The 115,343-nt window shown below is 48.4% G+C and carries 94 protein-coding genes, 8 tRNA genes and 2 pseudogenes (1 of these 104 running past the window's edge); 24 read left to right on the top strand and 80 right to left on the bottom strand.

The window, feature by feature from the left end:
• Nucleotides 1-809: the 5' portion of a YhdH/YhfP family quinone oxidoreductase gene (locus tag MK185_04155; GenBank protein MCH2039805.1), read on the bottom strand. Its footprint begins 184 nt before the window's first position; the window shows 809 of its 993 coding nt (coding positions 1-809); its start codon is at nucleotides 807-809; the stop codon falls past the left edge of the window.
• Nucleotides 810-833: 24 nt separating this feature from the next.
• The gene (sohB, locus tag MK185_04150) at nucleotides 834-1,898 is read right to left on the bottom strand and encodes a protease SohB (protein MCH2039804.1); all 1,065 of its coding nucleotides are present in this window, start codon (nucleotides 1,896-1,898) and stop codon (nucleotides 834-836) included.
• A 267-nt stretch (nucleotides 1,899-2,165) separates the two neighbouring features.
• Between sohB and MK185_04145 the strand changes: the two genes are divergently transcribed.
• On the top strand, nucleotides 2,166-2,480 hold the full coding sequence (locus tag MK185_04145) for an SCP2 sterol-binding domain-containing protein (GenBank protein MCH2039803.1): 315 nt from the start codon (nucleotides 2,166-2,168) through the stop codon (nucleotides 2,478-2,480).
• A 74-nt stretch (nucleotides 2,481-2,554) separates the two neighbouring features.
• Here MK185_04145 and sthA read toward each other — a convergent pair whose 3' ends face one another.
• From sthA to MK185_04130, 3 genes are all read right to left on the bottom strand, one after another.
• Nucleotides 2,555-3,946, bottom strand: a complete 1,392-nt coding sequence (gene sthA / locus MK185_04140; protein ID MCH2039802.1) for a Si-specific NAD(P)(+) transhydrogenase — start codon at nucleotides 3,944-3,946, stop codon at nucleotides 2,555-2,557.
• 71 nt (nucleotides 3,947-4,017) lie between these two features.
• Complete coding sequence (nqrM, locus tag MK185_04135) at nucleotides 4,018-4,251, bottom strand: (Na+)-NQR maturation NqrM (protein ID MCH2039801.1); 234 nt, start codon at nucleotides 4,249-4,251, stop codon at nucleotides 4,018-4,020.
• Between the two features lie 6 nt (nucleotides 4,252-4,257).
• The gene (locus MK185_04130) at nucleotides 4,258-5,298 is read right to left on the bottom strand and encodes an FAD:protein FMN transferase (protein MCH2039800.1); all 1,041 of its coding nucleotides are present in this window, start codon (nucleotides 5,296-5,298) and stop codon (nucleotides 4,258-4,260) included.
• A 288-nt stretch (nucleotides 5,299-5,586) separates the two neighbouring features.
• Here MK185_04130 and MK185_04125 point away from each other — a divergent pair, with 288 nt between their 5' ends.
• Entirely contained in the window at nucleotides 5,587-5,922 is a 336-nt protein-coding gene (locus MK185_04125; protein ID MCH2039799.1) for a metalloregulator ArsR/SmtB family transcription factor, read from the top strand.
• A gap of 4 nt (nucleotides 5,923-5,926) precedes the next feature.
• On the opposite strand, the gene MK185_04120 is transcribed toward MK185_04125, so the two are convergent.
• A complete protein-coding gene (locus tag MK185_04120; protein MCH2039798.1) occupies nucleotides 5,927-6,859 on the bottom strand; it encodes a DUF4062 domain-containing protein in 933 nt (310 codons plus the stop codon).
• 175 nt (nucleotides 6,860-7,034) lie between these two features.
• Between MK185_04120 and MK185_04115 the strand changes: the two genes are divergently transcribed.
• Genes MK185_04115 through MK185_04105 form a run of 3 tightly spaced genes read left to right on the top strand, consistent with a single transcriptional unit; the run spans nucleotide 7,035 to nucleotide 9,021 of the window.
• Complete coding sequence (locus MK185_04115; GenBank protein ID MCH2039797.1) at nucleotides 7,035-7,352, top strand: hypothetical protein; 318 nt, start codon at nucleotides 7,035-7,037, stop codon at nucleotides 7,350-7,352.
• Entirely contained in the window at nucleotides 7,352-8,425 is a 1,074-nt protein-coding gene (locus tag MK185_04110; GenBank protein MCH2039796.1) for a class I SAM-dependent methyltransferase, read from the top strand. Before MK185_04115 ends, MK185_04110 begins: the two co-directional genes overlap by 1 nt.
• On the top strand, nucleotides 8,404-9,021 hold the full coding sequence (locus MK185_04105; GenBank protein ID MCH2039795.1) for a YigZ family protein: 618 nt from the start codon (nucleotides 8,404-8,406) through the stop codon (nucleotides 9,019-9,021). The genes MK185_04110 and MK185_04105 overlap by 22 nt, the downstream gene beginning before the upstream one ends.
• 30 nt (nucleotides 9,022-9,051) lie before the next feature.
• Here the strand turns inward: MK185_04105 and MK185_04100 are convergent, their stop codons facing one another.
• The 10 genes from MK185_04100 to MK185_04055 all read right to left on the bottom strand — a co-directional run bounded on the left by MK185_04100 (nucleotide 9,052) and on the right by MK185_04055 (nucleotide 17,844).
• Nucleotides 9,052-10,887, bottom strand: a complete 1,836-nt coding sequence (locus MK185_04100; GenBank protein MCH2039794.1) for a SurA N-terminal domain-containing protein — start codon at nucleotides 10,885-10,887, stop codon at nucleotides 9,052-9,054.
• 68 nt (nucleotides 10,888-10,955) lie between these two features.
• Nucleotides 10,956-11,032 (bottom strand) — tRNA-Asp (locus tag MK185_04095).
• Nucleotides 11,033-11,040: 8 nt separating this feature from the next.
• A complete protein-coding gene (locus MK185_04090) occupies nucleotides 11,041-11,313 on the bottom strand; it encodes an HU family DNA-binding protein (protein ID MCH2039793.1) in 273 nt (90 codons plus the stop codon).
• A gap of 121 nt (nucleotides 11,314-11,434) precedes the next feature.
• Entirely contained in the window at nucleotides 11,435-13,825 is a 2,391-nt protein-coding gene (gene lon, locus MK185_04085; protein ID MCH2039792.1) for an endopeptidase La, read from the bottom strand.
• Nucleotides 13,826-13,948: 123 nt separating this feature from the next.
• Complete coding sequence (gene clpX, locus MK185_04080; protein MCH2039791.1) at nucleotides 13,949-15,235, bottom strand: ATP-dependent Clp protease ATP-binding subunit ClpX; 1,287 nt, start codon at nucleotides 15,233-15,235, stop codon at nucleotides 13,949-13,951.
• An 82-nt stretch (nucleotides 15,236-15,317) separates the two neighbouring features.
• Nucleotides 15,318-15,944 (bottom strand): ATP-dependent Clp endopeptidase proteolytic subunit ClpP, encoded by a 627-nt coding sequence (gene clpP / locus MK185_04075; GenBank protein ID MCH2039790.1) that lies wholly within the window; start codon nucleotides 15,942-15,944, stop codon nucleotides 15,318-15,320.
• A 120-nt stretch (nucleotides 15,945-16,064) separates the two neighbouring features.
• Nucleotides 16,065-17,390, bottom strand: a complete 1,326-nt coding sequence (gene tig / locus MK185_04070) for a trigger factor (GenBank protein ID MCH2039789.1) — start codon at nucleotides 17,388-17,390, stop codon at nucleotides 16,065-16,067.
• A gap of 168 nt (nucleotides 17,391-17,558) precedes the next feature.
• Nucleotides 17,559-17,634: transfer RNA gene (locus MK185_04065), tRNA-His, on the bottom strand.
• A gap of 29 nt (nucleotides 17,635-17,663) precedes the next feature.
• A tRNA-Arg gene (locus MK185_04060) sits at nucleotides 17,664-17,740 on the bottom strand.
• A 27-nt stretch (nucleotides 17,741-17,767) separates the two neighbouring features.
• Nucleotides 17,768-17,844 (bottom strand) — tRNA-Pro (locus MK185_04055).
• A 217-nt stretch (nucleotides 17,845-18,061) separates the two neighbouring features.
• On the opposite strand from MK185_04055, the gene folD reads away from it, so the two are divergent.
• On the top strand, nucleotides 18,062-18,916 hold the full coding sequence (folD, locus tag MK185_04050) for a bifunctional methylenetetrahydrofolate dehydrogenase/methenyltetrahydrofolate cyclohydrolase FolD (protein MCH2039788.1): 855 nt from the start codon (nucleotides 18,062-18,064) through the stop codon (nucleotides 18,914-18,916).
• Between the two features lie 5 nt (nucleotides 18,917-18,921).
• Here the strand turns inward: folD and MK185_04045 are convergent, their stop codons facing one another.
• Nucleotides 18,922-19,836: an NAD-dependent epimerase/dehydratase family protein gene (locus MK185_04045; protein MCH2039787.1), complete on the bottom strand. Its 915-nt coding sequence runs from the start codon at nucleotides 19,834-19,836 to the stop codon at nucleotides 18,922-18,924.
• A gap of 329 nt (nucleotides 19,837-20,165) precedes the next feature.
• Here MK185_04045 and MK185_04040 point away from each other — a divergent pair, with 329 nt between their 5' ends.
• Complete coding sequence (locus tag MK185_04040) at nucleotides 20,166-21,179, top strand: glycosyltransferase family 4 protein (GenBank protein ID MCH2039786.1); 1,014 nt, start codon at nucleotides 20,166-20,168, stop codon at nucleotides 21,177-21,179.
• A 14-nt stretch (nucleotides 21,180-21,193) separates the two neighbouring features.
• Here the strand turns inward: MK185_04040 and yvcK are convergent, their stop codons facing one another.
• The 10 genes from yvcK to MK185_03990 all read right to left on the bottom strand — a co-directional run bounded on the left by yvcK (nucleotide 21,194) and on the right by MK185_03990 (nucleotide 35,774).
• Entirely contained in the window at nucleotides 21,194-22,096 is a 903-nt protein-coding gene (gene yvcK, locus MK185_04035) for a uridine diphosphate-N-acetylglucosamine-binding protein YvcK (GenBank protein ID MCH2039785.1), read from the bottom strand.
• Nucleotides 22,083-23,495 carry a sigma-54 dependent transcriptional regulator gene (locus MK185_04030; GenBank protein ID MCH2039784.1) on the bottom strand — a complete coding sequence of 471 codons (1,413 nt, stop codon included), beginning with the start codon at nucleotides 23,493-23,495 and terminating at the stop codon, nucleotides 22,083-22,085. The genes yvcK and MK185_04030 overlap by 14 nt, the downstream gene beginning before the upstream one ends.
• A gap of 43 nt (nucleotides 23,496-23,538) precedes the next feature.
• Nucleotides 23,539-24,933 carry a response regulator gene (locus MK185_04025; protein MCH2039783.1) on the bottom strand — a complete coding sequence of 465 codons (1,395 nt, stop codon included), beginning with the start codon at nucleotides 24,931-24,933 and terminating at the stop codon, nucleotides 23,539-23,541.
• 105 nt (nucleotides 24,934-25,038) lie between these two features.
• Nucleotides 25,039-27,999, bottom strand: a complete 2,961-nt coding sequence (locus tag MK185_04020) for a PAS domain S-box protein (GenBank protein MCH2039782.1) — start codon at nucleotides 27,997-27,999, stop codon at nucleotides 25,039-25,041.
• Nucleotides 28,000-28,086: 87 nt separating this feature from the next.
• Nucleotides 28,087-28,839: a CpsD/CapB family tyrosine-protein kinase gene (locus MK185_04015; GenBank protein ID MCH2039781.1), complete on the bottom strand. Its 753-nt coding sequence runs from the start codon at nucleotides 28,837-28,839 to the stop codon at nucleotides 28,087-28,089.
• A complete protein-coding gene (locus MK185_04010) occupies nucleotides 28,836-31,208 on the bottom strand; it encodes an SLBB domain-containing protein (GenBank protein ID MCH2039780.1) in 2,373 nt (790 codons plus the stop codon). The genes MK185_04015 and MK185_04010 overlap by 4 nt, the downstream gene beginning before the upstream one ends.
• A 2-nt stretch (nucleotides 31,209-31,210) precedes the next feature.
• On the bottom strand, nucleotides 31,211-32,299 hold the full coding sequence (locus MK185_04005; GenBank protein MCH2039779.1) for an OmpA family protein: 1,089 nt from the start codon (nucleotides 32,297-32,299) through the stop codon (nucleotides 31,211-31,213).
• Between the two features lie 34 nt (nucleotides 32,300-32,333).
• Entirely contained in the window at nucleotides 32,334-32,687 is a 354-nt protein-coding gene (locus MK185_04000) for an STAS domain-containing protein (protein ID MCH2039778.1), read from the bottom strand.
• A gap of 251 nt (nucleotides 32,688-32,938) precedes the next feature.
• A complete protein-coding gene (locus tag MK185_03995; protein ID MCH2039777.1) occupies nucleotides 32,939-34,444 on the bottom strand; it encodes a lipopolysaccharide biosynthesis protein in 1,506 nt (501 codons plus the stop codon).
• Nucleotides 34,434-35,774 carry a glycosyltransferase gene (locus MK185_03990; protein ID MCH2039776.1) on the bottom strand — a complete coding sequence of 447 codons (1,341 nt, stop codon included), beginning with the start codon at nucleotides 35,772-35,774 and terminating at the stop codon, nucleotides 34,434-34,436. Before MK185_03990 ends, MK185_03995 begins: the two co-directional genes overlap by 11 nt.
• A gap of 141 nt (nucleotides 35,775-35,915) precedes the next feature.
• On the opposite strand from MK185_03990, the gene MK185_03985 reads away from it, so the two are divergent.
• On the top strand, nucleotides 35,916-36,884 hold the full coding sequence (locus MK185_03985) for a glycosyltransferase family 2 protein (protein ID MCH2039775.1): 969 nt from the start codon (nucleotides 35,916-35,918) through the stop codon (nucleotides 36,882-36,884).
• Nucleotides 36,885-36,981: 97 nt separating this feature from the next.
• Nucleotides 36,982-37,845 (top strand): serine protein kinase RIO, encoded by an 864-nt coding sequence (locus MK185_03980; GenBank protein MCH2039774.1) that lies wholly within the window; start codon nucleotides 36,982-36,984, stop codon nucleotides 37,843-37,845.
• 22 nt (nucleotides 37,846-37,867) lie between these two features.
• On the opposite strand, the gene MK185_03975 is transcribed toward MK185_03980, so the two are convergent.
• From MK185_03975 to MK185_03905, 15 genes are all read right to left on the bottom strand, one after another.
• On the bottom strand, nucleotides 37,868-40,273 hold the full coding sequence (locus MK185_03975) for an MMPL family transporter (GenBank protein ID MCH2039773.1): 2,406 nt from the start codon (nucleotides 40,271-40,273) through the stop codon (nucleotides 37,868-37,870).
• A 294-nt stretch (nucleotides 40,274-40,567) separates the two neighbouring features.
• Nucleotides 40,568-40,978: a hypothetical protein gene (locus MK185_03970; protein ID MCH2039772.1), complete on the bottom strand. Its 411-nt coding sequence runs from the start codon at nucleotides 40,976-40,978 to the stop codon at nucleotides 40,568-40,570.
• Nucleotides 40,979-41,079: 101 nt separating this feature from the next.
• Nucleotides 41,080-42,129, bottom strand: coding sequence for a UDP-glucose 4-epimerase GalE (gene galE / locus MK185_03965; GenBank protein ID MCH2039771.1), 1,050 nt, complete (start codon nucleotides 42,127-42,129; stop codon nucleotides 41,080-41,082).
• A gap of 62 nt (nucleotides 42,130-42,191) precedes the next feature.
• Nucleotides 42,192-43,694, bottom strand: a complete 1,503-nt coding sequence (locus MK185_03960; GenBank protein ID MCH2039770.1) for an O-antigen ligase family protein — start codon at nucleotides 43,692-43,694, stop codon at nucleotides 42,192-42,194.
• Nucleotides 43,695-43,735: 41 nt separating this feature from the next.
• Entirely contained in the window at nucleotides 43,736-44,389 is a 654-nt protein-coding gene (locus tag MK185_03955) for a sugar transferase (protein ID MCH2039769.1), read from the bottom strand.
• Between the two features lie 105 nt (nucleotides 44,390-44,494).
• Nucleotides 44,495-45,769 (bottom strand): glycosyltransferase, encoded by a 1,275-nt coding sequence (locus tag MK185_03950; GenBank protein ID MCH2039768.1) that lies wholly within the window; start codon nucleotides 45,767-45,769, stop codon nucleotides 44,495-44,497.
• Nucleotides 45,770-45,858: 89 nt separating this feature from the next.
• Nucleotides 45,859-47,070 (bottom strand): glycosyltransferase, encoded by a 1,212-nt coding sequence (locus MK185_03945; protein MCH2039767.1) that lies wholly within the window; start codon nucleotides 47,068-47,070, stop codon nucleotides 45,859-45,861.
• Between the two features lie 14 nt (nucleotides 47,071-47,084).
• Nucleotides 47,085-48,584, bottom strand: a complete 1,500-nt coding sequence (locus tag MK185_03940) for a capsule biosynthesis protein (GenBank protein MCH2039766.1) — start codon at nucleotides 48,582-48,584, stop codon at nucleotides 47,085-47,087.
• Complete coding sequence (locus MK185_03935) at nucleotides 48,574-49,077, bottom strand: hypothetical protein (protein ID MCH2039765.1); 504 nt, start codon at nucleotides 49,075-49,077, stop codon at nucleotides 48,574-48,576. Before MK185_03935 ends, MK185_03940 begins: the two co-directional genes overlap by 11 nt.
• A gap of 109 nt (nucleotides 49,078-49,186) precedes the next feature.
• Nucleotides 49,187-51,700, bottom strand: coding sequence for a hypothetical protein (locus MK185_03930; GenBank protein ID MCH2039764.1), 2,514 nt, complete (start codon nucleotides 51,698-51,700; stop codon nucleotides 49,187-49,189).
• Between the two features lie 170 nt (nucleotides 51,701-51,870).
• Nucleotides 51,871-53,202, bottom strand: coding sequence for a glycosyltransferase (locus MK185_03925; protein MCH2039763.1), 1,332 nt, complete (start codon nucleotides 53,200-53,202; stop codon nucleotides 51,871-51,873).
• A gap of 21 nt (nucleotides 53,203-53,223) precedes the next feature.
• On the bottom strand, nucleotides 53,224-53,922 hold the full coding sequence (locus MK185_03920; GenBank protein ID MCH2039762.1) for an acyltransferase: 699 nt from the start codon (nucleotides 53,920-53,922) through the stop codon (nucleotides 53,224-53,226).
• A gap of 26 nt (nucleotides 53,923-53,948) precedes the next feature.
• Nucleotides 53,949-55,760, bottom strand: coding sequence for a glutamine--fructose-6-phosphate transaminase (isomerizing) (gene glmS, locus MK185_03915; GenBank protein ID MCH2039761.1), 1,812 nt, complete (start codon nucleotides 55,758-55,760; stop codon nucleotides 53,949-53,951).
• Between the two features lie 459 nt (nucleotides 55,761-56,219).
• A complete protein-coding gene (locus tag MK185_03910) occupies nucleotides 56,220-56,696 on the bottom strand; it encodes a hypothetical protein (protein ID MCH2039760.1) in 477 nt (158 codons plus the stop codon).
• 59 nt (nucleotides 56,697-56,755) lie between these two features.
• Nucleotides 56,756-58,906, bottom strand: coding sequence for an LruC domain-containing protein (locus tag MK185_03905; GenBank protein MCH2039759.1), 2,151 nt, complete (start codon nucleotides 58,904-58,906; stop codon nucleotides 56,756-56,758).
• A gap of 259 nt (nucleotides 58,907-59,165) precedes the next feature.
• Here MK185_03905 and MK185_03900 point away from each other — a divergent pair, with 259 nt between their 5' ends.
• On the top strand, nucleotides 59,166-59,648 hold the full coding sequence (locus MK185_03900) for a hypothetical protein (protein ID MCH2039758.1): 483 nt from the start codon (nucleotides 59,166-59,168) through the stop codon (nucleotides 59,646-59,648).
• 91 nt (nucleotides 59,649-59,739) lie between these two features.
• Here the strand turns inward: MK185_03900 and cysS are convergent, their stop codons facing one another.
• A complete protein-coding gene (cysS, locus tag MK185_03895) occupies nucleotides 59,740-61,113 on the bottom strand; it encodes a cysteine--tRNA ligase (GenBank protein ID MCH2039757.1) in 1,374 nt (457 codons plus the stop codon).
• Between the two features lie 141 nt (nucleotides 61,114-61,254).
• On the bottom strand, nucleotides 61,255-62,976 hold the full coding sequence (locus MK185_03890) for a glutamine--tRNA ligase/YqeY domain fusion protein (protein MCH2039756.1): 1,722 nt from the start codon (nucleotides 62,974-62,976) through the stop codon (nucleotides 61,255-61,257).
• Nucleotides 62,977-63,125: 149 nt separating this feature from the next.
• On the opposite strand from MK185_03890, the gene MK185_03885 reads away from it, so the two are divergent.
• The gene (locus MK185_03885; GenBank protein ID MCH2039755.1) at nucleotides 63,126-63,617 is read left to right on the top strand and encodes a peptidylprolyl isomerase; all 492 of its coding nucleotides are present in this window, start codon (nucleotides 63,126-63,128) and stop codon (nucleotides 63,615-63,617) included.
• 166 nt (nucleotides 63,618-63,783) lie between these two features.
• Nucleotides 63,784-64,509, top strand: coding sequence for a UDP-2,3-diacylglucosamine diphosphatase (locus MK185_03880; protein ID MCH2039754.1), 726 nt, complete (start codon nucleotides 63,784-63,786; stop codon nucleotides 64,507-64,509).
• 73 nt (nucleotides 64,510-64,582) lie between these two features.
• Here the strand turns inward: MK185_03880 and murB are convergent, their stop codons facing one another.
• The 8 genes from murB to MK185_03840 all read right to left on the bottom strand — a co-directional run bounded on the left by murB (nucleotide 64,583) and on the right by MK185_03840 (nucleotide 72,674).
• Nucleotides 64,583-65,617, bottom strand: a complete 1,035-nt coding sequence (gene murB / locus MK185_03875; protein MCH2039753.1) for a UDP-N-acetylmuramate dehydrogenase — start codon at nucleotides 65,615-65,617, stop codon at nucleotides 64,583-64,585.
• Between the two features lie 8 nt (nucleotides 65,618-65,625).
• Complete coding sequence (locus MK185_03870; GenBank protein MCH2039752.1) at nucleotides 65,626-66,099, bottom strand: low molecular weight phosphotyrosine protein phosphatase; 474 nt, start codon at nucleotides 66,097-66,099, stop codon at nucleotides 65,626-65,628.
• Between the two features lie 2 nt (nucleotides 66,100-66,101).
• Nucleotides 66,102-66,314 (bottom strand): Trm112 family protein, encoded by a 213-nt coding sequence (locus MK185_03865; protein MCH2039751.1) that lies wholly within the window; start codon nucleotides 66,312-66,314, stop codon nucleotides 66,102-66,104.
• A 63-nt stretch (nucleotides 66,315-66,377) separates the two neighbouring features.
• Nucleotides 66,378-67,355: a tetraacyldisaccharide 4'-kinase gene (lpxK, locus tag MK185_03860; GenBank protein ID MCH2039750.1), complete on the bottom strand. Its 978-nt coding sequence runs from the start codon at nucleotides 67,353-67,355 to the stop codon at nucleotides 66,378-66,380.
• Between the two features lie 3 nt (nucleotides 67,356-67,358).
• Entirely contained in the window at nucleotides 67,359-69,134 is a 1,776-nt protein-coding gene (msbA, locus tag MK185_03855) for a lipid A export permease/ATP-binding protein MsbA (protein MCH2039749.1), read from the bottom strand.
• A 5-nt stretch (nucleotides 69,135-69,139) separates the two neighbouring features.
• Nucleotides 69,140-69,562 carry a biopolymer transporter ExbD gene (locus MK185_03850; GenBank protein ID MCH2039748.1) on the bottom strand — a complete coding sequence of 141 codons (423 nt, stop codon included), beginning with the start codon at nucleotides 69,560-69,562 and terminating at the stop codon, nucleotides 69,140-69,142.
• A complete protein-coding gene (locus MK185_03845) occupies nucleotides 69,563-70,195 on the bottom strand; it encodes a MotA/TolQ/ExbB proton channel family protein (GenBank protein ID MCH2039747.1) in 633 nt (210 codons plus the stop codon).
• 118 nt (nucleotides 70,196-70,313) lie between these two features.
• Entirely contained in the window at nucleotides 70,314-72,674 is a 2,361-nt protein-coding gene (locus MK185_03840) for a DNA internalization-related competence protein ComEC/Rec2 (protein MCH2039746.1), read from the bottom strand.
• Between the two features lie 106 nt (nucleotides 72,675-72,780).
• Between MK185_03840 and MK185_03835 the strand changes: the two genes are divergently transcribed.
• Nucleotides 72,781-73,305 (top strand): DUF2062 domain-containing protein, encoded by a 525-nt coding sequence (locus tag MK185_03835; GenBank protein MCH2039745.1) that lies wholly within the window; start codon nucleotides 72,781-72,783, stop codon nucleotides 73,303-73,305.
• A 99-nt stretch (nucleotides 73,306-73,404) separates the two neighbouring features.
• On the opposite strand, the gene MK185_03830 is transcribed toward MK185_03835, so the two are convergent.
• Both MK185_03830 and MK185_03825 read right to left on the bottom strand, forming a co-directional pair.
• A complete protein-coding gene (locus MK185_03830) occupies nucleotides 73,405-74,097 on the bottom strand; it encodes an ABC transporter ATP-binding protein (protein MCH2039744.1) in 693 nt (230 codons plus the stop codon).
• Entirely contained in the window at nucleotides 74,090-75,337 is a 1,248-nt protein-coding gene (locus MK185_03825; GenBank protein MCH2039743.1) for a lipoprotein-releasing ABC transporter permease subunit, read from the bottom strand. The genes MK185_03830 and MK185_03825 overlap by 8 nt, the downstream gene beginning before the upstream one ends.
• A gap of 174 nt (nucleotides 75,338-75,511) precedes the next feature.
• On the opposite strand from MK185_03825, the gene MK185_03820 reads away from it, so the two are divergent.
• The 3 genes from MK185_03820 (at nucleotide 75,512) to MK185_03810 (ending at nucleotide 78,725) form a co-directional block, all read left to right on the top strand.
• Entirely contained in the window at nucleotides 75,512-76,516 is a 1,005-nt protein-coding gene (locus MK185_03820; GenBank protein ID MCH2039742.1) for an agmatine deiminase family protein, read from the top strand.
• Nucleotides 76,517-76,623: 107 nt separating this feature from the next.
• Nucleotides 76,624-77,244: a hypothetical protein gene (locus MK185_03815; protein MCH2039741.1), complete on the top strand. Its 621-nt coding sequence runs from the start codon at nucleotides 76,624-76,626 to the stop codon at nucleotides 77,242-77,244.
• Between the two features lie 215 nt (nucleotides 77,245-77,459).
• Nucleotides 77,460-78,725 (top strand): alpha/beta hydrolase, encoded by a 1,266-nt coding sequence (locus MK185_03810; protein MCH2039740.1) that lies wholly within the window; start codon nucleotides 77,460-77,462, stop codon nucleotides 78,723-78,725.
• 59 nt (nucleotides 78,726-78,784) lie between these two features.
• Here the strand turns inward: MK185_03810 and dinG are convergent, their stop codons facing one another.
• The 6 genes from dinG to MK185_03780 form a co-directional block, all read right to left on the bottom strand.
• Nucleotides 78,785-80,878 (bottom strand): ATP-dependent DNA helicase DinG, encoded by a 2,094-nt coding sequence (dinG, locus tag MK185_03805; GenBank protein ID MCH2039739.1) that lies wholly within the window; start codon nucleotides 80,876-80,878, stop codon nucleotides 78,785-78,787.
• A gap of 1 nt (nucleotide 80,879) precedes the next feature.
• The gene (locus MK185_03800) at nucleotides 80,880-81,596 is read right to left on the bottom strand and encodes a general secretion pathway protein GspB (protein ID MCH2039738.1); all 717 of its coding nucleotides are present in this window, start codon (nucleotides 81,594-81,596) and stop codon (nucleotides 80,880-80,882) included.
• Entirely contained in the window at nucleotides 81,596-83,065 is a 1,470-nt protein-coding gene (locus MK185_03795; protein ID MCH2039737.1) for an AAA family ATPase, read from the bottom strand. Before MK185_03795 ends, MK185_03800 begins: the two co-directional genes overlap by 1 nt.
• Before the next feature lie 89 nt (nucleotides 83,066-83,154).
• Complete coding sequence (locus tag MK185_03790; GenBank protein ID MCH2039736.1) at nucleotides 83,155-84,213, bottom strand: hypothetical protein; 1,059 nt, start codon at nucleotides 84,211-84,213, stop codon at nucleotides 83,155-83,157.
• Entirely contained in the window at nucleotides 84,213-87,695 is a 3,483-nt protein-coding gene (locus MK185_03785; protein ID MCH2039735.1) for a hypothetical protein, read from the bottom strand. The genes MK185_03790 and MK185_03785 overlap by 1 nt, the downstream gene beginning before the upstream one ends.
• Nucleotides 87,696-87,978: 283 nt before the next feature.
• A complete protein-coding gene (locus MK185_03780) occupies nucleotides 87,979-90,156 on the bottom strand; it encodes a malate synthase G (protein ID MCH2039734.1) in 2,178 nt (725 codons plus the stop codon).
• Nucleotides 90,157-90,466: 310 nt separating this feature from the next.
• On the opposite strand from MK185_03780, the gene MK185_03775 reads away from it, so the two are divergent.
• Nucleotides 90,467-90,676, top strand: a complete 210-nt coding sequence (locus MK185_03775; GenBank protein MCH2039733.1) for a hypothetical protein — start codon at nucleotides 90,467-90,469, stop codon at nucleotides 90,674-90,676.
• 71 nt (nucleotides 90,677-90,747) lie between these two features.
• Nucleotides 90,748-91,683, top strand: coding sequence for a nucleoside recognition family protein (locus MK185_03770; protein MCH2039732.1), 936 nt, complete (start codon nucleotides 90,748-90,750; stop codon nucleotides 91,681-91,683).
• 62 nt (nucleotides 91,684-91,745) lie between these two features.
• On the opposite strand, the gene MK185_03765 is transcribed toward MK185_03770, so the two are convergent.
• Nucleotides 91,746-94,700: a hypothetical protein gene (locus MK185_03765; protein ID MCH2039731.1), complete on the bottom strand. Its 2,955-nt coding sequence runs from the start codon at nucleotides 94,698-94,700 to the stop codon at nucleotides 91,746-91,748.
• 191 nt (nucleotides 94,701-94,891) lie between these two features.
• Between MK185_03765 and MK185_03760 the strand changes: the two genes are divergently transcribed.
• Nucleotides 94,892-95,728: a 6-carboxytetrahydropterin synthase gene (locus MK185_03760; GenBank protein MCH2039730.1), complete on the top strand. Its 837-nt coding sequence runs from the start codon at nucleotides 94,892-94,894 to the stop codon at nucleotides 95,726-95,728.
• Nucleotides 95,729-95,746: 18 nt separating this feature from the next.
• On the opposite strand, the gene MK185_03755 is transcribed toward MK185_03760, so the two are convergent.
• Complete coding sequence (locus MK185_03755) at nucleotides 95,747-96,331, bottom strand: VTT domain-containing protein (GenBank protein ID MCH2039729.1); 585 nt, start codon at nucleotides 96,329-96,331, stop codon at nucleotides 95,747-95,749.
• 175 nt (nucleotides 96,332-96,506) lie between these two features.
• On the opposite strand from MK185_03755, the gene purB reads away from it, so the two are divergent.
• The 3 genes from purB to MK185_03740 all read left to right on the top strand — a co-directional run bounded on the left by purB (nucleotide 96,507) and on the right by MK185_03740 (nucleotide 100,209).
• Complete coding sequence (gene purB / locus MK185_03750) at nucleotides 96,507-97,874, top strand: adenylosuccinate lyase (GenBank protein ID MCH2039728.1); 1,368 nt, start codon at nucleotides 96,507-96,509, stop codon at nucleotides 97,872-97,874.
• Between the two features lie 214 nt (nucleotides 97,875-98,088).
• Nucleotides 98,089-99,258 (top strand): cupin domain-containing protein, encoded by a 1,170-nt coding sequence (locus MK185_03745; protein ID MCH2039727.1) that lies wholly within the window; start codon nucleotides 98,089-98,091, stop codon nucleotides 99,256-99,258.
• A gap of 33 nt (nucleotides 99,259-99,291) precedes the next feature.
• A complete protein-coding gene (locus MK185_03740; GenBank protein ID MCH2039726.1) occupies nucleotides 99,292-100,209 on the top strand; it encodes a GNAT family N-acetyltransferase in 918 nt (305 codons plus the stop codon).
• Between the two features lie 19 nt (nucleotides 100,210-100,228).
• Here the strand turns inward: MK185_03740 and MK185_03735 are convergent, their stop codons facing one another.
• The 14 genes and pseudogenes from MK185_03735 to MK185_03670 form a co-directional block, all read right to left on the bottom strand.
• On the bottom strand, nucleotides 100,229-100,660 hold the full coding sequence (locus MK185_03735; protein MCH2039725.1) for a DUF3429 domain-containing protein: 432 nt from the start codon (nucleotides 100,658-100,660) through the stop codon (nucleotides 100,229-100,231).
• Between the two features lie 99 nt (nucleotides 100,661-100,759).
• Nucleotides 100,760-101,524: a 3-deoxy-manno-octulosonate cytidylyltransferase gene (gene kdsB / locus MK185_03730; GenBank protein ID MCH2039724.1), complete on the bottom strand. Its 765-nt coding sequence runs from the start codon at nucleotides 101,522-101,524 to the stop codon at nucleotides 100,760-100,762.
• A 55-nt stretch (nucleotides 101,525-101,579) separates the two neighbouring features.
• Complete coding sequence (locus MK185_03725; GenBank protein ID MCH2039723.1) at nucleotides 101,580-102,593, bottom strand: NAD-dependent epimerase; 1,014 nt, start codon at nucleotides 102,591-102,593, stop codon at nucleotides 101,580-101,582.
• 12 nt (nucleotides 102,594-102,605) lie between these two features.
• The gene (locus MK185_03720; GenBank protein MCH2039722.1) at nucleotides 102,606-103,172 is read right to left on the bottom strand and encodes an HAD hydrolase family protein; all 567 of its coding nucleotides are present in this window, start codon (nucleotides 103,170-103,172) and stop codon (nucleotides 102,606-102,608) included.
• A gap of 94 nt (nucleotides 103,173-103,266) precedes the next feature.
• Nucleotides 103,267-103,342: transfer RNA gene (locus MK185_03715), tRNA-Glu, on the bottom strand.
• Between the two features lie 23 nt (nucleotides 103,343-103,365).
• Nucleotides 103,366-103,441: transfer RNA gene (locus MK185_03710), tRNA-Ala, on the bottom strand.
• Between the two features lie 201 nt (nucleotides 103,442-103,642).
• Nucleotides 103,643-105,151, bottom strand: a complete 1,509-nt coding sequence (gltX, locus tag MK185_03705) for a glutamate--tRNA ligase (GenBank protein ID MCH2039721.1) — start codon at nucleotides 105,149-105,151, stop codon at nucleotides 103,643-103,645.
• A gap of 109 nt (nucleotides 105,152-105,260) precedes the next feature.
• A complete protein-coding gene (locus MK185_03700; GenBank protein MCH2039720.1) occupies nucleotides 105,261-105,539 on the bottom strand; it encodes a CZB domain-containing protein in 279 nt (92 codons plus the stop codon).
• Between the two features lie 102 nt (nucleotides 105,540-105,641).
• Nucleotides 105,642-106,193, bottom strand: a pseudogene (locus tag MK185_03695) (methyl-accepting chemotaxis protein).
• Nucleotides 106,194-107,859: 1,666 nt separating this feature from the next.
• Nucleotides 107,860-108,390 carry a hypothetical protein gene (locus tag MK185_03690; GenBank protein MCH2039719.1) on the bottom strand — a complete coding sequence of 177 codons (531 nt, stop codon included), beginning with the start codon at nucleotides 108,388-108,390 and terminating at the stop codon, nucleotides 107,860-107,862.
• A gap of 93 nt (nucleotides 108,391-108,483) precedes the next feature.
• Nucleotides 108,484-108,999, bottom strand: coding sequence for an HINT domain-containing protein (locus MK185_03685; GenBank protein ID MCH2039718.1), 516 nt, complete (start codon nucleotides 108,997-108,999; stop codon nucleotides 108,484-108,486).
• A 39-nt stretch (nucleotides 109,000-109,038) separates the two neighbouring features.
• A pseudogene (gene umuD, locus MK185_03680) lies at nucleotides 109,039-109,463 on the bottom strand (translesion error-prone DNA polymerase V autoproteolytic subunit).
• Between the two features lie 374 nt (nucleotides 109,464-109,837).
• Nucleotides 109,838-109,925: transfer RNA gene (locus MK185_03675), tRNA-Ser, on the bottom strand.
• 80 nt (nucleotides 109,926-110,005) lie between these two features.
• Complete coding sequence (locus MK185_03670) at nucleotides 110,006-110,572, bottom strand: nitroreductase (GenBank protein MCH2039717.1); 567 nt, start codon at nucleotides 110,570-110,572, stop codon at nucleotides 110,006-110,008.
• A gap of 180 nt (nucleotides 110,573-110,752) precedes the next feature.
• On the opposite strand from MK185_03670, the gene MK185_03665 reads away from it, so the two are divergent.
• Nucleotides 110,753-112,141: an adenylate cyclase gene (locus tag MK185_03665; GenBank protein MCH2039716.1), complete on the top strand. Its 1,389-nt coding sequence runs from the start codon at nucleotides 110,753-110,755 to the stop codon at nucleotides 112,139-112,141.
• 32 nt (nucleotides 112,142-112,173) lie between these two features.
• On the opposite strand, the gene queF is transcribed toward MK185_03665, so the two are convergent.
• The 3 genes from queF to MK185_03650 are packed head-to-tail and all read right to left on the bottom strand — an operon-like array spanning nucleotide 112,174 to nucleotide 114,714.
• Nucleotides 112,174-112,995: an NADPH-dependent 7-cyano-7-deazaguanine reductase QueF gene (gene queF, locus MK185_03660; GenBank protein MCH2039715.1), complete on the bottom strand. Its 822-nt coding sequence runs from the start codon at nucleotides 112,993-112,995 to the stop codon at nucleotides 112,174-112,176.
• A gap of 25 nt (nucleotides 112,996-113,020) precedes the next feature.
• The gene (locus MK185_03655; protein MCH2039714.1) at nucleotides 113,021-113,797 is read right to left on the bottom strand and encodes an ABC transporter permease; all 777 of its coding nucleotides are present in this window, start codon (nucleotides 113,795-113,797) and stop codon (nucleotides 113,021-113,023) included.
• Nucleotides 113,797-114,714: an ABC transporter ATP-binding protein gene (locus MK185_03650; protein ID MCH2039713.1), complete on the bottom strand. Its 918-nt coding sequence runs from the start codon at nucleotides 114,712-114,714 to the stop codon at nucleotides 113,797-113,799. Before MK185_03650 ends, MK185_03655 begins: the two co-directional genes overlap by 1 nt.
• 16 nt (nucleotides 114,715-114,730) lie before the next feature.
• Between MK185_03650 and MK185_03645 the strand changes: the two genes are divergently transcribed.
• Nucleotides 114,731-115,144, top strand: a complete 414-nt coding sequence (locus tag MK185_03645; protein MCH2039712.1) for a hypothetical protein — start codon at nucleotides 114,731-114,733, stop codon at nucleotides 115,142-115,144.
• Between the two features lie 123 nt (nucleotides 115,145-115,267).
• On the opposite strand, the gene MK185_03640 is transcribed toward MK185_03645, so the two are convergent.
• A tRNA-Gly gene (locus tag MK185_03640) sits at nucleotides 115,268-115,343 on the bottom strand.

The following is a 115,343-nucleotide window of genomic DNA, read 5'->3' as shown; positions in this document are numbered from 1 at the left end:
TCAACACCAAGTAAACTGACGCCTCGTAAAATAAATGGAAAGACGGAAGCTTCCACTTTTGTACCGGCAATCATGCCACACGTTGTTATTGCACCTTCGGGCTTAACTTGTGGTAGCAAGCCTGAGACCAGGTCGCCACCAACCGTATCCACGGCTCCCTGATACAAAGGCTTCGCCATGGCTTTACCTTTGACATTCAATATATCGTCACGCGTAAGAAAGGCACTGGCACCGATTGACTCCAAAAACGCTTGCTGATCAGGCTTGCCGGTTACAGCAACGACTTCGAAGCCAAGCTTCGCAAGCAGAGCAACTGCAACAGAACCGACGCCACCCGTTGCCCCAGTAACGACAACAGGTCCGGAGTCGGGGCTAATTCCGTTACGCAGCAGCTTTTCCACACTCAATGCTGCGGTAAAACCGGCAGTACCCCAGGACATAGCGTCCGCAGCGGTAAGGCTCATTGGGCGCCTGAGTACCCAGCCAGCCGGAACACGTATTTTTTGAGCAAAACCACCGGCGGTATTCATCCCCAGGTCATAGCCAAAAACAACAACAGAGTCACCTGCTGAAAAAGCGCTACTCGAACTTTCGGCAACGGTTCCGACTGCGTCGATTCCAGGCGTGTGCGGAAACGCTCGGGTTACACCCTTATTACCACTCGCAGATAACGCATCTTTATAATTGATCGAAGAATACTCGACATCAATCAACACATCTCCTTCTGGTAGAGCAGCTGTGTCCTGCTCCTGCCAGGACGCCACCATTCCCTGATCTGTTTCTTCTACGCGATATGCCAGAAATGCCATAAAAGCCCCTTCGTTTAAATGTAATCAGCTTTTGCTTTGCATGCGATTGTTTGCCGCGGTTAATAATTTTGTTACTGCAGATTCGAATCCAGCCTGAGCAGCAAAGCCCAATTTTTCCTGCAAAGACTTCTTATACTCATATTGCACGGTATAAACATCAGCGGTTTCACAAGCTGCTACCAAATAGTCATCACTGGTACCGATTTCGTCAATCAGACCATTTGCCAATGCCTGCTGACCGTACCAGATGTCGCCAGTAGCGACGGCCTCAATATTCAGGTTTTTTCGGTAATGTCCCACGTGTTGCTTAAACAGCTCGTGCGTGTCTTCGAGGTCAGATTGGAATTTATCTTTTGCCTTTGCAGAATTGTGACCAAACATAGTCACAGTGCGTTTGTACTCTCCGGCAGTGAATAACTCGAAATCGACATCGTGCTTCTTCAGTAAACGATTAAAGTTAGGAAGTTGAGCTACAACGCCGATCGAGCCGATAATTGCAAACGGTGCAGCAACCACCTTATCCGCCAGACAGGCCATCATATAGCCACCACTGGCAGCCACTTTATCGACGCAGACCGTCAGCGGAATACCTTTAGCTCGAATGCGCTCAAGCTGCGATGATGCCAGCCCATAGCTGTGAACCATACCGCCACCACTTTCCAGCGTTATCACAATTTCGTCATCTTTCGTTGCCATGGTTAGTACGGCGGTAATTTCCTGGCGCATCAAGTCAACATCACTGGCTTTAATATCACCATCGAAGTCCAAGACAAAAACGCGCTTTCTTTGCTCTTCCTTCTCTTCTTTCTTATCCTTCGCCGCCTTTTTAGCCGCTTTATCTTTCTCTTTTTCCTCTTTCTTTTTGGCTTTCTCGAGCTGCTTCAAGACTTCTTTATCAAGCAATACTTCTTGCAGCTGGTCCCTCTGGTCGTCCAGCTCATCATTCAGCTTCTTCACGATAAGATCGCCATCACTGGACCCCTTCTGTCTTGAACTCAGCGATATGACTCCACCAACAACAATTAAAATGGCAACAACAATGGTGATTGCTTTAAGCAGAAAAGCCCCATATTCAATCAGGAATTCCACAAACACGTCCTTAAAAATAAATTACACAAGCGCGCAAGCATAACCCAAAGCTGAGAGTGAACAAACCTGTGTGTGAAGCGTATAAACATCGGCTCCGGCACCACCAAAAGACAAATTCAAACAATCGTATGAAATTCGATTGACAGCCAGCTCAGCTCACCATAGAGTGACCAGCGTCTGATAACGACAATTTCAAGAACAGGATGCTGAATATGTAGCATCTCAATTGTGCACCTGTTTTACTTAAGCAATAAAAAGGAAACCGTTATGGCATCTGTTGCAGAAATCATTGAAACCATGAACAGCAAGTTCAACGCCGACGCTGCTGCTGGCCTGGACCTGATCTTCCAATTCAACATTGAAGACGGTGACACTCACCACCTGATCGTTAAAGACGGCACTTGCTCTGTAGCTGCTGGCGAAAACGACGATGCAAACGTTACCCTGATCATGAACACCGATACTTTCGCAGGTATCGCGTCTGGTGAAACTGATGGCATGCAAGCCTTCATGTCTGGCCAGTTGCGTGTTGAAGGTGACATGATGCTGGCTACAAAGCTGGGCGAACTGTTCCCGGCTTAATAGCTCAAGCAAAAAAAACCGCGCTACTTTAAAAGCAGCGCGGTTTTTTTGTGCCTGAAATTTGAAAGACCAGATTACAGTCGATTGAGCCCGTTCAAAGCGGCAACGCGATAGGCTTCAGCCATAGTAGGGTAATTAAAGGTGGTATTGACGAAATACTTGAGGGTGTTGCCTTCGCCTTTCTGCTCCATAATTGCCTGACCGATATGCACGATCTCTGCTGCCTGGTCTCCGAAGCAATGAATGCCGAGGATTTCAAGTGTTTCTCTATGAAACAGAATCTTCAGCATCCCCACACCCTCAGCGGTAATTTGAGCACGGGCAATGTTTTTGAAAAACGCCTGCCCTACCTCATAAGGGACTTTCTCCTCGGTAAGTTGAGCCTCTGTTTTACCTACCGAACTGATTTCCGGGATGGTGTAAATACCGGTTGGAACTGAGCCGACAAACCGGAAATCTGGCTGAGAAGAAATTTTTGCTGCTGCTGCACGACCCTGATCATAAGCGGCGGATGCCAATGCTGGCCAACCGATCACATCACCGACTGCATAGATGCTTTCCACTGCAGTTCGATACTCATTATCGATTTCTAACTGACCACGGGAGTTGGTTTCCAAGCCGATGTTTTCTAATCCAAGGTTTTGAGTGTTTCCGGAACGACCCGCAGCCCATAAAAATGCATCGGCTTTCACTTTTTTGCCGGAAGCCATACGCATGGTGACATGCCGTTCGTTAATTTCCAACGAATCAAACTGCTCATTGTGACGAATCAAAGCACCCTTATCCCGCAGGTGATAGCTCAATGCATCTGAAATTTCATCATCCAGAAAGTTGAGCAAACGATCACCAGGGTGAATCAAATCCACTTTAACGCCAAGGCCCGAGAAAATGGACGCGTACTCACAACCAATGACACCAGCGCCATAAATAATGATGGTTCTCGGCGTATGCTCGAGCTGCAGCACAGTATCGGAATCATATACACGGGGATGAGAGAAATCGATATTGCTCGGACGCCATGGACTAGAGCCGGTGGCAATTACCACCTCTTCAGCATGTAAGCGTATGTTTGACGCAGTACCATTGTAAACGTCAATGGTATTGGCATCGGCAAAACGTGCAGTGCCGTTATATACACTAATGCGGTTGCGACCGTAAAACTCAGTTCTCAACTTTACCTGTTTCGCAATGACCTTCTCGGCACTTTTCAGAACACGTGGAAATGAAAACCAGCGTGGCTCTCCGATCTCGCGGAACATCGGATTGGTGTTGAAGGAGATGATCTGCTTCACGGCATGGCGCAGCGCTTTTGACGGTATCGTACCCCAGTGCGTACAGTTACCACCGACCATACTCTTATCTTCTACGACGGCGACTTTTTTACCATTTTTTGCCGCATTCATCGCAGCACCTTCCCCAGCGGGACCGGCACCGATGATGACCACGTCGTATTGATAATCTGTCATATTGACAACTCCATCCACTAATTGTTTGTTAGACACCTGTCATTGTAGGCTATTATGTCAAATTCGTAGCACTAGCGCTTAGTCGCATCGTAAAAATCTGCATTGTCAGATACCGCTTCGGCATCCTTTGATTCTTTTTCGCATTTGTTTTTGTCTCCTCCGCAAACGTCACACGCACTTTCCATCCCAACGGCTGCCATCCCTCCACACGAGCCTGAGATAGGTTTACGACCCATGAGCACCCCCACAGCCATTAAAGAAACAAAAACCAACATGGCACCAAACACAATTACGATTGTCGACATTATTATTTACCTGTCTTGTATTTCAGATTGTGACACCACTTCCGGGAACCACGCTCTGAACTGATTAGAAAAATATTCTTTGAATCCATTCTCCTCACGCACGATCATGTATGCAGCGAGGTTGTTTTGTTCAGCCAACAGCAAACCAGCTTCCGGTCCCGCAACATTCAGCGCCGTCGCCCATGCATCCGCATAAGCACTGCGTTCGTGAATAACCGAGACAGATGCGAGCCGGTGACTTATTGGTTTGCCGGTTTTAACATCAATGGTGTGGGAATAGCGCACACCATCCAGTTCGAAATAATTGCGGTAATCACCCGATGTCGCCACAGCGCGGGCTCCAGGAGAAAAAATAAGCTGTGGAGATCGCTGCTGAAGATCGCCGGAGGGTCGCTCTATCGCGATTCTCCAGGGGATATTCGACGGCTTATTGCCAGAAAGCCGCATTTCACCGCCGATTTCCACCAAATAATTGTCGATTCCATAGTCTTCGTACAGTTCGGCGATCTGGTCTACGCCCCATCCCTTTGCAACCGCGGATAAATCAATATACCGATACTCTGATCGCTCCAGATTCAATGCTTGCAACTTCAACGCATCACTACCCACTCTATCAAGCTGCAGTGAAATCTGTTCGTTACTGGGTTGACGCTCAACCTTGGCATCGGGACCAAATCCCCAGAGATTTACCAGAGGACCAATAGTCACATCAAACAGTCCATGAGAGGCGCGATAAATCGATAGGGAAATTGACAAAACCTCTGCAAGATCGGAAGAAACCCTGAAGTTGATGTCGTCGGAGCGATTGATCTGAGATAGCTCTGAATTACTGATGTAAGTGGACATAGCTGCGTTGATTTCACGCAAGCGATGATCCACCCTGTTTTTTATGTCAAAAGAACGATCCTCTGTATCCACCCAACTGATGTTATAGGTCGTCCCCATTGTATTGCCGGCAATTTTATAGACTTCTTGTGTTCCTTTGTCGGGCAAGCATCCGGCTACAAATGCAACTATTCCAAACAACAGCACCAATCGATAAATCATAAACCCTCCAGTCAGTGCGATTATAAACCAAGGTTATGTCAATACGCATGAAGTTTTGGATAACTGATGCAACTTCCGGACGGTTTGAGCCACTGCGCTGCGCCATCGGCACACTGAGCTATACAGAGAAAGCAGAGCGAAGAAGCCGCCCTCACCATTTTCACGCGATCACTGACCGCCACACCAACAGATGCTGTTTACACCTCAACAGATGAGACTCCCCCTCAATAAATATTGGGTTGGGAACGATTATCACGTAAAATCTTTAGACGAATCTGGAGAATATATATGCAAGAAGTCATGCCCGATGAAATGCTGGAACTGATCGCTCAGCGCTTCCGCTTACTGGCAGATCCAATGCGTCTGAAGATACTGCATCAACTTCATGAAGGCGAAAAATCAGTTACCGAGTTGGTTAAGGCCACGGGTGCATCTCAGCCGAATGTGTCGAAGCACCTGTCGACATTGCGCAGCCATGGCATGGTGAAACGTCGCCAGAATGGCAATATGGCATTCTTCAGTATCAGTGCGCCATTTGTATTTGAACTTTGCGATACGGTGTGTAATAGCATGAAGACTGAGTGGGAGCAGAAACAAAATCTACTCGGTACGATCAGCAGCTGAAACCTTATGCTCCAGCGGCCTCTGCGACAGTCCAAACTGAACGACCTGGATCTCCCCTGCCACTGACAAGCCCAAGACTCTGCCAACTGTTCAGAATCTGCTGAAACTGGCCACGGCTGATGCGCACATCGTCGACAGCGTGGGCTTTTGGATGGCGCGTCAGCAGTTGATTTGAAACTTTTTTAGCAATCACAGACTCCAGCTGCGATCGAAGTCGATCCTCGCTGGCTCCATTTCGCAAAAGATGAAGGACGCCTTGCAACAATTGATCAAGGCGAACCGGCAAGAAGACCTCCTCCCTCGTCAGGTTGCCAGCTTCATAAACTTTTGCCGCAATCTGCAGGCTCACGACCTGTTTTGCTCTCGCAAGCCGCTGCTTGGCTGAAAGATTACTAGCGGGAGAAGCCAACGATTGAGCCGGCGAGTCAGATCTCGATTCGGCGCCCGATCTTGCCGCATAGGACTCCGGCAGCCATCCGCCTTCAAGCCTCTGACTGGCGAGCGTGCTCTTCACATGAGACAGCAACTCATCCCTTAAATGCCATAAGCGGTAGCTTGATTGTTGAGCGACAACCCGGTGGAAACCACTAAGTCGCCTCTGTTCTTCAGACAGGTTCTTTTCGGGAAGTGCATTTTTGATAAATGATACGATTGGCTTTCCGAGTGTTTGCGCGTGTACAAACTCCCTGTGTAAAAAGCTGATGCCGGTTGGTGCCATCGGCCCGTACGAATCACCGAGCAGCAAAATGAAGAGGTCCGCTTTCTCTATTTGGCTTCGAACCAGATCCCAATCATACGCGCTTGCCTCCGGACAGTAAGCAAAGCCAACGTTAATCATCTGATGACGAGCGAGCATTCGTTCAACTTCATAACGCTCCAGCTCCATTCCTTGTGCTGTCGAGGCGAGATAAACCAGGTAGTGTTTTTGAACTGGCATTGTTGTTCGAAACCCTTCATAGCAGCGTACCTGCTGCGCTAACTTATTGCTGTTCAGCTAACTATAACAGCGCTGGTCCATTCAGAACAAACCGAAACAGCCCTGACAATGTAAAACAATTACATTTAAGCGCCGATGGGATAAAATCGGACTTTAATATTGATAAACAGACATCATGACCCGCAAAAAGAAGACGCGCTCACTGAGCCGTATCCATAAGGTTAAAACAGGCAGCATCTCAAAACTTAAGCGAGAGGCAGGCAACGACCGGCAATCATCCAAGCGCATCAAAGGTAGAAAACAGACATCTACCTATGAAAAGTTCCTGGCTGAAAACCCGGAAGCCAAACAAAAAGCTGTCGATGAGCAACAGAAAGAGCAAAAAGCCGCTGAAACACCTAAACCCGTCAAAACAGAACCGAAAGAAAAAATCGGCAAGGAACGCGGCCTGCTGGATCAACTGGAATCGAAAGACTTTAAAGATATCTACTGATGCAGCGTTGGAATGAAGCTCAGCTGTGGCTTACATGCTTTCCTGTCGTTCCGGAACATGTCGCCCGCCCCTGGGACGCTGCGGATGAATTTATATTTCGCAGCGTACCGCTAAATAAGCCAACACTGGTGATAAATGATCGCCATGGAGCGCTCTCCTGCCTATTTGACGATCATTGCAGTCTGGTTGATAGTGCTTGTGCCATTGAGGCCATCCATAAAAATCGCGCTCACAACTCACCTCAGGGTTGTTGCAAAGTGGTCACGCATGAATCTGAAATTCAAAACGGCCTGCTTCAAGCCGTGATCAAAGCTCCCAAGAACTTTGAACAACTTAAGTTCTGGTTGGCAATATGCTCGGAACGCTTAGTCGAGGGTGGTGAAATATGGCTTGCAGGGATGGCCAAACACATGCCAGTAGCCTGGCTTCAATGGCTTGAAGCCCATTGCGAGCATTACCAACAGTACCGAATCGAAAAGAAGGCAAGGCTCATTAAACTTGTCAAACCTGCAAGCGTAACACCCAAGACGCAGGGATATATCTATAATGGACTCAATTTCAGCGCCCTACCCGGCGTATTTTCCGGAAACAAGCTCGATATTGGCAGTCAATCGCTACTACCTCACCTCGGAATAATCTCAGGCGGCACCGTTGCAGATATTGGCTGTGGCAATGGCCTCTTGAGTCTTGTTATAAAACAGAAGTCTCCGAACACAAGAGTTATTGCATGCGATGATTCTATGCTTGCTGTTCGATCGGCTTTCAACAACGCTCAGTCTAACAACATTGACATCGAGGTGCTTCATAGCAACGCCCTGGACAAAGTCAATGAGACTCTGGACTGGGTTGTCTGCAATCCGCCATATCACGACGGTCACAAAGAACTGACCAATATCGCGGCCACCATGTTCGATCACTCATCGACCAAGCTAAAGCCTGGAGGCCAGCTTCTGGTGGTTGCCAATCGACACTTACCGTACGGAAAAATTCTGCATCGCTTGTTTCGAAACGTCGACGTATTAAAACGCGACTCAAAATTTAATGTGTACATATGCCAAAAAGCAGCCAGCTAATCCAACCCTCTCAATCAAACGAAATACTTTTTGAAGAGAAGCGCAGTCGATTTATCAGCGAACTGTTTCCTGTTAATGACGAACAGGCAGTCAAGAACCGCATCAAAGCATTAAAGAACAGCCACCCCAAAGCAAGTCATGTTTGCTCCGCTTATCGTCTTCGTAAAAATGGAAAAATTATCGAGGGATTTTCCGATGACGGCGAACCCTCAGGAACGGCTGGTATGCCAATGCTAAAAACCATGCGCCATCGAAATCTGGTTAATTGCACAGTATTAGTAACACGGTATTTTGGCGGAACAAAACTTGGAACAGGTGGACTTCAGCGTGCCTACAGTCACTCTGCATCTGAGGTTATATCGTCACTGGACGACAAATTCTACAAAACCGTTGTGGATAGGCAGCCAATTAGATTAACCGCTGATTTTCGATCTGAGGGGATAATTCGCAGACTGCTTGGAGCTGCCGGCGCTACCCATACAGAAGTCAAATATGAAACAGATGGCATCACTGTCTTTGCTGAAGTACGGGAGCATGACGCTGAAGAAATCATCTCAGACTTCCTATCGAGAGGCTACGACTGCACCACAAAGTAAAACGGCCACCTATGGTGACCGCTTTAGCCTCTAGCTTCCAGAACGTTTTATTTCAACATTCTCTTTAGCCCATACCTGGTAACTCACCATGTCAGCACGGCTTTGTTGGGTACGACCCTGCTCAATCAAGGATTCGCTGGTTTGCATACTCTGCCAATCTTTTTTGATGACTCCTTCGACCATCACAACAGAATAACCACCCGGAGTGCTTACAACGGCTGATTGACCCTCAGCCATTTCAAACGCTTTTTGCTGTACAGAACGTGGTGCATCTGAAGACTGATTAAAGCTTGTTTCAACCTGAGTCCACTGCACATCCGTAACATCACCATTCTTGATGGTTTCTGCTTTATCTTTCGCAACATCTTTTGCTTTAGTCGAAGTAAGTTCAGCAACAATACCCGACTTAACAAGATTCAGAGCTTTCAATTCTGAGGGCTTGTACTCATTAATCGCAAACACCAAAGCACCTGCCGCCGTTTCAATGACACCACTGATCTCACGATCCAAAAGGATATTATCCTGGAAAGCCGCAGTACGAATTTCATTGTTTGAAGCAACGCCATCGCCATAATTTCTTGAGAATAACGCTGTTGATTGCTTATCCAGACTTAATGCATCTGCAACTTCTTCGATAGAACCCGCCGAGAAAGCAATATTGGATAGCTCTTGCTGTAATTCAGCGAACTCAACTTCTGCCTTTTCGGCACGAACATCAGCTTCAAGTTGTTCTTTCATTTCATCCAAAGATTTAACATCAGCGGCAGCAACCTTATTCAGCTTGATAATATGGTAACCGAATTCTGTTTTCACCGGAGCAGAAACCTCTCCTGTACTCAGGCCGTACAGAGCATTCTCAAATTCCTCAACAAATGCCCCGCGGGTATTCAGGCCAAGCTTGCCGCCCTGAGCTTTCGTACCGATATCATCAGAAAACTGTGAAGCAAGCTCGGCAAAATCCTCACCATTATCCAGGCGCTGCTTGATGTCGGCCGCTAATTTCTGAGCGTCTTCTTCAGTAATATCATCGGAGATTTCGATCAGGATATGACTGGAGTCGCGCTGCTCAAGTTCTTTCTCTTTTGCAACGTAGTCCTGATATAGCAAGTCGACGTCTTCGTCGCTGACTGCTTGCTTGGCTGCAAGTACACCACGTTCCAACTGAACATAATCGATGCTAACAGTCTCGTCAGTCATGAAACGACTCTTATTCTCGCCATAAAAGCTCTCAATTTCTTCGTCAGAAACCTCGATATCCTTTTCCAGAGAAGCGCTATTTAGCTCAACAAACCTGAAACTACGCGTTTCATTTTCCAGAGCTTCTTCGAGCTGAACCGAAAAAGGAGTTTCCACTGAGCTTAAAACAAAGGCTGCACGGGCTTGATTAACTTTAATATCTCCTGCCAACTCATTGCGAAAACTGAGTGGCGACCAGCCGTTCATGCGTAAAATATTCTGGAACTGTTCTTTGCTGAATTTTCCATCCAACTGAAACGCTGGCATCGACACGATTTGAGCGTCAATGGCTGAGGTTGAAGCGTGCAAGCCAAGCTTATCAGCTTGCACAAGCGCGACCTTTTGATTGATCAACTGCTCAAGAGCAGATTTACGCAGAAAGCCCTCGTTAAATAGATCTTCGTTGTATTGATCACCAAATTGATTACGAAGATTATTTTTCTGCTGCTCGACTAAACGAACAATTTCCACCTCATTAATATCGTTGCCGCCAACAGACGCCTTAGCCTCTTCGCCACCACCTAACGTGACGATGCTTTCTACGCCCCAAAGTGCGAATACAGCGATAATAAAAAATACGATTATTTTAGCGACTATACCCTGAGCATTATCGCGCATCGTTTGTAACATGCTTACTCCAAATTATTTTTTAAGCTCGTTGTCACAAAAAAAGCGCATCAGTCGATGCGCTTTTAATTTGGCGGACCGGACGGGACTCGAACCCGCGACCCCCGGCGTGACAGGCCGGTATTCTAACCAACTGAACTACCGGTCCGAATTTCTTTAGTTAACCGCGTCCTTCAGAGCCTTACCAGGCTTAAAGCTTGGCACTTTGGCTGCTTTAATTTCAATAGGCTCACCAGTTTGAGGGTTACGGCCAGTACGGGCTGCACGCTCTTTTACCTGAAAGGTACCAAAACCAACGAGAGCTACCTGATCACCTTCCTTTAGAGCACCACCAATACTATCAATCATGGCGTCTAAAGCACGGCCGGCAGCGGCTTTTGGAATGTCGGCGGATGCTGCAATAGCGTCGATCAATTCAGACTTGTTCACACTTAATCCCCTTACTCTGTGCGCAGTTGTCAATTCTTGTTATGCGAATGGGTGATCGCTAATCAAAAAATTATTAAGAGCCGTGATTTATACCAACAAGCCCTTATACCGTCAAGCAACCTTAGTGGGTACTTGGCCTAGTTTTTTCTTCCGAAGATGGCGTGGCATCATCTGCCGTATTAATCTCAGCCAATACACCATCAGGTTTTTGCTCCAAAGCCAGATCAAGCACTTCGTCTATCCAATCTACAGCGACAATTTTCAGGTCTGCCTTGATGTTTTCCGGAATGTCACGCAAGTCTTTTTCATTTTCTTTCGGAATCACCACCGTCTTTATACCACCACGATGCGCCGCCAGAAGCTTCTCTTTTAAACCGCCAATTGCCAACACCTTGCCGCGAAGGGTTATCTCACCCGTCATCGCAACATCGGCTCTCACCGGGATACCGGTCATAACCGATACCAGCGCGGTTGCCATACCAATACCCGCACTCGGGCCATCCTTTGGCGTTGCACCTTCGGGCACATGAACATGAAGGTCATGTTTTTCGAAATAGTCTTGCGCAATCCCCATACCTGCAGAGCGACTGCGCACCACCGTGAGCGCCGCCTGAATGGATTCCTGCATGACATCACCCAAAGAGCCGGTTTTCACAATACGCCCCTTACCTGGTGTTGCAGCAGACTCAAGCGTAAGCAGCTCTCCACCAACTGATGTCCACGCAAGACCTGTAACCTGGCCAACTTCGTTTTGAGCACCCGCCAGACCATAGCGAAACTTGTGAACACCGAGGTATTCCTGCAATAACTCTTCGCTGATTTCTCGGGTTGTTTGATTGGACTCAAGAATATTAGCTTTAACAACACGACGACACAGCTTGGCTATCTCACGCTCCAGACCACGAACCCCCGCTTCTCGGGTGTAGTGGCGGATGATGTCTTTTAGTCGCTCATCACTCAGTGAAAACTCATTGTCTTTCAGGCCATTCTGCTTGACTTGCTTAGGCAACAAATACCGTTTGGCAATGTTGACTTTTTCGTCCTCCGTGTACCCTGGAATACGTATGACCTCCATACGATCGAGCAACGGACCAGGCATATCCATACTGTTGGACGTACAAACAAACATGACATCCGAAAGATCGTAATCCACCTCGAGATAGTGATCAGCAAAAGTACTATTCTGTTCAGGATCTAACACCTCGAGCAATGCCGAGGCAGGATCACCACGATGATCCATTCCCATTTTGTCGATCTCGTCGAACAGGAACAACGGATTCTTAACGCCAACCTTAGACATTTTCTGGACGAGCTTACCGGGCATAGAGCCGATGTATGTTCTTCTGTGGCCGCGAATCTCAGCTTCATCGCGAACTCCGCCAAGAGCCATTCGAATAAATTTACGATTCGTTGCTCGCGCAATAGACTTACCCAATGACGTTTTGCCAACCCCCGGCGGGCCAACCAGACACAAAACAGCACCACGCACTTTCTTAACGCGATTCTGCACTGCCAGGTATTCCAGAATACGCTCCTTCACCTCTTCCAGGCCGTAATGATCAGCATTCAGGATTTCTTCAGCTTTTGCCAAATCATGGCTAACGCGGCTGCGTTTCTTCCAGGGCAGATTTACCAGCCAGTCAAGATAGCCTCTCACCACTGAAGCTTCCGCAGACATCGGAGACATCATCCGCAGCTTCTTCATTTCAGACTCCGCTTTTTCGCGAGCCTCCTTGGTCATACCAGACTGTTCAATCTTTTGATTGAGCTCGTCGAACTCGTTAGAACCATCTTCACTTTCACCGAGCTCTTTCTGAATGGCTTTCATTTGCTCATTCAGATAATACTCGCGCTGACTCTTCTCCATTTGTTTCTTAACGCGTCCGCGAATGCGCTTCTCGACTTTTAATAAATCGATTTCAGATTCCATGAGTTCCATCAGGTGTTCAACCCGAAGCTTCACATCTGTCATTTCCAACACATTTTGCTTTTCATCTAATTTGAGCGAAATGTGCGCCGCAATGGTATCAGCCAGACGACTTGCATCTTCAATGCCTGAGATCGTTGACAAAACCTCCCCAGGCACCTTTTTTGAAAGCTGAACATACTGCTCAAAATTCCCAGTCAACGAGCGAACGAGCACTTCATTTTCACGCTCAGGCAAATCGAGTCCCTGCTCTTCCGCAATTTCGCCACGGAAAAGCTCTTCTTCGTCAATAAGGGACTTCATGATGGCCCGGGACTCACCCTCAACCAAAACTTTAACCGTACCATCAGGAAGTTTGAGCAACTGCAGGATGGTTGCAATGGTACCTACAGAGTGCATATCTTCAATGCCCGGTTCATCATCTGATGCATCGGTTTGCGCCACGAGCATAATACGCTTGTCTGAAGCCATGGCTTCTTCAAGCGCATTAATTGATTTTTCACGACCCACAAACAAAGGAATGACCATTGCTGGGAAAACAACAACATCGCGCAATGGTAGTAATGGCAATATTTCAGTGGACATAGATATCTGACTCTACTTTTATCGATACTTACTTTGATAGTGGGGATTGGCAGTTATAAATACAAGGCTAAAAACAACAAAAGGAGCCGAGGCTCCTTTTGTTGTTCAGTAATTAATCGGCGTTCAGTCGTCATCAGGTGAGACTTTGCCCACATCACTGCTTTCGTAGATCACCAGCGGCTCGGCATCCGACGTGATTACCGATTCCTCAACAACCACTTTAGCAACATGCTGCTCTGAAGGGATGCGATACATTGTTTCTAACAATGCCCCCTCCATTATTGAGCGCAGACCACGCGCACCGGTTTTACGCTCCATTGCCAATTCCGCAACAGCCTCAAGTGCAGTATTTCGGAATTCAAGCTCGACGGACTCCATCTCGAACAGCTTTTCATACTGCCGTATCAGGGAGTTTTTAGGTTCAGTCAGAATCCTCACGAGTGCGTCACGATCAAGCTCGTCGAGAGTTGCCACCATAGGAAGTCGTCCGATGAACTCGGGAATCAATCCGTATTTCACAAGATCGCCAGACTCGATATCACGCAGCACATCGCCAACAGCTCTCTCGTCCTCTTTACCTTTGACAGTAGCAGAGAAACCAATACTGCTTTTCTCTGATCGGTCACGAATGATCTGATCAAGGCCAGCAAACGCACCGCCACAAATAAACAGGATATTAGAAGTATCAACCTGCAGGAATTCCTGCTGCGGATGTTTCCTACCGCCCTGCGGAGGAACCGATGCAACCGTACCCTCGATCAGTTTTAACAGCGCTTGCTGAACACCCTCACCCGACACATCTCGAGTGATGGATGGATTGTCAGACTTTCTCGAAATCTTATCAATCTCGTCAATGTAGACAATACCACGCTGCGCCTTATCGACATCGTAATCGCACTTCTGCAGCAGTTTCTGAATGATGTTTTCTACATCTTCGCCAACATACCCAGCTTCCGTCAGCGTTGTTGCGTCTGCGATTGTGAAAGGAACATTCAGTAGGCGAGCCAGTGTTTCTGCAAGCAGCGTTTTACCGCTACCTGTTGGACCAATAAGCAGAATATTGCTCTTTGATAGTTCGACTTCGCCCTTACTGCCACCAAACTGGAGTCGCTTGTAATGGTTGTAAACCGCCACCGCAAGAACAACTTTTGCCTTATCCTGACCAATTACGTATTCATCGAGAGTCGCCTTGATTTCCTGCGGCGTTGGCAAGCTATCACTACTGCTCTTACTTTCGGCTTCCTGTACTTCTTCACGAATTATATCGTTGCACAGATCAACACACTCATCACAGATGAATACCGATGGCCCGGCGATCAGCTTTCTGACTTCATGCTGACTTTTGCCGCAAAAAGAGCAATACAGCAATTTGCCATTATCGTCGCTCTTGCCTTTTGTATCGTCGGTCATTCGACTGCCTCGTTCTCTATATCTACTTTCAAAAAGATCTCTCTTTTTGCCTTAACTTTCAAGCTAACAGAGTGTTCCTTCGCTAGCTGCGCTTTTCCAGTACCTTATCAATCAGGCCATATTCCATTGCAGTATGAGCATCCATAAAGTTATCTCGCTCAGTATCCGCTGCAATTGTCTCGTAACTCTGACCCGTATGAGACGCCAAAATTCTGTTCAGCTGCTCTTTGGTGTTTTGGATATTCTGAGCCTGAATCTGGATGTCGGTTGCTTGCCCCTGAGCGCCACCACTAGGTTGATGAATCATAACGCGAGAATTCGGAACACTGAACCGCTTGCCTGGCGCACCCGCGGCCAACAGGAAGGCTCCCATACTGCAAGCCTGACCAATAACCATGGTACTTACATCCGGCTTAATGAACTGCATGGTGTCATAGATAGACATACCAGCAGTCACCGAACCACCTGGAGAATTAATGTACAGGTGAATATCTTTATCAGGGTTTTCGGACTCCAGAAACAGTAACTGAGCAACCACAAGATTGGCCATGTGATCTTCTACTGGTCCAACAAGAAAGATTACCCGCTCCTTCAGGAGTCGAGAATAGATGTCGTAAGAACGCTCACCGCGAGCGGACTGTTCTACCACCATAGGAACCAAACCACTGGCTTGGATAATGTCTGACTGCTGCTTAATGGAGTCAATCATTCGACTCTGCACTCCCTGATCTGTGAGTATTCTTTTTAACAAAAACAGCCGCATCCAACGGATAACGGCTGTCCAGAAGTTTAGCCATTGATTGGCTAAATGTCAGTTACTACAGACAACTTATTGAGCTGGCTGGTTCGCTGCACGAATAATTTCTTCGTAAGTTGTCTCGGTTTGACTAACTTTTGCACTAGCCAGAACCTTCTCAACAACCTGCTCTTCCAAAGCCATTGCCTCAACCTGAGAGCGCTGCTCCGGGTTGCTGCTGTAGTACTCACGAACCTGATCAGGATCCTGATAAGTCGCTGCAACTTCTTCGATCAGTTGCTCGACCTTCTCATCAGATGGGGTCAGATCATTGGCCTCAATGGCAGCATTCATCAGCAGCCCGATTACCACACGCTTCTCAGCTTGCTCCTTGAACAACTCAGCAGGAAGCATGCTTGCATCCATACCCTGACCACCACCAAATTGCTGAACAGCCTGCTGACGCAGACGATCAATTTCCTGATCAACAAGCGATGCTGGTACTTCAACCTCGTTGGCTTCTACCAAACCCGTGACAACCTGCTGCTTGGTTAAGGTGCGAATTGCGCGGGCCAATTCACGATCCATGTTCTTACGAATCTCAGTACGGAATTCGGCTTCATCGGACGTTTCTACACCAAACGCCTTGTAGAACTCCTCATTAAGCTCCGGAAGCTCAGGCTTTTTGACTTCATTAACCTTAACTTTGAACTGAACTGGCTTACCTTTCAGCTCTTCTTTGTGATAATCATCAGGGAAAGCGATATCCAGTGTCTTCTCTTCACCAGACTTAGCACCCTCAAGACCTGATTCAAACCCTGGAATCATCGAGTTCGAACCCAATGTCAGACCATAACCTTCAGCGGAACCACCCTCGAATGCTTCACCGTCGATAAAGCCTTCGAAATCAATATTCAACTGATCGCCATCGGTGGCCGCATCATCAGAGGGGCTCCATTGAGCCTGCTGCTTGCGAAGAGTCTCAACCATGGTCTCCAGGTCAGCATCATTCACTTCTGCAGACTGCTGCTCCACTTCAATAGCAGCAAAATCAGCCAGCTTCACTTCTGGGTACACTTCAAAGGTTGCCTTGAATTCAAGATCTTTACCTTCCTCATCCACAACCAGTTCGAACTTAGGCATGCCCGCAAGCTTGATCTCTTTGTCCTGAACAACCTTGAAGAAAGACTGTTGCATTTGCTGATATACAGCTTCAGCGCGCGCTTGCTTGCCGAACTTCTGCTTCGCAACTTTTGGAGGCAGAGGCTTGCCTTTACGGAAACCCGGCCCCGGGTTATTTTTTTGGCTTTGTGAAATGCGCTTTAATTCATTTACTACTTGCGCTTCAACCTCAGCAGCCGGAACACCAGCGGTCATTACCTGTTCCAGACCTGTGGTGGTCTCAATGGACACTTGCATAGATGCCTCTCAATCAACAATTTACAAACGATGCCACAAAACTATTGAGCATCAACAAATTCAGAAGGTCGCGGAGTATAACGCAACGACACTAAGGAAGAAAACATAAGATTGATCGTGAGTGTATTGGAGAAAACGAGGAATAAAGAAGATCAAAAAAAGGGGAAGTGGGGTGGCCGACGGGGATCGAACCCGCGACAACAGGAATCACAATCCTGGACTCTACCAACTGAGCTACGGCCACCACATTGTACTGACGGAACACCAATATATTGGCGCGCCCGGCAGGGCTTGAACCTGCAACCCTCGGCTTAGAAGGCCGATGCTCTATCCAGTTGAGCTACGGGCGCATGGCCACTTGACGGTATTAAATCAAGTGGTCGGGGTAGAGAGATTCGAACTCCCGACATCCTGCTCCCAAAGCAGGCGCGCTACCAGACTGCGCTATACCCCGATTTCCCTCTCAAAAGGCGTTCACCCCTTGAGTGGCTGCGCATAGTATAGATCACCCCCTAACCCGTCAACACCTTTTTAAAAAAAATTAATAAAAACAATCGCTTCCCAGTATTTAACCTGTTTCAGCAATTATTAGTGAGAGTGCATCTTTGTTTTGTCAGGCGCACGTGAGAAAATCCGCAGCTCTTAGAATTTGTCACAGGATATCTCCATTTATGTCCGCTCAGTTAATCGACGGAAAGGCTGCTGCTGCTGCCATTCGTGAGTCCGTAAAAGCACGCGTGGAACAGCGCTCCATTGAAGGCCTAAGAGCCCCAGGGCTCGCCGTTGTTCTCGTCGGCAACGACCCGGCATCTGAAGTATACGTATCTCACAAGCGAAAAGATTGCCAGCAGGTAGGCATTCTATCCAAGGCGTACGACCTGCCTGAAACAACCACACAACAGGAATTACTCAACCTCATCGACCAACTGAATGACGATAACGAAGTGGACGGCATCCTTGTGCAACTGCCACTGCCGGACGGGCTTGAGGCATCAGAGGTCCTCGAGCGGATTGCGCCAACGAAAGACGTGGATGGCTTCCACCCATTTAATGTCGGTCGCCTGGCACAAAGAATTCCACTACTGCGGCCCTGCACACCAGCAGGTATTGTCGATCTTTTGAACAGCACCGGCGAACCAGTGCGAGGCCAGCACGCGGTCATTGTCGGAGCCTCTAACATCGTTGGTCGCCCAATGGGATTAGAGCTTCTTATTAAAGGTTGTACAGTTACAACCTGTCACCGCTTTACGCAGGATCTGAAGCATCATGTCAGTCAAGCAGACATCGTAATTGTTGCAGTAGGAAAACCAGGCATCGTCAAAGGCGAATGGATTAAGCCCGGCGCGGTCGTAATCGATGTAGGTATTAATCGACTCGATAGTGGCAAGCTGATTGGCGATGTGGACTTTGACGCTGCCGCAGAGCGAGCAAGTTTCATTACACCGGTGCCCGGCGGTGTTGGCCCAATGACCCGTGCAAAATTACTGGAAAACACACTTCTGAGCTGTGAAACCCTGAGGGATTAACAGCGCTATGCCTGGCTGCGACGCATCGTGATAACACCTGCAGCATTCATGGTGCGACGCAGCCCTTCTGCCAATTCCGTTTTGACAAGGTTCAGCCCCAGTGCTTCAAGCCTTTGGTTATTGCCGACGGCACAACTCAAATCTCCCGGCCTGAAGGGATGATTAACAACCTCGAACGGAGTTGCGGTCAACAAACAGACCAATCTCACCAATTCATTCAGCTCTGTGCCAACGCCAGTTGAAATATTGACAGCACTGAAGCCTGGCTTGACTGACGACGCCAGGGCAATAATTGCAGCAATTGCGTCTTCAATGTAAATAAAGTCCCTGATCTGGTTGCCATCGCCGTATACATCAAGCTTCTGATTCGTTAAGGCTGCCTGGCAAAAGCGGCTGATTACATCTCCACGCCAACCATCCAACCAGAATCCATAGACATTGAAGAAACGCATTGCCGTTATGCTGATGCCGTAGCGCAAAGCATAGAAGCGTCCATATTGCTCGGTAAAGAAATTAAATAGCCCTTTCATACTGATTGGCTGAAGCTGCGCATTCTCCAAAACACTGGTTGAACTGTTCGGCCCGTACACTGAATCCGATGAAGCAAACAACACAGGGATATTTCCGAAGCGAATCGCTGTTTCGAAGACATTCAGCTGATCCGCCAAACAGGTGTGCAGCACCCGAACACTCAAGTCCCTCCCCTGTATTTCACGATGACGTTCCTCGGGTGTATACGACTCCAGCAGCTCTGCCGCAGGCTTGGCAAGGTGAATACAAACGTCGGGGCGAGCACCACCAAATACCCGTTCGAGCAGCGAACGATCACTCAAAAACCCCTGATGCCATTCGATTCCTGCAGAATTTATTAAGTGATTCGGGCATTTTAGACAATCATAGCCCACTACTCGGTGACCCATTCTGAGCAACTGAGGAATGAGCCATCCTGCGACATATCCAGCCGAACCTGTAACCAGTACATTAGCCATAACAGCAAAGCCTTATTTTTAAACCTCTGTCTCGCTGCAGCAATTAGCTGGCCAGTTTTTCTCCAGAAATTCGCCTCAGATTTTGCTGATATCACTAAGTCTTTCGCATATTAAAAATCGGGTTGCATTTTTTCTTTCTGAATTCGCACATTGCAAAGCTGCAACACGCGTTAGAGCAATCATTCGAGAAATATCTCAGATTTCTGTTCCGGCACAATTTTCGCTGTGAAATCCATAGTAATACGAAATAAGGTCATACCATGAAGATCGCAATATTCCTCGATAGCCGGAGTACTGGCGGCATAGAAACCCACGTAGCTCAGCTAAGCAGAGGGCTTCTCGCCTTCAATATTCCTTTCGACCTTATATTTTATAATCGGTACGACGATCAACACCCGCTACTGAGACAATTAAAGGGCTCGGTTAACGTGATTAATATGAAGGGATCGATATTCAACCTCAGCCAATACCTCAGAAAAGAAAGACCTTTACTTCACACCCATGGATACAAGGCCGGCATCATTGGCCGGTTACTGTGCAGCCTTCACCGATTACCGGTTGTCTCTACCCACCACAATGGTGACCCGGGAAAGGGACGAGTTTTTATCTACAACCTGATTGATCGCCTGACTTCCTGTGTTAGCCAAAATATCTGTGTCAGCGAGAGAATTATGAATAAGGTACCGGGTGCGAAGACACTCATCCCGAACTTTGTTGATTTCCCCAAGGGTGAGGAGAATCATAACGGACGCTACCAAGTGGCTTTTGTTGGTCGCTTTTCTTCAGAAAAAGGGCCGGATATTTTTGCAAAAATCGCAGATGGTTTGCCCTACTCTTTCGCAATGTATGGCGATGGAGAAATGCGACTGCCACTGAAAGAGAGTAATCCAAAGATACGCATGTATGGTAGCGTTGATATGAAGAATCACTGGCAAAAAATACGTTTACTGGTTATTCCTTCAAGGTATGAGGGACTGCCACTGGTTGCCATTGAGGCACTCAGCCATGGAATTCCTGTTGTATCAAGCAGGGCCGGAGACCTGCCAAAGCTCATTAAAGCTGTCGGAATTGGCAATACAGTCAACCTGGAAAACATCGATGTGTTTAAAAAGAGAATAAACTTCTGGATGCAGAAAAACAGCGAAAAATATTTAACAGACGCGACCAAAGCCAGAACGTTCATTTATAACAACTACAGCCTCAGAGCCTGCATACCTTCCGTGATTGAGGTCTATCGCAATGCAGCGAACTGCTATGCCGAAGAAATTTGCTGATTGCATATTCAACCTCACGCAAAGAGATGACCAATAGCACAGGACAACATCGCCGCATCATGACGCTGGCCGTCAGTGGTCAGCTCAGCCTCAACCAAGGTGACATTCTCAAGCTCCTGTACGAAGGGCTCGATTGCTCGACTGTTCGGCCAAAGCACAGCATCAGGAAGCCTGATGCCCGCTCGACGGAGCAGATCCAATTGATGATCCAATGTCAGATTATAATATCGATCGCCACCGCCTAATCGTTCCTGCGTCAGATTAGCCACCAACACAAAACTGCCTTTGGATTTATTAATAAGATCGGAAACACCATCAACCAGCAAGGGCGGCATGACACTGGTCATAAAACTGCCGGGGGATAATAGGATACCGTCAGCCGACGCCAGAGCATCCGCCACTTCTGGTGTTAATTCAGCTTTATGACTTAAACCAAGATGCGCAAAAGGCTCGTGATGATCATCTATTTCCACTTCACCGATTACCTCAACTTCGCCATCAAACCCGGTTAATGCGACAGGCGTATAAGACATTGGCAGCAATCTCGGCTTGATGTGCAACAATTCGCGCATGACATCAATGGCGTCCGTTGGTGATACAGACATTTGCTCAAGTGCAAATAACATCAGATTGCCGAGATTATGACCATTCAACTCGCCTGCTGTAGAGAAACGATATTCGAACAGCAACTGCCCAATACTGGGTTCACGACACAGCTGGTTGAGACAATTGCGCAGATCGCCCCAAGCGATCGTATCTGCCTCCCGGCGCAGTCTGCCAGTCGACCCGCCGTTATCCGTGGTTGTCACAATGCCAGTGAGATTTTCACCAAGTGATTCAAGCGCAGTTAATAACCGGCCTAAACCATGCCCTCCGCCAAAGCAGACCATCTTAAGCTTCGGGCTAATTGTTTCCATTTGCCCAGCGCTCACGCTTACGATAAATGGTTGACGCACTCACCTCTAACAGTGCCGCTGCTTTAGGAATATTATCGCCACATTGCTTGATGGCGCTTTCAATAGCATCTTTCTCGACTTGCCATAAAGGTCGGATTTCAGTTTGGACAGACTCATGCACCAAGCCGGGTTGCGGTGCAACCGCTGCCATATTAAGCAACGGATTGGGAACCATTTCCGGTGGCGCAATTTCGTTAAGTGGTGGCGGCAACATCTCCTGGGTAATATCACCGCCCTGATTCAGCACCACTATATTACGTATTACATTTTGTAATTGTCGCACATTGCCGGGCCACTCATACGTTTGCATTGCGATATTGGCACCAGCTTCAAAGCCCGAAAAATTCTTATTCTCTTCCGAGGCATATTGATTCAACAGATGGTTCATAATTAGCCCAACATCTGCACCACGCTCTCTTAATGGAGGCAAGTGGATTGGAATAACATGCAAACGGTAATACAAGTCTTCGCGGAAGTTCCCTTTTTTTACTTCTTCCAATGGATCTTTGTTGGTGGCACAGACAAAGCGCACGTCAACCGTTTCCAAAGTATTGCTGCCGACTTTTTGAAAGGTTCCGGTTTGTATAAACCGCAACAACTTAGTTTGCAGATCGAGGTCCATCTCGCACAGCTCATCAAGAAACAGGGTCCCGCCATTTGCTCTGCTGGCAGCGCCTTCTCTGGCAGAAACCGCTCCAGTAAAAGCTCCTTTAGTGTGACCAAAAATCTCGCTTTCCATCAGATCGCGAGGAATAGCTCCACAGTTAAGTGCAATGAATGGTTTCTGAGCACGCGCGCTGCGCTTGTGTATCGACGTAGCACACACTTCTTTTCCGGTACCACTCTCCCCTGTAATAAAAACGGTGGCATTGCTACTGGCAGAGCTATCAATAATCCGATAGACACTTTGCATCGGTAGTGAAGCACCAATAAAATCTTCATATCCTTCTCGATTAAACTGATCTTTAAGATTATCGAGCGCTTCGCTCATACTCTGATGATCAAGCGCATTTGAGAGTGTTGTCAGCAGACGCTTCGATGAAAAAGGCTTTTCAATAAAGTCGTATGCGCCAAATCCCATCGCTTCAACCGCCATATCCACTGAACCGTGTCCAGTAATGACTAAGCTAACCAAAGGGAATTGCTTCTCATGAATGTGGCGCAGTACATCCATCCCACTCATGTCCGGAAGGTTAATATCAAGCACAATTGCATCTGGTAAATCACGCCCGAGGTAACCCAAGGCGCTTTTGCCGTCCCCAACAATGTCGACCTGATAACCCGCACCGAGCAGATATTCCTTATAGAGTTCAGCCATTGATTCACTATCTTCAACGATCAGAATCCGTTTTGTTGACACGTCAGTTCTCCCAATCCTTCTGCCTTAACGAACAATAAATTGTTTATCTGGGCACCAATACCAATAATGTGATGTCATCAGCCACAGACACACCCAACCTATTATCATAGTAGTCCAATACTTGGTTCAGATTGGGTTCGGGCTGCATTAGTTGTTGCTTAATTTGTGACTTAACAGTCATGAGCTGTTCTTCCGTGAGTGACTCAGTCAGCCCATCAGTAAATAGTACCAGCGGCCCATCAAGTCGGATTTTCTCTGACTGGTAGCTGCCACCGACGAAACCAAGCAACGGCCCACCGACCAGTTCAGCCGTTTGAAAATCGTCCCCGTCGAATAGCCACGGATGAGGGTGCCCAGCCGATGCCACCTCAATCTCTCGGGTACCATCCGTTTTTATTGCCACGGCGGTCAGCAGCGAACTTCCCAACAAACTGACATCTTCGAGAGAAGCCGCAAATGCATTCATAAAGCCGTCGGGCGTAATTGCACAACCAGCCGCCGATAGACCAGCTGCCATACCTTGCAGAAAACCGAGGTAGGCATGCACAAAAAACTTGGCTTGCTGATCGTGCCCCATGACGTCGGCTAACATCAGCAATTGGCCATCGGCACAATCGTGTTGATAGACAAAATCACCGCCTCCACCTTCGGCAGTGCGGTAAGCACAGTAAACCTTGAATCCAGGTGTCGTACGTTTCACTTCAGGATGCAATTGATTAGAGATGGATGGCGCCAATTGGCTGGAAATTTCACGCTGTAGCTGCTGGTGACGAACGAATACCCGATCAAGCTTGGCGAGCAACAGCTTTTTCGAGACAGGCTTTTTCAACACATCATCAATGGCCAAACGGCTTAAATTGTCACTTTCTTGCCCGGTAAGAAAAATAAAAGGCAGTGACCGATGCAGCTCCTGAGCCCTCACCCGAAATTCGACGCCACTCATGCCAGGCATATTGATATCAGACAGAATTAAATCCGGGGCGTGTTGCTTGAGCCAGTTCAATGCTTCTACCGGCTCTGAGAATATCTGAACCGCATAGTCACTGCTTAAATAAGCCTCAAGCAACACCAACAGACTCCGATCATCGTCAACGATCATGATCGTTTTTTGGGTAAGCGACTCAGGTTTGTTAATTCGCATTGTCAGGCGGTTAATACCGTTTGTGGAGGAATATGCAACCTCATCGGATAGGCTTCTTATCAAACCAAGCCCCATACCACCGGTTTTCAACTCCTGAAACTCAATGTCGGCGGATGACATCAGCTGCTCAAAATTTTCCAGACACGCGCCATCATCTTCAATATCTAACGCCCAAACGGTTTCGTAGTCGGTCAACTCAATGGCAACCGTTTCCGGTACTTTCGCAGGGTGTTTGACCAGATTGGTCAGCCACTCGCTGGTGAGCAGAACCAATTGATCCAGGCGCGAATTCCCCACCGCTGAACACCAGTGGCTAACCTTATGTCGCAGAGGTGCGATTTTATCTCGCGAAAAGTTCTGGCATTGATGTCTGTTTTGGTAACTCGTCATAAACTTCCCACACTAGCAGACCTGGTCCAAGCAGCGCTTCAACTGATCCAGACTCGTTTTTATCAACTGATCAAATGCACTCACTTTATCCATCGATACCATCTGACCATCTTTCGCTGATAACTCAATTGTTTTTGCCTCACGAGACAACGCCAACGCCCCGTAACTGGCAGCACTGCTTTTAATGGTGTGCGCTTCCCGCGATACACCACTCCAGTCCCCCGCGGCTGCCAATGTACCGAGATGCTTTCGTCGCTGCTCAGTTTCTTCAATAAAAACCGCAGACATACGCCTGACGGCTGCTGAAGATGTGTCGGACAGCAATGATTGCAAAATATCTATTTCGATTAACGCCTCTCCATCGGAAACCGTCACATCCTCGTTGTAAACAACTCTGCACACGCCATTCTTTTCGACGCTCAGGTTCGGGACGGTAGCTTTCGACTGAAGATGAAGTTCGCGTCCATCAACGTCAGAACTTGCGGTGATCGCCGGAGCAGTGACACCCCGTGCTTCACATTTTTTCCGATACCAATTGGTCAGCTGTAAAAACATTTCCTGTTTATTAATGGGTTTTGAGATAAAACCCTGCATACCAGCCTGATGACAGTCTGCTTTTACATCGGCAACCACATTAGCCGTCATCGCCAGAATCGGTATTTCTCCCAACTTTCCTGGCAGTGTGCGAATCTGTCGCGTTGCTTCCAGCCCATCCATTTCCGGCATCTGCAGATCCATTAAGATAAGGTCATAAGGCAAACTCTGAACCGCCCGTAACGCCTCAAGACCATTGGCAACCGCATCGACAGAATAGCCCGCTGACCGCAGCACATTTAGCGCAACCAACTGATTGGCCTGGCTGTCTTCGGCTAGCAATATTCGGAATGGTATTTCCGGTGATAATTGAGTCATTACGGCATGATCAGCATGGTCCTGAACCTCATCCTCATTGCCAATCAATTTTTGAATGGTATTGGCTAACAACTCCGGGCGACTTAACAAAGATAAACACGCGTCAAAACCGAGTTCGCAATAATGTTCAAACAATGCCTGATTGTTACCCTCAATCAGCAGGAGTATCGGCGTACTGGGAAAATTGCACTTAAATTCATCAATATACCGATCGGCTTCGTATGGCAGGTAACGGAAATCAACCACTAATATTTGCATCGGATCATCCGGACCCAGAGAGAAAATCGATTCGATGCTATCCACAACAGAAATATACGATTTCATCGACAACAGCTGTTCTTTCAGCAACAAAGAGTCTTTGTCACGGCCTACCGTCAACCCAAGATGAACGTGCTCAAGCCGCGCTGACAATACCGATCTGGCTTCCCCTGCGCTATCAAGTGTGAGCCCGAATGAAAAACAACTGCCCCTCCCGACCTCACTCTCCAGTGCGATTTTTCCTGACATCATTTCGACCAGTTTCCGACTGATCGAAAGCCCTAAGCCAGTGCCACCAAAACGGCGTGTATCTGCACCATCAACCTGCACAAAATCATCGAACAAACGACGCTGATTCTCTGTACTGATGCCGATACCACTGTCCTCGATCGAGAAATTAAGTCTTACCTGAGCGTCGTCACAGTCAATCAGATCAATGCGCACCAGAACATAGCCACTCTCGGTGAATTTCAGAGCGTTGCCAATTAAGTTCATCAGAATCTGACGGATACGGCTTTGATCGCCCATCAGACGAGATGGGATTTCAGGGTCGATAAAGCATGCCAATGCGACACCCGATTCAGCCGCCCGCGCCGATAATAAATCGATAACGCCATACAGCATCTGCGCCGGGTAAAATTCCGCGGGTTCAATGGAGAGCTTTCCCGCCTCTATTTTTGAAAAGTCTAATACATCGTTAATAATCGACAGCAGGGCCTGACCGGAATGCAATGCAGTATCAACAAAGTGACGCTGACTTTCGTCAAGCTCCGATTCCTGCAACAAGCCCAACAGCCCCAGTACGGCATTCATTGGGGTACGAATCTCATGGGAAATAGACGCAACAAATTGCGACTTGTACAGATTTGCCCGTTCCGCTTGCTCTTTGGCATGCAACAATCGCTGTTCATTATCTTTGCGTTCGCTGATGTCCTGAAGCGCGGCTGCAAAAATAGTCTTACCACCGGCATGAAGGGGAAAGATGGTCAGCTCCACCGAGAATCGTTCTCGTGATTTGCGCTGAGCCACCACCTCAACACGCTTATTGATAAAGTCTCCACCGCCATTGTCCAGATAGCGCTTCATACCCGCTTTATGAAAAGCCCTTGCCTCTTCCGGAATGATGAGCTCACCCAGATCACGCCCCATGGCTTCATCTTTGAGATAACCAAAGGTCTGACATGCCGCAATATTAAAATCCTGAACCACACTGTTTTCGTCAATCAGAATGATGGCATTGGTGCTGTGATCAATGACCGCCGTGTGTATCGCCTGCTGCGCCTGGAGGCTTTCCTCAACTTTCTGGCGTTCACTGACGTCTTTAACAATCGCAATAATCAGAGGCACCTGCTGCTGGTAGCAATGACTCAGCGAGATATCCACGGGGAACAGGCTGTTGTTACTGCGGCGTGCCCAGGTTCGTAATCCCTGTTCAGGAAACTCAGGAGATTCACCACGACGCAGACTGTACGCCACGTTCTGCAGCCAATGTTGAATATCGAATCCATGGAAATAACTGGTGATCGTTTTTAGTCGTTGTTCATTAACAGAAAACATAGCGGCTGCTGATCGGTTAAGACTGACAACCCGCCCTTCAAGATCAAAGGCAAGCACTGCTTCCGGAAGGTGATCCATTAGCAGCACGAGGTGCTCTGCATACAAATCCGGGTCAGGACGACCGGATTTCGGTTGTTGACTGGGGTGACCTTGCGAATAATGTCGCTGCTGACGTTTTTGTGACTGCTGATTTACCCGTCTCAGCTTGCGACCAATCTGCCTGGTAAAATGGCTGGTTACGATCATAGATAATCCTTTCATCCATTGCTTATCAGCCTAGCAGCAAAACCGCTGATTCACCCGACGGACGGGGCTGTGCTCTGGTAACAGCAATCAGATTGACATGTTCAACAATGCCGAACTCCGTACTTTTTTTCGAATCCAGTTCATAGGGCCGGGCAGCCAACGTTGTAATCGGTATGTTTCACGAATCAGCTCGTCGGCAAGACTTGGATTCTGGGCGTCATTGTAAACACAGCCGGAAAGTTGGATACCCAGCGTGTTTAATCGATTAACCGCACAATTCAAATGACTCTGGCGCGTTACTCCGGCTTTAACCATCAACAATACGCCTTCGCACTCCGCTGCAATGCGTTCTGCAGGCAGGTTATGGCGATTAATCGCATTCAGAGGCGAGGTGTCGATAATGACGACTTCGTATTCTTGTAACCACGCCTCAAGGCAGCGAGCCAAATAGTGCTTCTCTCTCAGCATCAGGTTGCCCGTCGGAGTCACAGGCGCTGGCAGAACCGCGAGGCAGCCTGTGGAATCGTTAGCAAGTTCGGTAGTTTCAATTTCACTGGTCAGGTGGTGTTCAAGATTCTGCCAACTGCTGTTTTGCAACCCTAACTCGTTCGCAATTGCCGGACGACAAAAGTTCATATCCACCAATAAGGTTTTATGACCACCGGCCTCCGCACGGCGTGCCAGAGCACAGGTCAATGTCGTTGTCCCCTCTCCCCCATGACAGGACGTAACCGCAAGACTGCGTAAGCCACGATCGATGGTTTGCGAATAAATACTCTCAAGCTCCGCATAATGGATTGGCAATTCAAGCCGCTCTGATGATTTCTCCATCCGCTTCATAGTGCTGCTGCTCCCAATGCATAGACTGAAATAATACTTAACGCATCGGTTACACCTTCCATAAAGATGCGCCAATTGCTGCGTGAAATATTCGGTACATAAACCGTATCCCCTTCTCGCAGCGCCGGTAGATTGGCAAAATCCGGATTCTTAACAAACTCAACCAGATCAAACGATGTGGATTGTTCACGACAGCACGAAGCATTAACTACCACAATTCTCTCGACATACGCCGCTTCGGTTGGTCCTCCGGCCTGAGCCAGCAAATCAAGCAAGGTCATATTGTCGTTAAAGCGATAGCGACCAGGCTTAGCGACGGAACCCAAAACCCGAATGGTTGATTCTTTTTCTTCATCCAGCCAGTTCCGGTCTTTTTCCGGAACAAAAATACTGTCTCCGGGTAAAACCCGGGGGAGCAACGTTTCGTCACCGGTTTCAAAATACAGCGCCAGATTCAGTTTACTAACCCGCGGCTGATCGTCGTTGCGGTGCATTATCCGGATATTGTGAATATCGGCATTGTTCGAAGGCCCATCAGCCGCTGAAAGAATATCCAGAAACCCCATACTGGCATCAAAAGCGTATCGTCCAGCGGCATTTACCTGACCAAAAACATAAATTGAACGATCCGGTGCCTGACGTAACCACTTGGCTTTATTGTCGGTTGGGTCCTGCGGCAATTCGGGAACCATAACGGTGTAACCAGCTTTTAATACGGGCAAATCCTTGATGTGACCGCCACTTTCATTAAATGCGGCCAGATCAAACACTTTGCTATCTACCCGGCCATCGTCGTGGCGCACAATAATCTGCGTGCCAGAGATATCGGCACGCTCTTCTGGCCCACCGGCATGAGCCAGCAGATCAAAAATACTCATTTCATTCGACCACTCATATCGGCCAGGGCGCAGCACTGCCCCCATGATATAAATAGCTCTGGTTGGCGGAACTTTTAACCAGGAGTTTTCGTCTGTGGCACTTTTTTCCGGAACAAAAATGGCATCACCGGGTTGAATTTCCGGCAAGCCAATACCACTGCCAAATTCCGTATACTTCTGAAGATCAAATGGCACAACTTCGCCATTAGCCCGTAATAATCTTATCTGACGGGTTTCGGCAAATCGGGTGGGACCGCCGGCATTCGCCAGAATATCCAGGAAGGTTGCCCCCTCCTGATTTTCAAACGCACCAGGTTTAGGAACTTCACCCATGACGTAAACCATTCGCGCACCGACTTTCACCTCTTTTGCCGCGATTGGAACAAAAACCGTGGAACCTCTTTCGAGATTAAGCAGTTTCTGACTGTTACCATCGTCCAGATACGCTTTCAGATTAAACAGAGTTGGCTTGTTATTATTAATGATACGAATTTGTTCGACACCAGCGTATCGGGTAACGCCACCGGCACGCATGATGACGTCGATTACTGTGCTCTTACTTTTGAATGAGAACAATCCAGGATTCTGAACCTCCCCGAATACTTTAATGGCGTTTTTATCTTCAGCCGCATCACCACCAGAGATCAGCGTTGCTGCATCAAACTCCGCCTCAACGTTACCAATTAATGGCGACGCAGGTACAAAGATTACATCCATACTTTGCAGCGCCGGGATAAGATTTTCATCACCACTATCCAAGTACGCTTTGTAATCGAATATCTGTTCTTCCTTACCGTCAGCGGTTGACCGTTTAAGCTGCATTTTATCCAGTTGTGCACCGGTTTTCAGGCCGCCAGCCAGGGATAAAGCCATTTGTATATTCGCATCGGCTGGCAGATCAACCTGCCCCGGATTCTGAACATAGCCCAGCACCGTGATTAACAGTCGACGTTGTTTTATCGCAATATCCAAACGCGAAATGTCTCGATATACAGTCGACAATGCCTGCCTAATCGCAGCATCAGCCTGCTGTAGAGTGAGTCCTGCCAGCGGAAATTCACCGATTTCCGGCAGAATAATGACCCCGCGTTTATCCAGCGCGAAATCTCTGTTTAATTCCTCTTCTCCGGCCAGCGCTATATGCAAACGATCACCGATATTGATAATCCCTTCACTCTCTGTTTTGTATTCTGGCTGCTGGATGTCTGGGAGTTCAATTTCTTTGTTTGGCAGCTCCTCATTACTTACAGATTCGAGCAGTTCAGGGCTGCTGACCGGTTGCTGGATTATTTCCTGCGGTTGAGGTTCATTAACCGCAAGCATGTCGCGCAATTGTTGTGCAAGAATTTCAAGCTCCGGATCAACGACTTTTGTTGTGGTGTCTAAAATGGCTTCAGCTGGAACAACTGAGGAGGATACGGACAGGATAAATAGGATGATTGCCCGCTGAACCACATGCATTTTTTTATTCGGTGCGGTAGGCAATTCCATAACTACTCTCCCTCAAGCGCTGACTGCCGGCGCTGAAACTCATCAAAATAGGAGTGGCTGAAATCCTGATTTAAACTTTCTTCCTCAACGCCTGATGTGTGCGGCTTATAGGCTTCACTGATAGAGGGCTGCCAGTCTCGTACTCGCTTCGCTGAGTCTTCTGAGGGGGTATCATCCAGCCCAAACTGATGATCCATTCGCAGGTAAAAATATTCGAGTGACGGCTGCGGCTCGATAATCTCAACATTAACCCGACGATTATTCATCCGCCCTTCCCAGGTAAGATTGGTATCTCGTGGCAGATGTTCACCGAAGGCGCGGATTTCAATTTTTTCAGCATCAATACCGTTAGCCACCAACTCTTTTTTAACCGCCTTTGCACGCCGCAGCGATAAATCCTGGTTGTAATCGTAACTGGCCCTGGCATCCGTATGGCCGTTAACTCTCAGCGTGAATTGCGGGTACTTTCGGAGGTACCGGGCAGCAATTTTAACCCGCTCGCGGTAGAAGATTGATAACTTATCGGAATCGGTTTCGAAGCCGTAATCGCTGTTCAATAGCTGGAATAGCTGGTACCGGACATATCGTGCTTTCATGTTGCCATCAGGTTGTGACTTCCCACGAACCAGATCTTCCGGGCAATCGGTATGACGTTTGATGTAAATAAGGCGACGCTCAAGCTCATCGATTTCGCGATGCATAATGACTAATGAATTACGGGCATCCTCCAGCAGGTGGCTGTCGAGTTCGCGACGGGTTCGATTGGACATCATCACCACCTCTCTCACTCTGGCCGGAATACATTCGCGCGCACCACGGAGAATCAGTGTATCCAACTTAACATTGTGCAAACTCCACTGAGTCTCAAGCGCACCTTTGCTTTCTGCCGGGATGCCAATCCAATCATCGATTTGATCCAGGTAATACTGGCGCGTCGTATCCACCTGAACATCACCGCCGTGACCGTGATCTGGCCAGCTGGTGCAGGCCGATATCATTGTTGTCATGACAATGATGGCTGATATCGGTAACACGCGGTGTGTGTTACGAACGCCTGATCTGCGATTCAATCGGATGATTGGAGTGGTCATATTCCGGCCTCCTGGCGGCTGATGCTGAGCGCAATTAATGCACTGTGCTCTGGTCGTCCGCTTTCTTAGACAAGTAACTGTTGAGTGTGTCGAACACCGGAATGGTGTTAGTGATCTTCAGTATCTCCAACAGTTCTTTTGGCTGGCCGGTCACCCCCAGCAACACCATGGAGCGTTTTTGCGCCACCAGACGCTTGTACAGGAATACCAGCGCCCCGATGCCAGACGAATCAATAAAGCGTACACCGCTTAAATCGACAACCACATCGCTGCCATTAACAGCCAGGTCCTCGAACAGCGGCTTAGCGCTACCGACGCTGGTTACATCGAAATCACCATCCAGACTGACTACCTGATCCTGGTTGCACTGATAGTTGATAATACTCATTGCCATTACTCCGTTACTCACTCATAGAACTGCGTTGTCGTTGTGCGTTGTACTCGGGGTAGATAGTTCAGGCTTCTTGCTCTGGACTCGTAAACCGCCCTCTGCCAGATGAGCAGCAAACGTGATGCCAGAAGAAGATAGTTATTCAAATTCAATAACTTAGAGTGCTTTAACATCGACATTAAAGGTAAAGAATCAGAGGGGCGATTACCCTGTTTTTAAAATGCGTTGCGAATTGCAAAAAAGGTCATCTATTTTGAAAAGCGTCTTGCGAGACTTGATATTACTGATTTCGGAAATACGCCAGACCAAAACAAGATCGCCAACAACGCAGCACTTGCCAGCACCCCTGATACCAACTGCGCAGCAATGGATATGAACGGTGACAACAACCAAAGCGATACGACGAAACAAGTACTGACGGTAAAAGTAATCAACCAGGTTTTATGCTGATACGGCAGATAAAGCTGGCGTTGGCTATACCCGTAAAACAACAACAACCGGATCATATAGACAATCGCCAACACCATCACGGCACCGGTGGTGCCCTGCTTCGGAATCAACCAGAGATAACCCGCAACAGCAAGAACCGCAGCAAACCATTGAATCCACATTTGCGTCTGACTGGAATCACCGCTGAAGCAGCCAAGATTTAATAAATCGCCGGCATTTTTAATCGTAGCAACACACGCCAATCCCATCACCAGAGAGGCTGCGCCGTGATAAGCGGGCGGCAAGGCAAGGATCAGGAACGCCGGTAACGCCATCATCATTGCTGCCCCAAGAAAAATCCCCATGTTGGTACCCAACAACGCATAGTCAGCGCATTGCTGTGTGCCACCCGGCTGCTGCAACAGCCGGATACGCTGAGGGAACCACCAAAGTCCAAAAGGTTGCATTAACAGGCCGAGTATTAACGCGAACTTAGCTGCGATTGCATAAATCGCCAGCTGCTCGACACCTACTTTATCGGCCAGCAGCCAGCGATCCAGCCCGGTAATGGCAAACAGACCAATACGACTGAATACAATCGGAGCGCCATAACGCCCGATTCGTGCCAGATCACATTGCTGCAAACAATCGACAAAGCCGGAGTGTTGGAAGAACGACAACTGAAACCGCAGCAAGGCGATGACCATCAAGGTACTGGCGACCGCCCCGGCCACCAAAATGGCGTCAATTCCCCAACCCAGTTCAAGCAGGACAATGACCATCCCGGCCTGGATAATCGCCTTAGCCACGTTCAACAAACAGAATTGCTTTGCCAGCGACTGCATTCTCATGAGAGTCAACGGGATGGCAATAAATCCTTCAATAAAGGTGGGGATGGCAATCAGCCAGATATGATGGATTTCGATACCCACAGGCAAGAATTCCAGCAACCAGTGGTCAAACAGCGCTAATAACACCAAAGCCGTTAAGGTGATCGCACAGGCCAGCGTCAGACACCCCGCAACCACGCTGGCGTCACTGGCGCTTTCACCACTCACGTAGCGATACAGCGCTTCCACCAGACCAAAGCCAATCACAATCGTGCCGATGTCGGCCAGAATCAGCAGGGTTTCGAGCAGCCCATAGGTGGCTGGGTCGAGCTGTCGGGTGACATAAGGCATCATCAGCAGTGAGATACCTTTCATCATCAGAATACCGATGCCGTAATACACAGCCTGACTTAAACCGCTGACCGGCGGTTTTTCGCAAGGCTCGGTTTTGGCAACAGTCACCGGTTGGCAACTGGCCGTGGTCTCAGATGCCATGACGCTGCCCCTCAGCCCTGTGCGTGGAAGCATCGGCTTCGAACCACTGACCCAATCGCCGGGCGAGCAGCAACGCATCAAAATCGCGACTCACTTTGCGATACGCCGTTTCAATACGGTGTTGCAGAGCAGGTTGCCGTTGAGTGAGCCCTGCAGCACGCTTATCAGCGGAGGATTGCGCAATTCGGTCGGACCTCGCCGCCGTCAATTGGTCGATCAGCTGAGCGAGGGTGTTTGCCAGGTCTTGTGAACTGTTGTGTCGGCATACCCAGGCACTGGTACTATCCAGAATTTCCCCATCTGCCATGATGTCGGTAGTGACAATGGGTACCCGACATGCCATGGCTTCTTTCAGTGTCAGCGGACCGGTATCCATAATGCCCTCCGCAGTTTGGCAGAATGGCAATACAACGGCCTGATAGCCACCCAATTTCTCCGTTACCCAGTGTCGGTCCACCCGACCAATAAAACGCAACCAATAGCCAAGATGAAAATTCTCAGAGAGCGCCTGCAACTCATCAGCCATGGGGCCGTCACCCGCAATATCAACGATAACGCGCTTGTCTCTGGGTAATTGTGCGATTGCTTTGATCAGGTAATCGACGCCCTTCGTTTCAGACAGTCGACCGAGAAAGAGAAAACGCAGATCTGCTGCAGTGTTTACTGCCTCGCTACGATGCCGCCGTGCGCGATTGGCACAGAATAATCGCGTATCGACGCCACAAGGCAGATGCACAATCGTGGTGTCTTTTGCCAGCAGTCGAAATTGTTTGTACATCCGTTTGCAAACTGCAACAACGAAATCTGCATTCTGCAACTTAATCTGCAAGTCCTGGGGCGTCTTATACACATCAGAGCCGTGACACGTGAAGGAAATGCGCAATCCCGACAAACGCGCTGCAACAATGCCATTGCCTGCTGGTGCCCAGGCAAAATGGGCGTGTATGTGTTGGCAGCGGCTTTGTCGCACCAGGTGAATGATCTTCAACGCCTGCAGAAACAAGGATCGCGGTCTGACCCCTGTTTGAGCAAATAAAAACCGAATACCGGACAGCCATGCCTTGCGTTTTCTCGCCATTACCAGGGTCGAAAAAACCGTTTTGTACATCAGCCAGAGAATGGTCAGCAAAAGCTGACTGGCGGATACTTCTGAAACAGCTCGTGATTGCGCCAGAATAGCTTCATCCCCCTCCAGACATGGTACTGGGGAGCGCTCAAGACAAATCAGCTGTACCTCATGCCCCTGCTGCTGCAAGGCCTTAATTTCGGTCGTGATAAAGGTTTCACTGGCCACCGGAAATACCGGGACGAGATAGGCAATTTTCTTCATAACGCTCCCTTTTTGCCGTTGGGCAACGATTCCCGCCTAACGACTGAGAATCTGGCACCCACTTTGCTCTGAAGTAAAAGAATCTGATGTGGGTTGAGCAAAGCAAATGCCAACCTGAAATCTCAACAACGGAGAAAGATGATGAGCAGCCCATCCGATAACAAGCTTCCACTCAGTGTCAGCGTGATTATTCCAACCCATAACTGTTTGCAGTATCTCCCCAAGGCAATCGAGAGCATTCTTATTCAGGGCGTTGAGAATATTGAGATATTGGTTATCGATGACAACTCCGATGACGGCACCTTCGAATGGTTGCTGGAACAGCAATCTGCCATTGCCCAACTGCGCGCTTATCGCCTCAGCGGCGTTGGTTCAGCAAGGGCACGAAACTTCGCATTAAAACGAGCCCAGGGGGAGTTTATTGCCTTTCTGGACGCTGACGATTATTGGCGTCCGGGTAAACTGCAAAAACAGCTGGATTTCCATCGCAGCAACCCACGGGTAGGTATGAGCTTCACCAATTATCATCACACCACGCCAGAACGCACCGACCTCGGTGATTGCTTTGGTTTCTGGCCGCATTTTAAACGCATTGCGATCCGCGACGATGAATTTCATACCCTGCCAGCCGCCGCAGAGCGAATCTACAGCGAGAATGTCATCGGTACCTCCTGCGTTATGGTGAAGACCAAGGTGCAACGAGCCGTTGGTGGATTTGATCACAAACTTAAGTCGGCCGAAGACTGGGATTTCTGGATGCGCTTCTGCAAGATCAGTCGGGTTGGTTACTGCAATCAGGAGCTGATGGAGTACCTGGTACGTCCCGGTTCGAAAACCAGCAACCGACTGCGCCGTCTCGACCATATGAAAATCATCATGAACCGCTACGAGCGCTACGTGAAACGACTGAACGTCTGGGCGGTATTGCAGGCACGCGGACGCTTGGCCACAGGATACGCGGAGTATTACGCAGAGGAACACCACTACATGCTCGCATTCTGGTACCAGTCCAAGGCATTTGTTCTGAATCCGTCGACACGTAACCTGAAAGCAGCGATTGCACAGCTCTACTGGGCATTAAAGTCCAAAAAAGAGAAGCAAGCTGCCTAGCCAAGAGCGCTGAATTGCCGAGCGATAAGACGGCGAGGAATCTTATCCTCGTCGCTCTGCTCTTTCTTCATGAGGCCATTTGCGCTATAAGGCCTGAATGAAAACACCAAAACGACTCCAGCCCCTGATTGCCGATGGCATCATCGACGAAGTACTCAGCCAACTGATGAGTGGCAAAGAAGCCACGGTTTACAGCGTTCGCGTCGGCGACGAGATTCGCTGCGCCAAGGTTTATAAAGACGCCGCCAAGCGCAGTTTTAAAAAAGCAGCTCAATACCAGGAAGGCCGTAAAGTAAGGAATTCCCGACGTGCCCGGGCGATGGAGAAAGGTTCCAAATACGGACGTTCCCAACAGGAAGATATCTGGCAAAACGCCGAAGTGGATGCCTTGTACAAACTGGCGGCCGCCGGAGTGCGGGTACCTGAACCTTATGGCTGTTTCGATGGTGTGTTAGTGATGGAGCTGATTCGCGATGACGAAGGTGATGTTGCGCCACGGTTAAACGACGTGATGATGGACGCCGAACAAGCCCGGGAAGATCACTTTGTTGTGATGCACTATATCGCCCGCATGTTATGCAGCGGCATTGTGCATGGCGACTTATCCGAGTTTAACGTGCTGGTGGACGACTACGGCCCGGTGATTATCGACCTGCCCCAGGCCGTCGATGCTGCGGCGAATAATAACGCCAAAGCCATGTTAGATCGCGACGTACGTAATATGAGCCTGTATTACGGCCAGTTTGCCCCTGAGTTAAAAAACAGCCGTTACGCCGATGAGATGTGGGATTTATTCGAAGACGGCAAGTTAACACTGGATACTGAATTAACCGGCCTGTTCGAAGATCCTACCGAAGAAGCGGATGTTGATTCGGTGCTGGAAGAGATTAAAGCCGCCTTTGCTGAAGAGCAGGAACGGCTGCAACGTATTAAAGAAGCAGAAACCGACGAAGTCGAATAACTCCGCTTTACTCTTGAGTTGCTTACACCTCAGCCTGCTTTCTCGCAGGCTCTTCGCCCGCTGCTGCAAAAGCCTTTATTTCAAATTCTGGCCCTTTTAAGGTTCCGGGACCCTTTCCATCACCGCCTGATTTATTGCGGTTTTCCTTATTACGATCTAAGAACATCAATAACGGTGGTAAAAACAAGAAATCAACCAGCAGCGCGACCAGAATGGTGATCGCCAGCAACATGCCCATATGATTGCTTGGATTAAAGTGCGAAAACTGCATCACCATAAAACCACCAATCAACACGATCGACGTCACAATCAATGCGGTACCCACGGTACTGAAGGCGTAACGAATGGCTTCTTCAGCGGAGTAACCTTTTTCCCGGCGGGCGCGCAGATATTTGCTTAAAAAGTGCACCGTATCATCAACGACAATACCCAAACTCAGGCACACCACCACAGAAATGGCGGTATCAATCTGGCCATTAATCATGCCCCAGATTCCGTACGCCAATACCGCCGGAACAATATTCGGTACCAGGCTGATCATGCCGATTTTAAATGAGCATAAGGCGAAAATAAGCAGGAAAGAGATTAGCACCAGCGCCATCGAAGTGCCGCTCATCATACTGCCGATATTACGGAAGGTCAGATTGGCAAATACGATATCCAGGCCCGTGCCCTCGTTTACATAAATGGCCGGTGCATTAGCATCCAGCCACTCTAATGCCTTTTGTTCCAGCTCAAGAATATAAATGGAATCGGCTTTGGAGAACGCCACCGACATACGGATAGCCGAACGGGCGTTGTTAATGGTGTCGTCCAGACCCAGGCCTAATGGCAGCGACAGTTCGTACAATAATAAATACTGAGCCGATAGCTCACGGCTTTCCGGGATCTGATACCAATCCTGGTCATTTTCATGCAGATTTTTATTTAAGCGTTTGATGATATCCGTCAGGCTATCAACGCTGGTGACTTTATCCTGAGTCGCCAACCACTTAGAGAAATCATCCGCCTGCTGCAGGAAAGCCGGGTTATTAATACCACCCTCTTCTTTGCTGTCCAGCACAAAAAATATCCTGTGCAAGCCACCGAGTGACTCGTTGGTCGCTTCCAGGGTATTACGCACCTCAAAGGTTTCGTCAAAAAACTCGTGCCAACGCTCGGTAATAATGTTGCGGTTTACCTGAACACCTACCGCCACAATTAATATCAGCATGGCGACAAACAACGGCTTGTAGTGCTTGATGACAAAATCAGCAAAGGCAATCATGCCAGTTGGTTCATTATTAACCGCTTTGCCTTTGGGCGCAGGCATAATCGAAAGCATGGCCGGCAAAAAGGTAATACTGTACATCCAGGCGAAAAATACCCCAACGGCAATCATATTGCCCATATCCTGATACGGTGGAGAGTCGCTGGTATTCAGACACAACACACCAATAATGGTGGTAATACTGGTGATAAACACCGGCGAAAAGTTAATACGCAACGCTTCCTGAATGGCTTCCATTTTCGTGCGGCCATGGGTCAGCTCATAATAATAGGTAATCAGAATATGGATGGTATCGGCGACGGCAATGGTCAGAATTGCTGTGGGTACAAAACCGGTTGGCGGCGTCATGGTAAAGCCAAGCCAGCCGAATAAACCAATGGTCGATAGCACCGAAAAACTGATAATCATCAGGGTGAGAATCATGCCTGAGAAGGTGCGTAATAAAATCACCATGGCGATGATCATAATCAGGTAAGACAAAGCCAGCAGGTTTTCAATATCCTGTTTGATAGCCTCCCCCATGGTGACGTTAGAGGCCAGGGAACCACCGATCATAATATCGAAATCCGGATACTCCGGGCGCAGAATATTGGCCAGAGCGCGAGCGGCGTTAACCACTTCGCCGGAGGCTTCACGGGTCATTTCTTCTGGTAGAACCGTACGTACGGTCACACCGGTGGATGCACCATCTTCTGAGATCAGTCGATGAATCATGGTGGGTTCATCAAACGTGATGCTTTTAATTCGCTGCAGCTGGTCACTATCAAGACTCATTGCCTCTTCATAGAGGAAATCAATCATCAGCTCATCTTCTTCCACATCGGTATGCTGATAGTTTTGCAGGGAGGTTACGCGCTGTGAATAAGGTAATTCCCAGCCTTTATTGGTCAGGGTTTCGATCAGCGCCAGACCCCGATTAGTGAAGACATCCCCTTCTTTCGCTCTGAGGTAGAAAAACACGTTCTCCTGCTTGGAGAAGGTTCGCTCCATATTCTCAAAAGCGAGCAACTGCGGGTTATCCGGGCCGAAGTAGGTTCGGAAATCGCTGGTGAAGGTCAGCTTGGAGGCGCCAAAGGTGATGATGGCGACGGCCAGGAAAGTAATGACGGTTAGCCATTTGCGCTGGGCGATAACCCAGCGAATGTAACGTTCTAGCATGGTGAAATCATTTTTTTGGTGAGAATGACAAATATTTTAAGTGTTGCCTGCCTGCAGGCAAGGTTGATATAGGACGATTGTTCAATCACCATACCGAAACTAAATTTCAGGAAACTCGATTTCAATGCAACCTTCCGACATAGGATTGAGTATCCCATATCTTGAAGACCCTAATCATCGATTGAACTCAGTTCTTGACTACGCTAGATAAGCTATATTTTAACAATAACTTAGTAATTACCAATCACAGCATCTCAAATCTAGCTAACGAGCCGGTATCTCACATAGGTATATTTATTCTTTAAATAAAATAGTGCTGGCATTGTCCAACCACTTATTCAGGCACTCAATATCTTCGATGCATCTAAGTTCAGTTAAAATATAATCATACTCACCGCGTTTTTTTGCACGGACGTAAAAAGCATCACCTTCGCTATCATATTCCCCTGAAGCAGTTAGATTAGCCCTTACAACTTGCTCTATTGCCGGACCATTACCGCTAAAACCGTATTTTTCAAAAAGGTGGACAAACGAGGGACGACCGCCCTTCTCAGAAATCTCCACCGGTATCGATATAGAAAGATACTGGGTGTCTGAATAAATTGTCGGTGGGTAATATTTTTTAAGTTCCGCCTGGCTTACATCCTGGCGACATGACGCTAAAAGCACGACAAGGAATACAGATGCGACATGAATCCGATACATTCTGGTCCCTTACAGTTAATTATTGTCCATCAAAGCATACGCTCGGCCTCAACATGATAGTCCATTAATCGTCACCATCCAAAGCAGAATCTCTCGACTATTTATTGCTTCTCACCAGCTCTATACCCCTCCGGATTACGGCTCTGCCAGCGCCAGCTGTCCTTCACCATATCAGCCAACCCCAGCTCCGCCTTCCAGCCAAGCTCCGTCTGCGCCCGACTGACATCAGCATAACAGGCTGCCACATCGCCCGGGCGGCGGTCACTGATCCGATACGGCACATCGACATGATTACAGTCTTTAAAAGCGTTTACCATTTCCAGCACACTGATGCCATGGCCGGTGCCCAGATTAAACGCCTGTACGCCCGCCAAACCTTGCTCAGATAATAACCGCTGCACCGCTTTTACATGGCCTTTGGCCAAATCCACTACATGAATATAGTCACGCACGCCGGTGCCATCACAGGTGCTGTAATCGTTTCCAAATACCGACAAACATTCACGCTTACCAATCGCTGTTTGGCTGATAAACGGCATCAGGTTATTCGGAATACCGTTCGGATCTTCGCCGATCTGACCACTTTTATGAGCCCCCACCGGATTAAAATAACGCAGCAGAGCGACCGACCAGGGATTATCAGAATGAGTCAGCTCATCCGCGCGAGGTAAATCTCGCAGCATTTCTTCGATAATCAGCTTAGAACGACCATAAGGGTTGGTTGCCGATAGCGGCATATCCTCCGTCAGAGGCAATTTCTGAGGGTCGCCATACACGGTCGCAGAGGAACTGAATACCAGATTTTTCACATTATGGTCCTGCATCGATTGCACTAACTTCAGTGTGCATTCAATATTATTTTCATAATAAGAAATCGGGCACTCACAAGACTCGCCAACAGCTTTAAGACCGGCAAAATGAATTACGGCGTTAATATCGTGAGTATCAAACAATACATCCAGCACGTCACCGTTACGAACGTCACCTTCAACAAAAGTAACTTTGTGGTCGGTTAATCGCTCGACCCGATGCAGAGACTCACGACAGGAATTACTGAGGTTATCGAGCACCAATACGTCGTATCCCGATTCGATCAGTTCAACACACGTATGCGAGCCGATGTACCCGGCTCCACCAGTAACTAAGATCATGTCCAACTCCTGAAAAGTTATTTCTCACAAGTTCTTCCTGAAACAACGGCTTCAACTTCCGGCTATCGATTCTCACCCCGTGGTTTTATCGCAACCAGTTCAGTACTCTGCGATTGTTTCTGCTCGGGTGCTTTCTGTGCGTCGCTCTCATCCGGGTTTGCCTCTTCTACCTGACCAAGTATCCGATTCCCCACCTGTGTCACCGCTACGCTAACGGCAAGCAGAATGTACAACGGCCAGGTAAACCCCTGGGTTAAAAAGGTACCAGAGACCATAAACCCCGCCAGTCCAGCCAGCACTGATTGCGCCGTGCCAAAAATAACCGCAGAGCATTTTCCCTGCTGGTACAGCGGTAACAGGTTATTCACCAGACGGCGCATCCCAGATACCAGCTTTACGGTTAAAATGATAAAGACGATTAACCCGACGTAACCTGTCTCCGCCAGCACGCCAAACCATGTACTGTGAACAGCATGGTTCATGCCATCCCAATGCGGAGAATAGAAGAAATAATTTGAAGTGAAATTATTTAAACCCACGCCTGTCAGTGGATGTGTATTGGCCATTCCAAAAGCTGCCTGCCAGGCATACAATCGACCGGCCGCTGATTCGTCAATACCGCTTTCACCCGCCCCCCCCGAACTGCGGTCGGATATGCCGGCCATGGCTAACAACCCAACCAAAGCTATCATCCCCAATCCAATCAACAACAATTTTGATTTAATTTTATACAGCCCAAACACACCCGATACCGCAAGAATGGCTAATAACCCACCCCGACTTTGAGTTGCGATAATGGCACTGGCAATGACGAAATAACCAACCACACCGAGACATCTCACGAACATAGATCGGCCTGTCGTTAATGCTAAACCGGCCGCAAAACTGATTGGAAATGAAAGTACTAATGCCAGATCATTCGGGTCACCCAATACTGAACGAATATCCCTGGCGATGGTCACCCTCGTTCCTTCGACCAGGCCAATTCCATTGGCCTTATTATTCAATGCCACCAGACCAATCGCGATACCTGCAATGACAATCATATTTGCCAATATCGCAAACTGCTTTTCTTCACGAACCATCCAGGCGATGGCAAATACCATAATGGCAATTTTTGAATAACTGCCGGTGTACATACTGATGGCCATACCGCGATTACTCGCAAATAGAAGCCCCAAAGTCACCAGTGCAAAAAACACCAGAAACCACTTCAGTTCAGGGGTGATGAATGGTTGGATTTTTCGGGTTATAACCAGGTGCCATCCCAGTGCGCCGAGCGAAGCGAGTGCCAGCAACAAAGGAATTTTAAATGGCATCAGAAATATAAATGCTTCATGTATGCGAAAGAACGAGAAAATAATAAAGCCCAGACAAACCACAAAGGGCATATACAACACGCCAACGATAGCGATTGGCGCCAGGCCTGCTAAAACGATAATAATGGGATGCGGAATAAAGTTCCAAATGCCGCCGATAACAACACACAGTAAAGATATCGCAAAAATTCGGCTGAATTGTGGTTCTCTGCTGTTATCAAGTCCTGCGTACAGTGGATTTCCCATTACATCACCCCAGCGTCAGCAATGACAAAATCAACCCACCATTACTGGCCGCGCCCAAGAATCATCACTTTGATCGTACCGAACACGATTGATAAATCGGCCTTTAACCAGTTCCAGACGCTACTCAACGACAACGTGTAAGACAAGTCGTAACCCAGCTTATTTTTAACATCCTCCAGGCTTTCGTCATATCCCTGATAGATTTGTGACAATCCGGTTATGCCTGGCTTAAGCCCGTAGGTACGATCCGTAAAATAAGGAATCTGCTTTTCCAATCGATTACAAAAACTTGGACGTTCAGGGCGTGGACCAATCAATGACATTTCACCCCGCAATACGTTCAAGAACTGTGGTAATTCATCCAGACGGGTTTTTCTCAGAAATTTACCAACACGAGTCACCCGACAGTCATTTTTGCTGGCCAGTACTGGGCCGCTTTTCTTTTCTGCATCAGCCGCCATGGTACGGAATTTAATCATCATAAAAACGTCTGTACGTGATGGCAGAGCCTGTCCGATTCGGAGCTGTTTGAAGAACACAGGGCCGCGGCTCTCAAGCTTGATCGCTAATGCAATAAAAGGGAACAGTGGCAATACCATGAGTAGTCCCGCTAGCGCAGCCATGACATCAAACCCGCGTTTAAACATAACAACGTTCGACGGTACAAACTGGTGCGGCAGACGCTGAGTCTTCATGTGCCGCAGCTCCTGTTCAGAGGTATAGCGCGATGATGGACTATACGGATTTCTGCTTCTTTTCAGCTGTATCGTTGCAATGGTCATTATCTGCACCTCACTACGCTAACGAATTTTCTGCCAACTACGCTTCTCGTCGACTCGAAGTCCGAACAAGCGCCTCACGCCGTTATAGCTGTTACGCAGCAAATAGCTGGCCGAACCAATCAATCCCATAAAATGACCAACACACAGATAACTGACTAACCTGACAAGTCTGTTATTCAGTAGTTTCGAACGCACGATCCAATCCTCGCTGTCGAGGAAATGCAGACAGGCCACCAGGTACACGGCCAATTGACCGACATAAATCATCCCCCAAAACCAGTGGTACGGTGTTAACCAGGCTGAAATACCCAACAAAGCGAGCATGCAATACGGCATAAGTACACGAAGTAGCTTACCCGACGCGAACATCCAGCAGACCCACCCCAGGTCTGGCAGAAACAGCCTTTTAAGTCGCAAAATTTGTTGCAGATTGCCTTGCGAAATGCGAATACGCCGTTTTGCATCCAGCTCCTCATCGGAGCCTTCGGTTTCAAGAATGCGTAACTCAGGATCAAACAGACTTTGATAACCTTTGGCAATAACGCGCATCGGCAGAATAAAGTCATCATTAATGGTATCCATCTCTAATGGGTCACAGAGATTCGTACGAACAGCATAAAAAGCTCCCGGAGCGCCCATTACCGAACCCAGATCACTTTCCATCTCACGAATACGATTCTGATATTGCCAGTAAGCACCCTCTCCTTCTGTGCCTTGCTGCAGCAGCGAGTAATTACCAGTGACCACACCAATATTAGGATTACAGATAAAATGCTGGGCCATACGCCAGATGGCATCGGCGGAGAGAATGGCCGATGCATCTGAGAACGCAAGAATATCGGCTTCACACTGTTTAATAGCCTCGTTAACCATCGCGACTTTACCGCGGTTCTCGTCAAACTCAGCAATACGAATATTAAGATCTTTATTCGAGAAATGATCCACTGCGTTGCGTGCAATTGCTACAGTATCGTCGCTACACCCGTCACACAGGATCGTAATGGTCAATTTATTAGTCGGATAATCGATCCAGCCTAAGCTGTCAATCTTCTGTTCAATAACCGCGGCTTCGTTATACACAGGGATGTAAAGGTGTACCGATGGTACGCGCGAATCGCCAACGCAATTACGAAAATCCCGCGATCTGAGAAACGAAAAGTCCGCACGTCCGCGGCGCCTGACCGATGATATGAGTTTCAGTAAAATCGGATAACCAAAATGATGATAAATAATCACGACAATCAGCATCATCGCTGCGACTTCAATTCCCATGACGGTATTTTCATAATTCATAACCATCTCCTGCAAACTGCTTTTTTCAATGACTCGATTTCGGGCCACTGCATCACATGCTAAACCCTATTTATCCGTTCTTTTAATTACTATTCATGCTCAACGAGTCGTTGGTAGGCAACAATCATCTGGCGTATATCCCGGTGATCTTCAACAAACTTTCTTGGGCTGGTGGCTTCATTGCTTGCCGCTATCTGCCGCAATTGACGACGAATTGCCCAGCCAATTGCCTGGCTATCACTGGCGGGTACCAATAAGCCGGTCTCTTCACAGCAGGCTTCTCTGCAAGCACCAACATCCGTTAACACGACCGGCGTATTACATGCCTGGGCCTCCAGCGGAGACAGCGGCATCCCTTCATTGTTGGAAGCCAGAACAAATAAATCGATCGCCTGGTAAAACGGCAACATATCACTGAGATTTCCAAGCAAAAGTACCCGCTGCTCAAGGTTATGACTCTGAATTTGTTCCGTTAATTCCCGCCGTAATGGACCTTCACCGGCAATAAGTAGAACAACCGTTTCCGGTAGTTCTTTAATACTGTCAATCAATATCCGATAGCCTTTCTCTGCCACTAACCGACCAGCAGCGCCGATAATCTGGAGTTGATCTGTTTTATTTATCTTGTTCTCACTGCGACCGAATAAACGCTGCGCCAGACCAAGAGTCTGAATGGCTTGAAATTTATCACCAGGTTTAAAATATTGACTATCGATACCGTTTTCGATCACAGTTACCGGGTAACGCAACCCGGCGTTACGAACGTTTTTTGCAACTAAACTGGCATCAGCCACCAGGTGTGGACGGGCCCACTGCAGCGCTAAAAGCTCCAGTACCCGGCGCTTCAAATTGCGTAGATGCCAGGCATCATGTTCGGTATGAATGCGATGGTGAACCCGAGCAAGGCGAGCAGCGGTACCGGCGTAAATTAATGGTCCGATATGATGGGTATGAACCACCTCAGCATGGAGTGAACTGAAGATGTCTTTCAGTTGTTTGACGACGGACGGCCGCCACCCTGAGTATTTATTCAGAAAATACAGTCGCGCAGAGTATTCTTTTAACCTTGGCCATTGGGCCAATGACTCAGCAGCATTTCCTTCAAGGCTGACAACATAAATTTGGTCATGACTGTGCTTGAGCATTTCTAACACCAGACATTCAATACCACCGGGGCGTAAGTGCTGAACCACATGAACAACCACTTTACTTTTCGGAGAATCCACAGGATTGATTAGGGTCAGTTTGGATTTATTCATAATCATGTTGCTTTTAATGTTGTTGCTTTCGTGATTCGTCATGGCATTCCCCCTGATCAATCATCAAATACGGTATCGCTGATGGTCAGCGGTTTTAATTTCGGGATACGACTTAGTACAGGCGCATTGGTCATCTTCTGCAGCTGATCACTACGACGTAGCGTGGTATCGAGTAATTCAAATAATAAAGCAAGGCCTGTACCGAGACCGAGGCCGCCGATTATTCCGGCTAACACAAAAATCAGTGCGGGAATATTCGATGGTGCACTCGGCGTAAATGGTTGATCGATTATTTTTATACGGTTTTTTTCCTCGAATTTACCCAGGGAACCCGTGACCTTTGCCATTTCGTAGCGCTTCAGAAACTCGTTGTAGAGTTTTTTTCGTGTGTCTAAATCGCGTTCCAGTTCTGTCAATTCACGTTCGACGGTGGCGAACGAACGAACCTGAATATCCATACGACGGATCTGAGATTCAATACTGGAAATTTCCTGCTTCAGACGTTGTTCTTTGGTTTTTGACTTTTGAATATCCTGTAATTGCGATACTAACAAAGTCGATACGCGAGACTGATCCGCCATTGATGCGACACCACGAGTTTCTCCGTTATTGGTGGAACTCATGGCAAGGTTCCATAAACGTTCAACCTGCTCAGGTGTCAGTGTCGCGGTTTTTTCCATCAAATAATTTCGTTTCTTTCTTAGCTGCACCAACTGTCGTTGGGCGTGAACCACCTTTGAGTGACGATCGGTATAGCGCGAACGCAATAATTCCAACTCACCGGTTAGACCGACAATTCTTTTTTCGAGCGCCCCAACGACCGGATTGGTTGAGGTTAACTGTTTATCCATACTGGATAATTCAGCTGTAGCTCCGGATAGCTCAACGTTCTTTGCTGCCAGTAACTGGCGCAATTCCCGCAAGCGCTTAACGTTCCCGCCATGGAAAGCCGGCAAGCTTGCCGCATTCTTATGTTTAAAATCAGACAGAGCCTGCTCAGAAATCAGGAGCTGAGCCTTCTGCTCTTCAATTTGCGCCTTAATAAATTCTTCAGATTTCGCAATGGACGAGCGCTCCGGCGCTAATAACTGATCAACAAAATACTTACTCACCACTTCCAGTGTGCGTTTCATTTTATCTGGCACACCGGCGCGATATGAAATCTGCACCAAATCTTTACCGCGCTGATTAAGACCGATTCCAGAGGATAATTGGCGAATAATGCGATCTTTATCTGCTTGCCCAATTCCTTCTTTAAATAGCTGTAGCTCCTCTGCAACAGAAGTCAGGACATGACGACTGTGCAACAGAGTATCGAGCGCTGCGATACGCTCTTTCAGATTGGTAGAAACCGATAAATCCTCAAGAAACGGATTTAATTTCGAGGTCTCCTGTACCAATATGGTGGTATGTGTGTCGTACACCTTTCCCTGTGTTGCTCCAATAACACCGCCCAGCACCGGAAGAATCATCACAGGTATCAAAATGACATAACGCTGGCGCCAAGCTGCCATTAAAATCAGATAAAAATTTCCCCAGACCGAGTTATTGCTCATTGCGCCCTCCCTGGCGAATCAGTGCCATGATTTGTTCGCGTGTGATGGCATTATTACGATTCGGCTCAGTGTTTTGCCGCTGGGTTGCTGGCTGCTGGTGCTTTTCACTCATGACTGGTGTCGACCCAGCTTCCTCTACATTCACCATTTTTATCGATACCTGATTCGGCTCCATGTCCGGACGGTATTCCTGACGAATGGTTAATGCTCTGGGAATTCGATTACGAATGGTTTTACCGCGATTGTGGCTGGTCAGCCAGTCCGGGCCCTGGCGCAACAACAGAACGAAACCTTGATAATCCGATGCCTTTTCGCGACTCGCAATCGCCAACCAATGGAATAGCTCGGTAACCTGAGCTTTGGTCAGTGTTGTTTCCCCCGCAGGAAACGACCAGATAATTTCATCCCGATAGGCTGGGTTCTGTGGTATATATTCTGTCGGTATTGTGTGCTGAGCAGCACGTGTTGAGGCGGGACTGACCTGCTGAAGCACAAGCGCTTGTTCAAAAATTGTTTGATTGTGGTTGTCAGGCTTTGTGGCACATCCCTGTAAACCACAAGTGAATAAAATCGGTAGTAAGGCAGTGGCGAAACTTGACCAATCAAAACACCAGCTTTTCAGACAGTTCAGCATCCGACCACGAATCTGGCTCGTGGTAGCTTGCTGAGGTTGCCGTGTTTGAAGCCGACTGGCTTGCTGCTGGTTCATCGATTGCACCCGATTCAATTGCATTTTGCTTCACATCTTGCGTCTGCCTATCTGAGTGCTTCAACCTTCGTGCCATATTCGTAATTTTTGCAATCATCCGGCGGATGTCGTCATCGCTCAGTCGGGCGGCACGTTGCCAGTTGTCGCCAATCGATTTACGTATTGTGTCGATCAACCGACGAGCCTCATTGGAATCCTGCCGCTGCAACCAGGTTAACCATGCCAAATCGGTGTATCCCGTCATGAGGTCAAATAAGCGCAGGTCAACGTCCGGAACAGAGTGACAAACCTCTGGTTGTGGCGGAAAAAAATGGTAATCCGCTTCCCGGCCATCGGTTGGATCATAAGGATTTGCGGTCGGCATTCGACCGTGCCATTGAACATAGGCATCCGCACCGGAATGCCAAAGAAAGGCGCCCGCTGCCAGACGATATCTCGGCATGTTATATAACCAGACTTTATTAGAATGCCCATCTCCATCTTTTTTAAATCTGTCGATATCTTGTTTTCGCACGCCAAAACCGTGATTAATGAGCACCAGGTCAAGCGATTTCATCAGGTCTTTTTGATTCGGGTTGTTCAAATGACCCGCCGCTTTTGCAAAGCGATTTGCAGAATGCAATAACCGGGTATTGTTTTTAATCTCCTGAAACTGTTTTTCATGAGCTTCGTCGGCTACCGACCAATAAAGATCATAATCCGGCTGAACCGCATCCAGCCGCGACTTCAAGGCATCCTGCTTCAGCCACTGACTCAAACGTTTGAACGGTGTGTACGCCAGAATGGGCTGTTCTGGGTAAAATTTTCGATACAGCGCCAGCTGTTTCTGCCACACAGGTTGCAGATTTGAAACCGGTGTCACCATCGGCGGCGCCAGGGCTTTAAGGCCGGTCTTCTGTAAAAACGTCAGGTCACAATACGCTTGTGCGAGTTGGTATGGTTTCAACGACTCAAACCAATTCAGTGCTGGGTTATTATCCAGATAAAGTCCAACAGCTTGTTTTGGAAGCGGCAGATGAATCGGCAAGACGTCCAGCGTGTGTTTAAACAACACCAACTCTGATTGATCCTCAGACACCAGAACCACGTCGAACGGATATGCACCCGCATCTGCGACAGTGAGCTTTCTCTTTGGATGAATAAACAGATGAACGACGTATTCACCGGTGGTCACTGAAGATTCTCTGGCAAGATCACGCCCATAACGATACTGTTTTTCCAGGCGGAAATGACTACCAGAGCGAATCCATTGTGGCAGTGCTATCCGGGCTTCGATGCTAAATGGCAGCGTATCGACACTGTCAACCCGAATCAGAGAGCCCGCTTTACTTTCATTGTTAACACTCACCGGAAACTGCAAGCTGTAGGGTTGGTTTAATGCCAACAGGCTGGTGTCCGGAGCGGTCACCTTCCGGAGTGTTTGAGTACCGTCCACATGGTGCCAATGTTGATTGAAATAGTTTTTCCGACGCTGATTCACTTCTGCAACCAGGCTTTGGACACCCAGATCAATTGGCTCAAAAACCAAACCCGCGATGTATCTCTGTTGCGGACTTTCCCCCTCCAGCGTTATTTCGAGCGATGCTTTTTTGAGTAATTCTTCAGATATTTCAACCGGGTATTGTTGTACCAGACCACGATGACGAACGATGTCATTCCATGGGTCTGAGGTGGCCGCCTTGCTGTAAAAACTGAGATAGGCGTTGTGGTACCAGTCACGGGCATCCGCAAAGTCGTGTTGGCCGCTGTACAGATCTCCGTTCAGTTTGATATCGAGATTCATTTGTCGAGGCAGGTTTTCCCATTCACCAATGTCTTCCCGAAACAATGTCAGACGCCAAAATCGGCTGTGTTTTGCCGTATTCTGGTCAATAGCAATTTGAATCTGATCAATACCGGCAATGCCATCTCGTAGCCAGGGATCTGGACCAGGACGACTAACGGCCCGTAAGTTGCCTTTTAAACTGATCTGCTGAAACGTATTGCGTTGATCACTGACCTGCTGAGCACCTTTCAACACCGAGCTGGTTTCTGTGCCGAAATCCAGCACCAGCGCGCCAGTGTCATTCACTGCGCTGGTCGCATCGGTTTTTTCCGCCAACATTATGCTACCCGGCATGAGTTCAGCCTTGGTGATAGAGACTGATGTTAACTGCACATCCTTTGTTTTTCTGTCTAACTTTCGGCCATAAAATAAGGTGACTTTCTTTAACGTCGTGAGATCCGGCAATTCACCATCACTGCGGCGCATTCCCTTTAAGTTAAAGTCCAGAGAAAAAGGACCCGGAGCAATCTGGCGTTCAATATTAACCCGGGAGTAATAATCAGAACTGTTCGCGTCATCCAGTCGCAGGACGACCAATACCGCTTTCTGGTTTGGATTAACACCCGAGATATTGAGCGTCATTGACGCATCGATTTGCCGCTCTTTGTCAAAGTATTGTGACCACGGTAAATCTTGTTCATCAGTCAGTAAGGGGTAATCAACCTCCCCAGCGTGAGCGATGTTTAATGATATGAGACAGACCAGCAAGGAATATAGATAACGGTATAATGATTCGAGCGGTATGAGATGAGTCAGACGATTGCGCACGCATCACCTCCAGACTCAACGCCATACAAGCGACGCAAAATTTCGTGCTCCACCAGCAATGCCCGAGCGCGCCAACTTTGATCGGTCACTTGCTCTTTACGCCGACAACTGTGACTTTGCATGCGCTGAATATCGCTCCAGTCTGTTATGACATCAAACAGATTTAACCCCGCCTTGTCCAACACCAGCTGATCCACCAGCAGAATATCTGCGGCTGCTTGCTGAATTAATTCTGAGAATCCATCCGTGTCAGATGGCGAACTTACTTTGATCCATTTCCGGTAAGGCTCTAAGGCCGGAAAATCAGTGGCCACAATTGGCTTACCAACCGCCATGTATTCACGCAGTTTTAGCGGATTGCAGGCCTGTATCTGGGCATTATCTTTAAAGGGTAATAACGAAACCTGCCAGTGGTGAACATAATCCGGCAGTTGTTGATGCGTTTTTTCTCCGAGGAAATGAATATTCGGTGCCGACCGCAATCGACTGACATCACACCGCACCTGCCCGATCAATACGAAGTTCCAGTGCGGCAGGTTTTGGGCCGTTGCCAGCAACATTTCCTGATCAAGCCAGCTGCTGATGCTGCCATAAAAACCCGCCACCGGACCGTCGGGTAAATCGTCCGGACGTTTGCCGGGTGCTTCAAAGAAGTAATCCGCCACACCATGGGGAATAAACAGCGTTTTCTCTTGGGGAAATTTATTCAGCAGCGTTTCGCTCGCCGCGAGAATCAGGTCTGCCTTTTCCACCAGTTCTTTCTCGAGCTTTCCAATCACATCGTGGTCAACGCCCTCGAGCGCGGAGAAGTCATCGCCACAATAATAAATCGTGAAACATTCATTTACCTGCCCCAATAACGGCACCGCACTTGGTAGCGACAACCATAAAATCGGTTTTTGTTGCGCCAGACTATTCTGCGCGCTGTAGAGTCTTTGTTTGATCAGTTTTTCATTCAGCCAACGCACACCTTTATTGCCATGGAACGGTATCGCCACAGGGTCAACGACCGTTGGTTGCCAATCGGTGGGAGATTTTTTATTTAACGGATTCTGATGATTGGCTTCCTCCGGTGTGAACTTCGGACTTGGTTTAATCATTCGCCAGCCCTTGGCCACAACCCTGGTGAAATCGTCGACGGATAATTTCGGCGAACGCATACCAATTGAATTTACCCAGGTAATTTCGTGAAATTTAGAAAGCTCACGGGCAAGGTGTTGGGTGCTGCTGGGATGTCCTCCCCAGTCTTCACCGAAAATCACCATCGGAGTATCCGCTGACATTGTTTTATTTTCATCGGTTTCTGGCTGGGTCATAACGAGCTCCGTTTGGTCTGATCAGTTCAGCGCTTTAATGACTTTGGCAGGGACTCCACCAGCCAGAACACCCGAGGGCAGACTGCGGGTCACAACGCTTCCCGCTGCGACTACGGTACCCTGCCCTATGGTTACTCCAGCCATCACAGTGACTCCAGTGGCGAGCCAGACATCCTGCTCAAGCACAATATCACCGACCTGGTCATCGGTTTCCGGCATACCCTGGGCTCTTGCCACCGGATCGAGCGGATGGCCGGGAAATCCGGCCAGGAATACCTTACCCGCCAGCCGCACGTTATCGCCGAGAACTACCCGGGTTCCCACTGCAATGGTGTTTTGCCAGCCGACATCCACGTTACTGCCAATTTTCAGTTGCGGTGTTTGTACCGCACTGCTTCGACCGCATAACGTCGTGATACCGGACATCCGGGTATTGTTGCCGATTTCAATGGATAAATTGCCTAACACCTGTGGCATGCCGCTGTATAAATAAAAGCGGCTGCCGCATTGAGTCAGACGACTTTTAAACAGAGGAGTCCAATAAAGAATGCGCGTCAGGTTAGCCCAGCCTGTCACGCATTGATTGTGCAGCCAGTACAGCGGCTTATGGATCATTGAAATCGTCGGAACCTGGAAAAACCGAATACTGTTAATAACATCGAAACAAACTTTCGCCAGGCGAGAATCGGACGTTTTTAACCAGTGTTTGACCGCTTGCATCTGCGCACTCCTTATTATCAGGGTCATTATTCAACCGTTACTGACTTGGCCAGATTACGTGGTTGATCAACATCCGTTTCCCGCATCAGTGCCGTGTGGTAGGCCAATAACTGAACCGGTATCGAATACAGAATCGGGTGCAGTGCGACAGGCGCAGTGGGCATCTCAATCGCGGCATCGGTCTTATCGCCACAAGCGGTGATCCCACGCCGATCGCTGATCAGGATGACCTTAGCCCCCCGGGCTCTGACCTCTTGCAAATTTGAAATGGTCTTTTCAAACAAGGCATCAAACGGTGCCAGCACCACAACCGGCATATCCCGATCGATCAGCGCTATTGGACCGTGCTTCAGCTCACCGGCTGCATAGCCCTCTGCGTGTATGTAGGAGACTTCTTTAAGCTTAAGAGCCCCTTCCAGAGCAATCGGATAACACTGCCCCCGCCCAAGGAATATGGCACTGGTCGCTTTATCGAAAATCCGCACAACCTGTTGAATCGCCGCTTCATGTTGTAACGCTGTCGCTATGTACTGAGGCACCTCACCCAGGGTCGACATCAGAATATTTAATTCGGTTTCTTGCTGGGCGAAACGCTGCCTCGCTGCATCGACGGCCAGTCGAATCAGAACGGTTAATTGCGAAGTAAAGGCTTTGGTTGAAGCCACACCAATTTCTGGCCCGCATAATGTGCGATAAACAAAGTCAGATTCACGCGCGATTGAGCTGTCCGGTACGTTAACAATGGATAAACAGTACTGATTTTGCTCTTTGGCGTAGCGCAACGCGGCCAGGGTATCGGCGGTTTCTCCGCTTTGGGAGACAAACAGGCAGCCTCCCTTGCCAATTAACGGCGGTTCCCGGTAACGGAACTCGGACGCGAGGTCGACTTCAACCGGCAATCTGGCGAGTTTCTCAAACCAGTATTTAGCGACCATCGCGGCGTAATAACTAGTGCCACAGGCAATGATATGAAGGCGGTCTATATCAGCAAAGTTCATTTCCGCCGCGACCGATAAGCTGAGTTGGTTTAAACCATCCAGGGTACGCTGTACGGCCGTTGTTTGTTCGTGGATTTCTTTGTGCATGAAGTGGTCGTGCCCTTCTTTCGTCACTCCTTCCGTAGAATGCTCGATGCGCTTACGTGGGCGGTTCACCACATCCATGTGTTTATCAAAGATGTAAATATCACCCGCTTCGACAAGTGCCAGATCGCCTTCTTCAAGGTAGATCACCTCATCGGCCATCAGGCTTGCTGCGACTGCATCCGACGCAATAAACGCAGATTGGTTGTTAAAACCAACCACCAGCGGGCTTCCTCGCCGGGCGGCAATAATCTGACCATCTTTACCGTTAAATAAGGCACCGATGGCGTAGGTGCCGCGTACACGGCTTAATGCCCGCTTGGTAGCAATCAGTGGTTTGTAACCCTTGGCCAGGTAATCACTGATCAGCAGTGGTAAAACCTCACTGTCGGTATCGCTGGTGAATACATGGCCCCTGGCCTCCAACTCAACACGAAGCTCCTGATAGTTTTCGATAATGCCGTTATGAACCAGAGCCACATCGTCGGTCATATGAGGGTGGGCATTGATAACTGTTGGCTTGCCATGGGTTGCCCAGCGCGTGTGGGCAATGCCGGTATCCCCGGTAAGGGGATGATTCTTCAGCGCAGTCTCGAGGTTATTCAACTTGCCATTGGCACGACACACATCAATCACATTGTCTTTAATGGTAGCGATACCGGCGGAATCGTAACCCCGATACTCCAGCGCCCTTAGTCCATTGATCAGTGTTTGCGCTGCCTGCTGGTCATTTACGACTCCAAATATTCCGCACATAACATCACCTTAGGATTTCAACTTTCTTCACTTGTCTGATCTCTTTAGCGATTAGCGGGCCAGCTTCACCATTCTCAGCTAAATTACTGTTTTAAAAGCCTTTTATAGAAAATCACGCACGCCTTTTAGCATTTTGTATAACCGGGAATACTTATCGATTCGCGTTTTGCAAAGCGATTTGAAAAGTGACTTAACTACCCACATTCATATATCAGATTTGGTGCACAGGGATTAAATATCTCTAAGCACGCAATTAACATTAAACAGGCAGTCGAGCGTGGGACTATTTCACAGGTAAGAAGAAAAGACCTGTTGGGGAGATTTATCGAAGAGCATGCGGATGGGTTGTGAAAGGTACTGACGAATGGTCTTATTAACGGTGAAAAATGATTGAGTTACGTTGATAAGCCGTGATCCGTTCGCCCACGAATAACGGCTTATCAACCTATACATGATGTATTACAGCGCCACTCGCCCGCCGACTGGAACCTCCCAGGTCAGCGGCTGTTTTGAAGCATCGTAGTACCACACCTGAACCAGCAGTTTCTCATGATGTTGAGGAATCACCAGTTTTCGTTCAACGTTTTTAGTGGTCAGTGAGCTGCCAAGAATACGGCTGCCGTAGTCGATGACCCAACCCCCGCCCGCGGCATTGCTGTCGGCTTTGTAGTTACTGTAAACCGACAGATACGCCTGATTTTCAGTCTGGTCAGATAAATCCAATACCAGTGTCATTTCACGGTGTGAGACAAACTTCAGTGTTTCGTCCGCTTCTATGTCGGCCATTTTGACTTCTTCTGCGACGTCCTGATTCCTATCATCCGTTTGCGGATTCTGGGTTGCAGCCGTATCGTCACCACCGCCACTCTGACACCCCGACAGAAGGGACACAAGAATCGGTAAAATCATCAATGTACTGTTCAACTTTGTGCTCATAGTGTCATCTCGCTCGTGTGTATCTGACTTTTGCTGTTACTGTCGTAAACTGCATCGCGCTAGGGAAATACTTTCCCCTCAACGCGGTTAGCTTCCTGATACCAGTCCAGATCTTGTGCTTTGCCAGATTCGATATGGTTGCGGAAATTTGGATAAGCCTTCAGCAAATCAACACCGGTACGAGGATGCTTCCAACTGGTGGCTACTTCCATTGCCCATGGCAGATTGTTGCTGTTTTTAAAGAAGCGCTCGGTCTCTGAGTCAGAGGTGTCATCACCGGTCTTAAAGATACTGGTATCCGCCTGCTCTGTCGGAGCAACATCGGCCAAGTGCATCTCCCATTCACGACCTGGATGGGACGAGAAATGCGAACCGTGGTAACGATTTGGCGTTGCAAAGATAAATGGATCGTACAACGTGCTCATAACCGCAGCCGGTTGCAGCTCGGTAAATGGCAGACTCAGTTCAAACTCAAACTGGATGTCATCTGTACAATTAGCACTGGTACGATAATAGGCACAACTGGTGTCTACCAGATCCCACACGTCGTTGGTGACAACCGCGATCAGTTCACTACTTTCCGCCTCAATCGGATTAGCCTGTTCAGTTTGCGCTTCGCCGTCAAAGGCGTAACGGAAGCGCATTTTTTGTGTATCAACCGCCGAAGCCAGAACACCCGGCACCCGAATAGCAAAACCATTGTGATAACTGGCACCGATGGCAACCAGTTGGCCGTGGAAATCCACCCGTTGCAGTTTATCGTCACGTTCAACCGTTACAGTGCGATAATGAAACACAACATCATTCATATCGTAGTCACCTTCCAGCGGCCACAGGTCCTCATAAGCCAGAGTGGTCCAGCCTGAGGCAGATGGGTAGTAGGTATAGGTGACGCCCGCGTCGCTTACCTCCATGGTATGGTCTTCCACTTCACCGTCGGTGGCACCACCGAAGTAATCAATCCCGGTTTGCGAGCCTAACCGTAAGCGCACCCAGCTTGAGCCAGTTGTCGCATCCAGTGGTACACGAACGACCAATGTATTTGCTCCCGCTGACAGCAGCTTGTCTTCAAATACATGTTCACCGGCATCGGCAAAATCACCATCGCCGTTCCAGTCAAACCAAGCCTGTAAGTACGCTTGCTGAGAAGCAGTCACCACGACCAGATTATCCAGGCCGCGCACCAGACCGGTCACCAGTCCTAAACCGTCTTCATCATCCGAGCCAGAAGCGTCATCGCTCGAGGTTGAGGGGTCCGAGGTATTCTGCGCATCAGTCTCTCCGTCAGGAGCAGTCGTTCCAAGGTAAATACCACTGCCGATCTCATGTCGAGGACCGTTGCCTGCAATCGAGGTTGAATAGGTGTCAGGTGCATCACCGAAGTCGATGGTACTTGCGCCTTCATCCTCATCAATCAGAGGGGCATTGGCACAGCGGGCACCATCGTTTTGATTGGAGAGCGGTCCGTCAGCAAATTTAACGGCGGAAAAATCCGGAGAAGCACTAGAAAGATTGTCAATCGATAAATTGACCCGGTAAATTTGCCCATCCTGGTTCCGGGACACATAAAAATAACCATTCACGTCAAAATACGCAGCGCCAAAAGTACCGGTCTCACCGGTGCTCCCCAGTTCAGTGGCCACCCCGGTGACGATGTTAAATTCAAACAACTTTCCGTTGTTATTATCGATACCGTAGAGCTTGTCGTTGCTTGGGTGAAACGCAAAATCGGTTAGACGAACGCTCGGGCTGGTGATAATAGTCTGCACATCCAGGTAGTTAGACGCATCCGGGTCAAGATTTATCTTATAAAATCCTTTGCCGGTGCGGTACATATAGTAATGATTCTCGTAAACGTCACCGACGTAGAAAGATCCGCTCGGTTGGTTCGTTATCGGCAATACCGTTGCCTGAAAATCCTTGTCAAGGCGCACAAACTCAAGCGTCGTGGTACTGAAGCCATACATATACCGACGATTGGTACCGTCATCATCAATCTGATCGTTAAAGCCGACACCATTAACGTTGACAGACATACCCACGTCATCTTCCAACGGCTTGTAGCTACCCGAGACAAGATTGACCCCGTATACGGTTACCGGATTCCCCTGAAACAAAAATGCCTTACTAGGGCAGGTCTCAAAGGGCGAACCCAGAGTGGAGAGCGGTAAAGCAACTAGCACTATCAAGGTGAATAATGATCGCAACATATCGATTGCTCCAAGCAACTTGCAAAATGATGTGGTCTGCAACACCTTTACAGCAACACCAATGCCAAAACCTAAGCCATTGTTTTTATTCGTTTTTTAAGTTCCTAGTTGATTGCAAAATGCAATTTCTGTTAAGCGAATGGCAATTTGCAAACAGGTGAAATTTCCACATTCCGCGGTCATTTGTAATTCGATTGCAACAAATGAGAGGTTTAAGGCATAATCCAATGCTATTAATTCTCAATTACAAATATTTACCATGAAAAAAACTTTGACCACCTTCGCGGCGCTTGCAGCTTTGACGGTTACAGCCCACGCTGATACCGCTCTACAAACTTACCAACAGCAAGCAAAAGAGCTATTAACGACCCTGCAAAACAAGGGCAACAATATCGAATCTGAGTCGGCCCAGCTGGTAAGCACCAGTCTGCCAATCGTGAACGCTTTTATCGCAAAATACCCGCAATGCACGGAATACCTGACAGCGCTTAAAAACGCTGCGGATGTCATTCCAACGCTGCCTCTGGAAGAGATTGAAAGCGGCTATCATGCCGATGGCAAACTGCCTAAATTTGACGATGAAAACTGTTACCATGCAAAAGATCTGCTGGTTCATCCGGCAACCGTTCAGGCAATGGCTGCACAAGGCATTAAAACGGATAAAGAATGGGAAAGTGCTCAGCATGAGATTGCTGAAGTGCTGGGACACTTCTCAGCTGTAGAAGCAGCAATGGCTCACTGAGATTTACTGCAGTAAAAAAGCCCGATTCGTCAGTGACGAATCGGGCTTTTTTTATGGTGCTGATTTTTTCCTTCGCGTGACGCAGAAAAAATCAAACTTTCGACCAACTGGTGCCGTCCGGACTATCTTTCAATACGATGCCCTTCGCCGCTAATTCATCACGAACCTGATCGGCAGTGCCCCAGTCTTTGCTTGCTTTGGCCTCGGCGCGTTTTGCAATCATTTGCTGAATCCAGCTTTCTTCACTGTCATCAACATCGCCTTTGAAGAAGGCTTCCGGATCGCTTTGTAACGTACCCAACACATCACCCAGCTTTTTCAGCAACGCAGCCAATTGGTTCTTTTCGCTACCCTCAGCTTTATTAATAGCCGTAACCAGTTCGAATAATACTGAGATGGCTTGTGGCGTATTAAAGTCGTCGTCCATAGCCGCTTCAAAACGCTGGGCATAATCCGTGCCTTCCACTACGTCTACAGACGCATCTGCCGATTGCAGGGCCGTATAAAAACGCTCCAGTTTCTGCTGAGCTTCTTTCAGACCTTCCTCAGAGTAATTAATCTCACTGCGGTACTGACTCGACAACAGGAAAAAACGCAGCACTTCAGCGTCGTATTCTTTTAATACATCACGAATGGTGAAGAAGTTGTTTAATGACTTAGACATCTTCTCGCCATCAATACGCAACGCGCCGGCGTGCATCCAGGTATTAGCGTAACTTTCACCGGTGGCTGCTTCACTCTGAGCAATTTCATTTTCATGATGCGGAAATTTCAAATCCGGTCCGCCACCATGAATATCGAAATTGTTACCTAAGCAGCAGGTCGACATAGCAGAACATTCTATGTGCCAGCCCGGGCGGCCTTCACCCCATGGTGAGGTCCAGGACGGTTCATCCGGCTTAGCGGATTTCCATAACACGAAGTCCAACGGATCTTCTTTTTCATCGGCGACATCAACACGAGCGCCACTTTCAAGTTCTTCTAAAATTTTACCCGACAGCTTGCCGTAACCTTCGAACTTGCGAACGCGGTAATAAACATCACCGTTCGACGCTGCATAAGCAAAACCCTTATCGATCAGGGTTTGCACCATAGAGAGAATGCCATCGATATGCTCGGTGGCTTTCGGTTCGGAGTTCGGTGCAATCACACCCAGCTTGGTGAAGTCCTCGTTCATGGCATCAATCATGCGATCAACCAGCACATTAAAAGGTTCGCCGTTTTCATTTGCACGATTGATAATTTTATCGTCGATATCGGTGATATTACGGATGTAATTCACCTCATAACCTTTGTGGCGCAGATACCGTACGATCACATCGAATGCCACCATCACCCGACCATGGCCCATATGACAGTAGTCATAGACGGTCATGCCACACACGTACATGCCTACCTTGCCATCAACCAGAGGTTTAAATTCTTCTTTCTGACGCGTCAGCGTGTTGTAGATGGTTAAAGCCATAGTCTTTTATTTGCTCGTTTAACTGTTTGTGTGTGATTCAACAATCTTCTTCCGTTATTTTTATGAGCAGCAGCATGGCTGCCGCACGACGGTTAAAAACAAGGGCAGAAAGTTATTTTAACGTTAAATATTAATCTTCTGTTATTGCGTTAAAGATTTATCTTCGCGCAAGCCAATGGTCAGGTTAAATACCGGTTTTTCTGCAGAGTGATCGTAACGATCTGCCACGTAATAACCTTCACGCTCGAACTGGAAGTTCGACTCAGGTTCAACGCTGGCGAGCGCCGGTTCAACAAATGCCGTGGTGATTTGCAGAGAGTCTTTATTAACGTGATCCATAAAGTCACCCTCTTCTTTCTCCGGTGCTGGGCTGGTAAACAGGCGCGAATACACCCGTAATTCGGCTTCCTTGCTGTGTGTTGCTGATACCCAGTGAACCACACCTTTTGGCTTATCACCGTCTTCCGGATCCAGTCCGAGGGTATTTTCAATCAGCTTCGCACGCACCAATACCACGTTGTCCTGCTCGTCTTTTTCGTAGCCAGTCGCTTCCAGCACATAAGAGTGGCGGAGACGAATACGCTTACCCGGCGTGAACTTCTTCTTAAATTTCTTGCTGTACTCTTCTTTAAAGTCGTCCTGATCGATATACAGCTCACGAGTGAACGGCATCTCACGCGCGCCTAAATCCAGCTCGTGATGGTATTCCGCCGATAGCATTTCCAGATGCCCTTCCGGCACGTTCTCAATCACAACCTTTAACGGCTTGATCACTGCCATACCACGCGGTGCATTATTATTCAGATCGGTACGCAGCGCATGTTCCAGCATCGCGACATCAACCATACCGTCAGAGCGGCTAACGCCTATCATATCGCAGAAGTTGCGAATCGACGCCGGAGTGAAACCGCGACGTCGCATGCCGGAAATGGTGGTCATACGCGGGTCATCCCAACCAGAAACCACTTCTTCATCCACCAGGCGCTTCAATTTACGCTTAGACGTTACCGTATAGTTCAGGTTCAGACGACCGAACTCGTACTGAGTTGGCTGTGCCGGAACCGGCAGGTTATTGATGTACCATTCGTACAGCGGCTTATGATCTTCAAATTCCAGCGTACATACCGAATGCGTAATGTGTTCGATAGCATCAGATTGACCATGAGTGAAATCGTACATCGGGTAGATGCACCACTTGTTACCGGTCTGGTGGTGCTCAACATGACGCACGCGATACATAATCGGATCACGCATATTCATGTTCGGCGACTGCATGTCGATTTTGGCACGCAGTACAGCTTTGCCATCTTCGTATTCGCCAGCACGCATTTTTTCGAACTCAGCCAGGTTTTCTTCGACACTGCGTTCACGATACGGGCTGTTTTTGCCCGGGCGGTTAAAGTCGCCCTTGAAGTCATCAGCCTCTTCCGGCGTCAGATTGCAGACGTAAGCATTACCAGCTTTGATCGCTTCCACAGCGTAATCAAACAAGGTGTCGAAGTAATCCGAAGAGTAACGGATATCGCCGGCCCATTTGAAGCCCAACCAGGTGACGTCCTCTTTGATGGCATCAATAAACTCCTGACTCTCTTTCTCAGGATTAGTGTCGTCAAAACGCAGATTACACTCACCCTGAAACTGCTCTGCCAGACCAAAGTTCAGACAAATCGATTTGGCGTGGCCCACGTGCAGATAACCGTTTGGCTCAGGCGGGAAACGGGTAACCACTTTATTGATTTTACCGCTGTTCAGATCTTCCTGAACAATCTTGGCAACAAAGTTGTTACTTACCGGATTCGCTTCCGCTTCATTTGTTGGAATGTTATTGCCGTTATCAGCATTAGTGGCGTTGGTGTCAGTCATAACCGTCCGTTTTTTGTACAAACTCATTGGCAAAGCTTGAAAAGCTTGGCCCAAAACTCAATACAGGGCCTGTATGGCCCGAAAAAAGGCGTTATTATACGCGTTCACTTCCCGTTTGGGATACACGAATTCACTACCTGAGGCTCAATATGATCCTGCTGAAAACCAACTTTGGCGACATTCAAATCGAACTGAACCATGAGAAAGCGCCAAAAACTGCTGAGAACTTCGAAAACTACGTTAAAGAAGGCCACTACGATGGCGTTATCTTTCACCGTGTTATCGATAATTTCATGATCCAGGGTGGCGGTTTCGAACCTGGCATGACTCAGAAGAGCACCAACGCGCCGATCGAAAATGAAGCGGACAACGGTCTGGAAAACAAAACCGGCACCTTAGCAATGGCCCGCACCATGGACCCACACTCGGCTTCTGCTCAGTTCTTCATCAACGTAGCTGACAACGCATTCCTGAACCACACTGGCAAAAACCCAGAAGGCTGGGGCTACTGTGTGTTTGGTGAAGTGGTTGAAGGTATGGACGTGGTTAATCGTATCAAAGCTGTACGCACCACTATGGCCATGGGCCACCAGGACGTACCGGTTGAAGATGTAATCATCGAGAAAGCAGAGATCGTTTAAGGTCTGGTCGCTTTCACCTATGGTGTGTTTTTCAATCGCCGGACCAAGGCAACATCCTTGTAAATAGATCCGGCGGTAACGTCCTGTTACCTGCTTCTGAAAAACACACCACAGGCAAAAACTCCTCTCCGCCCAAACACCTCATCGATACGGAACAACAGTCAAAATGGCCATCTACTTTATCTCTGATATTCACCTGGAGCCCGGTCGCCCTGCTCTGGCTCAAGGGTTTGCCAAATATCTGCAGGATCTTGCGGCAAAAGGTGACGCCGGTCAGCTTTACATTCTTGGTGATTTCTTTGAAGTCTGGATGGGTGACGACTTTATTAATCCGTTTGTTGATCAGGTTAAAGCCGCTCTTAAAGCACTCAGTGAAACAGGCACAGAGATTTTCCTGATGCACGGCAACCGTGATTTTTTATTGGGCGAAAATTTTTGTCGGGATGCGGGCTGCGCACTACTTCCTGACCCATCGGTTATTCAGCTGGGCGATGAGAAGGTATTGCTGATGCATGGCGACAGCTTGTGCACGGAAGACGTTGAATATATGAAAATTCGCCAGGTATTCCGCAGCACAGCCTGGCAGCAAGACTTCTTATCAAAATCCATTGAAGAACGCATCGCGTTTGCTCGTCAGGTTCGATCCGAAAGCCAGAGCGATCAACAAATGAAGTCGGCGGAAATTATGGACGTTACACCATCTGAAGTTGAGCGCGAACTATCCGAGCATGGCGTCAATGCCATGATTCACGGCCATACACATCGCCCAGCAGTTCATAATTTAGACAGTGGCAAAACCCGCTATGTCTTAGGGGATTGGTCAGATGAAAATGGCTGGGAAATTCGTTGGGATGAAGATAGCGGCATCAAGCTAAAAGAGTTTGCTCTCTAACTACCCTTGCAGTGCGCTCAAAATAAAAGAGCGCCCCCTGTGGTCGCTTTTTTATTTTTGCACTACTGATCCATCAGAGCACCTGCGGTTCAGGCTCCAACTCCACGTTAAATTTTTCCTTTACGTCGCTGGAAACAGCATCCCGGATTGCCAACACATCAGCCAAATCGGCAGTTCCACTGGTCGTTAATACCAAAGCCTGAAGCGAGTGCATGGATGCCTTACCGAGCGACTTACCTTTCCAACCAGCCTGCTCAATCAACCACCCTGCGGCTAACTTAACGCTGCCATCGGATTGCCAGTAACCCGGCAGGTCCGGAAATTGAGATCTTAATTTCTCAGCAACCGCAGCAGACACCACTGGATTTTTAAAAAAGGAACCGGCATTGGGAATTTCTACCGGGTCGGGTAATTTTGAAGAACGAATTGCGCATACCTGATTGATCAGATCCTGAGGAAAAAACCCTGAATTCTCCGACGCCCACTGAGCCAGAGGACCATAGCTAACATTTGGGTTAAATGATTTCGTCAAACGAAAGGTTACCGAAGTAACAATAAAGTCATTCTTTAGCTCGCGTTTAAAAATCGAATCACGATAACCAAAGCGGCAGTCGTTTTTCGATAACGTCATCAGCTGCATCGAACTCAGGCAAACACCCTGCACTTCGTCAAGCACATCGGCAACTTCAACACCGTAAGCACCGATATTCTGAATAGGAGATGCACCCACGGTTCCCGGAATTAACGCCAGATTTTCAATACCATGACCATACTGCTGAGACTCAACCACCCAGGCATGCCAGTCCTTGCCCGCATCAACCCTGAGTGAAACTGAGTTCTCATCCTCACGTACAATCTCGATCGTTTGCATCGATGATTGCAGAACCAAACCATCAACTTGTGCAGGCATCAAGACGTTACTTCCGCCACCAAGCACTTTGACTGTCATCTTTTTCTGACGAGCATAAGCGAGCAACGACAGGAGTTCTGAAACTGAAGAAAACTGAGCAAACTGCTCAGCTGCCCCAGGCAAACTCAAAGTATTCAATGCCTTTAAGTCTTTATTAAATTCAATCAATGCTTTAGCGGAGGACGATGCATTAGTCATATCAAAAATTACAGCTGCTTTTTAATATCAGCTAATAAGCTTTCACAGGCATCCTCTACCAGATCAAGCACATGCTCAAAACCTGCCTCGCCGCCATAATACGGATCCGGCACTTCAAGCTCGTTAAATTTTTGACTGAATTCATACAGAAATAACTGCGGTGCTGACATGGCACCGTTGGGACAAATATCCTGAAGATTGGACAGATTTTCTTTATCCATGGCCAGAACATAATCGAACTGATCAAAATCGGCCGACACTGCCTGACGGGCACGAAGTGCAGATAAGTTATAACCTCTTGCTTTTGCGTGTGCGGTGGAGCGAGCGTCCGGGGACTTTCCAATATGCCAGGCTGCTGTACCAGCAGAGTCGACAAAGATTTTGTCTGTCAGACCGGCATCGTCAACCATTTTCTGAAACACGCCGTGTGCCGTTGGCGATCGACAAATATTCCCGAGACACACAAACAATACACGCTTCATGATTATTCAGGGCTCTCGCTACGGGCCTGAGCTTTTTCCAGCTTTTCTTCTTCGCTCATCTTACGGGCGGCATTTTCCAGCATTACCGGCACACCATCCTGAATCGGAAATGCCAGGCCATCAAAGGTACATAGCAATTCCTGCGCTTCGCTATCCAGCTTTAACTTACCCTGACACAAAGGGCATACCAGCATCGCTAACAATTGCTTATCCATTTTTGACTCTCTCAACTCTTAATTTTAAAACATCTCACGACCGCTACCTGAGCCGGTCATTGCTTATTCGTTGCTTGCCGTTAAAAGCGATAATAACAGCCGATCAATATTATTCGCGGCACTGCTCACCAGCTCAGCATCAACGGCCAGATACCACATATCATCAGTCACAAATTCGCTGCATTTCACCCAGTCTTTTTCCGTCATAATTACAGGTAAATCGTCGTCAAACTGCAGGTCCTGAGCTGTAAACTGGTAATGATCGGCATATTCATGTCTGATCACCTCAGCACCCAATCGCTGTAACGTCTTAAAAAAACGCGACGGGTTACCGATACCCGCAACGGCATGGACTTTCACCCCCTGTAACGACTGCAAACTTCTGCATTCGCCGCTATGAGCATTGATCAGATTACGGGCAACAACGGTAAAATCTGAACCATTGTCCAATCTTACATCGACTTGCTCTACTCTGGATAATGACTCTCGCAGAGGGCCAACAGGCAGTAACCAGCCATTGCCAAACTGACGTTGACCATCGACCACCAAAATCTCAGCATCGCGACCCAGAGCATAATGCTGCAGACCATCGTCGCTAAAAATAATATCGACCTGATTGTCGAGTAACTCAGCGGCACGTTTACGTACAGGGTCAATCACAACCGGACAATTAAGCCGTTGCTGCAATAACTTTGGTTCATCACCGCTTTGCTGAACCGATACAGCATCGGTAACCATCAGAGGAAACGCCTTGCTTTCAGCGCCGTAACCGCGACTGATGATACCCGGCTCATAACCCAACTGTCTTACTCGCTCGACCAAATAGGTAATCAGCGGAGTTTTACCCGTTCCACCGACCGTGATATTGCCAACAATAACCACCGGGGTATTCAGGGTTGCAGCAGGCTTTTGCTGAGCTTTCCTTCGCTTAAGAACAAGCAGCGGCGCCGCAATGAGCCAAACAGGCAATAACAACCAGTTTAACCCCGGAGATGGGCGATACCAATTGGCTTCGATCGCTGCAGCCAGGCGCTGTAACATTGATCACTCTGCCCCTTCGGAGAATTGCAGCCGATGCAACTGTGCATAAATCCCCTGCTGAAGCAGTAATTGCTCATGGCTCCCGTCTTCTTTGATCTCGCCTTTATCGATGACAACAATACGGTCAACGCTCTCAATAGTACTCAGGCGGTGAGCAATCACAAAGGTCGTCCGGCCTTTCATGACCTCTTCCATCGCAGCCTGAATATGACGTTCGGATTGGGTATCAAGCGCCGACGTTGCCTCATCCAGAATCAGTATCGGCGCATCCTTTAACAACGCACGAGCTATCGCGATTCGCTGGCGCTGACCACCTGACAATAAAACGCCACTTTCGCCGACTTTGGTATCGTAACCGTTGTCGAGATTGCGAATAAATTCATCGGCATGGGCAGCCTTTGCTGCTGCGAAAATTTCTTCGTCGGTCTTAGACCTTAGCGATCCGTAGGCGATATTTTCTTTAATACTGCCGTTAAACAACGTGACATTCTGACTGACAATAGCGATATGACTGCGCAGATTATCCAGCGAAAACTGGCTGATATTATCGTTATCGATCAGTAATTCGCCTTCCGTCACATCATAAAAACGCGGTATCAGATTCACCAGCGTCGACTTACCACTGCCGGATTTTCCCACGAAGGCTATCGATGTTCCGGCCGAAACATTCAGGGTTATATTATGCAACGCAGGCTTATCAGCCCCCTGATAACGGAAACCGACACGGCAAAACTGCACCTCCCCTTTTACTTTGTTGCGGCTTATGACACCATCATCAACTTCTTCCGGCGCATCAATCACAGAAAAGATCGACTCAGCGGCGGCCACACCTTTTTGCACAATGGAGTTAATATCAGTTAATGCACGAATTGGCTTAGCAATTAACGACGCAGCGGTAATGAACTGCAGGAATTCAGCGCTGTTCATACTGCCTGCCGCGACACGACCAAACATCATATAAATCATAAAACCCAATCCCACGGCGATAATAATCTGGTTGATTGGGATATTAATGGCATTGGTCAATTCAAACTTAAGGGCTTGCTTACGGTTGTATTCACTGGCGGAGGAAAAACGTCCTTCCTCATACTCCCGACCACCAAATGTGCGCACTTCACGGAAGCCATTAATAGTTTCGTTGGTAATCTGCGTGACTTCGCCCACCGACTTCTGAATACGACGGCTGTATTTTCGGAAAAAGCGACTGGCAAGCGCCACCATCAAACCAATCGCCGGAATAATACCGAAGAAAATAAAGGTTAAGGTGTAATCGAGGTAAATCAGATAAGCCATCAGAAAGATGACCGTGAGCCCCTCCTGAACAACAACCGTCAACGCTTTCGTTGAGGCGCCGGTTACCTGCTCGACATCGAACGTTACCCGCGAAATTAATCGCCCACGGGATTCCATATCGTAATAACTGGTTGGTAAGCGGGTCATCTTATTAAATAATTCGGTACGAAGAGCATGGACCACGCCACGCCCAACCACCGCGGTAAAATATTTCCCCATGAACGTGGCAATACCACGATAAAAAAACGCCCCCACCAACATCGCCACCAGCATGATAATTTTTTCTTGCTGAGGATCTTGTAACGTTTCCTCCACCACCCCCATCAGGTAAGCCATCACAGGAGCAGCCGTGGCGAAAATAGCAAATCCCAGGATACTAATGGCGAATGCCAGCTTATGCGGCCAGACATACGAAACGAGGCGCCGGTATAGGCGCCCTGTGCTGTAGGGGTTTTGATCTTGAGCGATTGAATTGTGTTCAGACATGCTGCTTATTCAGACTTCGACGGCTGGCGTGTGGTGATACTGAGATTGACTAATCCTAGCTGGCCTGCTGCATCCATTGCTTTGACAACAGCTTCGTGAGGCGTCTTAGCATCTGCGGTAATAACGACCGGTGCTGTTTCACGTTCACCCAACATTTTTTGCAGGGCACGCTTCAGTGTTTGCAGCTGCGCATTAACCAGCGACTGATCATTTACGCTGTACTCGCCAGAGGCCGAAATTAAAATTTCCAGCGCCTGCAACGGTGCGTTTGCAACCTCTGCGGTGGCTTCTGGCAAATCAATACTGAGATGATTTTCCTTGGTAAAAGTCGTCGAAACCATAAAGAAAATCAGCAACAGAAACACAATATCAATCAGTGGCGTCAGGTTAACCGCCACTTCTTCGCGATTCTGACGTTTAAAATTCACTTACGCAGCCTCGTCGTTATCGGCAACTTCACGCTCACCGTGCAACACATCAACCAACTTAATGGCTTCCTGCTCCATAAAAACAACCACCTCATCAACACGACGCTGCAGCATGCGGTGAGCAATCAACGCTGGAATGGCTACCACCATGCCCGCTGCGGTGGTGATCAAAGCTTCAGAAATACCGCCAGCCAGTAAATTGGCCTGGCCAGTGCCAGCGATGACAATTTCGGAGAAGACCTTAATCATACCAATCACAGTACCCAGCAGACCCATCAGCGGTGCCACGGCAGCAACCGTTCCAAGCGCGCTGAGGTAACGTTCCATTTCATGAATTTCATGAGAAGCAACTTCTTCGATGCTCTCTTTCATAATGGTACGCCCATGACGGGAGTTCATCAGGCCAGCCGCAAGAACACGCCCCAGCGGAGAGGAAGCGCGCAACTCTTTGATACGAGAGCTGTCCAGCTGATTGTTCTTCATCCAACCCCAGACCTTCGCCAGCAGATCCTTCGGCGCAATCTGTTCCTCGCGTAACGTCCAAAATCGCTCTACGGTAATTGCTAAGGCTAAGATGGAAGATATGATGATAGGAACCATCATCCAACCACCACTCTGGATGATTTCCAGCATATTGGGCTACTCCTGCCAAACGGTTTCAGCGCTACTCTACCACAGCGCCCGGTGAATCTTAACGTCGGCCAAGAATCGGTAAAAAATCTAACAAAATCAAGGGCCAGAAAAAATTAGATCATTTCAAATCGGAAACCAACACTGGGGGAATGATCTTTTGCTCTGAGGGATATACCCAAGGTCGCTGCCACCCCTGACGACTATAACTGATGCGCCCGTTGGTATTGAGGGCAACCGAACCACGCTCTGCTGTGCTTAGTATACGAATCCCAGCCTCACGATACCGGGTAACCACGGAAGGGTGTGGATGCCCGAAGCGATTATTGAAACCCGATGAAATCCAAACCTGCTCCGGTTTTACAGCGCTCAGTAGCTTCCCGGAAGAACTGGTACCACTGCCGTGATGAGGCGCAACCAGGATATCCGCCCTGAGCTCACTGCCATAAAGGCCAACAAGCTCTTTCTCCGCCGCAACCTCAATATCACCGGGAATCAGTACACGGAGACCAGCAAACCAAACCATCACCACACACGACTGGTTGTTATCGTTTGCTCCAGCAAGCTGGTAGGCAAAAAAGCGGTAGCGCACCTTTGAAGACATTACCCGCCACTCGTTGTCACGTCGACACGCCAGTAACCGGTCGGCCGAAGACATTCCATCCAGATGTCCGGTCTGACCCTGATAAATCGCATCAACATCAAACTGCTGAATTAACGCCGGCATGCCACCCGCATGGTCATTATCAGAATGGCTGACGACCAGCTGCAACCGTCTGACGCCTTTGCTTCGCAAATATGGCGCGACCACTTTTTCACCCAAATCGAAGCCCCCCCGATAACGTGCGCCTGCATCTACAACCAGGGCTTTATCACCGTCATAAACCACAATACTTAACCCCTGACCAACATCCAGCATTCGCAATTCGGCTCGATCAGAAGCGGCGAGTGCGAGAGCAGTCACCACTGCAACCGGCACCAGGAGATTCATCGGAACCGTCAGAGACTGCAGCCACAATAAGATCAGTGCACTGAGCATCAATAACTGCAGGCGGGATTCGATCGACAGCCCGACGTTAAGTACATTCCAATTTTGAGACTGCTCAAGGACATACCAATAGCCCTCACCGGCAATGATCAACAACGGCTGAAGCCATTCAATATCGACCACCGCGTTGGCCAATGACAACGGCAGCAGAATCAGACCGACATACGGAATCGCCATCACGTTTATAACAATCTGCCCAAGGCTAACAGGCATACTCCAGCTCAGCATCAGCGGCATCAGAGCAATAAATATCAGTATTTGCGGCAATGCCGCAGCGCGTATCCGCGAGCTTCGCTGACCACTGAATACCGTTAATAACACCGCAACCGCCAAAAACGACAGCTGAAAGCCAAGCTGGGTGTATATCAGTGGATTTACCAACACGGCCGACATTAACACCAAAGACAAAATGACGGTCCAGCTAAAGCGTCGTAGCGACATCCATAAAAACCAAAACAATAGCAACATCAGCCACGAACGAAATAACGAAATACCGAAGCCAGCTAACCCAGCATACAAACCCGTTGTTAATACGATCACTGACATAGAAATCGCGCGGTTTGCAAGTACGCTACCTGAGGTGACCACCACCAAGAGTCGCCTGAACACCCCAGCAACCAGCAAAGCGAGCACACTTATGATCCCGAGGTGCAGACCACTGACGACCAGCAGATGCAAGGTGCCAGTGGCCTGAGCCAACTGCCATTTTTCAGCCGAAAATGCGTTTTTCTCAGCAAACACTAACCCAGACACCCACGGGCGCGCCTCAGTAGAAAGTGAATTCAGTCGGGCATCAACCACCGCGGATCGAACTTCAGTAACAGTAATGCCACCGCAATGACGCGCTGATGATACTGAGTTCATAACGACATTACGCACATACCCAATGGCGTCTATGCCATTGATCAGGTTGTAAGCCTCATAATCAAATAACAGCGGATTGGCAAACCGTCGGGGCGCGCGGAGTACCGCCGTTACCTTGACGGTGCAGCCAACCACAAAGACCGATTCTTTAGTTACTTTTCTATCTGAATACCAGCTGAGCTTTACACGTTTGAGTTGCGAGATATCATCAGGCGGATCCATCACCTTCGCGGTGATTCGCAAACCTGACACATGATGCTCGATTCGCTCAGGGATGATGCTCATTTCGACTTGCAACTTATCCTGACTCAACGCCAGTCGGCTCGATAACGATTCCGATAACCGATACTGACCATAGCCCACGGATAACAGCACAATCAGAGGAAGACCCGCCCAGGGTAACCATCGACGTTTCGCCCACGTGTCTGCGGGATAGAACTTTCGAAAATTAAGATAGGCTATCGTTAATATCGCTACGGCATAAATCACCAGCTGAACTGGCGTCAGCAAAGTCGCGATAACGACGGATAGACTGACCAGCCAAGCCAGAATGGTTATAGACAGCTTCATCCGTGATTTGCTCTCTGGTATTTCATTTACGAAGTCGGCATAATCCGCGCGCCCTGTGACCATTCACGGCGACGTTTAATCTCTGGTTTGCGAGTCAACTCTTTGTATGCCCAAAAAGTTACTGAAAAAGGTCTTCCCTACTCCGGAACAAGTTCAGGCGAATCCATCCCTGGCGTTTCTGAGTCCACTATTCAGTAAGCCTAACCTGTGGCACCTGAATCGTCGATCAGTCGCTCGTGCCTTTTTGGTGGGGTTGTTTGCCGCATTCCTGCCTCTGCCATTTCAGATGGTGATAGCAGCCTTTATTGCATTTTATGTTAATGCAAATGTCCCTATTTCCGTTGGCCTGGTATGGATCAGCAACCCCATTACCATGCCTCCATTGTTCTATGCGACATACGTGTTTGGCGCCTGGCTGTTAAATATTCCCACTACAGAATTTAATATAGAGCTGTCGGTGGAATGGGTCATGACGGAACTGAACGCGATCTGGAAACCCTTGCTTACCGGTTCAATCACGGCCGGTCTAATCTTCGGAATGCTCGGCTATTTCGGCATTCATATCGCCTGGCGCATGCATGTTATGAGCAACTGGAAAAAGCGGAAAGTCAATCGCCAAAAACTGAATTAAGCCGGCGAACAACCGATACCCAAAAAGCCGGTGAAGTATCAGAATACAAAAAGGGCCCTGCATGGGCCCTTTTTAGTTTTACCGGCTTGCGACCAACTTCTATGCATCCAGCAAGGTTAGCGTCTGGTCCAGTAATCGATACTGACGATTCATGCGACGCGCGAGACTGGCGTCATGGGTTACCATGACAAATGCCGTATCAGATGAGGCAGTCAACTGAACCATGGCATTCTCCACCTGTTGCGCCGTTTGCTGATCCAGATTGCCGGTCGGCTCATCCATCAGCACCAGACGGGGTTTATTTACCAACGCTCGGGCAATCGCCGTCCGCTGTCGCTCGCCACCGGACAACTCTGCGGGCTTATGATCCATGCGATGCTCTAGGCCCATTTGCGCGAGACACTCTGCCGCTCTTTTTTTGGCATCAGCGCGAGGGACGCCACCCAACAGCTGCGGCATCATTACATTTTCAAGCGCAGAGAATTCTGACAACAAATGATGGAATTGATAAACGAATCCAATTTGTTGATTACGCAATTCGGTTTTAGCCTTCTCGGACATCTGATTCAGCGACTGACCACTGATTTTAACCTCACCCTCATCGAGAGAGTCCAACCCACCCAGTGCATTCAGTAAGGTGGTTTTGCCAGAGCCAGACGCACCAACGATGGCTACACTTTCACCGGCAGCAACCTGAAGCGCAACATGCTGCCAAACCGTTACCGCCTGAGGCCCTGACGTGTAAGTTTTCCTGAGCTTGCTGGCATCCAATACCAGAGATTGATCATTCATAGCGCAAAGCCTCGGCTGGTTGTACGCGGGAAGCGCGATAGGAAGGATACAAGGTCGCCAGGAAACTCAGGGTCAGCGACGCCGAAGTCACAACGGCCACATCCGACCATAAAAGCTGTGATGGTAAATACGAAATAAAGTACACATCGGCGCTGAGAATCTGGAAGCCAAACATCTGCTCTATCCACGCAATGATTTCAGAAATAGATAATGCACCTGCAACACCCAGCACCGTTCCGAGCACGACGCCAACCAAACCAATCGAGATGCCCTGAACCATAAAGATGGCCATAATGGTTGCTGGCTTAGCACCCATGGTGCGCAAAATAGCAATGTCCGATTGTTTATCGGTAACCACCATTACCAAGGTTGAAATAATATTGAAGGCCGCTACCGCAACGATAATTAGTAATAATAAGCCGATCATGGTTTTTTCCAGCTTAATTGCCTGGAACAGATTGCCATGTGTACGAGTCCAGTCGCTCCCTGAATAATAGCCATTCAACTTACTGGCGAGTTCCCAGATACCTCGCGGCGCATCAAACAGGTTGTCGAACTTCACTCTGAGAGCCTGAGCATCGGCCTTCAATCGCGCCAGCTTGGCGGCATCACGCAAATGAATAACCGCCAGGTTGGCATCCAGTTCAGCGCCGACAGAGAACACACCCACAACATTAAGGCGCTTAATTCTTGGCAGCACGCCGGCTGGCGATAACGTTGCTTCTGGCAGCATCAGCGTGATCTTATCACCCACCACGACATTCAGCCTTTTTGCCAATAAATCGCCCAGTAGTACGCCGTAACCTTTGGGTTTTAATGCTTGTAATTCCCCATCCGTTATATGATCCGGTAAAATAGACACCCGGCTTTCCGCATCGGGATCGATGCCAGTGATCATAACGCCCTGTACACGACCACCGTATCCGAGCATCCCTTGCAGACGCGTCAGTGGTGCCGTTGCAGTCACCCCAGGCTGCGCCTCAACCTCTTCCGCGAGCGCTTTCCAATCTTTTACGCCACCACGCTCATACAACACACCGTGCGGCACCATGCCAAGAATTCGTTCGCGCAATTCGCGATCGAAACCGTTCATCACCGACAACACAAGAATTAATACGGCAACCCCCAGAGTCATACCGACCATGGAAGACGCGGAAATAAAAGAAATAAAGTGATTACGTCGTTTAGCAGCGAGATAGCGCAGCCCTATCCAGAAGGGCAATGACTTAAGGACCTTCATTTTATAAGTTCTGTAACTGACAAAGGCCGCAAGTTTGCACGACATCGGATACAGATGCGATAGCCGAACCGGGTTTCAGACAAAAATTTGCATAAAGCGCTACTCGCGACAGCAAAAGCGGCCTAAAATCCCAGCGGTAATCCTTCCACACGAGTTCTGATATTGAATAAACGCATGCCAGCAGAATGGGAGCCTCAATCTGCTGTTCAATTGACCTGGCCACAAAAACAAAGCGACTGGGGCAGTAATCTGCACCGGGTGGAGCCGGTATTTCACGCCATTGCCACAACAATTGCGGCCCATCAGTCAGTGATTATTGCGTGCGGAACGGATGCCGACTACCACCGACTGAAACATCTGTATCAGAACCACAGCAACGTCAGACCTTACCGCATCGACACCAACGATACCTGGGCACGCGACCATGGCCCAATCAGTTGCTTTAACGCCGACGCATTGGAACTGGTTGACTTCCGCTTTAACGGCTGGGGAAATAAATACAGCCATCAACGTGATGATCGCATTACTCAAACATTACATTTAAAGCAGGCCTTCGGGGACCTCCCACTGCGCGGAGCAAGCTGGGTACTGGAGGGTGGCAGCCTGGAATCTGATGGCCAGGGAACACTGCTGACCACGACGCAATGCTTACTGAACACCAATCGCAATCCTCACATGAACAAGCAACAAATAGAGCTGCAACTTAAAACCGACCTGGGTTTTGAGCGAATACTCTGGCTCCAACATGGCAACCTGATAGGTGATGATACCGACGCCCATATTGATACACTTGCTCGCTTTTGCTCAGCAGATACCATTGCCTATTGCCAGGCGAAACAAAGTGATGAGCACTACCCTTCCCTCCATGCAATGGAACTTGAGCTTCAGGCATTTCGTCAGCCGAACGGTGAACCCTACAAACTGATCCCACTGCCACTTCCAAGCGCCCAATATGACGACGAAGGAAATCGCCTGCCCGCTACTTATGCCAACTTCTTGATTATCAACGGCGCAGTATTATTACCAATTTACGGAGTATACGAAGACTTATCAGCCATCGAGCGGCTGATGCAGGCATTTCCGACTCATAAAATTTACCCCATTAATTGTCGTCCAATCATCGAGCAATTTGGCTCATTACACTGCCTGACTATGCAAATACACGGCACTCGCCAATAATGTGTCGTGTTACCGTGAATACGGCACAGCGCAAACATGGCGTAAAGTGCCTTGCTGTTTGACCGCCGTTCACTAGCATTGAACAAAGACGTGCTTCAGGAAACGCTATGAAAAAGCTCATACACAGTTTGATTGCTTCCAGCCTGCCACTCAGCTTATGCGCAGTAGCAGAAATCAGGGAAATTCCCCCGGAAGAGATGACCGAAGCGTATATCCGGGATACCACCGTTATTGTTCGCAAGCAACAACCAAGTCAGGGACACAATGACAAGAGCAATGCTGTGATTCGGGTGTCGCCAATTGATCAGGATTACTCCGAGGGAGAGGCCACCGCATCCTCGACTTCCAATACCGAATATGCAGTACAGCCAGAGCACCAGTATCTTGGCGAACATCACACCATGGAGCTGCTCAATCAAGTAGCCTACAGCTTCCGTGCCCCCGAAGCGGATGAAAATAAGGAAGCCCGTGACGACGCCTTACGTGCTGCCCTGAATTTGCAGCCGGGCGAGACGATTGACTACGACAGTCTGCGATTCCCCAGCCAGATACCTGACGGCGTCATTCCTCCACTGGGGACAGACGTGTCTACGTCACCAAGCCAATTTGTATTATCCATCCCCAATACAAATAACTACACCCCAAAGAACTACGTGACCCCTGGCGGCGAATACCAAATCGATATCACCCCAGACAGCATCAGCTTCACCATCAACACCCCTCAATAACGCTGAAACGCGACTTTGCACAGAACAGGTCATTAATTTGGCCCGTTCTCGTTGTCTGTTTGTCTTACAACTGAGAAAACACCGCTTTTTTGGTGCTCACGCACCATGACAAGAGTCCGTAAAGAAAACATACAACTGTGGCAATTTGTCTATAAATGCAGTAAGGTAATTTTCACAATAACAATAAACCATCACCACACAGAGAGCCTAAGTGTATGCAGTTCTCAAGTTTCTCCGCCTCAGAATTACGCGCATCGCCGAAGATTCAGATGCTGGATCGCTACAAGGTCGAGTATCAGGCATTCAGCCTACCTGAAAACAGTCACAAGACACCGGTCGTATTTTTAGGTGGCGCGTTCCAGAGTTTCAGTTCCTTCCGCAGCGAAGTGGAGCTGGTTTACACCACACATCCGGTCATTCTTGCAGACTTCCCATCTCAGGGCAGCAATGATCAGCTTGCGCCTGAACTGGATCTTGAGGACTACGGTAATCTGATCGCAGATTTTCTCGACATAAATGCTATCGATAAAGTGATCGTGCTGGGTATCAGCTACGGCTCAGCAATGGCAACTCTGTTTGCTGCCAGCCACCCTGAACGCATTGATCGTCTGTTGCTATCCGGTATCACGTGCTTTCGCAGAGAAAGCCTGATTACCTTACTGGAAGACAGTCTGCAAATGATGGCACAAGGTAACATGCAGGCATTTGCGACTACCGCAGTGTGCAATCTGATTAACCATAATCGCCTGCAAGAAACCGAAGTCAGCCCTACCTACAGAAAAGTGATGTATCGCCAGATCGCTCGCTTAAATAAGAACGAACAAGCGCGCTATGCTCAGAATACCGAGCGGCTACTGCGCTTCCCGGGTTTCAACAAATTTCCGAAGTGCCCAACACTGATCGCTACCGGTGAGTTCGATAATTTCACATTGCCGTCTGAAAATGCGGCGGTTGCACGTCAGTGCGCTGCAGCGACCTTCGCTGTGATTCATAATGCCGATCACCTGGCTCAGTTTGAGCGCAAAGAAGCAGCCAGCACGCTATTTCATAACTACATGTGCGGCACGCCCATTGGTGACGTAGAAGGTGTAACAATCTACAACCCGCTGGCTTACGACCCGGCGGATCAACGATTGCAAAGCCGCCAGCGCCCACTTGAGCAACCTTATACTTTACTCGACAAACATACGGGTAAGGAGCATACAGTCCGTATTCAGAACATTAATTTTGCGGGTTGCGAGTTAGAGTTGGTCCATGCAGATTTATCACTGAACGAATCCTGCAATGAACTCTTCTTGTCTCTGCCGGAAACCGGTAACGATTACCATGTTCGCATCATGGAACGAGATAAACGCTTGCTCCGCTGCCTGATTATTCAACGCGAGCTTAAAGCCGCCGATACACTGCTAACGTATCTCAAAGATCACCTGCTCATGGTTCGTGACAACGAGCCACCACAAAGCGAAGGTCAGCTGGCCTGAATTGTAAAAAAAAGCCCCTGCGCCTCTTCAGGGCGCTGGCTTTTTATCGCCACGCACCATCAGATCCGTTTCAGAGGCGGCAACGCATCCAGCAACAGCTGACCGTATCGATGTGACAACAATCTCTTGTCGAGCATACTCACACGACCATGGTCGTCTTCCTTACGAATCAGTCGCCCACAAGCCTGCACTAATCTGACAGAGGCTGCTGGCAGGGTAAGATCCATAAATGGATTACGCCCCCTGCTCTCAAGCCACTCACTGGTTGCCGCCAGAATCGGATCATCCGGAACTCCGAATGGTATTTTCACAATAACCACATGAGTTACGTAATCACCGGGCAAGTCAATCCCCTCGGCGAAACTGGCAAGACCAAAAATTACATTACCAGTACCGTTATCAATACGTTCTTTATGCCTTCTGACAATTTCGGTCTTAGGCAGGAAACCCTGACATAACAGGTTGTCGTACCAGTCGGATATAAAGTAATCCCGGGTAGCTTCAAGCTGCGCACGCGAACTGAAAAGAATTAACGAACCCTTAGTGAGATCAATGTTTGTCTTCAGCCATTGTTCGACATCCGATTGAAACTGATCACTCTTTGGGTCAGATGCCAGATTGACCGTTTCAAGCTGACCCAACTCTGGGTAATTGAAAGGCGACACAACACGTTGATAATTCGCCCAATCGGGCAAGCCCGTTTCAAATGTCAGATTATTAAAGCTGTTGAGCGCCGTCAGAGTCGCAGATGTGAGTACAGCGCCGTAACAACGCCACCAGAGGTTTTTTCTCAACTGCGCTGCAACAGAAATCGGCGACGCTGAGATGCGAATATCCCAATCATCACCGTAAGGTGTTCGTGACAACCAGCGAGCAACCGGGAGTTCGCCCTCTTTATCTTCTGCTGACAGCCAGGAAACGGCTTCAGATAGCTGTTCAGCTCGCGCATACATAATGCCCATAGGCGCTTGCCAGCTTTCTGCGATATCGCGGGAAAAATCACCGTCGCCTTTCGGATCAAGCGACTTTTGCAACGCATCCGTCAACTTTTCCAGACACAAAAGCAACGGCTGTAACGGCTCTTTAATGTTGGCCATGAGTTGCCGCAAGTTGTCGGGCATCTGACCAAATTCAAACCTCAGCCTCTCCTGCTCACCGAGTAACTCCATCACCAGCGGCCACACCAGACTCATGGTCTGAATAATCTCCCGGATCTGGGACGGTGCCTCTCCAAGGGAGTGCAGCATTGAATGCGGAATACCCCCGGCAGCGACAAACTGTTCTAAACCCTTTTCAAGCTGTGTCAGCCACTTTCTCTGTGCCCGGACACCAATCTCCAAGCGAAAGTGATTGAGTGCCTTATCCGCAAGGTGATGACCTTCATCAAGAACATAGATTGTTTTTTCCGGTGCAGGCAATACAGCTCCGCCACCCAGCGACAAGTCGGATAGAACTAAATCATGGTTAGCAACAATAACATCGGCATCTTCCATCGCCTTACGTGCTTTAAAGAACGAACAATTATCAAAATGCTGACATCGACGGTTAGAACATTCACGGTGCGTTGCCGTCAGGTGACTCCATTGACCATTTTCAATTTCATCCGGCCAGCGGTCGCGATCACCATCCCAATCACCCTTGCCATAAGCCAGCAACATCGCTTCGTACAGTTCTTTATCCTGTTCTTCAGGCGACTGCTCAAACAAATCCACTGTGGTTGATAACAAACCGGATAACTGTTGCAGTGACTTATCAAGTTTAAGAAGACACAGGTAACGACCTCGTCCTTTCGCCAAAGCAAAATTAAAAGGTAACGATATATTTTTCTTTAAATTTGGCAGGTCTTTGTCAAGGATCTGTTCCTGTAGCGCAACCGTTGCGGTCGATACCAGCAACTTCTTTTCTCTTTCGATCGCTATTGGCAGGGCAGCCAATAAATAGGCGAGTGTCTTACCCGTACCAGTGCCCGCTTCAACAACACAGATACCCTGATCATTCTCACGCTGACCCTTATCATCCTCACGCACGGCGCCCAGAGTCTTCGCAACCTCGGCAATCATTACACGCTGTCCGTACCTCGGCTTTAAATCCAGGGTTTTAATCAATTCACGGTATAACCCCTGAATGCGCTCTTTGGTTTCTTTTTGCAACATATCAGTCGATTGCCTGCCAACCGCGATTTCGTTTTACCGGTAAGCTCCAGCCATCAATTTCAACCACGATACCGCTCGGCGTTATCTCACTGAGCGTTAAACCAGGTGCGATATAATCGCCCTCCTGCCAATCATGGCCGTTCATACTAACGCTGCGCTTATCAGCTACTGAGCTGTAAATGTGGCCGGTTATGATCAGATCAGGGACTTTCTTAAGTACATTCAACGGCGGCAATTGTCGCTGACTTCGCTGAACCCGCTGACTAACCACATCTTCCGATTTGTTGTCAGGCAGAATTTTTTCTGACCGCTTTTTTAGGACTGGCGGATGTTGCGCGGCTGATTGTGGCTCTCCCACAGAACCAGAAACATTGTGGTTGTGTTCAACTGACTGCCTTTCTGCCCGCGATTGATCCCCACCGGATGATTGTCTAGCGGGCATGACATCAACGTATTCTGGCTTTTCCGCATTAGCTTCAGCCCTGAAGCTTACAACGTCATCACCTTCGGAGAGCTGGCTGCTTTCTGGCAAATACCAATACGCAATGATTGCGGAAATCAGCAGAGCCATGACCATTCCGACAAAGAGCCCTGGCAACAATGATGACGCTTGCTTGGCAGAGTCACCGTCGAGCCAGCCGGATACCGATGGTTGTGATTGACCATGGTGCTGACGCTGCTGCTCCGACTTTTTCAGTGCTTCAAGAATATACGACATTACTGCACGCTCTCCGTCGCAGCTACCTGCATTGCCTGGAGTGCCAAGAGGGTTTTTGGTCCAATCATCTGATCTGGTTTCAGACCATGATTGGTTTGGAATTCTGCGACCAGGCGCGCTAACAGCGGATCATACAAGTTAGCCATATTCGCCGGAGTATCTTTTCCAACGGGTGAAATAATCTTCCAGCCTGCCTGATCAGCTCCCGACAATCTGTCACGAACCCACGCGACGACCTCGGAACTTTGGCCAGGTTTAATAACACCGGTATAACCAGCCGGTGGCGACCACAGTACCAAAGACCGGCCGAGATAATCATAATCACCAGCACTGAAGGTGCTTGCCGTAATCCAACGCTCATGTCCTGATATGACGTCACGAACATAAATCATGGCAGGCAATGAAGCGGACTGAATATCACTAAGCGGCCATCCCGCCCAGAGACAGCGCAAAGAAGACCTCTCCAGTTGCGCACAACTGTCCGTCTCAACACCGTAGACCCTGGCAAGCGAGGCAACCGGCGTGTTAACGGATTCTGCTGATTCCTCAACCAGTGGCCATGACAGATATTGAGATGCAAACCAGATTCCCAACACCAGTGCACTGCTACCAACACTCCAACCAAGCCAGTTGATTGCCTTGGCGGAAGAACGGTGCAGCGCAACCGGCTTCAGTTCATCAATCGCTCGCTTCACTGTTTTTCTATCCGGTGCAGCTTTACCCTGCGAGTAGGTACCCAATAATGCACGATCCGCAACGCTGTTGATCAACCTCGGAACACCTTGTGTTGTTTGCCATATGAGACGCGATAATGATTCGGCGAATAGCGCGTTGTTTACAGCACCGCTGTATGCCAGCCGATGGGACAGGTAACGAAAACACTCGTCACTGGTCAGATGGTTAAGGTGGTAACGGGCTGTGATCCGCTGACTCAACTGGCGTAATTCGTACCGGGCCAGCAGCTCATTGAGTTCGGGCTGTCCAACCAGAATAACCGTCAGCAGTTTTTCCGTACTGGTTTCCAGGTTTGTTAACAAACGAACCTGCTCTAACAGTGGCACAGGCATTGACTGAGCTTCGTCAATCAGACAAATGACTTTTTCACCCTGAGCATACATATCCAACAGCGCGTCATTCAGCGTTCGATACAACACTTTCAAACTTGCATCTGACGGGTAATGAATCTCCAGCTCTTCACAGATCGATTGAAGCAGCTCAAGCGGTGATAACTGGGGATTAAATATATAAGCAAGCCGGGTATTTTCGGGTAATTGTTCAATAAAGGCCCGGCATACCGTTGTCTTACCAGTGCCGACTTCACCAGTAAGACACACCAGACCACCGGATCCGGCAAAGGCATAATGCAGATGCGCCAGGGCTTCCTGGTGCGCCCGGGTGGGGTACAAAAAATCGGGATCGGGCGCAATACTGAATGGAAAGCGTGTCAGGCCGAAGTGTTCAAGATACATGGAATGTTTGCTATGCCGGGTCAGCAGGCATAATACCGGAATTTATTATCGGGCGCAGGCCCGATGAACACTCGCATAAGATCGATAAATCACCAACGCCAATGCAGCGCTAAATTAACATCGACATCACGAGCCTTCGAAGCTTTCGACTGATCCGAAGCCAGCGTCAGCCGATGCCACTCAGATTGCCATCGAAGACCCAGTTGTCGCGTTGAATAGGCATCAACGTAAAACTGCCCGAACCCGGTGTCCCAGCCCTTCCCGACACCCAGCCGGCGGTATTTTTCATGAATATAGACGGCGGCATCGATACTTAGCGGTTGGTAAGACAACCGGGCCTGAACCGTCATCGGTATTGAAGTTAAATAATAATCCAGTCCAGAACGACCACTGGCACTGCCCTGCGCATTACAGATCGGATTGGCAGGTGAGTTGAACTCAATACACCCACGGGTGAAGGTCGCCGCATCAAATTCGAGTCGGTTCCAGATATCGGCCAGTTGATACCGAAGAAGAAATTCAGGGCTAAATGTTACCTGGCCGGACAATGACAGACTTACTCCCTGACCATTTTTATGGTCGTCTTCGTACTCAAGGATCTTATCTTCGTCAAAGTAATAATCGAGCAATGCAGATGCATTAAGATCCGATTCCTCATTACCACTTTCAGCAAACCCTTTTAAGCTGCCAAATTGATACCGATCGATATCATAAACAGAGATCCTGGGCTCCATCGCCCAACCACCGGCAAACTCAAAGTGCTTGCCGAAGGAAAAGCCACTGGCACGAAACGACTTTGCTTCGAGGTCAACATCACCGGCACTGACACCTCCGCCTTTCTCCAGCGAGTTGAAGAACCGTGATGTTTGTTCTGAAAAAGACAAGTAATAGTACCAGCGCCGATCCCGACTGAAACGCCAACCATTCACTGCAAAACCATAGACGCTCGTCAGGTTGGCGAAGGCATATTCCCCTGGCTGAAATGCTCCATCCCAGCCCGATATCATATCCTCAATGGCTACAGGGTCGGAGCTGGCAACCAAATCTGCTTCCATAAATACAGATCCGGTGGCCGATACCGCTTGATTACCGGGCGCCAGCGCCAAACACATCAAAACAGCAGCGACTTTTTTACTACCAGCGATCATCACTTACCGAGAATAACGAAGTCACCGTTGATGAAGCGAGCAACGTAGACATCGTCGCGTTCCTCACGAACAACCCCCAGCAGCGCCCCCTTAAAACCAATATAGGCAAGCGCATCACAACGGATGACGCCCTGATCCCGGTTTGCGGCACCGCACGCTTTCACATCGGTATTCGCTTGAGTCCGCTCGTAATCGACTTTGCTTGTGGCAAACAAGCCAACGCTTTCCGCTGCATCTTTGCCCGCCAGTACCACGCCCCCACGGAAAATCAAAAGAGTGCCGATTTCCTCAATACTCAGGTCATTACCCGATCCAAAACCTGCGCGATAGGCGACGAATAAACTCTGAGCATCCGTGCCAGTTGGCACCACATCAACCAGGTATTGGTACTTATAACCAAATGTGATTGCAAAATCGTACAGGTTATCGGCCAGGACTTTTGCTTTAATGTCGGCGATCAACGGTCCAACACTTTCCTCTTCTTGCCCGGTATCCCGATTGTAAGTCTCAGCTGCCAGCCGGAGTGATAGGCTATCGACGCCGTATCGTATCTGGGAAACCAATGCGCCGTTGAGAGTCACAGCATTCGATTCATCAAGAGGTAACGGTTCAATAACCTCAACATATTCCTGAGTTTCCTCATTCAACCTGACAACAGGCGCGACCGGCAACCGCACCTGATAGAGCCCTCTACTTGGCACCGTATAAGTATTTCGCTGTAAAGCGAGCGCAAGTGAGCTGATATTCGGCTCTCCTGATACCGCGGTCTTTTCATCACACGTTTCTTTTTCGTCGTCACCAACCCCTGTGGTAACCACCGTACCATTGCCGTTTTCATCGACATTGATCGCACATCGTTGCAGATAGAACTGATCAGACTGATCGACCATTGGAATCAACCGGTTGCGATACCCGATTGAAACATTGTCATTGTCTGTCAGTACCACAAAGTCGACATAACTGATATTCCCGGAATAGTCTGCGTCGTCGAAATCTTCATTACCAACCCGATAACGAAACAACCCCTCACTGATGTTGATCACCCGTCCTGGTAGCAACATCCACTGACTCCGCGTTAATGTGTCAACAGCATCACCGGCATTCATAGCAAACTTGGGTAAAAAACTACCGCGCCCATTAATAGAATAGATTTCAGGCAGTAATTTTTGCGCGAGTTGCTCAATCTGAATGCTCTGCTGACCAGCCGGCAACGCTTGTAAACGTCGGACGGGCTGACTACAGACATTAACCGCTGGAGTGTCCGGAGCACTTATATCGAGAGAGCACGCCTCAATATCAAACTGATTCGCTTCATCGGCAACAAGGTGCAATCGATAACGAGTACCGGATGCCACACTGCCATCACCATTGAGTAATTGAAGGTCGAGATAATCGACAGATTGGGAATCAACAACCTCATTACCTACAAAATAACGAAATACTGAATCCTCCTCGCTAACCACATCAAAACCCGGTCTGACCTGCAGAAATTCTTCCAGCTGCGGCCATTTATTTTGTGGGTAGTAATTACTCCATTCCGCCGAATTGAGCGTCAGAATTCCCTCTGTTTTATCTCTGATTTCCTCGTCAGCGCCTGGATTAATGATGTCGCCCTCAGCGAGACCACGATAACTGATGCGTTTGAGGTTATAGCGCATCTCGCTGCTTTCGATAATGGGATCAGTGATACCCACCAACTCAGCTTCAAACAGCTGCGTCAAATCGTAACTGCGTTCTACACCACTGGATTGGACACGCACACTCGGCCACACCAGCTTCAATGTAAGCGGTTCTGCTACTGCAAAAGGTACAGGAGTGGCCAGAGCATTTTCATACTCTAATTCCAAATAAGGCTTAACCAGTTGTCCGGTGGAGTCGCTGCCTACATCAAAGCTGAAACTACGACTGTTTTCAGTAAGCTTACCTTCTATATAAATTCTGAAGAGATACGATTTACCCTGCGGTGGCTTCCTTGGCGTGTCTTCATCTTTTTTAAAGCTCAGATACAGAACATCATCACTCCCGGAGACCAACTTCAGCTTTTTAGACGGTCCTGGATTTCCATCGTCGTTCGTATCATCCGCAATGCCACCATTATCAGGCAACTCAATTTCTTCGATCGTCACTCGACCGCTATCTGCCAGGGGATTGCTCGGATCAGGCGACCCGTTTAACGCGGAAGCGTAATAGTCGACAGCATCACGAACAGTTCTGAATCCTGCCATTAAGTCCGGTCCGGCAAGATTCAGCGCCTGATCAAGATCATCCCAGTAGCGCTCCATATGGCGACGATATTCAAAATCAATAAAGCTGGGAAGACAATCTGCAGCATCAGAGTCTGAGCCGGTGCAAGTGGAAGGATCTGAACCATCAAAATTAATAAGACGCTTGTTAAGGTCATCGATAAACCATTTTGCATTGGCGATGGAATCGATCTCGGACTGTGCAGAAGCATTCAGTGTTGGAACCGGATGGGATGTATAAACCCCTTCATCCGCCTGCTCAATAACAGCGCGCGCGGCAACAATATCCGCCAAAACGGCATCTGCAACACTGGGCACCTGAAGGTTTCGCCCCCTCAGATAGGCAATGTTTTCCCGAAGAGCCAACTCGGCACCACGCCATATCTCATCGACAGAGATTTCTGAGCCATCATCAGGTGCCCTGAGGAGCATCTGTCCCTTATTAGCGTTAAACGAGCGAATAATATGATTCAGGAACTCTACGTAAGAAGTACCATCGGGTTTTATATACTGCAACGACGCCAACATTGCGCCATAACTAATACCCTGCTGCTGCAGCAACAGCGGTGTGTCCAATGGAACGGCAAGTTGCGACGGTGCAATCGGTCTGACTGACGTAATATCCGCCACACCAAGAAGCTGAGATATTCGCTTGTTAGCGACATCAATCGTATAACGGCTATAAATCCCTGGTTTTGCGGTATCAGGGTTATTTACACCATCATTGGTTGTGTCTATGTAGGAGGTGTATGCATAAGCATTGGCAATGTGAGTCAGCCAATTTACGTTAACCACCATGTTCGCAGCAATATCAGTAACCAGCGACCGATACTCAAACCCTTTTTCAAGGGGAATATTGCCCAAATAAGCCGTTTCTTCACAGCCTGCGACTTTTTCGCAACGAATTTTGGAATTGCCGGTGGGCGACGAGGCAATAACCACCGTCGGGGCGCCAATTTTGTCGCCTTCAATAACAACCTCAAAATAGCCATTAGGCGCTGTGGTTGTCACACGACCGACAAGCGCCTCTTTATTGTCATCCGTCAGCCCGGTTTCGGGCTGGCCCTGATTGGTTATCGAGACGGCCTGAATGGTGGTTGTAGCCATATTCGCAGCACCGGCAAAACCACTGACTTTTTCGGCTCTGGATTCTTGAAAGCTTGTTGATGAATTACCACTGCAGCCCGCAAGAGCAATTGCAGCGGTCGCTGATAATGAGATCAGACGAACGTAGTGCATAATTATTCTTCTTCAGATTTCCCTAAACTGATTTTACGGACAGCTGAGCGTTTGCCTACGCCTGCCGTCCCGTTTTACCGCCACTTTACACGCCTTAATGATAAATATGCATATTTATCAGTACTTTCCGACTTAAAACTATGTGCAACCCGGGCTTACGTGGCGTAACAACCAATATTCAGCGCCTGACACCACGCCAGGACAAAAAAACCCGGCTATTACACAATAGCCGGGTTTTTTATTCTCTTTAAAAGAGAGCTATAACCAGTTGAATTACTAAAACTTAGTTAGCAGCTTTAAACTTCAAACGATAGGCGTGCAGCAATGGCTCAGTGTAGCCACTTGGCTGCTCTTTACCCTTGAAGATCAGGTCAGATGCCGCCTGGAATGCGATGCCGTCAAAGTTAGGCGCCATGGCAATGTATGCCGGATCATTAGCGTTCTGGCCATCTACAACTTCAGCCATACGCTTCAGGCTGTCTTCAACCTGCTCCTGACTACAGATACCATGCTCTAACCAGTTGGCAACGTGCTGAGACGAGATACGCAGAGTTGCACGATCTTCCATCAGGCCTACGTTGTTGATATCCGGTACTTTAGAACAGCCAACACCGGCATCCACCCAACGAACAACATAACCAAGGATACCCTGACAGTTATTGTCAATTTCGTTCTGAATGAACTCTGGCGTCAAGGCATCAATCTGCTCCTGAGTCATCAGAGGTACGGTCAGGATGTCGTCAACGTTAGCGTGATCACGCTTCTTCAACTCTTCCTGTACCGCAAATACGTCTACCTTATGGTAATGCATTGCGTGCAGAGTGGCAGCAGTCGGAGATGGAACCCAAGCGGTGTTTGCGCCTGCTTTAGGGTGACCAATCTTCTGCTCCATCATCATCCCCATCTCATCCGGGATAGGCCACATGCCTTTACCGATTTGGGCACGGCCAGACAGAGAAGTTTCCAGGCCGGTGTCGACGTTCCAGTCCTCGTAAGCGTTGATCCAGGTTTGTTGCTTCATAACGGTTTTAGCAACAAAAGGACCAGCCAACATAGACGTATGCAGCTCATCACCGGTACGATCCAGGAAGCCAGTGTTGATGAATACAACACGATCTTTCGCAGCACGGATACACTCTTTCAGGTTAACCGTAGTACGACGCTCTTCGTCCATGATGCCCATCTTCATGGTGAAGCGCGGCAGTTCCAGTGCGTCTTCGATACGACCGAACAGTTCGTTGGCGAAAGCCACTTCCTCAGGACCGTGCATCTTAGGCTTAACGATGTTTACAGAACCGGTAGTTGAGTTCTTAAACGGTGCATTACCTTTCAGATCGTGCATTGCAATCATGGTGGTCATCATGCCATCCATGATGCCTTCCGGTACTTCAGAACCGTCAGCCAGCAGGATCGCAGGGTTAGTCATTAAATGACCCACGTTACGAACGAACAGCATAGAACGGCCTTTCACAGTGAACGTTTCACCGTCTAAACCGGTGTATTCACGGTCAGCGTTCATGGTACGGGTGAAAGTTTTGCCGCCTTTAGACACTTCCTCAGCCAGGTCGCCTTTCATCAGACCTAACCAGTTGCCGTAAGTAACTACTTTGTCAGCGCCATCAACACACGCAACGGAGTCTTCACAGTCCATAATGGTGGTCAGTGCAGATTCCATCAGTACATCTTTAACGCCAGCCGCGTCAGTAGAGCCAATCGGGCTTGACGCATCGATCTGAATTTCGAAACGCAGGCCGTTGTTTTTCAGCAGGATGCCGGTCGGAGCCGATGCATCACCGGTGTAACCTTGCAGTTGTGCTTCGTCCTTCAGACCAGTCACAGAACCGTCTTTCAGTGTTACAACCAGCTTGCCACCTTCGATAGCGTATTTTGTGCTGTCAGCCTGATTGCCAGCGGCCAGCGGTGCAGCTTCGTTCAGGAAGTCACGAGCATAAGCGATGACCTTATCGCCACGCACCTGGTTGTAACCAGGACCCTTCTCAGCGCCACCTTCTTCAGAGATGGCCTTGGTGCCGTACAGTGCATCGTACAGAGAACCCCAACGCGCATTGGAAGCGTTCAATGCGAAACGCGCATTCATGATTGGCACAACCAGCTGAGGACCCGCCATTTGAGCGATTTCTGGCTCAACATTGGCCGTCGTTGCAGCGAAGTCTTCACCCTCTGGCAACAGGTAGCCGATTTCCTGCAGAAAGGATTTGTACTCAGGGAAGTTCAGAGGCTGACCTTTACGCTCAGTGTGATAAGCGTCGATCTTAGCTTGCAGATCATCACGCTTAGCCAGCAGCGCTTTGTTCTTCGGTGCCAGTTCGTTAGCGATCTTGTCGAACTCAGCCCAGAATTTCTCAGCGTCAACGCCAGTTCCTGGAATCGCTTTGTCGTTGATGAAATCGTACAGCTCCTGAGCGACCTGGATGCCACCCTTCTGAACGTATGCAGTCATGATTAAGCCTCAATTTTTTAGTGGATTCTCACAACAGAACCCGGATCCATAAAGCTGCCTGCGGATAAGCGCTCAGTAGGCGTGCACTTTGGCCGGCAGCTGAATAATTAGTTGCCGCAGTATACCTATCGGCGCTCTCATCTCCTATAAGCAGCATCAATGTCGAAGATAAGGCGCATAAATACGAACTATACACAATTAAATTTCTGACACTTCCCTACGTTTTTCCGTTTTGCTGACCTCGATTTTAATCATATACAATACTTATACATAGCTTATGCATTAAATATACAAGCACCGGAGGTGTGGTATGGCCAAGAAGCAACAAGCTGATCCCATCGAGCGTCAGAAACTGCTTGAGGAAGACATAAAACGGTTTCTCAAAGCTGGCGGAAAAATACAAAAGATAGAGGAGGGCATTACGGGTGAAAAACACCCATGGTTAAAAGGTCGTAAAACCGACAGGCCATGCACTGTGGTCAATCTCCCGAACCACATTGCTCCAGGCCAATTTATTTGATGAAGCGCTGATTGCAATCGAGCACGCCAACGGGGTACCTTCCACTATTTGGACTCAGGTTCCCCTGATTAATGCAAGAAATCACAACTCTCGTTCTGTCATCCGGGCGCTCAGCTGTCGAACTGGCCCTCTTCGTTTTATTGCCAATTATGATCGTGATGCTCAGCCTCATGCGCTGGCTGGAAGCAAACGGTATGCTACAGAAAATAGTGACGATCCTTACCCCAGTACTCCGTCCATTCGGTCTCAACGGCATGGGCATTTTCGCCATGATTCAGGTACTTATGGTGAGCTTTGCTGCGCCTATCGCGACTCTTGCAATGATGGCCAGAGGCGGTGCCTCAGACAGGCACATCGCTGCAACATTCGCGATGGTTCTGGCATTGGCACAAGCCAATGTCGTATTTCCAATGGCCTCAATAGGCCTTAATATCCCAGCCACGATGGCGATTGCGATCGCGGGAGGACTTATTGCTTCCAGTGTTACGTTTTACCTGTTCGGTAAAAATCTCAACGACTCGGAAACACTGGCAGCTGAACTGCAACAACAGAGCGACGGGAGAGACAATTTACTGGTCGTTATTCGCAAAGCCGGTCAGGACGCGTGGGACATCGCCATGGGCGCCCTGCCTCTTCTCGTGGTCGCCTTGGTTGCGGTCAAGTTATTTACTCTGACAGGGGCAATCCAATGGATCGAACAACTTATCAGCCCTTTGCTATCGATATTGGGCTATCCCTCTGAAACATTAATCCTTGCAATTACCAAATACGTTGCTGGCGGTACGGCAATGATGGGGCTTGCGGTTGAAAGTTTTAACCAGGGGATCATCGACCACCGCGACGTCAATCTCCTTGCTGGTCTGTTACTGTGCCCCCTCGATGTTGCTGGTGTCGCAATTTTAATCGCCGCCGGGAAACGGGTTTCTGCGGTTGCCCGACCTGCCATATATGGCGCCCTGCTCGGCATTGTCTTCCGGGTGATTTGTCATACACTACTGTTTGCCTGACAACACAAAAGCAACAAAAAAGCCGCAACGATGTGCGGCTTTTCAACCATCCGGACCTTGTCTTACATCAAAGTCTGGAACTCCCCGTTAACAAAGCGAACAACCCAAATATCGTTCTCTTTGCGAATACGACCATACACAACACCGCGATAATTGATCGGAATAATCGCATCCTCCAAAGTGCTGGTGTTTGGGAACTCAGCCTGATTAGCCGTGACGCAGCGTTCGTATTGACCATCATTATTGGTGATGAATTTGTAAGGCAACTGGATTGAGTTATTGGCATTTTGTACAGCAGCAACAATTTCTGCAGGTTGCGGGTCATCGCTATCGCCTTCCACGTTCAGACTCAGACCATCCTGGAAGATGGCAACACTGCCAGAATCTGCCAGTTCGTTAGTTGTGTTATAAACCACCGATATCCGATCAAGACCTGAACCAATCGCGGTTGACACATTACCTGCCGTGTCACGCTCGTAGTCGTGGGACAACACGGCCGTCACCTGATAGCGCTCTTTGGTGGTCAGCGTTAGCGACACATCGAGTAGTGTGTTTGGATCTTCGCTTTCTGAGGTATTGTCATCCAACATGACCTCAGCAGCAAAACGCATGGTGTTGAGACCGAGAACCGCTTGCTCATAGAGCGTACCGCTGAGTTCGGCACCGGAGTCATCAAGAGCATCCAGCTTCAAACATTGGTTACTGTCTTGAGAGGCGGGCCAGGTTACGAAGTATGTACCTCTGTTAGCCACCTGAATGCGAGAGAAGACACCGATTTCCCAAAGGTCATTGAGCGACTGCTGAACATTGCGTGCACCAAGTATTCGCTGCTTGGGATCGCAACTTTTGACGCTGCGGCCGGCGCTATCCAAGGTTAAAGTACAACGCTCAAAATCGTGAATCGTAACGGTATCGCCTGTGTCACCATCACTGTCGAGATCACGACTATCGGTAATCGTGCGCTCCTGATGGAAGCGGTAGCGGTAAGAATCAGCTAATGGCACAACAAAGTCGAAATACTCAGCTTGCTGGCCCGACACTGTTTCAGTACCAAACTGATAACTTACCAGACCGGCCTGAGTGTTACCCTTGGGATAGGCAGGATTGGTACGCTCTTCAAGAAAACCACTGAATGGGGCGAATGTTGTCTCCGGATAAAACTCATCTGCGTTGTTCGATCGAGCAGACACAACCAGTTCGGTTATCTCATCGTCAACACTATCTTCGCCATCAATTTTATCGGAGATACGCCCACTCAAAGCCACACTTTGAATGTTATAACGACGTTCGTCGTTAGCATCATCTGGATTTTTCACACCAAAATAGAACTGAGAGTAGGTGCCCTCCACTTCTACTTCATCGTCCTCGCCCTTGTTGGCGTAGAAATTAAAATCGGCCCAGCGCAGTTCATAAGCCAACTCCTCTGCAGCGGGTTGTATCGCAGCAACGGAATCGGCGTAATAAATTCGAATCCCTGAAGGTGAAATTATGTCGGCCTTGGTGTCAGTGTCTTCATAGGTATGCTCCAGTGTAAAAGTCACACCACCAATCTGATACGTGCCCTTAATCAACAGATCAATTGCCTGAGACGAAACCGGATCGGTAATGCTGTCCGTCAGGTTAATATCAGCAATGGCCTGACTGACCGTCACTTCACCGGAATTGATGGTTAAGACATTGTTACTGAAATCGGCTGCAGTCAACCACTCCCAGCCTTCCTCACCATCATGGGTCGTGCAATTCCCTTCTAAACACTCGATGTAAAGTTGTTTGGTTTTTACAAAAGCATCGACAATTTTGTTGAAACTGTCCTGATGTTCATCGCCAACGGCTTTTAGCTTGTCACGATAATCTTCCAGGCGCTTTTTAAATGCCTCACCACCGTTAAAAAAGTCGGCCTGATTATCCCGCAAATTTTGTAAAAACTTCTTACTGCGTTCAATCCCCAGCTGCATATCCGCAGCCACACTCTCTCCCAACAAAGAGGAAAGGGAGCCGGGATTAATTTGAGTTGGCATCCCGGCATTTTCACGGAAACTGGCGATATTTCCTGCGAGAGCCAGTACCGTTTCATTAACTGCTGCTTTCACATCAGCGTTGTTTACAGGTGCTTTTTCAAGATTGTTCTTGGCTGATTCATAAAGACTATCAAGCGCAATGCTGTAACCCGCGAGGCTACCCGACTGCAACATTTGACCATTATTGGTCACCAGCTCTTTAGCAATTTTAGTGGCTAATGGCTCTGCAGAGGGATTGGCTTGTAGCGCATCCAGATTCATTTTTTGCCAGGCCGCGAGTAAGGCACCATACCTGACCGACACTGCCAAACTGCAATTAGATGGCACACTGAGCGCATCAAGACGTGTCAGATCCGCTGGGGCACAGCTCTGAATATCATCAACGCCCATCAATTGATTTACCTGAGATACAGACTGAACAACCGAATATGGCGAGTGGAATCCGGTTGTATCCCAAACACCAGTCCGACTGCCACTGGTTTCCTGATAAGTTTCTACAAACACGCGCTGCATTGCTAACTCAGCAGCCAGTTCAGTAAACGGGGTTACATAGATGTTCTCGTTGTTACCCAGGTCATATGCGACCGCCCGCCATGACATATCGCCTGGCGCATAGCGACTGCCAAACTCGATGCCGTTACAACCATCCACCAACTGACACTTGCGTGACGTGGCATTAACATCACGAGATGAATCGGCGACACGGCTGACTAATTGAAACTGATGTACTTCATCGTTCGGAATACTGACTCTGGCCTCGCCGTTTTCAGCCGCCGCCACAGCAACCACATTTGGCTGCTGTTCAAAATCCGTACTTGGCAATCCGGATTCACCGATAACCTGAGAACGAATCAGACCATAAGCAATGTCGCCTTGGTTAGAATGTACCGTCACTGTCGCATTGCTGCTTGAACCGGAGTTGTTATCGTTATCACTGCACCCGGCAACACTCGCCAAAACCACTGACACCACAACTGGCGCCAAAGTAAATCTGTTCATAGACCCCTGAACCATCTGGTAACCGGTCAGAGCCACAAGCTCCGGACCACAAAATTTTGATCGGCTATCATAACAGGGTTTAAAGCTGGGTGTTTGGTAAGGATTAGTAAATCCCTGTTTTCAATGCGCACTGCAAACCGTGCAGCCTGACGGCTTTTTCGCTAGAATGCCCGCCGCTTTCCGGAGGCCTTATGCAATTATTTGTTGATCAATTAACCAATGTCGATTTCAGCTACCTGGATGCCAATCGTGGCATGGTGGGTGAGACCTGGTGGGCATCTGCCCTGCTTGATGGCGTACTCGACGATCAGGGAATGATTTGTGACTTTGGCGTCGTTAAAAAGGTACTGCGTAACTGGCTGGATGATGATATTGATCACCGCTTATTACTCCCCACTCAGAGTTCACAGCTGCAATACACGCTGAATGCCGACCGGATAGATTTAACCTGGGAATACGGCGACGGAAAGACTCTGCGCATGAAGGCACCACGTCAGGCGGTTGCATTGGTCGACGCCAAAGAAATTACCGCGGCATCTCTGGCCCAGTGGTGTCGGGAGCAGTTGCGTCCTTTCTTCCCGGTCAATGTCGAGCAACTGAACCTGAGTTTTGAGCCAGAAGCCATCAGTGGTGACTACTACCATTACAGCCACGGTCTGAAGAAGCACGACGGCAACTGCCAGCGCATTGCCCATGGCCATCGCTCACGCATCAAACTCTTTCTCAACGGACAGCGTTCACAACAGCTGGAGCAATATTGGTCGCAGCAATGGGCCGATATTTATCTGGGCAGCACAGAAGACATCGTCAGCCAAAAAGACGGTGTTATTCACTATCGATATCAGGCGCAACAAGGCGAATTCGAGCTGTGGATGCCGGAATCCCAATGCTACCTGATGACAACAGACACTACGGTTGAATTTATTGCCAGCCACCTGGCTGCAGCAATCAAATTACAACACCCGAGTGCGGCTGTTAAAGCTCAGGCATTCGAAGGCGTGAATAAAGGCGCGATTGCCCTGGCTTAAAAACACCAGACTAATCGGTCAATGGCTGTCAGCATAAGCAGCGCCATCCTGTTCCATATTCTGGCGCAGCTTACGCTGCCCGGCGATAAAGACAACCGCTGCCACCGGTAGCAACCACCACAACCACTCCGCCATGGAATCGGCATATTGCTTACCAAACACATAAGCCACAGCATATATTACCGTCGCCCACACCCAAATTGAGACGACGTTAGCGATTGTGAACGTCCATCCTGGAACCTTTGCCAAGCCACAAGCAATATATCCAAAGGTCCGTAACCCCGGCATGCACCGTATCAGTGCCAATTGATGCCAGGGCGCTCGCTGGAGCGGCCTGATCTGACGCTGAATCATGTCGTGCTGAAAACGCTTTGCCAACCAGGGTGAGAAGTGAGCGGCACGGCCAAATAAATACAGCGCACTATCACCAATAAACATGCCGATACAAGTTGCCCCGAAGGCAACTTCCGGCGACAGCTTTCCACTGGCCGCCAGCAGTGCAGCACCGATGATTGCAAGGTCCTCCAGCATAAAGGTTGAAATAATGACAATCAGAATCAACCAGGCTGGATGATCGTAATAAGTTAATAGGGATTCAAGCATGTGTTAATTGTCGCTATTGAAGGTTGTATCGAAATTAGCACGCCATTTTAACTTTTCCGTGTGACAAATTGACGACCAAGAATTTTCCCGTAATTGCTGAGTTTGAGACAAAAATCCGTTAGAATCTTGCGCCTTTTCATTCACAGCCTCGTCGAGAGTACGTATGTCCACCCCACTGGAACTGTCTGCGTTAACAGCAATTTCTCCAATTGATGGTCGCTACGGCAGCAAAACTGCTGCACTGCGTCCGATTTTTTCTGAATACGGTCTGATCCGTGCCCGTGTTGAAGTTGAAATCCGCTGGTTACAGCGCCTGGCTGCGCACGAAGCCATTTCCGAAGTGCCCGCTTTCAGCACCGACACTCAAGCTCAACTGGACGCCATCGTTAGCGATTTTAGCGAGGCAGACGCTCAGCGTATCAAAGACATCGAAGCGACAACCAACCACGATGTAAAAGCGGTTGAGTACTTTATTAAAGAAAAATTCGCAGGCAATGACGAGCTGAACAAGGTGAACGAATTTGTTCACTTCGCTTGCACCTCAGAAGACATCAACAATCTGTCTCACGCTATCATGCTGCGTGCCGGTCGTGATGATGTTCTGTTACCGGCCATGCAAGATATTGCTAACGCCATTCGCGCCCTGGCACACGACTACGCAGAATTGCCAATGTTGTCTCGCACCCATGGCCAAACCGCATCTCCCTCAACTCTGGGCAAAGAGATGGCGAACGTGGTTGCTCGCCTGGAGCGTCAGATCAAACAGATCGAAGGCGTTCAGATGCTGGGCAAAATCAACGGTGCTGTCGGCAACTATAACGCTCACATCTCGGCCTACCCGGATATTGACTGGCAAGCCAATGCTGAAGAGTTCGTTACCTCTTTAGGCATTAACTGGAACCCGTACACGACTCAGATCGAACCTCACGATTATATCGCTGAACTGTTTGATGCAATTGCTCGCTTCAACACCATCCTGATCGACTTCGATCGTGATATCTGGGCTTACATTTCTAACGGTTACTTCAAACAGAAGACGATTGCCGGAGAAGTGGGTTCCTCGACCATGCCACACAAGGTTAACCCGATTGATTTCGAAAACTCTGAGGGTAACCTGGGACTGGCGAACGCTGTTCTGGCTCATATGGCTCAGAAGCTGCCTGTTTCTCGCTGGCAGCGGGATCTGACTGACTCCACCGTGCTTCGTAATATGGGTGTTGGTGCTGGCTACAGTCTGATTGCATATGCCGCTACCATGAAAGGCATCAGCAAGCTGGAAGTTAATGAGCAGCGCCTGGCCGAAGATCTCAATAACGCCTGGGAAGTATTGGCAGAACCGATACAAACGGTTATGCGTCGTTACGGCATCGAACAGCCATACGAAAAGCTGAAAGCGTTCACTCGTGGCAAAGCCATTACGCAGGACGCAATGGGCGAGTTTATTGCCAGCCTCGAACTGCCACAAGCCGTGAAAGACGAGCTGAATGCCATGACACCAGCGGCTTACATTGGTAATGCTGCGGCTCAGGCAAAAGCCGTTTAAGTATTTGCCTCTGAACCACCGAAAGCCCTGATTCGTCAGGGCTTTTTTATTGAGATAACCCCTGACTATCAACTGGCCATGCGTTGTACCATCGGATCTTTAGTCCTTCAACAGACTCAGACACCCGAGCAACCCTCATGGTGCCGCGTTAGAACAATCAACCAGCTGTTAGTCTTACATTCCGCAGAATTCAGACTCCCGAAAGGCGCACCCTATGCACGTACTAGGTCATTTATCCGTCGAACAATTCCTGCGTGATTACTGGCAGAAAAAACCTGTATTAATCCGCAACGCCTGGCCCGAGTTCGAGCCACTTATGCCTGCCGACGAATTAGCTGGCCTGAGTCTGGAGCAGGAAATTGAGTCCCGCTTGATTATTGAAGACGGGATTGCAAACGATAGTGACGGTGGGCCATGGCAACTCAAATGCGGCCCGTTCACCGAGGAAGACTTCCGCTTACTGCCAGACGATAAATGGACACTACTGATTCAGGGTGTCGACCAATGGATTCCAGAGGCAGCTGATCTGCTGGAGCACTTTCGTTTTATTCCCTCGTGGCGCATTGACGACCTGATGATCAGTTATGCAGTAGACGGTGGCAATGTTGGCCCACATTACGATCAGTACGATGTGTTCTTACTCCAGGCAGAAGGTCAGCGTGAATGGTCAGTTGGCCAACTATGCTCGGAGCATAGTCCGTTCATCGAAGGCCCCAAAATACGGATTCTAGAAGAGTTCAATGAGACCGATTGCTGGGTATTAAACCCAGGCGACATGCTGTATCTGCCACCCCTGTTTGCTCATCACGGAGTCGCAAGGGGTGAGTGCATGACCTACTCTATCGGATTTCGCGCACCTTCCCAGCTCGAACTGGCACAGGCTGCACTGGATGAGGTTCTGGTGAGTGCCAGCGAAGACAAGCGCTATCAGGACCCCGATCTAGGCGTGCAAAAACATAGCAGTGAAATCGACAGCAATGCGGCTGAACGACTGAGAAACACCCTCAATTCTGCCCTGGCGGATGAGACTGTTTGTCAGCGTATTCTTGGCAAACTAATGACGGAAGCCAAGTACCCGGAGCATCGTCCTGAGAGCATTGATGAACTTAGCTGGTCCGATATTGAACGACAGTTAAACACCAGCGGCCAGTTGCGCAAATCCGAATTTGCCCGCTTCGCTTTCGGCAAGGCTAGTCATGCCGTCGAGTTTTTCTATCAAGGTCAGTCTCTGATAATGGCAGCCAGCGAGCTGCCATTGATTGAACAACTGTGCGACGCCAATGCGATAAATATTGAAGCCATCTTGCGGCATGCAGTCACTCAAGAGGCAAGGAACCTGTTGACCACGCTATTCCGACAACAATTGTTATACACTGAAGATTGAGTGATGGTCGCGACAGATACAAGGTATGACAACGTGGAAGTAAAAATCGCCGACTGGGCGGATCGAGTACAAAGAGATATCCTGCGAGACATTCGTCAGCGGGTGTTTGTCGAAGAGCAAGGCGTCCCGGTTGAAGAAGAATGGGACGACAAAGATAGTAACGCCGTGCACTTTATGGCGATGGATGGAAAGCGTCCGGTCGGGTGTGCCCGCTTATTTGCCGATGGGTATTTTGGCCGTATGGCAGTATTGGCCGAGCATCGCGATCAACACTGGGGATCGCGCCTGATCAAAACGATGGGCGATTACTACCAAAGAGAAATGGGCGGTCGAATGCTTAAAGCATCAGTACAAGCTCAGGCCTTTAATTTTTACCTGCGAAATGGATTTACTCCCGAAGTTGAGTTTTTCTGGGATGCAGCCATTCCCCACCTGACCATGACCAAAATACTTGGCCGCGACCACAGTGTCAGTCATGACTTTAAACTCGGTGAAGACTCTCAGGTTTACACCTATCAAAACAACGCAGCGATTGAGGGGCTGTTTCAGATCGGCTGCCAAAATCGTCCCAAGACCATTGTCCTCATGATTAATGATCTGCAACACCCCATGTGGTCGTCGAGCAGTTCGCTTGACTCTATAAAGCGCTTTATTCGCAGCTCAACAAAGCGACACATCCAGATACTCATTGATTCAGAGTATGCTGGTATTAACGATCATCCACTGATTCAGCTGGCGTCCAGAGTAAGCAGCCGTATTGAACTTAAAGTACACAGTGGCTTAAAAATGAACGGCGCACTGTTTGAACCGTATGGTTATTTATTAGCCAGTGGCAGTGACGTAAAGGCGTGTTTTAACGACCGCTCAACTACCAGCCGTTACAAGGAGCAATTCACAGAACTTTGGACCAGTGCACGACCAACCCGCGAAGCACGGCGAATACACTTGTAAGCGCCGCACAACCGGCCATTTATGCGCTGTAATTCGTTGAAAGAAACACAAAGACGTGCATCGCAAGCACAACGGACGTCAGTATCAGTCTCAATTTTTTATAAGATGCTTCGTACGCAGTTTTAAACAGTGGGTTGGCTTCAATCCACAACAGCAACACAAAGCCAACCGATAACATTAACACCGCAACGTTAATCGGTAGAAAATAGGCTATGGTTCCCCAGAGAAAAGCACCGATCGATAATGCCAACAATGTGTTGTCAATTTTTTCCGGGTTCGCCTGCTCCACTCCCCAACAGCCCCCCGCCATAAAAGCGAGAATCAGAACCGAATAGAGTTTGAACAGTTCTGCAGCCCCTTCAATACCAATTCCCACGGCAAGACCAATGGATACAAACGGGATCAGACCCGCATATCCCAAACGTTCAGATAAACTCAAAGACTTCATCATCGGCAGTTCCTTTTTTAGTATTCTTTCTAAATATAAAACAAAAAAGCCATGACGGTGCTCCGTTATGGCTTTTTATTTATCTGCGGTGATCAATATTGATTAGCGGTCCATCAGCAAAGCTTCTACCCGCTCAACATCTTCTGGCGTATCAATGCCATGACCCGGAGGCTCGTCAATAATTGACATATGAATTTTCACGCCATACCAAAGTGCCCGCAATTGCTCGAGCGCCTCAGTCGTTTCAAGCGCGCACACTGCCATTTTCTGATACTGCCGCAAAAATGAAACGCGGTAACCGTACATGCCAATATGACGAAACACTGGCATCTTGGTCGTCATTTCATCCGTTCCATCCTTATAGCCGTCACGATCCCATGGGATGCTGGCACGACTGAAATACATCGCGAACTGATCCTTATCTAAAACGACTTTAACAACATTCGGATCAAAAGCATCGCGACTCCCGGACAACGGAGTACACACAGAACTCATACCAGCCTGCGGATAATCAATCAGGCTCTGGGCTGTCTTTTCGACTAATTCCTGCGGAATCAGTGGTTCATCACCCTGAAGATTGACGATAACAACATCGTCTCCCCAGCCCTTAATGTCAGCAACTTCCGCAATACGCTCAGTGCCATTGTCATGGTCTGGTGAGGTCATAACCACCTCAGCACCAAATGAAACAGCCTCCCGCTGAATTCTCTCGTTATCAGTGGCAATCACGATGTCTTTCACGCCGGTCTCCAGCGCTCTTTCGTAAACATGTTGAATCATGGTCTTGCCAGCCAACTCAAGAAGCGGCTTACCCGGCAAACGCGATGACGCATAACGCGCCGGAATTACAATTTTATATTCGGACATTTCTTTCCCTTTCGATACAAGCTGCCTCGCTGAGATGCAACCTCATCATTGGCTACTATTGAGCGCCGTAATAATCTCGATACCAGACAGCAAATTTCTCAATACCATCCTTTAACGGTGTATTGGGGGCAAATTCGACATCTTCAATCAGATCATCAACATTGGCATACGTGCGAACAACGTCACCCGCCTGCATCTCCATGTAATTTTTGTCGGCCTCAACGCCAAGAACATCTTCAATGGTCTGAATAAATTCACCCAATTGCACGGTATTATGGTTACCAATATTGTAAATTTTATAGGGCGCTGAACTGCGGCTGCTATCCCCCGATTCCGGCGTCCAATCAGCGCCCGCGCCCGCTGGAATTTTCTCAGTGATACGAGTAACACCTTCAACAATATCATCGATATAAGTGAAGTCGCGCTGCATTTTCCCATGGTTATAGACGTCGATAGATTCGCCACTGAGAATCTTCTTAGTGAAACCAAAATACGCCATATCCGGCCGCCCCCAAGGTCCGTACACGGTGAAAAAACGCAATCCCGTGGTTGGCACACCGTAGAGGTGCGAGTACGTATGAGCCATTAACTCATTCGACTTTTTTGTTGCAGCGTACAACGATACCGGGTGATCAACACGATCGGCAGTTGAATAAGGTATGTCGGTATTCAGGCCATAAACGGAACTGGAAGAGGCATACACTAAATGCTGTACCTTATGATTGCGGCAGCCTTCCAGGATATTAACAAAGCCAACAAGATTACTATCAACGTATGCGTGTGGATTTTCGATCGAATACCGCACGCCGGCCTGGGCTGCTAAATGCACGACACGATCAAATTGATGCTCAGCAAAAATAGCCTCAACCTGATCGCGATCGGCCAGTTCAGCTTTTACAAACTGAAAACCATTCAGTTCTGCCAACCAATCCAGGCGAGACTCCTTTAAAGACACATCATAATAGTCATTGAGATTATCAATACCAACGACTTCATGCCCCTGTTCGACAAACTGCTTACTGGTAAATGAACCAATAAACCCTGCCGCACCCGTAACCAATATTTTCATGATCTATCCGAATTAATTGTCTGATTTTTGTTTTTCAAACTCTGGCAGCATGGCTTTTATATAAGCCTCATCGAGAGGCATCCTGCTACCAAGAATAATATCTGCAACTTCACGGGCGACCCCCTTACCACCTTTGACTTCGGTGATCAGATCCGCATGGTCTCTCACCAACCAAAAGGCATCTTTAGGAGCAACGCTCAGGCCAATACGCTTCATAACCTTAAGGTCGATAACATCATCACCGACGTAACAGACTTCTTCGGGGGTAAACCAAAGCTCGTCCAATAAGGAGGATAATTGTGACCATTTGTCTTTGCAGCCCGGATAAAAGTGCCCCACTCCCAGGTCAGCAACACGTTTTTTGAGAGGTGCAGAATCCTTAGCAGAAATAATGGCCGTAACGACGTCATATTCACCCAACAACTTGATGCCAACACCGTCTTTAACATTAAAGTGTTTTACTTCTTCACCAGTGGCTGAGTAACTCAGCGTACCGTCTGTTAAAACGCCATCAACATCAAACACGACAAGCTTAACCGCACGTGCTTTTTCTTTTATTACATTTGGAAGATGAACCATAATTCCACCTGAACAGTAGTTACTCAGGCAATTGTAACCTGATTCCTCAGGATTTATCATTTGGCTTTAAGCATTCCGAGAACCGGAAAAGAAATGGCATCCCCAAGGGGATTCGAACCCCTGTTACCGCCGTGAAAGGGCGGTGTCCTAGGCCTCTAGACGATGGGGACACTAAGACAAACATAATGAGATTTGGTGGAGCCTAGCGGGATCGAACCGCTGACCTCAACACTGCCAGTGTTGCGCTCTCCCAGCTGAGCTAAGGCCCCGTCTCAAAACGTGGGCGTATATTACGTTTCAGCTCCTATACTGTCAACACTATTTTTTCCATTCCCCTTAAAAAAATTCTCTAAAACAACAACTTACGGCATAACAACGTAATTTGTGCAGAAATCCGACAGCTCAAACCATAAAAACAAAAATAAAAAAGCCCGCTAGTAATGCGGGCTTTCCGGTCAGGCACAAAGCACTCAGGCCCCTGCTATCTCAGCCTCGATCGCAGCCGAAATTGAGCGATACTCCTTTTCCATCTTTTTCATCTTTTTCTTACCAACACCACCAAGGGTATCAAGTGCGTGACGCACCCGTGCACGACTCATATCCGGTCCGAGCAACGCCATGGTATCAAGCACCGAAATGGTGGCGGACGTGCCAGCAATGGCCATAAAGAACGGATACAGGAAATCGCGCACTTTCAGTTCCAACTGTTTTGCCAGAGCAAACAGACGCTTTTCGATTTCTTCTTTTTCCCATTGACGAATCGCTTCAAGCTGCCACAAACCATATTGAACAGTCGCCAGCATCTTATCTTCGTCATACGCTTTATGTTCAAACTGCTCCTTCGTGAGAACCTGCAGACCTGCCAGGAAATGTCCTGCGAGCGGTGCAACGTCTGAGAATACTTCCACGCGCGGTTGAATATGAGGAATGATCGGATTCACTTTCTCAGGCTGCAGACCCCATGCGGCAAATCGCTGAGCAAACGCATCGACGTCAAGATCACGCAACCATAAACTGTTCAGCCAACGCAATTTTTCAACATCAAATACCGGGCCACCCAGAGACACTCGCTGAATATCAAAATTACCGAACATTTCATCACGCGAGAACTTCTCACGTTCATCCGGCATCGACCAACCCATGCGACCGAGGTAATTCAATACCGCCTCTGGCATAAAGCCCATACGCTCATAAAACATAATCGACGTCGGGTTTTTACGCTTGCTCAGCTTCGACTTATCCGGGTTACGCAACAGCGGCATATGGCACAACGCCGGCATGTCCCAACCAAAGTACTGATACAACAACTTATGTTTAGGGGCAGAGCTGATCCACTCCTCTCCACGGATTACATGAGTAATCTGCATAAGATGATCATCCACAACGTTTGCCAGATGATACGTCGGCATGCCATCGGATTTCAGCAGAATCTGAGCATCAACCTGAGACCAATCCAGCTCAATTACACCGCGCAACATATCCGTTACTTCACATACACCCTCTTCCGGCACCATCATGCGAACCACAAAAGGCGCGCCGGCGGCTTCTCGTGCGGCCACCTCTTCATCAGATAACTTCAGATCGGAAGGCTTCAACGCCATGCTGTTGCCAGACTCCTGGCGCTCTGTACGTAATGCATCCAGCTCATCGGTGGTGCGGTAACACTTAAACGCATGCCCGCTCTCAAGCAACTTATCGACGTGTTCGAGATAGATAGCTTTACGCTCACTCTGACGGTACGGACCAAAGTCACCGCCACAATCAGGGCCTTCATCCCAATCCATACCCAACCAGTTAAGGCTATCCATAATCGCTTGTTCAGACTCGGGCGTGCTGCGTGCCTGGTCGGTATCTTCTATACGTAAGACGAACTGACCGCCATGCTGGCGTGCAAAAGCCAGGTTAAATAATGCGATGTAAGCTGTGCCTACGTGAGGATCACCGGTTGGAGAAGGTGCAACGCGGGTGCGAACCGTCATAATGGATATCTCTGGTTAGGATTGAAAACGTCGCGATTATAAAGAAAGAAGCACAATAAAAAAACGCAGCGTTTTGCTGCGTTCTGATTTATCGGATGAAGCACTGCTGTCAGGCAGATTGGCGAATCTCAACTTCCATGCCACTGATGATATCGATCACCCGCGAGCTGGCGCTCTCCATCCGTTGTAAGTGTTGGATGGCTTTACTTTCATCATGATTTTTGAAGCATTCAAGGGCTTTAAAGCCACTTTCATGAACTTCACGATGCGGATCTTCCAAACGCGAGTATGAGCTAAGGTGGCGATATTTTTCATAGCCAATCCCCTCAGAATACCACTGACCAAGGCGACAACTGGTGTGGTCGCCCATGCCTTCGATCGAACCCACATCGTTACTCCAGATACGGTTATACACCTGAGATTTCCAGACAACATGATCCAGCTTCACCGTTTCAAGGAAACTCTCCGCTGCGGTGTACGAAAAACTTTGCGACACACGCCTGGACACATCCCCGAGCGCCTGAATATGGTCTGAAACCTTTTGCACCTCAGCCGCCAAATATGTGCCCTGATCACCCACCGACGTAATCCCGGACGACACCCGATCAACTTCTCCGCTAATGGTAGAAATCAGCGCTCCGATTTCCGCGGTTGCCTCGGCCGTTCGCTGAGCCAGAGTTCTCACCTCATCAGCTACCACTGCAAAACCGCGGCCCTGCTCACCAGCACGAGCCGCCTCGATGGCCGCATTCAGTGCCAGCAGGTTTGTCTGCTCAGAAATCCCCTGGATAAGGCCAACGAAGTTCTCGATACCACTGGCAACGCTTTTCAATCCGCCAACGGCCTCTGAAGCATCTGAGGATTTCTCCCGGATACCCGACAGCTGCTCAGTCAACCCTCCCAGGGTCGAACTGATATCACCAACTTCGTGAAGTGAATCTTCAATCTGAGAGTTTTCCTCGGTGAGATTCGTGGCAGATTCAGCCAACGTATTGCGGATCTGATCGATCGTCTCGTTGGACGAGAACCATAAATTGCGCATGTCCTCCATATGCGTATATTGATTCAGGCTGTAGAGACTGCGCATATCGGCCACATCCTTCACTTTACGCAGTAACTCGTTGTCGCGTTCCAACTGTTCAATTCTGCGCTCCAGCGCAACCACCTGAGCAGACGGTTCATTAGACTTTTTATTAGAGAAAAACACACAGCCTCCAGAGATTCTTTATGCACTAACAGAATTAAATATAGGAAAGATTCTGAGCTTTGCCGGATAAGAAAAAAGAATTAGGAGTATTTCGGATACACTGAACGACCAAATGCGCCACAAGTTTTCATCCCAATACCTGAGCCGTTACGTACCTATGGAATGTGTGGCAAGGCAACTGGGGCGCTCTGATACATCCATGATCAAGAAGCATCACGGCCGCTGGATACCTAATGAGTCCCTGTCTATGGCTGGATTGGTTTGTGAAATGCTTGACTTTGAAGCACCCGAGGAAAACACGCAGCCGTCTAAAAAATCAGTTTCTCGATAAAACTCTGAAGTCAGATTGAAGATTACGACAATGCTCTTTTAACTGAGTTTTGCGCTCCTCATTCATCGACAAGCTACCAATCGCAGCGGGCCATAAAGTACGCTACGCGCAAGAGCTGATTCTTCCCAGACACGGTATATGGCACCTACTGGAAGCCCTCAAGAACCAGAAAATAGGATCTGGCCTGCTGACCCAAGCATTCGCTCCCTACGCCTATCCTGAATTTGGGTTTTATGCTACTTGCCTAAGCAGCCGGCAGCTCTCCCCTCTACTACCCGTGCACTTCTTGCTCTGGCAGTTGGAATGTCGAGTGATTCCCAGTAAAAACGGGGATTTCAAACAAGGATAAGTACTAAAACCTATAACCAACACCTGACGAAACACTAAAACCTATATTTGACATCAAGGCAGCTCTCTACTGGAAGATCCCATGAACGATGTATCGCAAAAGTTGGCCGACTCCCTGGAGCACCTAAAGCTTTTGCAAGCTAACCAAAAGCCCTTCACCAGTGACAAGCCTAGAGTCTACAGTTTGTATCCACCGTGCATTGATGCCAGATTTATTCCTGGGTTCAGCCGAAGACAATTATTCAAGATATAATGCCCTGTATCTATTTGCAGTAAGAGGAGACCCATTTGCACGCGCTTCAAGAGTAAGATGACGATAATGCTCTGCTGCCCTCCTGGGTGAAAGTTCTTCCATGTTTGTGGCTTCAAATCCAAAAGCACAGGAGGTAAATGGTCAACGTTAGGATGCTTCTTCTTCAAATCACTGAGAAAAGTAAAAGCAGCACCAGCAACATCGGACTGTACGTCGGAAACCCCATCTGCAACTATCTAAGCGAAGGTAGAACCAAACCCATAGCCAGAATTTTCATTTTCTGTAAAAATCGACAAGGAATCAGACAGACATCACCTCAGGGCTAAAAAGCATCACGCAAAATATCGAAACGGTATTTGGTAAAGAATTATCGAAATCACACAACATAAGAAATACAAAAAAAGGTTATGTACAACTCCTTGGAAAAGATACGAACTTACATCAAAAAAAATTATTCAAACCAAAAATAACAAAGAAAATGAAATCAAAAAAACTAGCGTATATATGAACTTTCGATGTAAATCGATCTCCCTCATACACCTTTGCCGACACGACTATCAGATATGGAATCATACACTAAGTGGGTAACTATCATCTAGCTTTCGGATAAATCGTTGTTTTTCGCTGCCACTATTAAACCCGATTTCAGAAGCAATCTCCTTGATAGCAATCTCCTTTGGAACAACGTCCATAGTCTCAGAAATCAGATCCCTAGCACTATCAACATCACTTTCAATCTCTATACCTATAACGCTGAACCAATATTCATATGAATATGCCAAAAATATCCCGGCGTTCCTGGAAAAAACAAATGTTTTTTCACAAACAAATGTTTCTTTCAGCATAAAACTTTCTACGTCGTCTAACGAAACTTCATAAAGCCAGTCTTCGCCCCCTTCTAGCAAAAGGATCTGCAGTTTAGTTTCCCCAAATCGACTTACTAACTTCGAGAAACCAGCCAAATCAATAGCGCCTCGATCAAATGCCAAACTAGTAACACTATCTTTAAATACACCATCTAAAATATCTTTTTCCATCTCAAAATGACGGGATAAGTAGTTTTTAATTGTCTGCTTTTTTTCACCTAGTATTTCGTACATATCCATCCCCTATCCCAATTTTATGTGTTTGTCTACCACCCTCATTCCGGCCAAAAGTGACAGATCCTGTTTTGCTATTATACTTGGTATAAGTCAGACCACCTTGGTGTAGTTTACATTCCCCCTAGCATCGGTACCTTGATTAAGATCGCGCTCTAACAATCTATCAGAAAATGAATCTGTAGCTTCATTGGTAACAATATTCTTTTGGTTGTTCTTCTCTAGAGACTTTGAAGTATTTTTTGCAGTACTTGTAATTTTCTCATCACAATTATAAACCAACAACCCAGCATCACCCGCATAATAGGTATGCCAATCACTGACTTCTAAGTTATAGGTTGTCTCAACTTTATTCAGGTACTTAAAGTCAACAACCGTAAGTGTCTTGCCGTCCCGTCGCTCAACTTCTAAGCCCGGCACCAGGTTAATACTGTCCAGCCAGCCAAAGTCTTTTACCCAGATCGGATGATCATCCGTCCCTTCGATACATTCACGCTCACCTGATTCTGAGTTTTCCAGAATGAGTTCATACAGTGGGCGATCCTGAATAATAAATAACTGCTCGACCGGCTTATAACCCTGCTCTCCGGTGGCAACGTTTTTAGCCAGAACCTGATCGCATAGAATTTATTGCAACCAAAGCAAACATCAGTGACGCTTAAAGTTCCGAACCACACTGACTACAACCCCAAACACGTCCAATGCTTCATCTTTAGGGATAATTATCGGCGGGTAAGCAGGATTACACGCTACCAGCTGAGGCACTCGGCGCAACTCAAGGCGTTTACAGGTTAGCTCTCCATTCCAGCCAGCAATCACGATATCGGCATGACCCGCTTCCAGAGAACGATCAACAACCAAAATATCACCATCCTCTATCCCGGCATTCACCATAGAGTCGCCCTGGACTCTCACAAAGTAAGTGGCTGCTGGATGCACAACTCGTTCAAGCCCAACGTCGTTTCAATGTAGTCGGTAGCAGGCGACGGAAATCCCGCCGATACATGCGATACATAAAACGGCACATTATACACAGACAGAGAATCTGCCCGATCCAATACAGACAAGACCATAAATACTTACTTAGCTCGAATACTGCTTATCTATACAGAACTATATCCAATTAGATATCGACAAGAGCCAAATGAGGTCAAGAATGGAATTTATGCTAATCAGCATTGCGGGGTATCTATGGTTCGAAGTAGAAAAGTATGAGCGCAGGTGCAGAGCAAGCGGCGTAGAGCCGAGAGTCATTCAACTAAGAATAACCAAGCGTAAGTGCCGAAATTAACGACAACCCAATTATCCCCAAAAGTGTACTGTGGTACTGATTTGCTCCGAAGCGTCAGATACACAAAAAATAACAAAATCTAAAATGGGGATAGATTGGGGGATGGATTTTTAACAGACATAAAAAAGCCCTGATAAATCAGGGCTTTTGAATTAGTGGCGGTGAGGGAGGGATTCGAACCCTCGATACCTTTCGGTATACACACTTTCCAGGCGTGCTCCTTCGGCCACTCGGACACCTCACCAAGCTGACTTAACGTCAGAGGCCGCGAACTATACGCAGTGATTGCGTTAAGGTCAACACCATTTCTCTAATTCTTTGTTTTTATTCGCTTTTTCCTTCCCAGCTGGTTAAGAAGTCAGTGCTTTTAAGCTCTGGCGGTTGTTTCAGCTTACAATTCACCTGACCGATGTAAATAAAGCCCACAATTTCTTCATCATTTGCTAAACCAAGCCCTTGCTTCACCTCAGCGTTATACGCCAGATCACCAGTACGCCAGATCGCACCCAGCCCCATCGCCCAGGCAGCGCTCAGAATATTCTGAATACCCGCCCCAGTGGAGAGCAACAATTCTTCTCTTGGCACCTTTGGATGCTCAACGATTTTTGTTACCGCGATTAACACCAGTGGCGCGCGCAATGCCATATTACGGATCTTGCGTTGCTTTTCCGGCGACAATTGCTCGCGATTGGGTGTTGCCTGATAAAACACCTCACCTAGCGCGACACGACTTTCCCCTTGCACTGAGATATATCGACTGGGCCTCAGCCAGGCGTGGTCCGGTGCCCTCAGAGCAGCCTGAATAAGAGTCTCCAGCTGGTCGGCTGTAACATCAGGGCCGGTAAGCTGCGGCGCAGAGACCCGTTGTAAGATATTTTGCAAGGCTTCCATATAGTTACCGCTCAATAATTCTGAAATGTCGCTATTGTATCCTGACATCAACGACATAGCAGCCTGACTTAAGAGTCAATGACTTGCCGCTGACGACAATTCTGGGTATATAGATGTACAGATTCGCCGCCTCAGCTCTGCCAGCGCCGACCAATAACTACAACGATTCAGGTTCTGACAATGTTTGACCCGCAAGAAACGGCTCAATTTTCAGAGACAACTCTGCCTAAGCAAGACTATCTCGCCCGCATCATGGGCTACAGTGTTGCCGTGGTTACAACACTGGTGGGCATCATTCAGGGTCACTACAGTACAAACGCATTTGGCGTTGTTATCATTGCCCTGCTCTACCCTCACCTGATTCATGTCATCAGTCGCCCCTTTCGTAAACGACACGCCTATTCAACACGCCAGTTTATGATTCATGGTGATGCTGTACTGTGTGGTATTTTTCTCGCCTACCTGCACCTGCCGATTCAGCTGGTGGTATTGTTTCTGATCATGATCAATACCAGCTTTATTATCGTTGGCAGTGTTACCGCCTGGGCTTTTTGCGTCATCTCATTAGTGTCCGGCGGTGCTGCCGGCCTGCTGATGTTCGGTTATCACAAAGCGGCACCCATACCAGACCCGGTATTTATTACTGCGGCACTGGGTGTCGGCATGCATTTGGCTATTTCAGCATTTAACAGCAATCGACAAGCCCGTGACCTGATGCGGTTGAAACTCAAATTTCAGGGTCAGGTCGAACGTTTCCAGGCGCTGTCTCAGCAAGTCTCACGCTATGTTGCACCTCAGGTTTGGCAATCTATTTTCTCAGGCAGGCGCCAGGCCAAGCTCGAAACTCAACGCAAAAAGCTGGTTATATTCTTTTCCGACATTGTTGGCTTCTCAGCATTATCAGAGCAAATGGAGGCGGAAGCCTTCACCGACCTGCTGAATCAGTACCTGACCGATATGTCGCGTATTGCACTGAAACACGGCGGCACCATTGATAAATTCATTGGTGACGGGATGATGATATTTTTTGGCGACCCCTCCAGCAAAGGTACAAAAGGTGATGCCATCGCCTGTGTTTCAATGGCAATCGAAATGCGCCGTCATATGCTGCGCCTGCGAAAACAATGGGCAGAAATTGGTATGACTGCTCCGCTGCAAATTCGCATGGGCATCAATACGGGTTATTGCACCGTTGGAAATTTCGGCACAGAGAGCCGCATGGACTACACCATTATCGGTAAAGAGGTGAATCTCGCCAGCCGCTTGGAATCCAAGGCCGAACCCGGAGAAATTCTCATTTCCCATGAAACCTATGCGCTGGTGAAAGATAAGGTTATCTGCCGCAAACGTGGCACAACTGAGGTAAAAGGCTTTCGTGATCCACTGCCCCTGTATCAAATCGTTGACTACCGTCGCGACCTGGGAGCAAATCCAAGCTTTATGAATCATGAAACTGACGGTTTTTCACTGCATCTGGAGTCGGACAAAATCCGTGAAGAAGACCGGGATGCGGTCGCCGCAGCCCTGGAAAAGGCGGCTACTAAAATCCGCAATAAGATTGTGGCCTGACCAAAAGTCAGGCCATGATGTGTCAGCACTGCTTATTGGCGGGAGAGACGAAAGTTCACTGCAGTTGCTTCAGGGTCTGTGCTGCGAAACGGATTAATGTCCAAGCCACCGCGTCGCACATAACGCGCATAAACGGTTAATGCTTGTGGCTTGCAGGCAAGCATAATGTCGCGAAAGGTGCGCTCGACGCACTGCTCATGGAAGTCCTGATGCTGGCGCAATGAAACCACATAAGATAACAAACCGGCCATATCAATGCGCTTACCCGTGTATCGGATATAGAGGCTACCCCAATCAGGTTGCCCCGTAACCGGACAGTTAGACTTCAATAAATGGCTGCACAACCAGCCATCAAACTCCCCATCCGACACCTTAAGTAACGAGGCATCCAACTCGTAACTCTCGACACTGATGTCTTCATCATCGATGCATAATGCATCGGGTGCTGCAGCGAAAGTGGCGTCAATTGCGTGAAAAATCACCTCAACCGGCGCACCCGCCGCCGCCGACAAATCTCGTGCCATACGAGCCCGGACTTCTTCTGCAGAAGCTACTTTGGTCTGGTTATAGGAGTTGAGATACAACTTGAAGGATTTGGATTCAATCAAAAACTCTGACGTCGCAGGGATCCGGAATTCGGCTAAACACACATGTGGTTTACCTTTTGGATTCAGCCAGGAAATTTCATAACTGTTCCAGATATCCAGACCAAAGAACGGTACCTGATAACGGTCCAGCCCCTGACTTTTCCAACTTTCATCACGAGCAATGGGATACAGCAAAGTCGGATCATACACATCCTTATATTCGGATATCTGACCCAGCGGATTGTGCTCACTATTAACGGATGTCATAAATTTCCTGCCAACAATTTTCTGATTATTGTCTCATACCAACACCGCGACGCATCAGCCAGATGCAGTAAAGCGCTGCGACAATAATAAATGCAAACAACATGATAAATGAGGTCAAAAGATCCACATCCGAGACGCCTAAAATACCGTATCGGAAGGTATTTACCATGTACAATATAGGATTGAATAACGAAACGCTCTGCCAGAATTCAGGTAACAAACCAATAGAGTAAAACACTCCCCCAAGATACGTCAGAGGCGTTATCACAAAGGTCGGAATGATGGAGATATCATCGAATTTATTCGCAAAAATCGCGTTAATAAAACCACCCAGAGAAAACAGCACCGCCGACAACAGAATAACCGCTACGACGACGAACAGGTTATGAATCTGCAACTGGGTAAAATAGAGCGATAATAACGTGACAATCAAACCAACCAACACGCCACGAGCAACACCACCAGCGACAAAACCCAACAATATCGTTCCGGGGTGTACCGGAGCGACCATCATCTCTTCGACACTGCGTTGGAACTTATTACTAAAAAATGAGGAAGCAACATTACCATAAGCATTGGTAATTACACTCATCATAATTAAACCAGGCACAATAAACGCCATATAATCAACGCCTCCCATGTCACCAATTCGGGAGCCGATGAGATTACCAAAAATAATAAAATACAACGTCATTGTAATTGCCGGAGGAACCAACGTTTGCTGCCAGATTCGCATAAAACGACGAATTTCTTTCGTAACAATTGCCCTCAGGGCAACCCACTGCACACGCATGACAGACATTACTTTGACTCCTGAACCAGATTAACAAACAACTCTTCGAGGCGATTGGACTTGGTTCTCATGCTGCGTACTTCCAAACCAACCTCTGTCAACTGCTGAAAAATGGCATTGATGCTTTGTCCTTTCTCGACGGTAATCTCGATGCAGTCCTGAGACGCAACGAAAACGTCATAGCCGGGTAAAAGCAGACTCTCCGGAACCGTTGAATCCAGATCAAACACAAAAGTTTCTGTATGCAGCTGTGCTAACAACTCTCGAGTACTGGTCGCTTTTACAATTTCGCCCTGATTGATGATGGCAATATTGCGGCACAACTGCTCCGCTTCTTCCAGGTAATGCGTGGTTAAGATAATCGTGGTTCCCTGTTGATTTAACTGCTGCATAAACTCCCACATGGAACGGCGCAGTTCAATATCAACACCAGCTGTCGGCTCATCCAGAATCAGTACTTTCGGTTTGTGAACCAAAGCCCTGGCAATCATTAAGCGACGCTTCATACCGCCAGATAACATACGTGCCTGAGTTTCACGCTTATCCCACAGATCGAGCGCCTTTAATAAGTAGTCTGCATTTCCCTCTGCTTGCTTGGCGTTCAGGCCAAAAAATCCAGCCTGAGTAACAATAATGTCGCGCACTTTCTCGAATTGATTAAAGTTAAATTCCTGTGGTACCACCCCCAGGTCGCGCTTGGCGTTAAACGCCTGCGTATTCACATCATGACCCATAATGGCGGCGCTGCCAGACGTTTTCTGAACCAGTCCCGATACAATACCAAGCGTGGTAGACTTACCGGCTCCGTTCGGGCCAAGCAGTGCGAAAAAGTCGCCCTGTTCTACCGTCAGATCAATGCCTTTCAACGCCTGAAAGCCGTTGTCATAGACTTTGGATAAGCCCGACACCTGTAACGCTGGAACCATCTTGATAAGTACCTTTATGAATCAACCTGTAAATGAACGCCTGAACCATCACCTGCTATTGCTGAGTCAGGTACAACAACGAATGCAACGCGCCAATGAATCGAACCCTGGTGCGATAGCAGAAGAGATTTTACACCAGTTACAGCAACTGATTGAGCAACTCAAGGAACGCACTGATTCAGCCTACTGCACCGGACAAGACTGGCTGATCGGCATTCTGATTCACCAACCGCAACTGACACCCGTTATTGACCGGGATCTGCTTTGGTTCTTCGGTGGCGAATGCCTGCATTTTATGACTGATGAAGAAATCGATCTATTCCAGAGACTCGACGAGCAGGAAGCAGAACATGATACGTCATCCGGCAGTTTCGATCGCAATGCCGTCAAAGCCCTGCTGCAACAAAACTCCGATCAATTCGATGCATGACACTGAGTCTTTGCGCCCGATGCAACTTCGGGCGCCGCATATCCTGTCTCAGGATAACAGGCACAAAAAAAGCCGCATAAAATGCAGCTTTTATCGACCTCAAACCAACCACACGGTTTGATTTGGAGCGGGAAACGAGATTCGAACTCGCGACCCCGACCTTGGCAAGGTCGTGCTCTACCAACTGAGCTATTCCCGC

It is taken from the genome of Saccharospirillaceae bacterium (genome assembly GCA_022448365.1).
Taxonomy (GTDB): Bacteria; Pseudomonadota; Gammaproteobacteria; order Pseudomonadales; family Oceanobacteraceae; genus Bacterioplanoides.
Note: the sequence above shows the minus strand (reverse complement) of the source record. Positions and strands in the feature narration are given on the sequence as shown.

Coding starts and splice junctions, on each gene's coding strand:
- MK185_03655 (MCH2039714.1), bottom strand. CDS start 113,797: ATGTCTGTCATGCGTGTGCAGTGGGTTGCCCTGAGGGCAATTGTTACG.
- MK185_03985 (MCH2039775.1), top strand. CDS start 35,916: ATGAGCAGCCCATCCGATAACAAGCTTCCACTCAGTGTCAGCGTGATT.
- MK185_03760 (MCH2039730.1), top strand. CDS start 94,892: ATGCAATTATTTGTTGATCAATTAACCAATGTCGATTTCAGCTACCTG.
- MK185_04145 (MCH2039803.1), top strand. CDS start 2,166: ATGGCATCTGTTGCAGAAATCATTGAAACCATGAACAGCAAGTTCAAC.
- dinG (MCH2039739.1), bottom strand. CDS start 80,878: ATGTTGCAAAAAGAAACCAAAGAGCGCATTCAGGGGTTATACCGTGAA.
- lpxK (MCH2039750.1), bottom strand. CDS start 67,355: ATGTTACAGCGCCTGGCTGCAGCGATCGAAGCCAATTGGTATCGCCCA.
- MK185_03940 (MCH2039766.1), bottom strand. CDS start 48,584: ATGAGCAATAACTCGGTCTGGGGAAATTTTTATCTGATTTTAATGGCA.
- lon (MCH2039792.1), bottom strand. CDS start 13,825: ATGTCCACTGAAATATTGCCATTACTACCATTGCGCGATGTTGTTGTT.
- MK185_03880 (MCH2039754.1), top strand. CDS start 63,784: ATGGCCATCTACTTTATCTCTGATATTCACCTGGAGCCCGGTCGCCCT.
- MK185_03920 (MCH2039762.1), bottom strand. CDS start 53,922: ATGCAAGCGGTCAAACACTGGTTAAAAACGTCCGATTCTCGCCTGGCG.
- MK185_03905 (MCH2039759.1), bottom strand. CDS start 58,906: ATGTTGCGATCATTATTCACCTTGATAGTGCTAGTTGCTTTACCGCTC.
- MK185_03810 (MCH2039740.1), top strand. CDS start 77,460: ATGCAGTTCTCAAGTTTCTCCGCCTCAGAATTACGCGCATCGCCGAAG.
- MK185_04120 (MCH2039798.1), bottom strand. CDS start 6,859: ATGCCAGTTCAAAAACACTACCTGGTTTATCTCGCCTCGACAGCACAA.
- MK185_03755 (MCH2039729.1), bottom strand. CDS start 96,331: ATGCTTGAATCCCTATTAACTTATTACGATCATCCAGCCTGGTTGATT.
- MK185_03840 (MCH2039746.1), bottom strand. CDS start 72,674: ATGAAGCTGTCTATAACCATTCTGGCTTGGCTGGTCAGTCTATCCGTC.
- MK185_03990 (MCH2039776.1), bottom strand. CDS start 35,774: ATGAAGAAAATTGCCTATCTCGTCCCGGTATTTCCGGTGGCCAGTGAA.
- tig (MCH2039789.1), bottom strand. CDS start 17,390: ATGCAAGTGTCCATTGAGACCACCACAGGTCTGGAACAGGTAATGACC.
- MK185_03775 (MCH2039733.1), top strand. CDS start 90,467: ATGGCCAAGAAGCAACAAGCTGATCCCATCGAGCGTCAGAAACTGCTT.
- clpP (MCH2039790.1), bottom strand. CDS start 15,944: ATGATTGACTCCATTAAGCAGCAGTCAGACATTATCCAAGCCAGTGGT.
- MK185_03650 (MCH2039713.1), bottom strand. CDS start 114,714: ATGGTTCCAGCGTTACAGGTGTCGGGCTTATCCAAAGTCTATGACAAC.
- MK185_03770 (MCH2039732.1), top strand. CDS start 90,748: ATGCAAGAAATCACAACTCTCGTTCTGTCATCCGGGCGCTCAGCTGTC.
- MK185_03745 (MCH2039727.1), top strand. CDS start 98,089: ATGCACGTACTAGGTCATTTATCCGTCGAACAATTCCTGCGTGATTAC.
- msbA (MCH2039749.1), bottom strand. CDS start 69,134: ATGTCTGAACACAATTCAATCGCTCAAGATCAAAACCCCTACAGCACA.
- MK185_04010 (MCH2039780.1), bottom strand. CDS start 31,208: ATGGAATTGCCTACCGCACCGAATAAAAAAATGCATGTGGTTCAGCGG.
- MK185_04000 (MCH2039778.1), bottom strand. CDS start 32,687: ATGAGTATTATCAACTATCAGTGCAACCAGGATCAGGTAGTCAGTCTG.
- MK185_03780 (MCH2039734.1), bottom strand. CDS start 90,156: ATGACTGCATACGTTCAGAAGGGTGGCATCCAGGTCGCTCAGGAGCTG.
- MK185_03885 (MCH2039755.1), top strand. CDS start 63,126: ATGATCCTGCTGAAAACCAACTTTGGCGACATTCAAATCGAACTGAAC.
- MK185_03900 (MCH2039758.1), top strand. CDS start 59,166: ATGAAAAAAACTTTGACCACCTTCGCGGCGCTTGCAGCTTTGACGGTT.
- MK185_04115 (MCH2039797.1), top strand. CDS start 7,035: ATGACCCGCAAAAAGAAGACGCGCTCACTGAGCCGTATCCATAAGGTT.
- queF (MCH2039715.1), bottom strand. CDS start 112,995: ATGACATCCGTTAATAGTGAGCACAATCCGCTGGGTCAGATATCCGAA.
- MK185_03765 (MCH2039731.1), bottom strand. CDS start 94,700: ATGAACAGATTTACTTTGGCGCCAGTTGTGGTGTCAGTGGTTTTGGCG.
- MK185_03670 (MCH2039717.1), bottom strand. CDS start 110,572: ATGGAAGCCTTGCAAAATATCTTACAACGGGTCTCTGCGCCGCAGCTT.
- MK185_04015 (MCH2039781.1), bottom strand. CDS start 28,839: ATGAAGCGGATGGAGAAATCATCAGAGCGGCTTGAATTGCCAATCCAT.
- MK185_03865 (MCH2039751.1), bottom strand. CDS start 66,314: ATGGATAAGCAATTGTTAGCGATGCTGGTATGCCCTTTGTGTCAGGGT.
- MK185_04105 (MCH2039795.1), top strand. CDS start 8,404: ATGCCAAAAAGCAGCCAGCTAATCCAACCCTCTCAATCAAACGAAATA.
- MK185_03845 (MCH2039747.1), bottom strand. CDS start 70,195: ATGCTGGAAATCATCCAGAGTGGTGGTTGGATGATGGTTCCTATCATC.
- MK185_03790 (MCH2039736.1), bottom strand. CDS start 84,213: ATGATCGCTGGTAGTAAAAAAGTCGCTGCTGTTTTGATGTGTTTGGCG.
- MK185_03725 (MCH2039723.1), bottom strand. CDS start 102,593: ATGAAAATATTGGTTACGGGTGCGGCAGGGTTTATTGGTTCATTTACC.
- MK185_04130 (MCH2039800.1), bottom strand. CDS start 5,298: ATGATTTATCGATTGGTGCTGTTGTTTGGAATAGTTGCATTTGTAGCC.
- MK185_03910 (MCH2039760.1), bottom strand. CDS start 56,696: ATGAGCACAAAGTTGAACAGTACATTGATGATTTTACCGATTCTTGTG.
- MK185_03995 (MCH2039777.1), bottom strand. CDS start 34,444: ATGGCATCTGAGACCACGGCCAGTTGCCAACCGGTGACTGTTGCCAAA.
- MK185_03665 (MCH2039716.1), top strand. CDS start 110,753: ATGTTTGACCCGCAAGAAACGGCTCAATTTTCAGAGACAACTCTGCCT.
- MK185_03890 (MCH2039756.1), bottom strand. CDS start 62,976: ATGACTGACACCAACGCCACTAATGCTGATAACGGCAATAACATTCCA.
- MK185_04005 (MCH2039779.1), bottom strand. CDS start 32,299: ATGACCACTCCAATCATCCGATTGAATCGCAGATCAGGCGTTCGTAAC.
- MK185_03720 (MCH2039722.1), bottom strand. CDS start 103,172: ATGGTTCATCTTCCAAATGTAATAAAAGAAAAAGCACGTGCGGTTAAG.
- MK185_03945 (MCH2039767.1), bottom strand. CDS start 47,070: ATGACGAATCACGAAAGCAACAACATTAAAAGCAACATGATTATGAAT.
- MK185_04045 (MCH2039787.1), bottom strand. CDS start 19,836: ATGGGTCACCGAGTAGTGGGCTATGATTGTCTAAAATGCCCGAATCAC.
- MK185_03830 (MCH2039744.1), bottom strand. CDS start 74,097: ATGAATGATCAATCTCTGGTATTGGATGCCAGCAAGCTCAGGAAAACT.
- MK185_03870 (MCH2039752.1), bottom strand. CDS start 66,099: ATGAAGCGTGTATTGTTTGTGTGTCTCGGGAATATTTGTCGATCGCCA.
- MK185_03815 (MCH2039741.1), top strand. CDS start 76,624: ATGAAAAAGCTCATACACAGTTTGATTGCTTCCAGCCTGCCACTCAGC.
- MK185_03785 (MCH2039735.1), bottom strand. CDS start 87,695: ATGCACTACGTTCGTCTGATCTCATTATCAGCGACCGCTGCAATTGCT.
- MK185_04125 (MCH2039799.1), top strand. CDS start 5,587: ATGCAAGAAGTCATGCCCGATGAAATGCTGGAACTGATCGCTCAGCGC.
- cysS (MCH2039757.1), bottom strand. CDS start 61,113: ATGGCTTTAACCATCTACAACACGCTGACGCGTCAGAAAGAAGAATTT.
- MK185_03825 (MCH2039743.1), bottom strand. CDS start 75,337: ATGAAGGTCCTTAAGTCATTGCCCTTCTGGATAGGGCTGCGCTATCTC.
- MK185_04110 (MCH2039796.1), top strand. CDS start 7,352: ATGCAGCGTTGGAATGAAGCTCAGCTGTGGCTTACATGCTTTCCTGTC.
- MK185_03960 (MCH2039770.1), bottom strand. CDS start 43,694: ATGGGAAATCCACTGTACGCAGGACTTGATAACAGCAGAGAACCACAA.
- gltX (MCH2039721.1), bottom strand. CDS start 105,151: ATGACGGTTCGCACCCGCGTTGCACCTTCTCCAACCGGTGATCCTCAC.
- MK185_03950 (MCH2039768.1), bottom strand. CDS start 45,769: ATGAATTATGAAAATACCGTCATGGGAATTGAAGTCGCAGCGATGATG.
- MK185_03835 (MCH2039745.1), top strand. CDS start 72,781: ATGCCCAAAAAGTTACTGAAAAAGGTCTTCCCTACTCCGGAACAAGTT.
- MK185_03975 (MCH2039773.1), bottom strand. CDS start 40,273: ATGCTAGAACGTTACATTCGCTGGGTTATCGCCCAGCGCAAATGGCTA.
- MK185_03930 (MCH2039764.1), bottom strand. CDS start 51,700: ATGACGCTCAATATCTCGGGTGTTAATCCAAACCAGAAAGCGGTATTG.
- MK185_04020 (MCH2039782.1), bottom strand. CDS start 27,999: ATGATCGTAACCAGCCATTTTACCAGGCAGATTGGTCGCAAGCTGAGA.
- MK185_04040 (MCH2039786.1), top strand. CDS start 20,166: ATGAAGATCGCAATATTCCTCGATAGCCGGAGTACTGGCGGCATAGAA.
- MK185_03980 (MCH2039774.1), top strand. CDS start 36,982: ATGAAAACACCAAAACGACTCCAGCCCCTGATTGCCGATGGCATCATC.
- murB (MCH2039753.1), bottom strand. CDS start 65,617: ATGACTAATGCATCGTCCTCCGCTAAAGCATTGATTGAATTTAATAAA.
- MK185_03690 (MCH2039719.1), bottom strand. CDS start 108,390: ATGTACGAAATACTAGGTGAAAAAAAGCAGACAATTAAAAACTACTTA.
- MK185_03800 (MCH2039738.1), bottom strand. CDS start 81,596: ATGTCGTATATTCTTGAAGCACTGAAAAAGTCGGAGCAGCAGCGTCAG.
- MK185_04100 (MCH2039794.1), bottom strand. CDS start 10,887: ATGTTACAAACGATGCGCGATAATGCTCAGGGTATAGTCGCTAAAATA.
- yvcK (MCH2039785.1), bottom strand. CDS start 22,096: ATGGAAACAATTAGCCCGAAGCTTAAGATGGTCTGCTTTGGCGGAGGG.
- MK185_03735 (MCH2039725.1), bottom strand. CDS start 100,660: ATGATGAAGTCTTTGAGTTTATCTGAACGTTTGGGATATGCGGGTCTG.
- MK185_03645 (MCH2039712.1), top strand. CDS start 114,731: ATGAATCAACCTGTAAATGAACGCCTGAACCATCACCTGCTATTGCTG.
- folD (MCH2039788.1), top strand. CDS start 18,062: ATGTCCGCTCAGTTAATCGACGGAAAGGCTGCTGCTGCTGCCATTCGT.
- nqrM (MCH2039801.1), bottom strand. CDS start 4,251: ATGTCGACAATCGTAATTGTGTTTGGTGCCATGTTGGTTTTTGTTTCT.
- MK185_03820 (MCH2039742.1), top strand. CDS start 75,512: ATGCCAGCAGAATGGGAGCCTCAATCTGCTGTTCAATTGACCTGGCCA.
- MK185_03795 (MCH2039737.1), bottom strand. CDS start 83,065: ATGTATCTTGAACACTTCGGCCTGACACGCTTTCCATTCAGTATTGCG.
- kdsB (MCH2039724.1), bottom strand. CDS start 101,524: ATGTCCGAATATAAAATTGTAATTCCGGCGCGTTATGCGTCATCGCGT.
- glmS (MCH2039761.1), bottom strand. CDS start 55,760: ATGTGCGGAATATTTGGAGTCGTAAATGACCAGCAGGCAGCGCAAACA.
- MK185_03970 (MCH2039772.1), bottom strand. CDS start 40,978: ATGTATCGGATTCATGTCGCATCTGTATTCCTTGTCGTGCTTTTAGCG.
- galE (MCH2039771.1), bottom strand. CDS start 42,129: ATGATCTTAGTTACTGGTGGAGCCGGGTACATCGGCTCGCATACGTGT.
- MK185_03925 (MCH2039763.1), bottom strand. CDS start 53,202: ATGACCCAGCCAGAAACCGATGAAAATAAAACAATGTCAGCGGATACT.
- MK185_03955 (MCH2039769.1), bottom strand. CDS start 44,389: ATGAAGACTCAGCGTCTGCCGCACCAGTTTGTACCGTCGAACGTTGTT.
- clpX (MCH2039791.1), bottom strand. CDS start 15,235: ATGACCGACGATACAAAAGGCAAGAGCGACGATAATGGCAAATTGCTG.
- sthA (MCH2039802.1), bottom strand. CDS start 3,946: ATGACAGATTATCAATACGACGTGGTCATCATCGGTGCCGGTCCCGCT.